Genomic DNA, 115,343 nt, shown 5'->3' with positions numbered 1-115,343 from the left:
ATGCACTTTGACTTAAAAACTGTTGCATATAATTGTTGGTTTGCGGCGTATTTTTGTGGGGTTTACGCGCCACTAAACTCACTGAAAAAAAACCACTGGGTTTACTTTCTAATTGCGCTCGATGGGTTTCAATAAATTGGTACAACGCCGGACGATGTTTGCCATGACGAATACTGGCACCAATATACACTTTATCAAACAAGGCTAAATCGGGAGCGTCATCCAAAGGGGCTACCGTCACCTGTTGATCTTGGCTAGCGAGTTGACGTTGTAAATACTCACATATTTGTTGAGTGTAACCATGCACACTAGAATGGATCAGTAAAATCTGACTCATGCTGACCTCTTATAGAAATCATTTAAAGTAATACAGTATCTTAGACCACCGATGACAGAATTTACATGAAACAGATCACGTCATCATGATAAGCAATTCACCTAATATGCACTGCCTCAATGCAATGTGAAGTACTTCGCAGAAAATCATCGACCAGAAAACCCCAAATAACCAAGCTTGTGTCAGATTTATCATGGCAAATGAATCATGGACTGATAACCCCAAATTGCAGGCAAAATACAGTTCACTTAGAAAACTATTTTATGTCACTATAGATGGATAAGCTTAGGGATAAGAGTTTCAACCATGTCAGACACATCACTTACACATGCTGCCCCCATTTCGATCCAACGAACAAACCCACAACACCTCCTGCTGTGGATGACCTTTGTTATGTCGATGGTATTCGCAGTTTGGCAGGCATTACTCAATAATTTTGTGATTGAACGCGCCGCATTCACCGGCGCCGAAATTGGCTTATTGCAGAGCCTAAGAGAAATACCAGGATTTTTAGCCTTTACCGCGGTATTTGTATTACTGATGATCAAAGAACAAACCTTTGCATTATCATCTTTGGCCTTGTTGTGTATTGGCGTGGGCATTACCGGCTGGTTTCCCGACGTGATTGGTCTGTATTTAACAACGGTATTGATGTCGATAGGTTTTCATTATTTTGAAACCATCAATCAATCGCTGACATTACAGTGGGTTGATAAAGCCGATGCCCCGGGATTTATGGGAAAAGCGTTAGCATGGCGATCCGCTGCGGCGCTCGTCGGTTACGGATCAATTTGGCTGATCATGAGTTGGCTTAAACTTGACTATATCTGGATGTACAGCATCATTGGTGGTTGTGGCTTGCTCATGGTGTTTATGATGGCGGTATACTTTCCACGTTTTGCCATTGGCTCCATTCAGCACAAGCATCTAATCATGCGAAAACGCTACTGGCTGTATTATTTACTGACGTTTTTTTCTGGTGCACGCAGACAAATTTTTATGGTGTTCGCCGGCTTTATGATGGTTGAGAAATTTGGCTATTCGGTGTCTGAAATCACCGCCTTGTTTCTGATTAATTACCTAGTGAATTTATTGTTTGCCCCAAAGATTGGCCGCTTTATTGGTCGCATAGGGGAACGTAAGGCGTTAATTATTGAATACCTTGGCTTAGTGCTTATTTTCAGCAGCTACGCTTATGTCAGCGATGCCAATATTGCTGCGGGTTTATATGTAATCGATCACCTGCTTTTCGCCATGGCAATTGCAATGAAAACCTATTTTCAAAAAATTGCCGATAAACAAGATATTGCCTCAACCATGTCGGTAAGCTTTACCATTAACCATATTGCCGCGGTGATTATTCCAGCGTTATTAGGTATATTGTGGTTAAGCTCGCCTAAAGCAGTATTCTTTATTGGTACTGGGTTTGCCCTATGCTCGCTCGCATTAGCATTCAATGTGCCGCGCCATCCGGTGCCGGGTAAAGAAGCCTTATGGTCTCCGTTGACTACAAAAAACTAAACGATTCAACATAAATGTCATACCCAAAAATACCTGGCGCAAACGCAAAGCACTGAGAGGATGAGTGATGGCTGATATTGATGTAACTGAGATACAAGATGACAACACTCAAGTGTCTGCGCGCAAAAAAACCTTATTGCTCGGACGCATTATCGGTTTAGCCAGTGAAGACGATTATCGTCCGTCTACCGCATCCGTTGCAGAACGGGCGCAATACCGTCAACGCAAACAACTTAGCCAACATCAAACTAATCTTGAGAGCATTTTTGCATTAGCACTTAACTATACGCCATCGGATGTGACTGGAGTGGAGTTAGATCCTGATTGGCGTTATCAATTTTTTAAGATGGCAGAACAGATCCATAATCGAAAAATGCAAGATTTATGGGCCAGAATCTTAGCCAGCGAAATCGTCAATCCAGGCAACTTTAGCCTTCGCACCTTGGCACTGTTAACACAGTTAACCTTTCGAGAAGCACAGATATTTGAAAAAGCCTTAGGCATGTCAGTTAAAATCAACACTGAGCCTAGGTTTAAATTACTTAGCAGTTATCGTATTAACGGCGGGATAAAACAATATTTTCGCAAGCACACTCAAACAAACTTTGGCCTGTCGCAATTTGGCTTACCTTATTCGAGTATTTTAACCCTAGTCGATGCGGGGATTTTGCATAAAAGCGAGTTTGAAACAGGGTTACTAAGCAGCAATGAAAACATTCAGTTAGCAATGTCTAATACTACCTTGACTCTAAAGCCTAAAGATCAGCACTTATTATTTACCTATTATCGCTTTACCAGTGTAGGTGATGAGTTGTGCCAATTAATTCAGGCCAAAAATGACAATGACTTTATCGATGCGGTTAAAGTTATGTTAGCTAAGGATTTTATCGTTAGTAGTTAATATTTTTATAAAGGTGTGCATACTTAGCTTTATGTTCGCTAAATAAAAATTGGCGCAATATTTCACGCGACTCACCTTCTGCACTAATCTTTGCCGCCATCACCCCATTTTCAGTCCTGACAGGTTCAAACAACATATCTAGATGAACACCATTAGGTAAAATCAATTGGGTTAAACGGGGCATTTTAGTGTTAAGTTCTTGCGGCACCTTAATGGTCATACCCGAGCTAGACAGGGATAACACTTCAACGTATTTCTCAGTGTCATGATCAATCACCTTGATATTTTTAACATCATCCAGTCGCCAACTACGTTCTCCGCCTCGCATATCAATCACTTCTGGGATCCCCAATTCTGGAGAGAATTGTCCAAGATCATCTATTGTTAAGGTCAATGGAAACCATAAGCGATAGTAGCTTATTTCAGCGAGCAAAGTGAGTTTGGCATTTCCCAAAATATGCGCAAGCACTTGGGGTACTTCAGTTGCGACACTTAACGAATGTTTCGATAAAGCGTTGTCTGTGCAGTCATCTGCCGGTGAAAAAACATCACTGAAATAAGCAAGTTCCTCATTTGATAAAGTTGTCATAATCTAACCTTGTAGCACGCAATAAAACCCTTGTTATAGTAACACCTTAGTATGACAGCGAACAATCTTTAACCAAAAACCAACTGTGTGGCCTGTTAAACATTGGCCTGCCGATGGTAAAAGCATAATCAATAATCTAGGGGTAACTGAATGAAAATAACCGCTGCAGCAATAAAAAAGACGAACTGAGTTCGTCTTTTAAATGGATACGCATTAATGATTAACGATCGTGTTCAGCTTCGATTTGCATCGCTTTTTTAAATGATGCATGGCTCATTAATTGCTGATAATACTTTGCAATATTTGGATATTTTTCAAACTCGCCATTTTGGCCAACAAGCTCCGCAATAAACGACATCATAATATCTGCGCCGCTAAGACTGTTGCCAACTAAATATGACTTACCTTGCAAACGGTCATTAAAGTAACTGATAACTTTTGCGGTTTCAGCATCGGCATATCCACCGATAAAGCGAGTTTCAGCCCCATCCATTTTAACAAAGATCTTCAATAATAATGGCAATGCAGCAGAACTTTCAGCAAAATGCATCCATTGTAAATAATCAATGTAATCTGCAGAACCGGGTGTCGGCATCAGCTTATCTGCACCGTAGGTTTGAATTAAATACTCAGTAATCGCACCAGACTCAGCAATAGTGTAACCGCTGGCCTCTAATACTGGAGATTTACCCAAAGGATGAACTGCTTTTAACGACTCTGGCGCTAAAAATGTGCTTGCATCACGCTGATAAGCAACCAGCTCATAGTCCACGCCCAATTCTTCTAACAACCAAATTATACGTTTTGAGCGTGATTTATTTAAGTGATGTAATTTAATCATTAAGCCGTCCTTGTAATGTTGGTGATGAAAAGTAAACCTAATGAACAACTCACTGGGTTTACTTTTATCAATCTACTTATTTGTAATCTCGAGTTAAGGTTAAGTATAACAACTCAACCAAGCAGCTGATTAGCTTAATAACGCTAACATTTTTTCAGCCACTAACTCTGATGATGCAGGGTTTTGACCTGTGACTAACTTACCATCAACCACGGCATATGGGTGCCAATCGTCACCCTTAGAGTAGGTTGCACCATTTTCCTGCAGCATGTCTTCAACTAAAAATGGCACTACGTTGGTTAACTGTACCGCTTCTTCTTCGCCATTAGTAAAACCGGTAACATTTTTACCGGCAACAAGTGGCGTTCCGTCTGGCTTTTTAGGGTATTTAAGCGCTGCAGGAGCGTGACATACCAAACCTAAAAGCTTTTCTGTTTTGTAGCATTGCTCAATTAACGCAATAGAATCTTTGTCGTTCGCTAAATCCCACAATGGACCATGGCCACCAGGATAAAATACTGCGTCATATTCTGCTACGTCAATTGATGCCAATGTATGAGTATTGGCTAACAGTGCCTGAGCTTTTTCGTCAGTAGCGAAACGACGAGTTGAATCGGTTTGAAAATCAGCTTGATCACTTTTTGGGTCTAATGGTGGCTTGCCACCCTTAGGTGAAGTCAGTACCACTTCAACACCCTTATCTGTAAATGCGTAATAAGGCGCAGCGAGTTCTTCTAACCAAAAACCGGTTTTCTCACCTGTGTCGCCTAGTGTGTCGTGAGAGGTCAATACCATTAATACTTTCATTGTTATTCCTTAAATAGTGTAAATTTATTCGTAATCACTCAGATTACAGAGGATTGTTTACTTTAATGACAATCTTGCCGAAATTTTCGCCTTTTAAAAGCCCAATAAAGGCTGAGGCCATATTTTCAAGACCCTCGACAATTTGTTCACGATACTGAATCTTGCCTTGTGCCAACCATTGGCCCATATCTTGGGCAAATTCTGGGTAACGATCGCCATAATCGTCAAAAATAATAAAACCTTGCATCTTAATGCGCTTAACCAGCAAAGTGCCCATTAATAATGACAAACGATCGGGACCATCAGGTAACGACGTCGCGTTATACTGAGAAATTAAGCCACAGACTGGCACCCTAGCACTGGTATTGAGTAACGGCATCACAGCATCAAATACTTTGCCGCCAACATTTTCAAAATACACATCTATGCCATCATGGCAATGTGTTGCCAATTGCTGTGCAAAGTCAGGCGCTTTATGGTCAATACACTCGTCAAAACCGAGTACTTCTTTGGCATGGCGACATTTTTCAGCGCCACCAGCAATACCTACAACGCGGCAACCTTTTAATTTAGCAATTTGACCAACTGTTGCACCAACAGGACCAGTGGCCGCGGCAACCACAACAGTTTCACCCGCTTTGGGCGCGCCAATGTCTAATAACCCCATGTACGCAGTAAAACCGGGCATTCCCATAATGCCTAGAGCATAAGAAGGATGAGTAGGATTGTCACCTAATGTCATTAAGCCTTCGCCGTTAGACACTAAGTAATCTTGCCAACCACCAAATGATAATACCCACTCACCCACTTTATAATCAGGATGATTAGACACTTCCACTTGTGATACCGCGGCGCCAACCATGACATCATCAATAGCAACCGGCTCGGCATATGATTTGGCATCATTCATACGGCCACGCATGTAAGGATCAAGTGATAAATACACCGCACGCAATAAGACTTCACCTTCGCCAGGCACTGGTTTGTTAACGGTTTCTAAACGGAAATTATGAGCAACTGGCTCACCTTGGGGGCGGCTGGCAAGAACAATACGACGGTTTTGAGTGTTCATCTTGTATCCTTTAAATGACATAGGCACCATCAGATGGTGCACGAGAAGACAATATGACCTAAGTGATTAGCAAATGTTAAAAGCTATTCATACCTGTAATACATATCAGCTAAACACTGATACCATATACAACCAAGGTCGACTAATACGTTTCTTTTACTTAAATTGATCAGCCTAAATACCACCAACCATTTTGCGAGCTAAGCACTGATATGAATAAAAACAAACCCATGCTACTTGAGAATCAGTTCTGTTTTGCTGTCTATTCGACGTCATTGGCAATCGTGCAGCTCTATAAACCTTTACTTGACTCTATTGGGCTCACCTACACTCAATATTTAGTAATGCTAGTGCTTTGGGAGCAAGATGGTTTAAGTTTAAAAACCTTAGCCAGCAAACTTGGGCAACAATCGGGTGCATTAACTCCAGTCATCAAACGCCTTGAAACCGATGGACTGCTTAAGCGTATTCGCGAGCCTAAAGACGAGCGAGTGCTATGCATGCAATTAACCGAAAAAGGTTATCTTCTCCAACCTCGGGCCCAGCAGATCCACGAATGTATTGTTGAGCAATGCGGTATCGACCTTGCTGAACTGAGCGATCTAAAACAACGTCTGGATCAATTTAGACTAAAACTGTCTAAGCATATTGAGTTCTAACTGACTTAAGCACTCAAATTGACAGTAAATGTGCGTTGCTTGAGACATATGATAATCACGATAACTAATTGTGTGCAACTTAAATTAACAATTTTTAAGATCTATTGTTAGTTGCGTGATGCCGCCGCATTGGCTGATGCGATTAAATCGGCTTAGCCATCATACTGAAATGATCAATAATCACATGCAATTAGGCTACATTAACACTATTACGGCCGATATTTTTTGACGAATATAACGCTTTATCTGCACGCTTAAACATATCGATAAAAGTATTGTCTTGTGAGTCTAAGGTTGAAATACCTATGCTGATGGTAATACAAGGCGCTTGCTGTTGATCGTATTGTTGCTGAGCTTTTCGTAAACGCTCAGCCAGTTCATAAGCAGAATCAATATTAGTATTGGGTAATATAATGGCAAATTCTTCACCGCCAATTCGAGCCAATATATCCGACTCACGCGCATGTTCATTGCATATATCAGCCACCCGCTTAATCACCTCGTCGCCCACTAAGTGGCCGAAGGTATCATTAACATTCTTAAAAAAATCAATGTCGATAATCATAAATGACAGCGATTCAACATAGCGCATTGCCCGAGCAAACTCATGGTCACAGAATGCATTAAACGAACGACGATTATAAAGCCCTGTTAATGGATCGCTATTGGCGAGATGTTCCAGTTTGACACGTAGATTATATTCTTCGGTGATAACGGTAGAAATGCCAATTAACCCCATGAGCTGACCTTTTTTATCATATAGAGGCTGCTTAACTTCATGGTAAACATTGGTCTCGTTTTCACCCTCTATGACAAAATCACCAGATACTTTACGCTGAAGCGTTAACACCTTATGGTCATTATGTTGCAAAACATCCACCACTTCAGGAGGCAAATAATCACTGTCTGACGTCCCTTTTAATTGTTCAAGGCTAACGCCAAAATAATCTAAAGTGAGTTGGTTACAATATACATAGCGGCAATCGGTATCTTTGACATAAATATAAGCGCCAACGTGATCGAGGATTTGCTCATAAGAATTGATAAGGTGTTTTTGTGTTTTTTCTTGTCGATACTCTTTCAAATTAGCAAACAGCAATAAAGCGATCAAAGCCAATAAGATAAAAACTAATAACGCGAGAGTATCAATCGACATGAGCATTCCTTAGCTACAATCAACATCCGTATGAATTCATTATTGACGCCTTGAAGTGGAAGAACCTTCTACAGGTTTATAGTGAAGAGTACTGTATAAACACAATTGGCTATTATGCGAACACTAGCGCCAAAAATCAAATAGATTATTCCCTTGTTAAATAACTAATTGATTTTTAATTATTAAAAAAATAAAACTGCGGCATTGTGGCTATTTGAACCATCATTGTGCCGCAACAAGTTAGCACTAGCGTTTATATATAACCCCGGCCTACATCACAAAAGGCAAATTAATGCCTTGGGCAGCATGGGCATGGCTGACAACCTTGCGGCCTAATACATGGGCCGTATCATAACTTCTTTAAATTCATCATCGTCCATTTGCTTTTAATATCGGCGGCATCTGCGTGAATTGACATGGCGATAACACTAAATCTCAGCGCTGCAAGGTGATTATGGTTCATTGTAGTTCTGTTATTATTTTTAAATTTCTACACGGCTAAAAATGCTGATATGTTACAAGTCATCACAGCCTCGGGGGTTGGATTGAAAGCTTAGCTTACTAATAATAAAAAAAGAGACATAATCCAATGAGAATTGCAATTTATGGCGCGGGTTCTACTGGCTGCTATTTAGCCGGCCAGCTGTGTTTGTCTGGTTTTGATGTTAGCCTCATTTGCAGGCCGACGATGAAAAAAAACATTATCGCCAATAACGGTATTACCTTAAGTGACTACCAAGGCTTTTTACAAACCGTCATGCCACCAGCCATTATCACTGATATCGATCAGGCGCCAATTGACATACCATTTGATGTAATTTTCGTCACCTTAAAGTGCCACCAGGTTAGCAGTATCGCCAAGTCATTAATCGCGATAACGCACAGCGACAGCAGTATTATTTTTATGCAAAATGGCCTCGGCAGCTTCGACAGCATTAACCAGTCTCTAAGCCACTGTAATCTGCTCCAGGGCATCACCCCCTTTAATGTGTTACAACAGCCCAATAGCCGTTTTCATAAAGGTACCGAAGGCGTGTTTACCTTACAAACAAACCATCACACACAGGCAATTCAGGCAGCAATGATTAAACAGGGTTTTGGCTGCGACTTGCATCAAAATATGCTGCCAATAATTTATGGCAAGCTATTGTTAAACCTTAACAATGCATTAAATGCTCTTAGCGACTTACCCATCAAACAGCAACTCAGCCATTATGCTAGCCGTCGGCAACTGGCTCGTGCAATGACAGAATGGTTAAACGTCTGCGAAGCCGCAGACATCGAACTGCATCAATACACTAAGGTTAAACCTCAATGGTTACCGCTAATATTATCGCTACCCAATATGTTATTTACATTATTAGCTAAACAGATGCTCGATATCGATCCCAAAGCTCGTTCTTCTATGTGGCAAGACATCAAGGCGAAACGACAAACCGAAGTCGACTTTATTAATGGTGCTGTAGTTAAAATTGGCAAAAAATATGGCGTAAAAACACCGGTGAATCAATCGATAGTAGAACAAATAAAGCAGTTAGAACAAAGGGATTAACTCAATACATAGGTGATATAGTTGTCGAGGTAACGATTGTTTTGCGGTACAATTTAATAACAAAAATACAACTGACGTAATCGCACAATATAATAAAATGTGCACAAATAAAGACGAACTCTGATAGGCCTTTTGACTGAGCTTAGCTCTGGATGAAAGTGATCATGGAGTGACTTATATTTGGCCAACATTAACGTGATTAACGCATTGGAAAACAAACATGAGCAACAGCACTTTCTTTTTTGGTGATTGGCAAATTAATCCGCAGAGTAACAGTGTTCAATCGGGTGACACAATCCGCACCCTTGAACCTAAAGCCATGGATGTATTACGCCTGCTATGCCAACACCAAGGAGAGGTACTCACCCCAGACGATATTATTCGTCAATGTTGGGGTGACATTGCCATTGGCGATAATCCACTGCATAAAGTGATTACCCAACTGCGTAAAGCATTAGGCGATCAAGCATCTAATCCGCAGTACATAGAAACCATTCGTAAACGGGGTTATCGCACCATCGCCAGTGTTGAATTTCCTGTTGGTCACCATGCTAAAGTCACCCCCGCACAATGGCAAGGCGCCTCGCCTTTTCCGGGCTTACGTGCATTTGAAACCAACGACTCCAGCGTATTTTTTGGCCGAAGTGAGCAAGTTGACACCTTATTAAATCGCATCACTAAACAAGTTGAATTCGGCCGAGCCTTCTGCTTAATCCTCGGCCCCAGCGGTACAGGTAAATCATCGCTCATTAATGCCGGTATCATGCCTAATTTGATGTCCAAAAATGGCTTTAACGGGGTTGGCGTCATTGATAATGCCAACCTAGATTTAGCCGATGTCACTAAAGACCGTTTAATTATCGATATCGCCAGTGCCATGCTCGACTGGGAAATCAATGACCAAGCGGTGTTTACCGATTGCAGTGCCGAAATGCTGGCAAAAAAATTGCAAAACGACATCAATGCCGTTATTGAATATTGTCAGCTAGCTTTAGCTAATCATTCATCCATCAATGATGACAATACCCCAACATACAGTCGGCCCCATTTTTCATTGTTTATCGACCGTTTAGAAATCTTATTAGCGTCGCCATTATTTACCGAATCCGAACGTAACAATGTATTAGATATCCTCGAAAATCTTGCGGTTTCAGGGATAATATTAATTATCAGTGCTTGCCGCAATGACTTTTATCCTCAGGTAGTAAGCCACCCTAGCCTAATGGCAGGCAAAGCCAATGGCTCACATTTCGATTTATCGGCGCCAACTCGAGCAGAGCTGATGCAAATGATCCGTTTGCCGGCCAATGCAGCTAACCTTACCTGGACACTCGATCCCGATACCGCAATGCCGCTGGACGAAATACTTTGCAGTGACGCCGCCTCAAACCCTGATGCTTTGCCCATGTTGCAATACACCTTGCAATCACTGTATTTGAACAAAGATGATGACAACCAATTATTGGTGTCGGTTTACCATTCGCTAGGGGGGATTGAAGGCGCCATCGGTAAAAATGCTGAAGAAGTGCTAGGCCAATTAAGTAACAGCGAACGCGCTGCACTGCCGAAAATACTGTCGATGTTAGTCACCCTCACCGAAGACGAAAAATCAATCACCAGCAACACTGCCCGCTGGAGCGATCTCAGTAGTGATGCTGAGATAAACCTCGTCAAAGCCATGGTTGATAACCGCTTGTTTGTCTCGCATCTGCAACACGATCAAGCCTGCTTTAGTATTGCCCACGAAGCGCTATTAAGGCGCTGGCCCCGTGCGACAAAATGGATAACCGAACACAGCGACAGTTTAGCCATTAAAAGCCGTTTACAGCATCAATCTAACCGCTGGTTGGCCGAGTCAAAGAGTAATGCTTATTTACTGGCAGAAGGCAAACCATTAGTAGAAGCAAGCACATTGCTCGATAACCAATTGTTTAGTTTAGAGCCTCAAGAACTGGCACTAATTCAAGCCTCAACCAAACAAGCCAATATCGGCCGCTGGCGCCGCCGTGCAGTCATGCTAGCCCTTGTGGCACTGACACTCATTTCGGTCGCCATGAGTATTCGCAGCATTGAGGCCGAAACCCAGGCACAACAAAAACGCCTTGCGGCAGAAAACTTACTCGGTTTTATGGTCGGTGAGTTCGCCGACAAAATGCGCGGCATTGGCCGCATGGACTTGCTCGATGGGATCAGTAACAAAGCACTGGAATATTTCAGCGATTTTTCGGCCGACGATGCCAGCTATTTAAGCTTTGAAGCGCGCTTTCAACACGGCCAAACCTTAGAAGCCATGGGCGAAGTGGCTTATTTTCGCGGCAATATCGACGAGGCCCACAGCGCCTTAATCGCCGCCCGTGAGCGCATGCTGCCGTTACTCGAAATGCAACCGCAACACCTCAGTTTACTCAAAACCTTAGGCGCCAATGCTTTTTGGCTCGGCCAGCTTGAATACGATAAAAGTGATTGGCTTGCCACTCAACCATGGTTCGAACAGTATTTAACATACAGCCAAGCCATGTATCAATACGCGCCAAACGATAACGATGCCATTATGGAGTTGTCCTATGCCCACAACACTCTTGGCTCGATATACATGAAGCAGCAAAACTTTACCGATGCCCGTGGGGCATTTGAGCAATCGTTGCTACTCAAGTTACAACTATGGCAACAAGATAACACCGAAAGCCAATTAATTGCCGATATTGCCAATGCGCGTTCGTGGCTTGCTAGCGCAGCCACCGCCCAAGGCGACATTACCGCGGCGATACAAATACACCAACAAATTCAACAGCAGCTGTCAAATCAAGCATTAGAAAAACAACCTTATTTACTTGAACGACTATCCAGTAGCTACCAACAACTGGCCATTTTGTTAAGTTATCGAAGTCATAACTCACAAGCCTTTGAAAAAGCAAAACTTGGTCTCATTGCTATTACCAATGCCCTAAAACAAGACCCTGAAAATGAAGTTTGGAAAATACTGCAATATCATGATTATCTGAATATGTTGGCTTTTAGTCTTGAACCAATTGAACACACTATGAGCTACAGTGTTGACTCATTAGCATCCATATTTGCTGAAGATTTGTACTTACAAACCTCCAACAAAAAAAATGAGTTATGGGCAAAATATCAAATGGCCGCAGCGAATTATTTAGCGTCACAAGGACTGCTTTCAGAAAGCCTTGTTTATGCGCGTCTAGCAATATCCTCTTTTAGCGAATTAACCACTGAGTTTAACCAAAGTTCACTTTATGTGGCGAATTTAACCCAAAGCAATATGTTAGCCGCGTCATTACTGGCTTCCATAGGCCAGCCACAACAAGTTATCACCTTGTGTCGGCAATCTAAAAATCTGTTAGCAACTATTGTTGAAAAAAATAACGACCCACAATTTACAATTCCTTATGCTAAGGCTTTAGACTGTCTCAGTGAACTTGCGCAACACCCTGATTTAGTTCAACGGCTAGAAAGTTCGGCAATAACCGATTATAGATTTACCCTGTATCTTAACCCTTAACCCTTAACCCTTAACAAAAAATATGGAGAATATAATGTCAAACACTCAAGGCCAAGCAACTTTTTTTAATCTCACCATCACCCTAGGTGATAAAGATGTACCAGTATTTACTTATACTAACATTGACGGCTCCCCTGTGTGTGGCAATGTGGTCATTAACCAATACAGCACCATCTCTTACCAGCTAATTGATAAAACCGGTAAAGGGCTAAAATTTGTTGGTGCGGCGTTTACTACCCCATTTGACGGCATCATCGATGCGATTACCATCAGCAGCGATGGCACATTGATTCAATTAACCGATTTAGATAAAACACCAGGCAATACCGGCTTTCAGTTTGTATTATCAAACAGCTGCAATACCTTGCAGGTACTCAGTCCCGATCCTGAAATCGTCAATCACCCAAACTAAACATTAAATACATCTAATATTAAAGCTCAGGGCTATCCCTGAGCTTTAATATTGTTCAGCCTGATAAACTAACCAATAGCATAACGATTGCTAAAATGGCTGGTATTTATCCAGTTGCGATATCAACAGTGGCCGCATAATGAAAGGTCATAAATGACTTTTCACTTTATGATCTGAGTTGTTGTGTTCGATATGTTATCCAGTAATAAAACCCTACTTGGGCTTTCCTTTTGCCCGTTCACTGGGTATAAAACACCATTATTGTCCAACAGCGCAGCGAGCAAACTGCTGCTAAATAACGCTCTAAACACTAGCCAATGACGGCCCAATATCTGTCACAATCACAAGCAAATATTGCCGTACAACAGGCTATTCTCGCTAAGAATATTATCGATTCCAGGGAGGAAAAACCTAAAACCCAGCAATAAAATTAAGCCGCATCTCAGGTACATGCAACATAAGCCACTCAATCACAACACATTGACAAAATAAAATGTGAATTTAATTCAATATAAATCAATAAGTTAAAATCAGAAGATTACCGAAAGGTTAAAAGCTCCCATTCCTAATAGAGTGTTTGACATCAACAAGGGGTTACCAACACCAAACGCTTGAGGAAATGCACCATGTTTACCAATGATAAATTAACTGAACTCAATGACACGATTTCTCGTGTGACTAAATTAACAGACTCATTGTCTAAATATCCTAACGCGGTAAAAATACCACTGCGTGTTGAAGCTGAAACCCTAGCCGACTCATCATCGACGGCGGTGATGTTTGATGCCACTTTTGATGCCACTTCAGCAAACCAGAATGGCAAAATGGCTGTAGTAGATAACTTACAAATTCGCACCTTACTCAATGTGATTAACGCGATTTCAGAAGCGATATTTGTGATTAACTCCGCTGGCGTTATTGAGATGATTAATCCGTTAGGCGCTAAATTATTCGGTGCTCCAGCTGAAATGTTAATTGGTCAAACCTGGACCGATTATCTACAAAGTCCTTTTAAAGATGAGTATCAATCTTTATTTGACCTGTGGAACAACGCCAGCGATCAAAGCAATAAAGTGACTCAGTTTAACCATGGGCCTAAAGAAATTATCATTAACCGCGCCGACAGCACGTTGCTCGAAGCCGATTTATCATTGTCATGTTTACCGTCAATACAAATAGGCTCGGAGCCATTATTTATTGGCATTATGCATAACCTGACTTCGCACAAAGCCGAATACAATAAACTGCGCCACTTAGCGCATACCGACAAATTAACCGGTCTTGCCAATCGACATGCTTTTGATGATGCCCTGCAAACCAACTGGAACGACAGCATTAATCACGACCAACCGCTGTGTTTAATCATTATCGATGTCGATTATTTTAAAATATTTAACGATCAGTTTGGCCATGTTAACGGTGATAAATGTTTGCAAAAAATTGCCCAAGTACTGGCAGACGTGCTCCCCTCTAACAATGCCATGGCTGCCCGTTATGGTGGCGAAGAATTTGTGGTTATTTTACCTAACAGCAACCCGTTAACAGCAGAATATATAGCTAAAAACATTCAACGCCGTATTAACCAGTTAACCTTTACCGACATAGGGTTACCTGCACAAACTAAAATCAGTGTTAGCCAAGGCATCGCCTGTGAACGCAGTGGCCAATACCGCACGCCAACCGCACTGGTTTGCGCCGCAGACACAGCACTTTACCGCGCTAAATCAACCGGCCGTAACCGCATCAATATGAGTAGCTAACGCTAACTGAATAGTAAGGTTAAGCACAAGCTTGGTAAGCAGCAATACCACTGTTTGCATTGGCTTGCTGAGCAAGTTGATACTCAATAGGCGTGGCAAAGTGCCCATCCCAATGCTGTAATTTAGGCAACATGAGCCGATGCCATAATGGCGGAATAAGCGTAATAACAAAGGTACTAAGATAGCCACCAATCATTTGCGGTGCCTGTGGATATGGCAATAATTGATGATAAGGCAATTGCCCTTGAGCATGATGATGCGAATGGCGGGTTAAATTAAACATCGCCCACGAACTCACTCGTTTATTTGTATTCCAAGAATGGTGCGCCTGTACTGGCGAATTAACGGCTCGCACTAAGCCATAATGCTCCATATAATTAACTATCTCTAAGGTCGCTTTAGCCCATAACCCCATTAGCACAAAAAAGCTTAATCCCTGCCAACCCGCCAGCCAGAACACCCACAGCATAATGACTAAGCTCATGGCATAGCCTCTTAACGCTTTATTATGCCAACTCCATACAGCAAGCTGCTTACGCAACAGCCTTTGGCGTTCAATATGCCATGCACTTATGTTGCCTTTAATGGTCGATATAACAATGTGCGCATAGACATTACGACCACGAGGCGCAGTGGCGGGATCGTCCAAGGTACTGACATATTTGTGATGCCCATACACATGCTCAATGGCAAAGTTAGCATCAAAGCTAAATGCCAATAACCAGCGACCAATCAATAATGACACCGGCTGCCAAGTTCGATGAGTTAATTCGTGCCCAGTAATGGTGGCCATTACCCCAACCACTAAGCCCAAATAAATCACCATCACCCCATACTGAACCACGCTGGTATTTTCACGCGCGAGTAACACATCATAACCACTAAGACTGCTGACCCAAGCCCCATATTGACCAATATCTTGACTGGCAAATTGCCAGCAGCACACAAATACCAACATCACGGTTAAGGGCAACGCCAGCCATAACTGCCACGTCAGTAAAGCTGTAAAGCGATAGCTTGGCGCTTGTACATCATCACCAAATATCATATCGCCGCCTAAGTACACCGCTACCCAAATGGCAAAACCCATACTAATGTACGACTCACCTAAAGTAATACTGGCAATGGCGATCAGCGCCATAAGGTGAAGCGACATAAACTTAAGGTACTTAAACATTAACATCTCCTCACTCTTGCGGTTCATCAGCCAACTGACGCTGAAGCAGATTAACCTTAATATTGACAGCAGATATTGGCATGCTTTGACACGCCAAAATCATTCCTTGAGCGATTGCTTTGGCTGACAGCACATAAGCACTGTCGGTTAATTGTTTAACCTCACCGGACACTAACTGGCACCGACAAGCGCCACAACTGCCAACCTGGCAATGATGGGGAAAGGCAATATTGGCTGCCAGTGCCGAAGTTAAAATAGTGTGTTTTACGCTGGCTTGCTCAACCACAAGGGCGTCATTAATGGTTAAGCTCACTGCTTTGGCGGTAAACATCGACAACATATACAGTCCTTTAAAGGTTAAAGGTTTACTTTACGCCAGCAGACAAGCTAGCAAAGAGGGGGAGATGGACATAAAGGGGTCATTAATAGACAAGTACGGATAAATCCATTACAACTGATAAACAGGATTGCTATAAAAGCCATTGATAAGGATGCTATGCAGCCACTGCCGATTTTTTACTTAAACCAAGTTTACCAACAGCTGCGCCAGTGGGACTGTAATGTTAATATCTGGCTAGCTCATAATGGTATGACTCTTGAGCAATTACAAGACCCGCACTATCAAGTGAGTTTTGATGATTATCAACGCCTAATCGCCTCTGCCATTCACCTTTCGGCCAGACCAGACTTAGGTTTACATGTGGGTAATCGTATCGGTATTAACACTCATGGCATGATGGGATTTGCCATGCTTAACAGCAGCACTCTCAAACAAGCCATTGAGACATTAAAGCAGTTTATTAACACTCGTACGCCGCTGGTTAAGATAAGCATCCATGAAACGACCAAGGCTTTGGTTGTTACCCTTGAAGCAGTTCAACCACTGGGCATAATACAGCAACCCTATATGGATGCTCTTTTAGTGACCCTGACTAAGTTATTACAACAACTCACGCCGCAATCGTCGCCATTATGCCAGGTGAATATCAGTTTTGCAGCACCCAGTTATTGGCAGCAGTACGCAGAATTATTTAAGGCTCCGGTTCATTTTAATCAAGCTAAGACCCAGCTAATGTTAACCCTAGCATCAATGACACAACCTCTTGATATGGCCGACCCCAGCTCATTTATGCAAGCTAAACAATGGTGTATTAACGAACTTAAGCAGCTTAACCGTCAACAAAGTTTGAGCGACAAGCTATACCAGTATTTACTGCAAAGCCCGGTGCCATTGCCAAGCTTAAGCGACACTGCAGCGCACTTTCACATGACACCTCGCACGGTACATCGCCATTTAGCCCAACAGCAAAGTAGCTATAAAAGTATTGTGGCGTCGGTAAATCATCAGATTGCCAAGCACTACTTGTCACAATCTCAAGGCAGTATTAAACAACTTTCCTATCAATTAGGCTATGTGGATGTGGCTAATTTTCGCCGAGCATTTAAGCGCTGGCAAGGTACCACGCCAAGCGAGTACCGCCAGCAGCAAAAAGCGCACCCTGCAATATGAATGTTAAGATGATAAAGTCTGGGTTGCTCATATGACTTGAGCAGCTTAAAACCTATGCTGATATCTTTTAATGTAAATAATGATCAATAAAAAAACCCTTTTTTAATTTGGCTACGTTTACACTCTTAACAGACCCATTTAAACCTGTATTTTCACAGCATTAAGCTAACCATTAGCGGAGTCATCAATGAATAAAACTTTACTTACCAGCATTATCTCTGGCGCATTATTTACCTTAACCGCCAGCAGCAGTTTATCCACGGTGCAAGCGGCCGAGCTTAGTTTCGCAAATATTGAAACCGTGGGAACCAGCACCATAGAAGCGTCTGCAGACATGGCTATCATCAATGTTGAAGTATTAGTCGAAGCCGATAGCGCTAAAGCGGCTAAAGATCAAGCCGACCAAGCGGTCAGCCAATTTATGCAGCGTTTACTCAAAGCGGGTGTTGATAAAAAACACATTCAAAGTGCTAATTTACAACTCAACCCACAATACATGTATGTGCAAAATGAACCCCGTAAGCTAACCGGCTATAGCGCTAGTCGCCAAATGACAGTCACAGTAGTGGATCTGAACAGCTTAAATGAATTACTCGACAGCGCTTTAGTAGAAGGCATTAATAACATCAGTAATATACAGCTAAAATCCAGCAAAGAAGCCGATATTATTGAGCAAGCACGCCAAGCTGCCATTGTGGATGCTAAGCAAAAAGCGCAATCGTTAGCCAAAGGTTTTGGTGAAGAAATTGACGGAGTATGGCAGGTGAGATACTTTCCGCAACAATCAAATCAACCAGAAATGTACCGCGCCAGCATGAAAGTAAGTTCAGATGTCGCGCAAACTTATCAGCAAGGCCAAGTGACAATTAGCGACAGAGTCGAAGTGGTATTTAAACTGAAATAACCACTGTAATAGCCACAAATACAAGGCAACAAATACTGCAGCAACAACAAACAGGCTCAACGGCATCCGTTGAGCCTGTTTCAATTTAGCGCCAGCGAAACCATTAACGCATCCAACTGTTTAACATACAGAACAGCAATATAAAAACCTCACCAAACGCGTCATACCAACAAGTTAAAAAATACTCCAAGCAATTGTTTAATAGCAATTAAATTTATGAGTTTTATTTATCTTCATTAAAAATGATCTAGGTCACAATTGAGTATCGCCCAGCAAATTAAACTGGCTACATTGTATATGGCTATTGTAAATGGCTGTTAATACGACTAGGGAGGCGAGAAAAAAGTTATCAAGATGGACCTGCATGACTGATAGTTCTCCCCTCTATAGACACAGTCGATCTGCGCTTTGGTCGCTCAATAAAGCACTCATCGTCGTATTCTCAATGGCAGCAAAACCTAGCCAGTGACTCAACCAATTAGAAGGTATTGCAATGATAGATATCACTATCGACGGCATATCGTTATCGCTGCCTCAGGCAGATAACTTATTAAAAGCTGCCACTGACGCCGGTATTAATATCCCCAGCTTGTGTGATTTCTCCCACAATCAAGCCAAACAGCACTGTAACTTATGCCAAGTACACATAAAAAATAATAATGGCAGTTTACGATGTGTTCGCGCATGTGAAACGCCGCTTGAAGCGGGTTTAGAGGTGATAACTCGATCGAGCGCTTTAAGCAAAATCCGTCAAGATGCACTTAAGCATATTCTCAGCGACCATTTTGCCGATTGTGAAGCCCCTTGCCAAACTGCCTGTCCTGCGGGCGTTGACGTGCAGTCTTATCTGTATCATATCGGCAGAGGTGAGCATAAAGAAGCGGTCAAAGTCATCAAAAAAACCTTACCTATGCCACTGTCAATTGGCCGTGTCTGCCCAGCTTTTTGTGAAGCCCAGTGTCGCCGAGGGCTTGTTGATGAACCTGTGGCGATTCGCCAATTAAAACGTCATGCCGCAGATTTAGATTTACATGATCTAGAGTCTTATGTACCACCAAGAGCACCGGCAACCAATAAGCGTATTGCCATTATCGGCAGTGGCCCTGCGGGGCTGACTGCCGGTTATTATCTGTCTAATAATGGTCACGATGTCACTATTATGGAATCAGCAGCAAAAGCGGGCGGCTGGTTACGTTACGGCATCCCAGAGTACCGCTTACCCAAAGACATTCTGGATAAAGAAATTGAACTACTCACTCGCAACGGACTTAAGATACAAACTGGCGTAGAACTCGGTCGTGACATCAATCTACACGATTTAGTCGCCAATTATGATGCTGTTTGCCTCGCCATTGGCGCACAAAAAGCGGTGCCAATGAATTACCCTGGCAGCGATTTAGCCGGCTGCTATTTGGGTGTCGACTATTTACGCGATTATTGCACCAACAAGACATTGATCACTGGCAAAAAAGTCGCCGTGATTGGTGGGGGTAACACCGCAATTGATTGTGCCCGAACCGCTGTGCGCGATGGTGCTGATGTGACCTTAATCTATCGCCGTAGTCGCGATGAAATGCCCGCAGAACCCTATGAAATACACGAAGCCGAGGTCGAAGGGGTTAAGTTTCACTTTCTTACCAATCCAATTGAAAACCACAGTGATGACCAAGGCCGAGTCAAGTCTGTGACGTTTGCTAAAATGGCGCTCGGTGAGCCCGATGCATCAGGGCGACGCTCGCCTAAAGCCACAGGTGAAACCTTTGAAGAAGCTTTTGATACCGTTATTGCGGCAGTATCTCAACAGGTGGATTTAGACTTTTTAGAGCAACCAGAAAACCAAATCGACACCGGTCACCTTGCCCTCACCCGCTGGCATACTTTTCTTGGTTGTGAGCAAACCATGTCTGCTGGAGTGGAGAAACTGTTTGTTATTGGTGATTCTCGCACCGGCCCAGGAACCGCCGTGGGTGCGGTGGCCGATGGCCGAAAAGCCGCTGAAGCAATTGAAGGATTACTCACTGAGGGGTTAACCTGTCATTTACAGCCTCAAGATTTTAACTCCACAAAAGCCGATAACACGGCGTCATTGTCTGCAGACTTATACCCGGGCACAGTTAAACGTTCGCGACTAAAAATGCCTGAGCTATCGCAATTAAATCGCGCACTGAACTTTGGCGAAGTTGAGCTAGGCTTCATTGCCGATGAGGCAATAAAAGAAGCTATGCGCTGTTTAGAATGTGCTTGCCAAGCTAATACCGCTTGTCAGTTACGTGACTATGCCACCGAATATAAAGTCGATGGCAAAACTCTAGACCAAACCCAGGCGCGTAAATTTAAAGTCGATAACAGTGCACCTTTTATTACTTTTGATGCCAATCGTTGCATCAGTTGCGGAGCCTGTATTGACGCCTGCCATCAGCAAAGTGGTCATAATGTTATCGCTTTTGAAGCCAATAGCTATCAAGCACTTCCTGACGCTACAACCGCAGGCATTAGCCGCAACGCCCCTCGTGTTGGCTTTACTGCGTCGATGAATGACAGCGATTGTGTGCAATGTGGTAACTGCGTACAAGTCTGCCCCACTGGCGCTTTGGTTGATGCCCGCGATAAAACCCAAGGCAGCGATAGAGCGTTAACTAGAACCTCAACAGTGTGCACATATTGTGGCGTTGGTTGCCGGGTTGAACTGCATGTCGACCAAAGCAAAAATCACGTTATGCGCGTCACAGGCGATACTCACTCACAGGTGAATGAGGGGATGCTTTGTGTTAAAGGACGCTCTGGATTTGATTTTTTAAACAGCCCTAAACGTCTTACCACGCCATTAATTCGTAAAAATGGTCAGCTACAACCCGCCACTTGGAGCGAGGCCATTCGCTATATTGCCGAGCAACTGCAACCTATTAAAGATGCCACTGGGCCAAGCAAGTTTGCGGCACTGTCTTCTGCTAAATGCACCAATGAAGAAAACTATTTAATGCAAAAATTCACCCGTAGCATTATGGGTACCAACAATATAGATCATTGCGCGAGACTGTGTCATTCATCATCAGTTGCCGGCTTATCCGATACCCTTGGTGGCGGAGCCATGACCAATGATATTCCCAGTATTAAAGACTCAGATGTGATTTTTATCATCGGCTCCGATACCACCAGCGCCCACCCTATTATTGCCTCGCATATTAAACGAGCCGTCAATCAACACGGCGCGCGCTTAATTGTGGCCGACCCAAAAAAAACCACTATCGCAGACAGCGCCCATTTATATGTCTCACATAAGCCGGGCACAGATGTGATGTTACTCAATGCCATCATGCAGCAAATTATCATCAATAACTGTCAAGACATGCACTACATCAATAGCCGTATTGAAGACTATCAATTGCTTAAGCAAGAAGTGATGAAGCCCGATTATAACTTAACCAATGCGGCGTTAATTACTGGTGTAAGGGCAAAAGATATTGCCACTATGGCAAAAATGATCGGCACCGCAAACAAAACGGCCTTGTATTACGCCATGGGCATCACCCAGCATACCTCGGGTTATGACAACGTGGTGTCTACCTCTAACTTACAACTACTGTGCGGCAATATTGGCGTCAATGGCGGCGGGCTAAATCCGTTGCGCGGCCAAAGTAACGTTCAAGGTGCTTGTGATATGGGTGCCTTACCCAATTATTATCCCGGCTATCAAAAAATTAATGACCCGATTCATCAAGCTAAGTTTGCTAAAGCTTGGGGCAATACTTCGCTTGATCCAAACATAGGATTAGCAGCGACAGAAATCATGCAAGCAATTGTCAAAGGCAAAATCGATGCACTGTATGTTTTAGGTGAAAATCCAGTGCTAAGCGATCCGGATCAAGCCCATGTGATCGCCGCACTATCCAAAATTAAATTTATGCTGGTGCAAGACATCTTTTTAACCGAAACCGCCCAAATGGCTCATGTGGTATTACCCGCAACCGCCTTTGCCGAAAAAGATGGCCATTTCACCAATACCGAACGTCGGGTACAACAATTACGGGTGGCGTTAACTCCACCAGGAGATGCGCTGGTAGACTGGAAAATAATCCAAATGATTGCCAATAGCCTTGATGCAGACTGGCATTACCACAGCACCAAAGATATTTGGCAAGAAATTAACCAGGTTACCCCGCAATACCAAGGGTTAACCTGGCAACGCCTTGAACACAAGGTAGATGGTTTACAGTGGCCGTGCCTTGATGAAAACCATCCTGGCACACCGATTTTACACACAGAGACATTTTTACGCGGCAAAGGCAGAATGATCCCGGTGAGTTACCGTCTCCCTGCCGAAATGCCCGATAGCGAGTATCCATTAACCCTGTCAACAGGCCGTTTGCTGGAACAGTTCCATACTGGCACCATGACGCGCAAAACCCCGGAACTGGATATTAAAGGTGCGCCCAGAGTGATGATATCGGTTTTTGATGCCGAGCAATTGGGTGTCAATAACGGTGATATGCTAACACTGAGCACTCGCCGAGGAGAAATAGAGATAGCCGCCTTTGTCACTAAGCGGGCTCAGGTTGGAGTATTATTTTTACCGTTTCACTTTGCCGAAGCGGCAGCCAATAAGCTGACCATCAATGCATTAGATCCGATTGCTAAAATCCCTGAGTATAAGGTGTGTGCAGTTAAAGCAGAAAAGTCACTACGGCCAAGTACGACGAGCTTGGCCTAACCGCTAGTGTCTTAGTGAATTAAAGCGCAGAACGCTTAAAAGCAAAAGCCTAGATCGCTGCGCTGCTAGGACGCTACGCGGCGAGATCCTATAAAATCCTAGCAGCGAAGCGACCCTAGTAGTGACGAAGTCACGCCCTAGCAGCGAAGCTATCCCTAGCAGGACGCCGTCTTTTACTTAACGCAATAACAACAATGGAATATGACTTTTACTGATCATCCGTGTGGTATTACTCCCAACAAAAAACTCACGAATACGTGAATGGCCATAAGCCCCCATGACCATTAAATCAATTTGGTGTGCGAGTTGATAAGCTTCAAGAGCCGTTTGCACCTCGCCCTGACAAACTGCGGTTATCACCTCAAAACCAGCCTCAGTAAGAGAGTCGGCAACTGAGGTCAATTCGGTTAGCGCTTGAGACTGATTATCTGACACCATCACTAAATGACATTCGAGCCCTTTAAGTAGTGGGCTGCTTATCACTCGTTCAAGCACGGTTTTCGAGGTGGCACTGCCATCATAGGCAATCATAAAACGGCTTGGCGTTGTAAACTCAGCCATCACTACTAAAATTGGCTGTTTAAGCGTGCGAATAACACTTTCTAAATGACTGCCAATCGCTTGCGCCTGATCTTGATGTTGCTCACCTTGACGACCAATAACCACCAGTCTGGCATCGGCTTCCTGCTCCAGTAGCGTTTCCACTAAATCCCCATGGCGCTGCAGTGTTTGCACCACCACTGAAGGTTGTCCAGCTACAATGCTGGTTTGAGCATCTTGGAGCATATATTTACCTTGTTCGAGCGCGAGTTTACTCATGCGTCCTTCAAGCTCAACCATTTCAGCCAGCAGATGCTCACGACTCCCAAGGCCAATATTTCCCGACAAATTTAACTCTGTCGGGTAGGCAGACTTATCCAATACATGTAATAACGTCACCGGGGCATGCAACTTCATCGCCGCCCACCCACTAGCATCAGATACCGCGTGTGTGGCTTTTGAACCATCAATACAGGCAATCACATTTGTCATCATTATTATCCTTTTATGCTGTTGCTATGGGCTTAGTGACCAGACATCATTTTTTCAACGTCTTCTGGTTTATCATGCACACCAAATTTATCGACTATGGTCGCGCTGGCGGCGTTAAGGCCAATTATCTCAACTTCAGTCCCTTCACGGCGGAATTTAATCACCACTTTATCCAGAGCAGATACGGCGGTAATATCCCAAAAATGTGCTTGAGATAAATCAATCGTCACCTTATCAACCACTTCTCTGAAATCAAATGAGTTACTGAACTTATCTGCTGAGGCAAAAAAGACTTGGCCAATAATGTGATAATGACGCCCGGTTTCTGCAGTAGTGTCGCTGCTTTTAACCACCATAAAACGGCCCACTTTATTGGCAAAGAATAACGAGGCAAGTAGCACACCCACAAATACCCCAATCGCTAAATTATGGGTAGCGACAACGACAACTACTGTGGCAACCATCACAAGATTGGTCGATAAAGGATGATGTTTAAGATTACGGATAGAATCCCAAGAGAAGGTTCCAATAGACACCATGATCATCACCGCGACAAGTGCTGCCATCGGGATCATTTTTAACCAATCCCCCAGAAATACGATTAACACTAACAGAAAAAGACCCGCCGAAAATGTCGACAAACGCCCACGACCACCAGACTTAACGTTAATAATTGATTGACCGATCATGGCACAACCCGCCATACCGCCCAGTAAACCCGCACCGATATTGGCAATACCCTGGCCTTTACATTCGCGGTTTTTATCACTTGGGGTATCGGTTAAGTCATCAACAATAGTTGCTGTCATCATCGATTCCAATAAACCAACAACCGCAAGACCAGCAGAATAAGGCAAGATGATCATTAAGGTTTCAAGGGTTAATGGCACTTCTGGCCAAAGGAAAATCGGTAAGGTATCTGGCAACTGCCCCATATCGCCTACGGTACGGATATCTAATCCCACATACACCGCAAAAATGGTTAAGCCAACAATACATATTAAAGGTGACGGCAAGGATTTTCCGATCACAGGGATTAATGGGAATAAGTAAATAATCCCCAGTCCAGCTGCGGTCATGGCGTACACATGCCACGTCACATTTGTAAGCTCAGGTAACTGTGCCATAAAAATCAAAATGGCCAGCGCATTCACAAAACCGGTCACGACCGAACGCGAGACAAATCGCATCAAACTGCCCAGTTTTAAGTAACCTGCTGCAATTTGAAACAGGCCGGTCAATAACGTCGCCGCTAATAAATACTCAAGACCATGCTCTTTGACTAAGGTCACCATCAATAGCGCCATAGCGCCAGTCGCGGCCGAAATCATGCCCGGACGACCGCCGGTAAACGCAATCACGACTGCAATACAGAAGGAAGCATATAGGCCAACTTTGGGATCCACCCCGGCAATAATCGAAAAGGCAATCGCTTCAGGAATTAACGCCAGCGCGACAACAATACCGGCTAATAGGTCTCCACGGATGTTAGAGAACCACTCTTTTTTCATGCTTTGTATCATGTGTTTTACTCTGTTTTAATGTTAGCCAATATGCCAATAACAGATGTTAACGCCAGAAATATCTGCGCGCGTCAGCAGTGAAATTAACTCATTAATACGACAAAATGATATTGGATAATGATATACAACAAAAACTACCAACAAGGCAGCAATTACGGACGGATCTTAGCGATCCAAATAGGGGAGGAAAAACTAATGCGGCTTAATATTCATTACGGAAAGACAACCTCTTTAATATATGTACATTAAGCTTAAAATTTAATAAACGCGCACTGCATAAAAATGCAGCGGCAAGTATAAAGGGTTGCTTAGGTAAAATCAAAGCGTTTACAGGGTAACCCCACGGACACAGCGACTGAATGAGAGCCGAGTTAGCGCGGTAAAGTACCACAAAACTTGGCTATCACCTTTTAAGGCTCAACTGATAATACCCAACGCTATGGTGAAGAGGTAACCGCAATTTTTTCTGAGGTGAATTTGTTGTACGCAACGATTAAGCCGTAAGCCATTAATACTGAAACACACTCTGAAATAGAACCGATTAAACGGAATGCTTCGTAAGCAGAGCCAGGAATTAATGTTGAATCAGTTGAATCGAAATTTAGTACGACTAGAAGCACGAATGGCAACTGTATCAAAGCAGCAGCCTTAACATTAAAGGGAGACTGAGGAACAATCTTCCTAAATATCAATAAAATAAACAAAGTTGCCAGCAGCCGAATCAAGGATTCATATCCCGCGATTAATAAGTACTCCCAACTGTGACTATTCAAATCGGGCACCAATAGAAGATAATCGATTACCGGCGAATATTTTACCGATAGTTGAAATGCTAGTGAGTTCGCATATAACACTAAAACACTAGCGACTAAACAAGGTAAATACTTCATATGTGCTGTCCTTAGTCACAATATTGTACACATCCTTGCTAACGACTTGCGGTTTCTGCGCCTAAATTAACATCACTCTTTAGCATCAACACCACTAAATAGATCAAACCAAATAGCGGTACAATTGATAATACAGCGCCAAGCACACCAGCCAGAATCGGCGATTGTGTTTTACGACGACCAATAAAATAACTGATAACACCCACTACCAATGCGAAAATAACAATTAACTGACCAACCAGCGTTGCATTAACATTCATCAAAAACTCTCCTTGTTGTTTTATACCTAATACAGCCTAAATTACCTCTAGCAAACTGTCGCAAGGCATTCATTAACAAGCATGTTACATTTGCTCGCAATTTGATGTAAAGCAATCAATCTTATTACTTAACAATAAACCGTGGGGGATCAAGGGTGATATGCATAACAAGGTTTACATTGAGTGATATTATCATCGCTATAATCACACTCTAATTCCTCGCTAAACACCCCAGTAAACTTGCCATTTCGGACAATTATCGGTAGTTTTACAGTATTGAACGACGCAAAAATAATAACAAAGGATTACGGATGGGAAACATACTTTGGGTGGCCTCTTACCCTAAATCGGGTAATACCTGGGTGCGTGCATTTTTAGAAAATTACATTCAAAATCAAGATCAGCCAATCGACATCAATACCATGCACACCATTTCGACAGCGGAATCGGCTGCGCACCGTTATCGACCTTATTTACCCAAAGATAAAACGGCCACCACCGAACTGACTTTAGAAGAAATTAGTGTACTGAGGCCACAGGTTCAGGCTGATATTGCTCACCAAGCCAATGGCACTACATTTGTCAAAACCCACAACTACTTGGGCGAATATAATAGCCAGCCACTGCATAATTCGACGGTAACATCAGGGGCAATTTATGTGGTCCGTAACCCGCTAGATGTGGCCATTTCAATGGCCAATTACTTTGATTACACCATAGATGAAGCCATAGCTTATATGGCAGAAGAAATGACTGGCACACCAAATGAAGTACCACATGTGCCGCAAATCATTACCTCTTGGTCTATGCACGTGTCTAGTTGGACCGCCGATGATGCTTCAAAGTTGATTTTACGCTACGAAGATATTTTGGATGACCCCAAAAAAGCCTTCAGAAAAGTGGAGTCATTTTTAGGCTTGAAAAAGGATCCTGTTAGATTAAAAAATGCCATTAAGCACTCTTCTTTCGCACAACTAAAAGCCCAAGAAAATAAACGCGGCTTTGTAGAGAAACACGAAAATGCTAATGCCTTCTTTAGAAATGGTGGCAAGCATCAGTGGAAAACTAAACTCACGACTGAACAAGTGCAAAAAATTGTCAACACGCATTACGAACAAATGCAGCGCTTTAAATATTTGCCTGCTGGTATGAAACCATTATAGAAAATAACAGTAGGATAAATAAGTCACTTATGGCTAAATCATCCTTGTAAAAAAACGTCCTATGCCATCTGGCATAGGACGTTTTTGTTATAGATTCTATATAGTATCTCAGCGCTTAACTGGGTTTACGGTAAGCCATAATCAGCAATACAATGCCAGTGAATAAAAACGGTAAGCTTAACCATTGTCCGGCACTGAGTATTGATTCATGGTAGGCCGCTTGACTGACTTTAACGCTTTCAATCGCAATACGCGCACTAAAGACCGACACTAAAAACACGCCAAATATCGCACCGTGCTTTTGCTTCATATTGGTATATTTATAAATGGCGTAAAGGCCAACAAATATCAATAAATAAGCAAACGACTCATACAGTTGCGCAGGGTGACGCGGTATCATATCAATCCGCTTGAAAATAATGCCCCATGGCTGCGTGGTTGGATCACCTATAATCTCTGAATTAGCAAAGTTTGCCAAACGCACAAAAAAGCCAAATATGGCAGTCGCGATCGCTAAACGATCAAGTAAAAATAAAAACGGTAACTTCACTTTGCGCTGGTAATAATACAAGGCCAATATCGCCCCTAGTCCACCACCATGGCTGGCAAGTCCCCCTTCCCAAATGGCGAAAATTTTCAACGGATGTGCCAAGTAATAACTCGGATCGTAGAAAATACAATGGGCTAAACGCGCACCAACAATAATGCCGACCACACAATAAACCAGCAGGTTGTCGAGAGATTCAACATCTAAACCCTCTTTTGTGTAAATGCGCTTCATCACTTGAAAGCCAGTCGCAATCGCTAACGCAAATAATGCCCCATACCAATGAACCTTTAACCCCATGAACGAGATCAGCACAGGGTCAAGATCCCAAATGATGTGTTCCAAATTACCTACTCCAATTGCTGCTATGTTTTGTCGCATTATGCTAAAACAACTTTGCCGCAGATGATACCCAGATACGCGACTCAAGAGAAAGTTTCATTAACTAATAAACATACAGCAGCCAAATAAGGTAACATTTACCCCTAAATGACCGTGTACCGAATGGATCTATAGAGTTGCAAATGATTGTAGATAAAACTGAATACCATATTGATGTAACTGAACATGGTACTGATGCTATCAATTTACTGGCACAAACCAGTGGTTTGAGTAAACAAGTGCTAAAAGATGCCATGCAAAAAGGCGCTATATGGCACAGTCACGGCAAGCAAACCAATCGTATTCGTCGCGCGAAAAAACCTCTGCAACCCGGAGATAAACTGCATCTTTATTACAATCAATATATTTTAGACGAACAAGTTGCTCCAGCAGAGTTACTGTTTGATGAAGGTGAATACAGTATTTGGTATAAGCCTTATGGTATGCGTTGCCAAGGTTCAAAGTGGAGTGATCACACCACCATCAACCGCTACGCCGAGTTGAACTTACAACCGCAACGCAATGCGTTTATTATTCATCGTCTGGACCGCGCTGCAACCGGTTTATTAGTGCTTGGACACAGTAAAAAAACCACTGCAGCCATCGCTAAACTATTTGAAACACGTGCATTAGAAAAATACTATCAAGTGATTGTTGAAGGTGCATTTCCGAGCAAGCCCATTACCATTGATAGCCCTGTTGATAATAAGCCCGCGCTATCATACGCCACTTTACTCACCTACGACGCTGCGTTGGATCAATCCAAGGTGCAAGTAAAAATAGACACAGGACGTAAACATCAAATTCGGATTCATATGGCTAGTCTTGGCCATCCGGTAGTGGGCGACCGTTTACATGGAAATGGTGCTGAACATTGCCCCGATTTAGCGCTAACATCGTGTTTTTTCCGCTTTGTATGCCCCATCAGTCACAGTCTAAAAACCTTTGAATTACCAGAGCATTATCGCCCAGCATTCACAACCACTTAATCAATCTACACGGAATCACATTATGCGTAGCATTATCGCGTTACTTTGCTTTAGTTTATTCAGCCAATACGCTATCGCGGCTAGTTTGCATTTGCCCGACAGAACCGAAACGGTATTCGTCAATAATAAGGCATCACACCAACAGTCTAAGGTATTGCTAGACTCAACTCTGCCTAATGGTATGCAGCAAATAGCCTTTCGCTATCAAGCTCGTTACCGCGATAATGGTAGCCAAAATGACTTTATCTCTGACGTAATTGTCTTGCGCTTTAACGCCAGTGAGCAAGATTATCGATTAACGCTACCGCCAATAAACTCAGCGGCAAGTGCCAAAAAATTTAATCTAAAACCAGCCATAACATTAACCGATAGCAGTGGTAACAAGATTGCATTTACCCAAGATAAATTGATTAAATCAGGCTTACAAATTGGACGCGATTTTGTCCAAGAAATGGCTCAATATAATGCTTCTGCTGCCATAGCGGCTGTCGCGTCTAGCACTGTAATCAACCCATCACTTAATCCTGTATCTGGGGCAACCATAGCAAGCGATCACAGTAGTCAGGTCATTAGCCCGAGCGCTGACGTAATTGAAGTTACAGCTGAAGATATCACCCAAGCAGAAGTGATGAGAATGCTGGATTATTGGTACCAAAAAGCCAATAACCAAACTCAAGCAGAGTTTAAAGCAAAAATAAATTAATAATCCTGTATCACTATGATTGCTGAAGTGGATCTTACTAGTTTGACTCTTGATAGTGCAATGATCAGCTGCTTGAGCCCCACACAAAGGCATCGCGGTTAGTTAATGGCAAATGTCATTATGTTTGAGCGCAAATATCAGCAAACTTAGCATTGAGTAAGCATTGTAAATCGGCTGGGCTTAGTGAAATCTCTAAGCCTCTTTTGCCAGCGCTGACATAGATACAATCGAACTGCTGCGCAGAGGCGTCAATCACTGTCATTAAACGCTTTTTTTGACCTAATGGGCTAACACCACCTAATACATAACCGCTCGAACGCTCTACTGCTAATGCTTCTGCCATGTGGGCTTTTTTAGCACCCGCAGCTTTAGCGATTAACTTCATACTCAGCATCGATGATACAGGCACAATGCCAACCACCAGCGATTGATTATCCACACTCACCACCAAGGTTTTAAACACCTGTGCAGTGGGTACAGCCAGTTTTTGCGCCGCTTCTAAACCATAAGATTCACTATTAGTATCATGATGATATTCATGCACTTCAAAATCTATTTTATGCTTTTTCGCCATTTCAATTGCTGGAGTCATGCTGGTTCGCTCATATTAAATGCCGCATACAGTGTTAGTGAAGGCATTGACCTATAGTATATTTATTGCAAATTAAGAAGCCAGTTGTACCTTCTTTGGCTGATAAAAATGCAGGTATCGCAGACAAACATAACTGACCACCACAGTAGCGACAAGCAGTTCAAGTTCTGCTAAAGCATGAATTTGCTGTACATACTCGTTTGCAATACCGATGCTTTCCATCCATACCGACATTTTAAATAACGCAGTCGCACCTATCACCATAGGGAAGGTAAAAGCGGCGTAACCAGGGCTAAAAGGAAGCCGTAATAACTTAAAAAATGACAGATAAATAATTGCCGTCATTAACACCCCAATACCAAATAATAGCCCAACGATCACCGGAGACGGTTGCTGAGTAATGGTTAGATAGCCTGCTAAAGATAAGCTGGCTGGCGCGGCTAGAATGGCTAGTGTTGGTTTAGCTGCATCGGGAATTTGTTCTCTAAAAATAAGACGGTAAAGCATCATGGGTAACATCACCGCATAGCACAACATTCCAAAAAACAGTGCCCCATGTGCAACCCATAATAAATGCTCATTACCTGAAAAAGAAACGTCGGCAACCACAATGCCAATCGGCGGAACAAACCAACTCGGTACCATGTGAGTTAATGAAAACTGCTTACTGCGATGATAAATAAACCCCACTAAAAAACTAATGTGCAGCAATACCGCAAATGACCATAATAAATCACCCGCTAGCGCAGAGACATGGCCCAACGAATTTGATACCACCATTAATGCCATGGCAAAGGTAGGCACCACACTGCCTACCACAGGATGAGCAAGATCTTGACGCAATAGGTTTGAATGTAATATAAATTTACCACTCAAAATCAGTAACAACACACTGGCAATAGCAGCCGAGAACCATTGTCCATAATGGTGCAAATCCAAAAGGTTTTCCCAACTCCAACCTAAACTTGCAATGCCCAACGCCAGCCCTGCCATCGGCGTTGGTACGGCCATTAGTGAATTTTTTACTGTTCGAATCATTACAACCTCAAACTACCCATCAGAGAATAAGCCAATATTACGCTTGCACTTTGTTTATATATATCCAATTATACGGAACACACGTTCAGAAAAACTAAACGATTAGCGGTTTAAAAGTCACTGCCGCCATTTTATCGGTTTATTAGCCAATACCTTCACTAAGTCAGGCGCGATGAATATTTCACTCAAACAGCTCAATGTTTTTAGCAGCATTACTCAACATAAAACCCTAACGGCAGCAGCCGAGGCGTTATATTTGTCTAAAGCAGCGGTGAGCATGGCACTGGCAGAATTAGAAAAACAACTCGGGCATGCGCTATTTGATCGGGTTAACAACCGCTTAATTCTTAATCAAGAAGGTCACAAGCTGTTACCTCTGGCCGACGAGCTGCTTAGTAGAGCAAATAACATCAGCCAATTGTTTGATGCAGACCACGCTTTTTCAGGTCAATTGAAAATAGGTGCCAGTGACACCCTAGGGAACCATGTTGTTCCGGGGTTATTGAGCCAATTTCGGCAGCAATATCAGCATTTCTCGCAAAGTGTGGTGATTTCTAATTCACGGCTTATTTGCCAAAAACTGCTGGATTACGAACTAGATATCGGCTTGATCGAAGGGAAAAGTCATCATCCAGAACTTATCGCTACTCAATTCAGCCATGATGAGATGTGTATTATCGCAGCGCCTCAGTTACCTATAAGCCAACAAGCTAAGTGCAAATTTAGCCATTTAGAACACAGTGAATGGGTATTACGTGAAGCAGGATCAGGCTCGCGAGAGTTTTTTTTACATACCATAGCGCCGCAAATAGCGTCGTGGCATGAAGTGTTTGAACTTAATACTACAGAAGCGCTAATTAACAGTGTTTCCGCGGGACTCGGCTTAGGTTGCTTATCTACTTTAGCGGCACAATATGCCATTAACGATGGCCGCGTAGTTCGGCTGGATCTACCTCAAGCGAGCAATCATCTTAATATGCAACGACCATTTTGGTTAGTGGTTCATAAAGACAAATACCATAGCCCGCTGCTGAAAAGCTTTATTGAGTTTTGCCATCAATGGGATAATACATAAAAATACCGAGGGCGGTAGTGATAGTAGCTTTATTGATGTCCTTATGGTTAATTATTTAGGCGACGTATATATTTTATCACTATAGATTAATAATTAAATTTATTAAGGTATTTTTAATGTATTAGGGATAGCATCTCAGATCGTACATAAATTTTATAATCAATATATTTTACCTCATTAAACTTTCTTTTAAATTAAAGTTTGATCATAAGGTGAATTTTAAAGCATTAATTACTGGACTGTTTGAGGGATAAATGAGTAACCGACCTGAAATAACTATTTCGTCACTGGATTCTATAAGACTCTTTAAGTTAATTGAGTCATTACCGACAAAAAAAATGGTCGGCATTAGTGAGCTAGAAGAAGAGCTCGCCCGTGCAAATATAGTTGAACCAACGGAAGTGCCGCCTACAATTGTGACGATGAATTCAACAGTTAAATTTACTGTCGAATCGTCTCGTGATGAATTTATGATGACTCTTGTTTATCCCAAAGACCTTGATTTAAGTGGTGATAAAATATCTATTCTTGCACCTGTTGGCAGTGCGTTACTTGGGCTTTCTCAAGGTGATGAAATTGAATGGCCTAAGCCTGGTGGAGGGTTAATAAAAATTAAAATTAAAGAAATTTTCTATCAACCTGAAAGAGCTGGCGAATACAACCGCTAAGCTCGAAATTATTGATACACGTTGAAATTAAATCTAAAAAATTGAAATAAAATCAATCACTTGAACCTTATAAGCTTAATATTAAAACCTAAGAGCATGATATATTTTTCATAGAAATATATATCATGCTCTTACTAAATGTTTCACCTTCTGATGTAATACATCATTGAGCCTTTTTTATCCTAAAAATGTTATCCCGAAGCTTTTTACCCAGAAATGTTAATCTAAATGTTGTTAAAAATCTGTGTATGTTGGGTCGAGAGATTTAGCGGGTTGGATCCACTGACGTTACCAATTGTGCATACTCATCATTAAGCGATTTCAATCAATAGCAGACCATAACGATGTGACCGTAATTTTATTAAATCTAGCGAAAACTGATGGTTTCATGACTTGTCATATATTTAAATTACTAAGGTTACTGTTATCTTTTTTATTTCCACAAATTTGCTTGAAGTTATTATTTAAGCTGCTATATTGACGTTATGAAAATATCAATTCTTATATTTTATTCTATTATTTTTTTAGGGAGCTTCGCCCTAGAATTCCCCGTTTAAGCGGGCGTCCCTTTACGCCCATCTGTTTTTACAGATCAAAAAAATACTCATCTTTAATTAAATCATTGAGTTGCTATAGTTTTAAGCTCGCTTAGAATGGCGAATTTTAATTATATTGACTGTTAAAAATAGATTTATTAAATAGTCATGTCTCACAATCTTATTAAATGGTTGAGAAACGTTATTCTGAGTAGAAAGGTAATCTACGCTTAAATTTTTAAATTAAGCTACGCATTAACTCTGACAGATGATTAAGGAGGGCGATGGGTTATTTATTTCAACAATCTCGTTTATTGCATTAAATAAGCATTATTAATATTTTATTTATTATTAGGTGATAATATGTCTAAGCATGAAATGAAAAAACCATTGTTATCGTTAAAAGAAAAACGTAAATTGAAAAAAGAGTCAAATACGACAGAGATAGTCAAACCTAGAAAGAAAAAAGGTTAAGGCTACTGGGTGCCAATAATTTTGGCACCCTTTTTATTATAGCTATGATTTATATAAGATAATAGGTAGTGCCTAGTACCCATTTAACGATGATAAATGATTGTTTCATGGTTATCTGGCATGTACCGTTAAACTCAAAATGCTATCAATAGCATCGTTTTTAGAGCATAGCCTTTACGTATAGTTTTAGGCCTGTTTCTATAAATCAGCACACTCAATAAACTTAGTAAGCAACGCTAATACGTTGATTAATATGCTTGGCATTTTCGGCTTCATCTAACATGGCTTTGGCGTAATCGACTACTGACACTCGGCTTTGGCCGTCTGCATCAGTAAAGAATTCATCACCACCTACACGGTACGGGCCTTCGGACTCGCCAGGGAAGATAAAGGCGGCGGGACTAACATAAGTCCACTTGATAGCAGAATCGGTAGCGCGGAATACTGCCAATGCTTCACCTTGGGCGATGGCTTCGGCTTTATATTCTTCAGGGAATTCTGCTGTTGACACTAACGCCACGCCTGGCGCGACTTCTAAACTACCAGCACCACCGACCCACAACAAACGCGGTGTGCCTACTTGAGGTAAGTGCTGTAATAATTGCTGTGCGGTTTGTGCTACCACTTGATGATTTTGTGCGGCGCGGCCGCCGATTGACGCTATCACCACATCAACGTCGGCAAATGCGCTAGCTATGGCATCGCTTGTCATAGTGGTTAAATCAAGTGTTCGTACGGCCACATCTTGACTGACTTTGCTGGCGTCGCGAACGACGGCAACCACTTCATGACCACGGCTAATAGCCTGCTGCATGATAGTGCCACCAATCCAACCTGTTGCGCCTAATACTGCTAGTTTCATGTTTTGTCTCGCTCTATTAATTAACAATGAAGCCAGTGTATAGACAACATAATCCGAGATAAATATCACTTATTGCGCTTAATTGTTTCATTTAGAGATACAAAATAAATCATAATTGTGTAGTTTAAAGCAATCTAAACGGCGTGCTAATGCGTATCTAATAGCCTAATTCACCATGAGATTTTTGGCGCCATGCCCGACACGATCAAACAGGCTATTAATATCGTCTGGTTTAAACGCGACTTGCGCTTGTCTGATCATCAGCCGCTGGTCGATGCGTTTAACCATGATTTACCCTGCTTGCTCATTTATGATTTTGAACCCTTTATGCTGGCTGACTCGCATTATAATCAACGTCATTGGCGCTTTGTGTGGCAGTCGCTGCAAGATATGAATCAACAACTGGCGCGATTTAATGGTCAGGTGTATGTCTTTTGTGTACCAATAATTGATTTACTGGACGAGTTATCACAACAGTTTGAAATTAACACTATGTTCAGCCATCAAGAGATTGGTCTACACAACAGCTTTGAGCGCGATAAAGCGGTGGCACTCTGGTGTCATCAGCAACAGATCCCTTGGCAACAATCACCAACAGGTGCGGTAGTTCGAGGGCGCAAGCATCGTCAAGCCTGGGATCAACACTGGCAACAAGTGATGAACAGCCCTATTGCGATCCCCAATTGGCAACAATGTCAGCTGCAAAAGCTCGACAACTACCATACTCCGCTTATCGATCAGGCCATCATTACAGACAATGATCAATTCCAAACGGGTGGTCCTAAAGCGGCTAGAGCAATACTGAGCAGTTTTCTAAGCTACCGTGGTAAAGACTACCAACGCAGTATTTCGAGCCCGAGCTTAAGTCGCAGCCACTGTTCACGCTTATCACCTTATTTAGCATGGGGAAACATCAGTTTAAAGCAAGTGTATCAAGCGACATTAACCCGTTATAACGCAGTACAAACCAGCAATAAAGCGTGGAAAAAGCCTTTATTGGCGATGATGTCGCGCCTACATTGGCATTGCCACTTTATGCAGAAATTTGAAAGCCAATGCAGTATGGAATTCACCCCGGTAAACCCTGGGTATTTAGATTATCCTTATCGCAGTGACGACAACGTAGCGCAAGATATTCAGCGCTGGGCTGAAGGCCAAACGGGGATCCCCATTATTGATGCCTGCATGCGCTGTTTACGAGAGACTGGTTATATCAATTTTAGAATGCGCGCCATGTTGGTCAGTTTTGTGACCCATCATTTAAACATTGCGTGGCAACATGCTAGCTTACCGTTAGCCAATTATTTTCTCGATTTTGAACCTGGGATCCATTACCCGCAACTGCAAATGCAAGCCTCGGTGACAGGCATTAACACCATACGCTTATACAATCCCATCAAGCAGTCACAAGACCAAGATCCACGCGGGGAGTTTATTCGATTGTGGTGCCCAGAGCTCACTAACTTACCCAATGAGTATATTCATCAACCTTGGCTGCAACCGCCAATGGAAGCTATTTTCAATGATCTAATCTTAGGCCGTGATTACCCTGAACCTATGATAGATCTTACTCTGGCATCACAAATTGCCCGCGATCGCTTGTGGTCATATCGCGATCAACCTCAAGTTAAACGCCATATCGCTGCAGTATTAGGTCGTCATGTTAGCCCTAAGCGAAAACGAACTAAGGGCAAACCGATAGCCACAACAACTCAGGCTAAAGACAGTCATGACACATAAAAAACTCCATCTTGAACATAAAGTCTGTCTAGTTTGCCAACGCCCGTTTGCGTGGCGTAAAAAATGGGCTAAAGATTGGGACAAGGTTAAATATTGTTCTGAACGCTGTCGCCGACATAAATCTGAATAAAGGTAATCACCATGACGACACTTTACACCAATGCTTCACCAACATTATTGCCGGAAACCAGCACATTGAGACTCATCTTGGGCGATCAACTTAATGCGTCACACTCCTGGTTTAAACAAGTCGATCCTAATGTGGTGTATTTGATTGCCGAGTTGGGACAAGAAGCAAGCTACGTCACTCATCATGTGCAAAAGGTCTGCGCCTTTTTTGCCTCTATGGCGCAATTTGCACAGGCTTTAGCCAAGAGTGGTCATCAAGTTTTGTACCTGACCTTAGATGAAACCCAGCACTATGCAGACCTACCCGCCTTGCTTGAACACATTACTGCAACGCATCAATTAACCCATTTTCAATACCAACACGCTGACGAATACCGTTTAGCCCAGCAATTGGGCTCTCTTTTACTACCAGGCATTGCTATCAATAGCACTGACAGTGAACATTTTTTACTGCCGTTTAGCGATATTCAAACTGAATTCACCCCGAAAAAACACGCCAAAATGGAGTTCTTTTATCGGCGGATGCGCAAACGTTTTAATGTGCTGATGCAAGATGGAGAACCTTTGGGAGGCCAGTGGAACTTTGACCAGCAAAACCGTGCCAGCTTTAAAAAGAATGACCTTGGCGATATTCCTGCACCATTAATGTTTGCCAATGACGTCAGTGATATTTTAGCCCGACTTAAGCGTCATAATATCAACACTATAGGCAAAGCAGAAAGCCAATTATTATGGCCGCTTAATCGACGCCAATCACGTGAGTTACTTGACTTTTTTTGCCAGAATTTATTAATCCGCTTTGGTCATTTTCAAGATGCAATGACCGAAAATAGTCGTGCGGATTGGAGTCTATATCACTCAAGATTATCGTTTGCGCTTAACAGCAAAATGATTTCACCTAGCGAAGTCATCAATAAAGTTATCGCCCATTGGCAAGCGCATCAAGATGATATTTCACTGGCCCAAGTAGAGGGTTTTGTCCGCCAAATACTCGGTTGGCGCGAATATGTCCGCGGTATTTATTGGATCAATATGCCCGACTACGCGACGCAAAATGCCTTGCAAGCACAACGACCCCTGCCGGAGTATTTTTGGACCGCCAACACTAAGATGAATTGCATGCACCACACCATAAAACAGTCGCTCGATTATGCTTATGCCCACCATATTCAACGGTTAATGGTCACGGGCTGTTTTAGTTTACTCGCGGGTATCAATCCAGATGACGTCGACCAGTGGTATTTGGGCATTTACATTGATGCCATCGAATGGGTCGAAATGCCCAATACCCGCGGGATGACTCAATTTGCCGACGGCGGCATTGTGGCCACCAAACCGTATGCCGCCAGCGGTAACTATTTGAACAAAATGAGCGACTATTGCAAAAGCTGCCATTACAATGTCAAACTCAAGACAGAAGATAATGCCTGCCCATTCAACAGTTTATATTGGCATTTTATTCAACGCCATCAAGAGAAATTTCAACACAACCCTCGCATGACTATGGTGTATAAAAACTGGCAAAAAATGGATGCGCACACGCAACAGGCCATTATTAACAAAGCCGATAACCTATTGGAAAATATAGAAAGCTTATAACCTTTGGCTGTCGCGATAGGATGATGTTATGGACAAAATATCTGCTATACGCAGCTTTGTGGAAGTGGCCAGTTGTGGCAGCTTTACCCAAGCTGCCGAGCAACTAGGTTTAAGCCGTTTACAAGTGTCACGCCATATCAAAGAAGTTGAGCAATGGTTAGGGTTGCGATTATTACATCGCACCACTCGCCAAGTGAGTCTTACCTTACAAGGCGAAGAAGCACTGAATTATTGCCAGCGTATTTTAAGTGAAGTCACCGCGATGGAGAGTCGCGCCAATAGTCATAATAATGAACTGGTAGGCAGTATCCGTATCGCCTCGCCCATTGGACTTGGGCAACACAAACTGTATGACGTAGTTGAGGCTTTTTGCCTGCAACATCCTCAGGTTAATATACAACTATTACTGTCGGATAATGTCTCACAATTAGTTAACGACAGGATTGATATCGCCCTGCGTTACACCCATCAGCCAGATGAAAGCTTAATAGTTAGACGCTTAATGCACATCGATAGCGTCATTTGCGCCTCCCCAGACTATCTCGCCAAACACTCAGCCATCGAATCGGTTAATGACTTATTGCAACACAACTGTTTGCGCCACTCTAGTCAGCAACGCTGGGAAATAATTGCAGACTCACAACCTCACCTATTGGATGTGAGCGGTAATTTACAAGCCAACGACATGGGCGTATTAATCAATGCAGCCCGTCGCGGCAATGGCATAGTGTGTTTACCTACCGATTTAGCCAATGGCTACCTTGAACGCCAAGAACTGGTTGAAGTATTACCCCAACTGACGGTACCAGGTAAAACCATATGGGCCGTGTATTTGTCACGCAGTTATCAACAAACCGTCGTCAGAGCATTTATCGACTTTACCGCCAATGCTTGGCAGCAAGACATAAAAAAATGGCAAGCAAGCTAGAGTCACTAATCACGATTCGATAAGCCCTAATAAATGACTTCTAACGAATAATATCCAGTAATAGTTGTTGTAATTTCAGTGGCTGATCGAGACTGGCATCATGGCCGCAATCATCCATTTTATGTAACTGTGTTTGATAAAATAGCGCTAACTGTTCGCTGCATTTGGGGTGAGCTAACTTATCTTGATTGGCGACTATCACGCTGACCGGTATGTTATTCAATTCAGGACTATGAAAACGGGCCGAAGCGTACAATTGCCTTAGTCCATTGATAAATGATGTATGGCATTGCAATCTCAGTAAACTCCAAGCATTAATCACTTCAATGTTGTGACTAAAATGCCTGCTGGTAAAATCAACGACAATCGCTTCTAACCAGTGACCTTTGCCTGTGTTGGCTTGCTGAGAGCTCGCTAAGCCAGAGCGCAAAAACCTCAGCAAAACATGCGTTATAGAGGTCACTAAGCCGACACATTGAAACCGATAATACCAAGGCGACAAGTTGGCCGCACTGCTGTTAATTAACACCACATGCTGAATTCGTGAGCGACACTGCGCCGCCATGGTTAGCGCCAACATACCGCCCATCGATAATCCCACCAAGACCAACTTAACTTGGCTTGGCCGCATGGCCTGCTTGAGCAAAGCGGCATCAATTTGTTGCCACACCGCCTCGCAATAGTCTTGCATCTTACCTGGGCTAGGTTGATTGACTAATAGGCCATTACCGGGCAAGTCAACACAAATGACATTGAGCCCTTGCTGGTTTAAACGCTGATCAAAACCATACCAATGGCGGCTGTCGCGCATTAAGCCTCTGAGTAACACTAAGGTGGTCATCGTTTATCCTCACTTAGCCTTTTTAGACCAGAAGCGCTTAGCTTGTTGAGTCAATTGCGTCAGTTGTTGGGGTTTTATTTGTTCAATAATTTGCGCATAAGCTGCATCTATAATGAACTGCATTAATACCAGGTGACGGCGTAAAATACGTTGATGCCGATGTGTTTTTTGCGGATTAAAATAACCAGAGAAGTTAAATAGCTGACGTGGATTTTTACGTACCCAAGCCCACGAGCCCATTTCTAAGGTTAACGGAATAAACGGTTTCCCGCTGACATTACTCGCCACCAAATAATCCCAAATATCACCGTGGGTTCGGTAGAAATGGCTTTGAGGTGCTAACTGATAATGGCTGTGATGCGGATAGCCTTTTTCGAACAACTGCATTAACTGATAAATATAACCTATTCCTTCAAAGGGTTGTCGAGTATGCGCATGTGGAAACCACAAATGATCCTGTAAACCAAAACCTGAGTGAGCATCGAGCACCATAACACTGCTGCTGTCTTGCTGTAATTGTTGCACATAGCTCACTAACGCATGGGTTTCTAGCTCCATACCATTTTGCCCTCGATACCAAGGCAAACGCGGCGAAAGTCGCTGACCGCCGACAAGAAAGGTCACGTCTTCATCTGAATCAATGGGAGCATTACGCATTAAATCAACATTGTTACCATTGCCTCGGCTGCCACGCAAAAAGCCAACCGGATTCACCACGGGGACAAAGGCTAAGCGCACGTGTTGCAATAATTGCTGTAAGTGAGTATCCCATGGTAACCGATTGAGTAAGCTGTCTAAAAAGGCCAAAATCACTTGGGCACCGATGCGCTCAACCCCATGGACCCCGCCAACAAACAATACCGTAGGACATGGCTGTTGCTGTTGACCTAGCTCAATGGCTGTAACCGACAATTTTTCACCACGGTAATATAAATCTGCCAAGGACTGATGGCGAAATTGCTGCTGATGCTGAGCAATCAAGCGCTTTAAGGTATCTATCTCGAAGGAATGCTCAAATGAAAACCTAGCCATTAGCCACTTTTTACTGTCACAAAATCATCTTAATACGTTAACGAAAAAATAAGACAGGTTAATGACAATCAATTGAAACAAGCTAATTAACACAAGACTTAACAATGTTTACATAAATAAAACAAACCAATATAGATCATATATTTAGAAAACTATTATTAAGTTTGGCGACCCAACTCACATTCGCTTGAATGCTGAGGTTTTATCATTATTAACCGAGAGAACCACAGCACAGGCATTGGATAATGAGCACAATTGAATCAATCACCTTAATGCTAGCCCTAGTGTATAGCACTAGCCTACTGTATTGGAGTGGCAAAAAATGGGGGGCACTCGCTAGCGGAGCATTATTACTTGGTGCCACCTTAGCCAGTTTTTTTTGGCCATTATTGCTCCTATTGCTCGTGTCAGTATTAATCGTCACCGCAGTAGGGCAATACCAACCTGCATTTGCTAATGCTGAAGGTAGACCCAACCAAGTACGTGAAATTTGCCAACATTTTTTTGCCCTGGCGATGTTATTAGTCGGGGTGCAATATGCCATCAACGCAGGCTTATTATATGCAGGAGAAACACCTTGGTTAATGCGACCCGATATCGGTGATGCATTTTTACCTATTGCTGGCGGCATAGAACTTAAAGCAATTTTAACCTTAGGCCTATGGGATCAAAATCACCCCGCGGCGGTAGTGATGCTCTGTGTCGTCCTACTGACCGGTGTGGTGTGCAAACGCGCTTTTTGTGGTTGGGCTTGCCCGCTGGGACTTGCTGGTGAATACCTGTATAAACTAAGAAAGCGTGTTATTCATGCTGAACTATTACCACCAGCATGGATTGACTGGCCACTGAGAATGGTCAAGTATTTGCTACTCGCAGCGCTGCTTTATTTGGTCATTTCTATGCCATCGGCAAGTATTCCACACTACTTAGAGGGCAATTATCACAAAGTAGCTGACTTAAAAATGGCTGTATTTTTTATGATGCCATCCATAGTTGCACTAATAGGTTTTAGTATTATCTTTGTCTTAGCAGCATGGCGTCGCCAAGGTTTTTGCCGTTATATTTGCCCCTATGGCGCACTGTTAGGTATTGTCAGTTTTTTAAGCCCATTCAAAATACGCCGCGATACTCAACATTGTTTAATTGATGCCAAAGGCATGAGTTGCGATAAATGTACTCGCGCATGCCCTGCTAATATATCAGTGCATACTCAAAAAAATATTCGCTCCGACGAGTGCCAAGCCTGTATGCGTTGTGTATCAGCCTGTCCAAAAAAACAAGCTCTACAATTTAGTACTCGTAATGGTATTCAGCTATCCGCCAGAGGGATATTAATAGTGTTGCTGACCACTATGTTTATGTTACCGCTATTTGCTTACGTCAGTGGCTACTGGCACAGCCAAACACCCAATAGTATTAAGATGGAACTGATACAAAAGCTTGATCGTGTGGGTCACTAATCACATCGATTTTTAGCTGAACAATAAAAAGGGCTGCATTAAGCAGCCCTTTGAATGAATTAACGCTGTAAAAAATTATGCAGCAGGAGTCACTTTACGCTTGTTGTGCGCAATAATCAGAGCAATAAGACACACTACCCCCACCACGATACCCGCTGGCTGGCTCATCTCTTGTGGAAAACCTAAGCCAATACCGGCAGTTAAAATGTACGACAAAGTCACACAAGTACCGATAATAGCAGGCAGACTAACAATCCAATGGAACGCGCCGCGATCAAACAGATACTTAGTCGCTAGCCACAATACGCTGGTAGATAACAACATATTAGAGAATGCGAAGTAACGCCAAATTAACGTAAAGTCAATTTTGGTCATAAAGTAAGCGATAATTAACACAGGTACCGCAACTAACAGACGGTTAGTCATGCTTTGTGGAATTTTAAACGCATCGATAATGGTTAGACGTAACGATCTAAATGCAGTATCACCAGATGTAATAGGGAATACAGCAACCGCGATAACCGCCATAATACCACCGATAACACCTAAGTAAGTGGTTGCGACTTGATTAACCACCATACCTGGGCCACCTTGAGCAAGAATAGCTTTTAGCTCAACATAACCACCAGGGAATGCAGCAATACCCGCTGTTGCCCATACACAAGCAACAATACCTTCAGCAACCATGGCGCCATAATACACTGGACGAACATACTTTTCGTTGGTTAAACAACGGGCCATAATCGGAGCTTGCGTTGAATGGAAACCACTGATGGCACCACAAGTAATGGTCACAAACAATAATGGCCATACAGGTAAACCGTCTGGATTAGGCTCTAATAAATCATTGTTGTAGTGGCTGTGATTAAAATAAGCAAATACATCGCCAAATTCTGGTAGTTGTGGCGCATGGATTAATAACGCCACTGCAATAGAGGTTGTCATCACAATCATTAGCGCGCCAAAAAAGGGATAAAGCTTAGTAATAATTTTGTCTATCGGCAGTAATGTTGCGAAGAAGTAGTAAGCTAAAATAACTAATACCCAAAAGGTATTATTAGCAAAAATAGTATCTTTAAAATAATCTAAGTTACTCAGCAAACCTGCTGGGCTCATGATAAACACCACGCCAACAAAGAACAGCAGCATAGCGGTAAAGATCAACATGGCCGCTTTAAAGTAGATGTTAAAATAATGCCCTGCAATTTCAGGTAAGCTTTTACCGTCTTCCTTAATGCTCATTACGCCAGAAAAATAATCGTGTACTGCACCACCCAGTATATTACCCAGCACAATCCACACCAGTGCAATAGGGCCGTACAACGCACCTAAAATGGGGCCGAATATCGGTCCAACTCCGGCAATATTAAGAAATTGAATTAAAAACGCTTTCGCTGGATGAACAGGAACATAGTCAACACCATCTTCAAAACGCGCTTGGGGGGTTTTTGCGTTAGGGTCAATACCAGCTTGTCGTTCTACAAACGGACTATAAAACTTGTATGCAAGCAGCAGCACGCCAATACAAATAAGAAAAATCAACATTGTTTTGTTATCCCATTAATTATAATAATATTTAGTTGTGAGTTTGTTGTAGTTACAAGAATAGGTCAAGCTAGGTCTTCTTATACCAAAGTAGGGGTTGATAATCTAAAAGCGGCACAGAATGGGGCTAATTTGATAGCTTTATTGATTTTAATCACAAACTTAGTTAATTGTTGATGGAAAACCAACCTGCAACTAACAGGTTGGTTTATTTGGTCTGACCACTACTAATTTCGTTGGTAGGTCAGCTCTGTAGTGGATTCAAGTGATGCTTGGATCTCTGCCTCAGTGAATAACAACGGACGTAACTGCTTTTGTGTAGAATACAATTCACTCTGATCAGAAAAGCTCGGGCTTAGTACGTTACTCGATTCCGAATAAGTCAAAATGCCTTTTGCTTTAGGACCATCATCAGTAAAGCTGACGGTCATCATCCAACTTGAACCATAACGCACTTGATATCCTTGTGCGGTTAATCCTGATGCTGTCGCTTTACCTGTCACAACATCTAATACTGGTGCGTATTTATGTTGAGGGATTAAGGTGTCATCACCAGATAAGCTGGTTGAAAATACGTTGAATCCCCCCTCAGCATTATGACTACCAGGCCAAGGTAACTTAACCCTAGAAGCACTGCCATCAGGGAGTGACTTTTCAACAAATTGCACGTCCCCTAATGCAGCATCAACAGCAAAGCCTGCCGCTTCGAGATTCAACGCCGCATGGGCTAAAGCCATTAATGCGCTGCCATCAGTATTAAGCTTATTAGGTGTGCTTGCGGCGCTCATATAATCAAACGGCTCAGTTAACATAGTATTTTGATCAAATTGATGGGCAAACTCACGAATTAACGCTCCCCCTTTACTGTCATTATCTTGTTTACCGTTCCAGGCTTTTAATGCTGCACACGATGCTGAGATATCTTTAGACAATGTTGCACTCACCATCACAGGCGTAGAACCTTGTTGATCACATTGGCTAATTAAATCAGTTAACACAATTTCAGCGAGATAGGCGCGGTTAGATAACAAAGCAGCTTCTAATTCGTCAATATTAAATTTCCCGTCATCACCCGCAGCATCATTCATTAAGGTTAACCCCATGCGAGTGCGGAGCGACAATGGGCCTCGTTCTGGTCCGTATAAAGGAGAGAAGTTTTCTAAAGGAGCAGCAAGGTTGGTCGACCAAAATGAGTTATTTGAATTTTGTACAAAGTCACTTCGCTCAAGCTTGGGCGCACGCTCGTAAGGCATAGGCTCGCTAAAACTAAATGCGGAGGTATTACCAGGTAAAATAGTAAATCCCGCCTGTGCTTTAGCCGCAACAATCGCTGGGGTGGTTCTAATAATATCGATCATTAAATCAGAAAAACCCGGCACAGTAGAATCATCAATATAAAATGCATTACCTTCTTTATCGGCATACATGGTGTTATTGAATATTACCCCATCATAATTTTTAAACGCTTGTTGAAATTCATCTTTATTGCTAGCGAGGTTCATGGCTAACCAATGATCAATCGGATCTTTGTTGGCCATATTGGCATCTTGAATAAAGAAAGCTTGGCCATCATCCCACCCAAACGGCGCTAATGTGGGCGGCGCTTCAACCATTGGACCTTTAGCTGTGGTATAAATATCTTTTTCCGCCACCAGCATGCCTGCCGCGCCGCCATTAACTAATATCGAAACCGTTTCTTTGGTGATCGGCAATGGCGACCCGTCATACAAATATTGCAATCTATCACCTGAAACTAACTCAAGGTTATACATTACAAAGTGTTCGGCGGTAGAAAAGGTATGCGTCCAAGCAACATCTTTGTTAAAGCCTATGTTAACCAACCCTGGCATACCGACTAACGAACCGCCCATCACATCCATTTGTCCTGGTATAGTTAAATGTGACTGCCAAAAGCGTAAATTACCAGTATGCGGAAAATGTGGATTACCCAACACCATACCTTTGCCATTTTCGGTTTTGTCTTTGCCTAATCCCCAACCATTAGATCCCAAATTACGAGGATTCGTTTCTGGAGTGGTAATGTTTGCCGCACGGGCAATTAAGGTGTTGTTCATATCATGTACAAACGCGGTCTGTGCTGCAGACGGTGCCGGCCCCACTATACGCGGTAAATATTCTTGGCCATCACCGGGGTTAGCATAAAAAATCAAATCTAAAAAGTTTGCCGCACCAGGTAATAATGCAATAGAAAATAAATAGCTGGCCACATCAACACCGGTAATGGGTTTAACCCACGGCTGACCGGCGCAAAATGGCTCGCCAGTTTGAGTCCCGGCTTCTATGTCACTAAGATATTGATTATATCCAGCACTAAACCCTTCCATTAGTGCTCGCGAATTATAACTAAACTGCGAATATTGGTTTTCAGCAAGCTGGCGTATTTTTAACGCTTTATATGCAAAGTCGGAAATGAGGTTACCATTATCTTCACTGGTCGGAAGACCAGTTGTAAAATCAAGCGATGCATGAGGACCAAAGTACATCGACCGTTCTGAATTGGCTTTGATAAATCCATCCGCCATCACACATAAATTATCCTGCGCTTGGGCATAACCGTTACCGAAACCAAGACTTTCTAAATTGTCAGCGGTAATGTGCGGCACCCCATATTGGGTACGACGAATTTGCGCTTTTAAAGTGCCATTAGGGGCAAAAGCTTGCAGTAGAGGAGCGGCTTCAGGCTCAGGTGTGACTTGAGGAGTTTTACCGTATTGAGTGTCGTCACCGCAACCAACAATAACCACGCTAGATGCGATACCCATGGCGAGTAAGGTTTTATTCAGTTTCATTATTATTATCCTGTTGTATCCCAATGCTAATAGCAAAATGGGTGAGGTACTTAATCCCTTATGCCTCAAATTAAGCTAACAGCACGACCAACATAACCCCAGTTACCTTGATACGAATGCGCCGTAGTTAATTACAACAAAGACATGCATTTCTATTTAAGCAATCATTGTGTCGCGTGTCTACACCTTGACAAAAATAGCCAACCTAATCTTAGAAAGGCACTGAACGCTATATCGCTAACTAAGATATAATTTATGCCCAATAAAAAACGCAACCCAAAAATATTATGATTATCTTTGGGTTGCGTTAGTATGGACATGAGATTAATCGAGCCGTTATTTATTCCACGGATTGTTTGGATCAAATGTCGGCTGAGGCTTATTTTTATTACTACGCTGTGTCGCTGCATCGCTGTCATTTGAACGACTCGATGATGAATATGAAACTGATGACGGAGAAGCATATGAACGACTTTGATTATGCTTCATTTGTTCATAATCGGCGGTTGCTTTGGCTTTCATTTCTGCGACTAACTCAACCGTTAAAGGTTGCGGTTTGCGTGGTAAAATACCGTCAGCAAAGCCACGTTCTCGGGGTTTTAGTTCAAATTGTGCAGAGTTACCTTTTGGCATACGCTTAAAACGATACAAATAAAAATTTTCAACGCGTTCTCTGGCCCATTCGGTTTTTTTAAGAAACTTAACACAAGCTTCTATATTGGGATTAGTGTTGAAACATTCTAAACGCAACGCGGCGTATAAAATTTTCCAATCATAAAATGCCACTAACTCAGAAATCATCGTTTCTGATTTTAAACCGTGAAGTGGATTATTTTGCTGCAGTTCTACCATGTTTTCTCATGACCTCAAAAAGCTGTCTCTACAATCTACATAGTTTACCGTGAAATGACGCTATCGTCTTTATGCATCTTGCATAGTCGCTGATGCGTATTGAAATTAAATGGACTTTCTTACAGATGACGCTTCACTATCACTTATTTCATTATTAAGCGTATAAGCGATAAATAGTGACACCCAAATAAACGACTTTATAAATTAACCAAACATCGCCTCCAAAAGACTCAACAGATACGCTAACTGTTGAGTTATCCGAAGGGCTAAACATTTCAGTTTATGTGGCGATTTACAGCGGAATTTAGCTTACCAATCAGGTGCCAAGCTAAGTTGCTGAACTAAAAAGCTGAGCTAAAGTGCTAAACTAAAGTGCTGAGGCGCCTATAAAATCTTTTTCAACGATAACCCATACGATGGCAAAATTAACACTACTCGACATCTCTGGAGTTAGGCATCAAGTTTTGTATTTCCATTGGCCAAGTAAACTTGAAACAAGCGCCCTTTTGCACACTCGTATCTAAGCTAATTTCGCCCCCCATGGCGACCACTATCTTTTTCACAATCGCTAATCCCATGCCACTGCCTTCCACTTCATCTCGAGGTTTTAAGGTGGTGAACATGGTAAATATTTTCTCAGAGAACTCATCAAGTATCCCTGGGCCATCATCTCTAACCACAAATTCATAAAAAGGAGCGTTCACCTCCATAGATACATATACAGTGCCTTTTCCGGTGTCATGATGTTTAATCGCATTATTAATCAGGTTTCTTATCACTTGTTCAAGTGGCACACTAGCAGTCGTTATGTCGGTTGTCGCGGACTCAAACTCCAGCGAAAAGGCATTTTTGGTATTGCATAAATCAAACACATTTTCGACCACAGACTTTATATTAATTGAATGAATAACATCGCCTTTTTTGCCCGCTCTTGAATAGGAGAGTAAGTCATCTAACAGTTTTTCCATCCGGCTAATACGACCACGCATTAAGCGTAAATGCTCAGCATCTTCAGCTTCTAATTTGTCTTTTAAATCTTCTTCTAACCAGCTGGCTAATTGATCAATGCCGCGTAAAGGCGATTTAAGATCATGGGAGGCAACGTAGGCAAAGTTATCCAGTTCGGTATTACTTCTGGAAAGTTCCTCAATGAAATATTTGCGTTCTGAAATATCTTGCATGGTTCCTGCAAGCCTAACGGCTTTACCATTTTCATACTCTATAGTGCCCGCAACCTTGACCCATATGAGCTTATTGGCAGCATTAGTAAAACGCACCTCAACATTCCAATCTTTCCCCATTTCAATGGCTTCTGTAAGGGTTTTGCGGATAATCGGTTGTGAATCTGGCGTATAAAATGCAATTGCTTCGTCTAGAGATAATTTAGAACCCAATGGCAAGCCATGAATACGATAGGTCTCTTCAGAATAAAACAACTCGTTGGTGATTAAATCGAGCTCCCAGCCACCAATGCCAGCCATTTTACTGGTGCGGTCTAAATTTTCGGTGACCTTTTTTAATGCGCTTGCTTCGAGTTCGCTATCCGTTAAATCAACAATAGATGAAAGCAGTTTTTTACCTTTATGCGTTTCAATAGTGCATAACCCAATGGATAACGGGAATATAGTGCCATCTTTGCATAAACCACTAATATAATAGCGTTCGGTATCAATCTCTTCACCCGCGGCAATAAAGAACGATTGTCGCCAGGCTAAATGCTGTTCACGAAAAGACTCAGGCACCAGCATAGCAATATTGTTACCTAAGAGATCGTCTCTTGAATAACCAAACAACCTCTCAGTCTGTTTATTAACTAACTCAATAACGCCATTATAATCAACCAGCAAAACCGCATTGGGTAAGGTATCTACAACCATCTCAAACAAATGCTCTAATTGCCTTCTCAATGTGATGTCAACAATACCGCAAATAGCTTGTAACTCACCCTTATATTCAATAACACTCAAACCTATCTCTAGCGGTACTTCTTTGGCGGTTTTGTGTAAGCCATATAATTCTCGACCGCCGCCCATTAATTTAGTTTCAGGTGCAGAGAAAAACGCTTGCATAAAATTAGGGTGTACATGACAAAACCTTGCCGGTAATAGTACATTCATCGATTGGCCTAACAACTCACCTTGGGCGTAGCCAAAAATACGTTCAACTTGAGTATTGGCGAGGGTGATAATACCTTGTCGATTAACCACCATAATACCATTAGGGGCATGGCTTAATATTGAGTTTAGTTCTTGCTCCATAGTCAAAACAGTATTGAGGTGTTGTTGCTTAGCCTTTAATGCGACTTCATTTTTTGTGTTCTTCAATAGCAGTATTAAAATGCCAATAATGACCCAATACCAAAAAATCACCGTGAGTGTTTTGGTTATTGCTAGGTGATTATTTGCCACCGCAAGCACCACCACTTTTCGCTGTGTATTGGTGCTATCTAAGTAAACATTCTCATCAGAAAAAAATAATACCTTAAGCCAACTAAAAAAATCACTGTCATCCTTGGTGAGGTACATACCGTCACCAACATCAGTAAAATCGTCTTCTAGTGTGTATCGTTGACCAATATCAAAGCCAAAGGTTTTCGTCTTATCTGGATGAAGTAAGTAATCACCAGCATCATTGACTAAATAGATATTAATATTTGAGTAAGTGCTGGTGATATCTAGTTGAGAAAATAGTACTTCAGCAGACACATTAATCACGATTTGCCCAATCGATTCTTTTTGCGGTTTCGCTTGAGAAAAAACTAATGTACTCACCCGCATTACCGGTAAGTAAGGGAAGACAAGTGAGCCATTTTCTTGATTGAGATTAAAAGGCGATACGTATACATCACCCTCTTGTAATTTTTGAGCTTCAATAAAATAATCTCTATCACTTTTTTGTTGTAAAGATGAATCAGGTAACGCGATTACGCTACCTTTCATTCGTTCTACTCGAATCGTCTCAAAGCCCGTTTTACTATCAATAAAACGCGCTTGTTCTAGCTCAGGAATACTTTGAATATAATATTTAAATACGTCTTTTAAGTGAGCAATATGGGTATTAAATTGGGCTTGCTGTTCAGTGTCTAATACTGGTTGGTGAGCAAGTGATGCAATGCCTTTTACATCAGGCAGTTTAGATAGGAATAAAGTTTCACGTTTTAAGTTATCTATGTGTTCTCTAAGTATGTCGGCTTTCGCGCGCGCGACGGTATCAATTTCACGCTGTATCGAGCCGACTTCTTGCCAATAAACAAAATGACAAATAATCAGCATTAACACTGCCGCAAATACAAAAGTGATTGCCGATGAATGCGGTTTAATACGATTTAACAAAGGTATTTGCTTTAACATAATTATCTCAATAGTGTTTCATTACCAAATATGCAGTTCACTCACTATATGGCTAAATATTTAGCTTCAAAATCTGCGGCGCAAATCGGTTTAGAATAATAATAACCTTGTATCAAATCGCAGCCTTGAGATTGGCAAAAATCAAGCTGCTCTGCAGTTTCTACCCCTTCGGCAATCACATATAGTCCAAGGTATTTAGCAAAGTTAATCATGGCTTCAAGCACTTTATCTTGGGATTTTTTTTGTTTATAGGCAGCAATAAAACTCTTATCCACTTTTAAAGAATGAATAGGAAACAGGTGTAAATGTTTAATCGATGAATAGCCGGTACCAAAGTCATCCAAAGCTAATTTTACATTTTTTCTGGTCAGCTCATGGAGCCTTTCAACTATGTTTTCAGGGCTATGAATAATCGAGCTTTCAGTAATTTCTAGCTCTAAACAACATGGTGATAATTGACTCGATTCTAAGGCATGAGAAACTAAACTGAGCAATCGCACATCTTGTAATTGTAAGGCAGACAAATTGACCGATATGGTCAGCTCTTCGTCTAAGAGGTTATATTGCAACTGCCATTGCTTTAATTGATTACAAGCCGTTTGTAATACCCACTGACCGATCTCACTAATTAAGTTTAATTCTTCAGCCATATCAAGAAATACGCCTGGCGCTAAAACACCTCGGGTAGGATGATCCCAACGGATCAGTGCCTCAACCCCTTTAACTTTTTTCGTTTTTGTACAAATTTGAGGTTGGTAATAAACTACGAACTGCTCCAATTGCAGCGCATAAGACATTTCTTCTTCAAGAATGGCGTTGCTCTGTGTTTCTTGATGAAGAATATCGGTATACAAACAGAAGTGATTTCGACCGTTCTGCTTAGCTTTATACATGGCAATATCAGCACACTTCATCATTGCTTCAGGTGAAGAGGCAAACTCACCTAACATAGAAATACCAATACTGGCTGTTATCGAAAAAGCCGTATTTCCGACTTGTAAAGGAGGGGTCAATGCATCAATAACTTGAGTGGCAATGGCGAATGTTTGTTGCTCTGAATCAATATTATTCGCCAAAATAACGAATTCGTCACCGCCAAGACGCGCTAAACAATCACCGTCTTTAATTACTGAAGCTAATCTAGTGGCTACGTTTTGTAACAGCTTATCCCCAGTAAAATGGCCTAATGTGTCATTCACTTTTTTAAAATTGTCTAAATCGATAAACAGAAGCGCGATGTTATCACCGGTGAATAACACTCTAGTACAAGCATCTTTAAGTGTTTTCTCAAAAGTATAACGATTGATTAATTGTGTTAATGAATCTCTATTTGCTAGCCATTCTAATGCGTTATTTTTCTCACGCACTACGCCTTCAAGAAACTGACGATGTTGCGCCTGACGGATAGTTCTCATTAAACGTTCGGAATTGACCTCGGTTTTTAACAGGAAGTCGTGCGCGCCAACATTGAGTGCATTTAATGATAAAATTTCATCTTCATGCTGACTCACCATAATAATCGTTGCGTCTGTTTTTTTTCGCGCTAATAGAACTTTAATTAATGCTAAACCGTCAATATCTGGCAACCGGTAATCAATCAAGAGCACATCAACAATGTTGTTTTCGAACTGAGCGATCCCTTCTTCGCCTGTTTTGGCCTCTATTATAATAATAGGCCGATGACTGGACATTAAAGCACGCCTAATTGATTTCCTATCCACAAGGTCGTCATCGATAATTAACAGCGTGATAGGTAACTCTTGGTTAGCAGCGACGTTATTCATTGTACGGCAACTCCACTACACGCCAATAATGCCCCAACATATCAACAATGTTCAAAAAGGATTCGCCAACTTGTTTTTTGACTATGTATCCAGCAACATTTTTTTTGTAGGCTAACATTTTATCTTGATCGTCACTTGAAGTCGTCAATATAAAGACAACACTTCCGCATAGGTCATCGTCAGCACGGAGTTCTTTCAAAAAGTCGATTCCGCCCATTCGAGGCATATTGATATCAAGTAAAATAATATAAGGTTTGGCAATGGCTTTTTTACGAAGCAGTTCTAGCGCTTCGATACCATCTTTGGCGCGTATGGTGGGATTAGCGATTCTAAGTTTCTTGAGGGCTCTTTCAATACCAAGGACATCTACATCGTCGTCATCAACAATAAATATTGTCACTTGCTTGTGTAGCAGAATGTTCTCGCGCATAAATATTTCATCATCCTTGACATGTTAACCATAATGATTAAGAACTGTTACGGTTCAGTCATCATAAAAATAATCGTAAAATAAAAAAGAGTTAAGATTATAATATTTAAAGTATTTAATGGCCTTATCACGCTGATATCAACACTAAAAATATCTTAATATCAGCGTTTATTTACTGATTGCTTGATACTATCTCACAAACATAATAGTTCAAAAATAAACCACAAATCAATATTAGCTCATCTTAAACAAAATAACCCTACTTAGTCGCATTTTTAATATTTAGCGAGCTAATCGATCATCAACTTAGGCTAACTGATTAAACATGAATGTTAACGATTTACGTCAACAACAACACGGCCGCGAACCTTACCTGCCAATAAGTCACTGGCGACATCAATCGCCTCAATCAAACTGATTTCATGAACTATGTCATCAAAAATGGCAGGATCAAGGATTTCACCAAGACGTTGCCATGCTTCAATACGATCGGCTAACGGTCGCATCACACTGTCAACACCCGCTAACGTCACACAGCGTAAAATGAAAGGCGCGACACTCGCTGGAAAATCCATCCCCTGTGCTAAACCACATGCAGCCACAGTCCCACCATATTTTGTACTGGCACACACATTGGCTAATGTATGACTGCCAACAGAATCTACCGCCCCACCCCAACGCTCCTTAGCCAAAGGTCGACCAGCTTCTGATAAGCTCGCACGATCAATAATGTCTTTAGCGCCTAACTTTTTCAAATAATCACTTTGATCAACCCGCCCGGTAGATGCCACTACCTGATACCCAAGCTTGGCCAAAATTGCGATAGCAAAACTGCCTACACCGCCATTAGCACCGGTCACTAACACTTCACCCTTATCGGGTGTGACACCATTTTTCTCAAGTGCCATTACACATAACATTGCCGTGTAGCCTGCGGTGCCAATCGCCATGGCTTGCTGCGGGGAAAATGCGCTTGGTAGTGGAATGAGCCACTCACTTTTTAAACGTGCTTTAGTGGCTAAACCACCACAATGGGTTTCACCGACACCAAAACCATTCAATAATACCGTATCACCAACGGCAAATTTATCACTATCGCTATGTTCGACTACGCCCACTAAATCAATACCAGGCACCATAGGAAATGTTCTCACCACAGGTGCTTTACCTGTAATAGCGAGGGCATCTTTATAATTAAGCGTGCTATAAAGTACTTTTACCGTCACATCTCCTGCAGGAAGCACATTTTCATCAATGCTTTTTACTGTAGTACGATAACCTTGGTCATCTTTTTCAATTAACATGCCATGAAACATTGTCTTCTCCTAATTTAGACTGCTCGTCTATTAATGAATACATTTTGAGTGAACTTGTACAAACTTAAAAATACACCAACTTAAAATAGAGTGGCTAAGCTAACGTTACTTAGGTAATGCAGCCATAAAAAGATCGCAGTAATTATCCAGCGGTGTGGCCTGTTGCACCAACTTTGCTCGACTGACAGCCCCTTCCCAACCGACCCAAAAGTTTTCAGCTAAAAGTTGACAGTTTGCACTTTCTGCCAGCTCTCCATGTAATTGCGCCTCTTTAAGACACCGAGCTAGACAGTCTTGCCAACTCACCAATATCTCAATAATTTGCGGCCTAAAACTTTCTGGTAATACGCCAACTTCTTGCCCTAAGTTACCCACTAAACAACCACGCTTAAACTCATAACGGATCATGCCTGCTTTGGCATTGTCGACAAAATTCCTAATTCGCCTTAATGGCAAAAATGATTCGTCCAGTAAATGAATTTCCAGCTTATATAAAAAATAGTCGGCATAATTTTTCAATACCGCCTGACCAAATGCTTCTTTACTAGCAAAATAATGATAGAAGGAGCCTTTGGGGACGCCCACTTTTTTTAAAATCGGTTCAATACCCGATGAGGCAAAGCCTTGTTCTGTCAGTTGTTCGAGACCACTTCGAATAAGCTCAGCCCGTGTATCTGGATTATCACGCGACACTTTAGGAGGCCTTCCACGACGTGGTTTCTGGCTTGGACTTATATCTGCACTCATTATTATATCTAAGCTTAAATTGTTCATAATAATCATATTAGACCGAACGTCTAATTAAATACAATATTATTGTGTTTAAGCGCAACCTGGATCTCACATTCTTCAAATATCAACGCTATCACTGGGGCAACTTATGTTAATAATACATCAGATAAATGCCTAAGCCTGACTAAACTGAATAAGAATTTTAGATTGTTTAACAAGGTGATACTGGCAAAATCAGGCACTAGTAACCTCGATAAAATGTATCCACTACTTTACATAATCAACTCAACCCCAATTGCAAACCGAACCGTTAACGCTAAAAGTGGCTTTGCGATACAAACTGTCAACCACAAAAATAATTTGAACAAAAACCATTTGAGCTGTAATTATTAACAAGGTGAACTAATCGATACATCCGCTGCGCGAACGTGCATATTGAATCGAGTAATGGATTAGATAATCGCGCCATAACATAACGAGTCACTTTAACTGAGATGAAAAATCATAGTCAGCAATAACAATAGTGTTATGGCTTTACCATTTATCCTAACCCTCTATATGCATCAATAAAAAGTGTGTAAATCAATAAAACATAATGAAAAGTCTATTTACTTGTTACACATTAACTATCAAAAACAAACATAAGATACTGAAATAAAATATAAAAATAATTATTCGATTAATATTTCGATGATTAAACACCCTATCAAAGACTCTGATATGCCAATCAAATGGCCCTAAAACAACAAAACTGATCCTACATATAAATAAAAAATATAATTTACAACAATTTATATTCTCATGAGAGTATTCACCTAAATGATTGAATAATAACAATCGCTAAAAAGCCCTCCCCAGCTCATCAAGTATGGCCCTGTCAGCTCAAATAGCATGGCCAATAACAGCATGCACAGTCGAGATAAAACCCTCTAAAGTAGCCTTATCCGATAATCAATTGGAAATTTGACGTCTAATCATGCTATTATGATTAGACCACTAACTATCTTGGTGGTTTTTTATTGTTAAATTTAAATCCTTAAACAATAAACCGATTAGCTCTAACCCAGGAGGACATTATGTCAACAGGCACTTTAAGCGAAGAAAATCTCATTACGAATATGTGGAACACAGTGACGTTAAAGCTGAAAGAAGCTTCGCAATTATTATGTTTGTGCGCTCTTTTAAGCACCTATCTCTTTGTTATGTTGAAACCTGAAGGGATTCAAAATCACAAAGCGTTGGGAGGCAAATAATTCATGCATTACCTAACCTATGTCTCATTAGCAATTTATTTCATGGTAATGCTAGGCATTGGATTGTTTGCTTATAAACAATCAACAAGCGATGTATCTGGCTATATTTTGGGTGGCCGAAAAGTCAGCCCACAAGTTACCGCACTATCAGCTGGCGCATCGGATATGAGTGGTTGGATGCTTATGGGCTTGCCTGGTGCAATGTTCTTAGTGGGTTTTGAAACCATCTATATTGCAATAGGCCTATTACTTGGTGCTCTGGTTAATTATTTAATTGTCGCGCCAAAACTGAGGGTTTATACCGAAGTAGCGGACAACTCGTTGACCATCCCAGAGTTTTTTGCAAAACGCTTTCATGCACCTAATAGTCATATACGGATTATCGCAGCGGTTATCATTGTCATCTTCTTTACCTTATATACCTCTGCAGGATTAGTTGCTGGCGGAAAGTTATTTGTTTCGGCATTTGATTTAAATTATGAACTTGGTCTGATAGTTACCTTAGGTGTTGTGGTTTCTTACACCCTACTCGGTGGTTTTTTAGCCGTGAGTATGACTGACTTTGTTCAAGGCTGTATTATGTTTGTTGCCTTGGTTTTGGTACCTATTGTTGCCTACCAAGAGTTCAGTAGTGCAGACAAAATGTTGGACTACGCTTACCAGTCGATTCCGCACTTTTCTGATGCTATGCAAAATGTCACCATACTCGGGTTAATTTCTAGTCTTTCTTGGGGATTAGGTTATTTTGGCCAACCGCATATTATTGTGCGTTTTATGGCTATCCGTTCAGTGTCTGATATCAAAATTGCCCGCAGAATTGGCATGAGCTGGATGACAGTCACTATCGTTGGTGCGCTGGCGACAGGTCTTGTTGGTATTGCTTATGCCAATAAATTTGATATGAAAGTCAGTGATCCTGAAACCATCTTTATTATATTTTCAGAATTATTGTTTAACCCTCTAATCAGTGGTTTCTTATTGGCAGCTATTTTAGCCGCGATTATGAGCACGATATCTTCACAGTTATTAGTATCATCAAGCTCACTAACTGAAGATATCTATCGAGTGGTATCAAAGAAAGAATCAACTGAACAAGAAATGGTCAAAATGGGCCGTTATGGTGTAGCAGGCGTTGCCATTGTGGCGAGTTTGTTAGCACTTGATCGTTCTAACAGTATTTTATCGTTAGTGAGTAATGCTTGGGCTGGATTTGGTGCAGCGTTCGGTCCATTAGTATTATTCAGTCTTTATAAACAAAACCTTACTCATAAAGCCGCTGTTGCGGGTATTGTCTCGGGTGCAGCTACCGTCCTCTTTTGGATATATGCTCCTGTACTTGGCGACGGAAAAGCATTAACCAGCGTGATTTATGAAATGATCCCAGGTTTTATTGTTAGTAGCGTAGTGATTTGGATTACCAGTGCTCTTGACTCGGATCCTTGTAATAAAACAGTCGATACCTTCCATGAAGCGAATCGTGTTTTAACCGAGCAACAGTAATGGAGAACAATACTATGTCAACTTCACATTGGAAACGGATTGTGGTTAAAGTGGGAAGCGCATTAATTGCGCCCCATCAACAAGGTTGTAGCAGCCATTATTTGTTAGGTATAGCCCAATTTATCGCGACCTGTCGTGCTCAAGGGTGCCAAGTAGTTTTGGTATCTTCGGGTTCAGTTGCCGCTGGTAAACATCGATTTGCTGAAACTGCAGAGCCAAGTATTTCACTTAAAAAAGCCATGGCTGCAGCAGGCCAGGCAGATATGATGGCGACCTGGGATAAGTTATTTGACTTCCCTTCAGCGCAGCTATTACTGACCCATGGTGATTTACGCGACCGTGACCGTTATATCAGCATTAAAAATACAATTTTTACTCTGTTAGACAATGGCTTACTGCCCATTATTAACGAAAATGATGCTGTCACAGCAGCCAAATTACGTGTGGGTGATAATGATAATTTATCAGCTATGGTGGCAGCTGCAGCAGATGCTGATGCGTTAATTATTTGCTCTGACGTAAAAGGGCTTTATAACAAAAACCCTAATTTACATGAAGATGCCACACTAATTAAGCAAGTAAGTGAGATTAATGCTGAAATCTACGCAATGGCTGGCGGAGCGACCAGTAGTGTAGGTACTGGCGGGATGCAAACTAAAATCGAAGCGGCAGAGAAAGCGATTTCTCACGGAATTGAAACCATGATTGTCGATGGATTCGACGCAGATACCTTTAATCAACTTTTAAAAGGTCAGAATCCGGGCACGCTATTTACCCCGTATGATGTACCTATGCAAGAACACTTGCATTGGATGATGCATACCTCACAAATTCAAGGTGAGTTAATTGTCGACAATGACTTTAGCGCGGACCTTGAAGAACATGATACCCAACTAACCACTGACGATGTAGTGGCCGTAAGAGGCAACTTTTCCGTCGGCGATACTGTTTTAGTGCGCAAAGGCGATGGCACTAAATTGGCAAAAGCCAAATCAAACTACAGTAGTTGTTTATTACATTTTATTGCAGACCAGGAAGATCGTGAATTTGCCAATAACGCCCAACAAAAAACGGGCCCACTGATCTCTGACAAAAACATCGCCATTTTGGAGCACATATGAGTTTAATTAAAGATTTATCGCAAGCCGCAGCAACAGCTGCACAAACTCTAGCCCTATTAGATGAAAAAGTTAAAAACACCATCTTACTTGATATGGCTCGTGCGCTTAGGGCACACAGCGACGATATCATTAAAGCGAATTTATTAGATCTTGAACACGCCGAAAAAGCTGACTTAGGCGCGGCGATGATAGACAGATTGACACTGACACCTGATCGTATTGAATCCATGGCGGCAGGCATCGAAACCGTAGCATCATTACCCGATCCTGTCGGTATGGTGCGCGAAATATGCCAGCGACCTAATGGGCTTAACATTCAAAAAATGCGCGTGCCTTTAGGGGTTGTGTGCATGATTTATGAAGCACGCCCTAATGTTACCGCTGATGCCGGTGCGTTATGCTTTAAATCAGGTAATGCTGTGATATTGCGTGGTGGTAAAGAAGCGCTTAATTCAAGTAAAATCATTGCTTCTATCTTACAAAATGTGTTGCAAGTATATCAGTTACCTACCGCACTGATCACGGTTGTACCCGACCCAGATCGCGCTTTAATGCTGGAGCTGATGCAGCAACGTGACTTTATTGACGTGATTATTCCACGCGGTGGAGAAGGTTTGATCAACTTTGTGACAGATAACAGTAAAATCCCTGTTATTCAACACTTTAAAGGTGTTTGTCACTTATATGTCGATAAAGACGCAGACCTCGATATCGCAATGTCTTTATTACTGAATGGTAAAACCCAACGCACTGGCGTATGTAATGCCCTAGAGGGATTACTGGTACATCAAGACGTAGCAGCCACATTTTTACCGAAAGTAGCAGCCGAGCTTGCCGCTCATAAAGTACGTATTAATGTCAGCAAGAATGCCCAACAATACTTTGAGCATGCCAATGTTATTAGCGATGATGATTTTGGCCAAGAGTATTTAGATTTAGAAATTGCTATTCGCCAAGTGACTGACTTTGACCATGCGATTAATCATATTCGTCGCTTTGGTAGCCATCACACAGAAGTGATTTGTACCCAAAATGAGTTAACGGCTACGCGTTTTCAACGCACAGTGGATGCCTCAGTCGTGATGGTAAATGCATCATCACGTTTTTCTGATGGTAGCGAACTCGGTCTAGGTGCAGAAATTGGTATTGCGACCAGTAAATTACATGCCTACGGCCCAATGGGCCTTGAGTCACTCACGACTGAGAAATACTTAGTCAGTGGTGAAGGTCAAGTTCGCGCATAATCCAATCGGCACCACAGATAAAAGGCCAAGCGAAAGCATGGCCTTTTCTTTTTAGCGACACTTTCGGAGGTTCCCATCGTTCAACATCAGTCATTAGATCCCAATACCTGTATCGCCTTTATCGGTGGTGGCAACATGGCCAGAGCTATTATCAGCGGCCTACTGAAACAAGGTCACAACAGTGCCAATATTCTAGTGTGCGCCCCAAGTCAAACCACCCGACACGACTTAATCGATACATTCAATGTAAAAGTACATCAAGATAATACCGCCGCAGTTGCGTTTGCTGATGTCATCATTATTGCCGTTAAACCTTTTGTTGTACCGGTAGTGTGTGAGCAATTGAGTGAAGTGATGCAGCACGATAACCGTAAATTAGTTATCTCAATTGCCGCAGGAGTCAAACATGCCACACTGCGCCAGAAATTACATTTTTCACCCAAAGTCATTTGCGCCATGCCAAACTTACCGACCGCCATTGGTGAAGGATTAACAGGATTATACGCAAGTCCCGACACTCACAAACATGATATTGCCCTAGCAGAAAAACTCATGCGGGCTGTTGGTGAAACGGTATGGTTAACAGAAGAAAGCCAAATGTCGACCATAGTGGCGGCGGCGGGTAGCTCTCCAGCGTATTTATTCTTATTTTTAGAAGCAATGGAAAAAGCGGCTGTCGAACAAGGTCTGCCACAAGAAACTGCCACTAAAGCAGTGCTTCAAAGTGCAATGGGAGCAATATCTATGGCGATGAAAAGTCAGCATAATTTGGCTAACCTGCGCCACCAAGTGACCTCCCCTAAGGGCACAACAGAACAGGCAATATTGGCATTTCAAGATGGCGATCTCGATGAGCTTGTCGCCAATGCAATGGCGTGTGCAACATCAAGAGCAAAAGAGTTATCTATTGGTTAGGTCGATGAATTAGGCTGATGTTAATACCATTGGCCCAATGGCACTGTTCTGGCTGAGAATGACTTGATTATCGCCCGCACTCACTGATGACAGGCTCACGAGTAGCTTACGCCTCGCTCACAGTAACTCTTGTTTGATCAGCTTCAGTAAAAAGGTTTCTCGTTCAATCGATAAGCCTTTTTTACTGTTATTGGCAATCGTATCTAAGTTATGCGCTATAGCCTCATCAATATCAATCCACACCGGCACCATGCCATTATTGATTTCATGGGCTTCAAATTGAGTCTCACCCAGCTGATTGTCTATCTCACAAGTGAAGCAATAAGACAGCATGTTCACCGATGTATAACCCTCTCGCTGCCATGGGCGGTATTCTTCATATAAGCCAAATTCCTTAATATTGCGGATCTCTTGCGCGCCGGTTTCCTCTTGTAACTCCCGAATGAGCCCTTGCTCTATCTCCTCGCCCGCATCGACTCCACCACCTGGTAATGAATAGTCATGATAACGTTGGGTATAAAGCATCAATATTTGATTATCACGAATGACAATTGCACGGGCAGCAATACGAGTCAGCATAGTTTTTTGATTGGCATCAATAAATTCTGCAGGAGTATCAGTATGATAACGAGTGGTTAAATAGCGCATTATACGGGTTCATCGCAATAAAAAGCGCATGATACTGTGCCAGAGCTCAGGCTTCAAGTGTGCGTATACACTCATTCAATAGCTGCTTATAAACAAGTTAACACCCGTTTATTGCAAAATATACTCACTCAAACAGTGAAGCTAACTAATGTCACCTTAGTGATTATCAATATAGACAATGGCATAGCTAAAATAGCCTATACTCATACAGACAAATTATTGAGCATTAGAGGCTGTTGGGTTCGCCGCTGAACTAAAGACAATCAAAAGAAATATCCATCAGCCATACACCAAACAGCTTATCTCGGGGCTCTACGCTAATTATCATCAAGTTAAGTCTGTTTTAACCGAGTCATACAATAATAGGATTTGTTTCGATACCACAGCACATAAAACAACTGACTAGGTGGCCGTTATTATTATATTTTCTCTAATAATCATTATTGCTGGTGCTCGCATAATCTGAAATATAGCCCCTATGATTACCAGGCTTAACGGTTAGCATTGATAGAATTTTACTTTGGAATTTGCTTACGATGAAATTTTGGTTAAAACAATTCGCCCAATATCCACCAGATCATCCCGATTACTGGCGAGTCCAATTAATCGGCTATACATTGCTGATTACAATGAGCTACTTTTCCATTCTTGCCCTGATTAATCTTTTGTATTTTAACAGCTTAGAATACACCTTACTCGATAGTGTTGGCTTATGTATTTCATTTGTTATTTTCTACCATTTCCGCAAAACAGGACATGTTAAAATAGCCTCTTGGGCGACCACCATAATGGTGAGCAGCTTAATCATGCTATTTGCCATTTCAGCTAAGGGTCAATCCTACTCATTATTTTGGTCAACGCTCGTCCCACTGATTTCATTTTTTCTTATAGGACGGAAATGGGGAACACTAATTTCATGCCTCACCTTCGCCGTATGTGCTTTTTTGGTGTACCAGCAAACTCAAGACCCTGAGCCTGTAACGATTAGAACTCAAGCCTTATTTAATATTATCGAAGTGTGTATAGCACAAGTTTTACTGATTAGGTTTTACGAAAAAACTCGTTTTTCCGGCTATCAGAAGCTCGCACTTCGCAATTTAGAAATCCAAAAAATGGCTGAAACAGATAAACTCACCGGGCTGTATAACCGCGACAAACTCGATAAGGTTCTAGAACAACTGCTGACCATTAAAGCCGTGAATAACGACGTAATGCCTGATTCTGGCAGCCGAGATAATAAATCGCCATCGATCGATATAGGCGGCGTAGATAATAAAAACCCCACCGAACCAAGGTTACTTAAGCTGATATCTCGTTTTCAATCGCCTATTTCGGTAGTGATGATCGACATCGATCATTTTAAACGCATCAATGATAATCACGGTCATCTGGTAGGTGATAAAGTCTTATGTGAATTGGCGCATTTACTCCAAAGCCAAATGCGCAATGATGATTTACTAGTACGTTGGGGAGGTGAAGAGTTTGTGATGGTATTACTCAATACAACCTTAAATGACACCATAGAGCTAACCGAAAGATTACGCCAATATGTCGCCAAGCAAAATATTCAAGGTCTGGCACTCACAATAAGCTTAGGCGTTGCACAATACAATTCACAAGACTCTGCTGACAGCATATTAGAGCGTGCAGACAAAGCCTTATACAAAGCTAAATCACAAGGGCGCAATTGCGTGGCAGTGGCTTAATAAATGCCACTGCATAATCAATATCAAGCAATGACATAGCATAGTAAGCTTTTTAATTGGCTTTATTAATTGCCTCACTCAGCTCGCTATCGAGTATTTTAGGCACATAATGTTTGCCATTAATACGCTGAATAATTTGGGTCGCGGTTAAATCATGTACCACATTAATCACTGTCGATGCGGCATCGGTGATTGCACCAATGACCACTAAAATAGGGATAACTTCCATCGGTAAACCCAAGGTAGTCACAATAAAAATTTCGCCTAAAAATGCTCCTCCCGGGACTCCACCAATGATAAATGCAGACAATACCGAAATCAAAATCGTTAGCATAAACACATCTGGAGTAAAATCGAGACCTAATAGCGAATAGATAAACACGATTTTTAGCGCGGTGATCGCTGCTGCACCACCTTTATTAAGATTCACTAACAATGGCAAACTAATCTCTGCAATTTGCTCGTTTAAGCCCATTTTAGCGGCGCTACGAATGGTCACAGGTAATGTCGCTAATGATGAACTAGTGCCTAATGCGGTCACTGCGGGTTCAAGCATGTGTTGCCAAAACTGCTTAACCCCTTTTACTCCGCCACCAATCCATGCGTATAGAGTTGAACCTAAGGTAATATATAACGCCATTGCGACAAAAAATAATCCAACAGCTCGAGCAAACGTGCCCATTAACTCAGTATCTTGGCTAGCCATGGTCGCAGCAAAATAAGCTCCAAGCCCAATAGGCGCAACATACATTAATAGCGAAATAACTTTCATGATCACAGTATTTAAACTGTCTAGCATGCGTCCAACTCTCTGGCCATCTTCACCTGATTGACCAATGGCCACACCACCAATCACCGACATAATGATCAAAGCTAAAATGTTTGATTTAGACAATAAACCGACAAAATCATTGGTGGTTAACAAGCTAACAAAATCCATACCGCCTGATGCAGCATCAACCGTATTGGCTAAATCAAGTGTCACGCCTTGGGCAGGATCGTACGCTAACGCCAGCAATACCACACCGACAGCGGGAATAATTGCCATCACAATTGATACCAGCATAATCGACACCAGTATCGCGCCTAATTTCTTTAAATCCGTCATGTGCGCGATAGATGACATCACGCTCACAGCCACCAGAGGTACGATGATCATAAACAATAGATTTAGGAAAATTTGCCCTATCGGCTTGAGCTTTATGGCGAGTTCAGGCACTAAGCCACCGAATAGCCCACCAAGCAATAAAGCACCCAGCAATATGATTGACGAACGATAAGCACGTAGGCTACTGAACATAATGGCTCCTAAAGACAGTTAATCAACACAAAAAATGGCCAGCAAACACGGCCTAAGGAACACTTAACGTACAAGCTAGTAATAAGTTAACTTTTAAATACAGTCACTTATCACTCAGTTGAGCGGTATTTCTCACGAAAACATGTGACGACAAGATGATGGTTTGAACTAAAATATGGCACAAAACCAATAAGATACCAAGCGAATAGAGGAAGCTTACACACAAGTAAGCTTCCTAAAGTGACATTACATGACGATATAGATGGGCCAACCAAGAAGACCGACTAAACCTTCCTTGTATTCAAATCGCTCTAATCGCTCAGGAGAGGCATTTTGAGCAGCCAACTCTTGATAACTTCGAGAGAAATTTAATGTGCGTAGCAGTGCAGAGTTAAAGTTTTTACCTAAATCCAAACGGATAGCAGCTTCAAGCTCCTTAGGTAACTCAGCCAGGGCGAGCTTAGTTTGTTGCTCGATAAATTCGAGACTAAACCACTGCGGCTGAAGTTCTACACTCGTCATACGCCGTTTAAGATCTGGGCGCACTTTTTTACCGTCGAAAAATATCCGATAAAGCACAGCTTCTGCTAAGGTACTTTCCAGATTGATATAATCCATAGGGTCAAAGGTGCCAGCAATATAAAACTGAGCTAACAATGCATTAATAGATTGCTGGCGATTATGCTCGGTTAAGGCTTCTTGATAATAAACCCAACCTTGCCACTCATCACAATCCGGTGGACTCGACACTTGATCAAGCAAGATTTTATCCACATCGCCATAAACCGATTTGCCATGAAGCCTGTACTGGCTCACTTTAGTTAGCATACCCCAGCCTTTCTGAAACGACTTAACCACGCCGTCATCATTGAGCAGCAACGCAATAGCAATATCTTGATTTTGGTTCGACAACGCCATCAAACCAATACTCACAATACCAATCACATCTTGCGCCGCTTCTTCAAGCAAATGCATTTTATACTTGTTATAAAACTTATCTGCGAACTTAAGGCTCATCAAAATGGCTTTCGCTTTGATCTGTCCCAATTGCTCATTACTAAGCACATCTTCGGTTCGGCCATAAGCCAACACCCGACTCAAATAGGGACCCTGATTTTCGTCACGTAATACCAATTGCATTTGCAGAACCCTTAATCAAGAAAGCTAAACATGTCATCAACTTCAGCATACTCGTCAGTGACTTGGTTCTTTTCTTTCGCCTGAATCACTAATTCGCTAGCAAATTGGCTGATAATTAACTGCCAGTCAGAGCCAGTATTACGCAGCATGTTCTTGATCGACTTCTCGACATTAGGTGCTCTATCGCGGATCAGCGCCAGCAAACTTCGCGGATCATCAATGCTCAGACTATGAGCTTCTTCATCGGCTTGCCAATCAGAATACCCCACAGTTTCCTCATCCGCTTCATCATCAAAAGTATCGTTAATCTCATCTTCATCATCACTGCTACCACCTAAGATAAGCTCAATAAATGGGATCGATAGATAAAACAGTGCCGCTGGGTCTTCAGCCAAACATTCTAAAATAGCAGTTTGTTTTTCTTCGCTGTCCTGGATACGGATAAGGTAAGTCATAAAATCAAACGTATGATGCATTAACTCTTCAGCATTACTCTTGATTTTTTCTTCCCAGTAAAGCGGTTGCTGGCAGACGATGTCACGGATCTGTTCTGGCGACATAAGCTCAGACATGATCGATGGACACGAAATATCATGCTGACTGTTAATTTGCGTCAGCGTAACTATGTCCATTTTTTCTATAACTTCAACCAACTGATCATCAGACATTGACGACGCAATTAACTCAAATCTCTTGCTTGCCTGTTTAGGCTCAACATTCGCCAGCTCTTGTATTTCAGCGGCGGTTATTTCAATGAGACTGTTCATTCGATATCCTCATCATATTGGTCATAATAACCTTCTTCATCGCTATCATAGTCATTGTCGTCATCGTTCTCATCACGCTCATGCTCATGAAGACCATCAGAATCATCCTCATCAGCGATTTGCTTGGGCGCTGATTCTCCCTGCGTCTCCAGCAAATACACCACAGCACAACTTTCAATGAGCAGATCTTCGCTGTATTTGCGTACCGCAAGTGCTAGAGGTAGATCTGCATTGTTAAATGCAATCGTGGTTTTAAACTCATCCCAGCTAGGATGAATATTCAAGCTAATCCAATGTGCCCATTGACGCTTTGATTCAGGAGAGAACTTGACTCTATCATAAAGCGCTACCGGTAAATATTCAGGGACAGAATCGAGCATCCCAGGATCGGCCAACAATATCGCTCTGATTTGGCTGGTAAACTTTGCTAGTGCATTGGGCGTATCAGGATCGTTATAAGATTCGATATTGTCATGGGCATTATTTTTTAGCTCATTAATGCGTGAAATATTAAGATGTTTAGCCATGGGATACTCAGGAATAATATTCGTCCCACAACTCCCGCATTGCGGCAGTGGGATCAGTGACAATTACGTTGTTAAAATCATTGATAAACGCATTTCGCTGCTTTTTATCTGATAACACTTCGTAAGCTTTTTTGACTCGTTGGAGCTGAACCGATGCTTGTTGTTTCTCATCATCAGACGCCCCAAGTAACTTGTCAGGATGGTACTTGTTCGATAAACGTTTATAGGCTTTTTTTATGTCATCTTCTTTGGCATTGGGTCTAACGCCCAGTACACTAAAGTGGTTAATCATAGTTATTCCTGCAGGCGATGTGGCAGTGATTGCGAGATAAAAAAGTCTGTGAATAGATAATTTTTTAGCCCGCTATTATATCAACATTCACAGGCTAGCAGCAAACATAAACCACAGTTAACTGCTAATCATTTAAAGCGCCAATAACCTATCAAAAATCCTGTTGTCTTAAGTGGGGTTGATGTTTGCTGCCGTTAGGATGTCACCAGCCAAGCTTAATCAAGTGTGATGCATCATATTCACCACCATAGATTGACTAGCATGGCGCTCAAATGGTAAACAAAGGCAGAAATTAGCCCGTATTAATCAAACTCACAAACTCGTTCATTGCTGGCGACACACTGTATTTACGGGTAATAAACACTGTGTTACCTGATTGAATATGTTGCAATGGCCAATAATGTAAATTAAATAATTTTTCAGCCGATTTGGCAATACCACTACTGACAATGGCATAACCAATATCGTGCTTTACCGCACTGACTAAATGAAATAGCGAATCAGTTTCTAACACCACATTAAAACGTAACTGAGATTGTGCCAGCGCATTATCTATATATTGCCTAAACTGCATATTTTGGCTTAACAATACCAATGGCCTTTGCTGCAAATCCTTAAGGGCTAATGCTCCATCGCTCAGTGGGGTATCAAGTTGCGACACTAATGTTTGACTTGCTAGCACGGCCATATCGTTATCCATTTGAGGATAAAAATAAAATGTGCGCCGATTCGCCTCAGTAAGATTGTCATCAAACCCCAAACCTATGTCGATTTGATGTAAGGTCAGTTGCTCGATGAGCTTTTCATTAGTGGTCACCAACAAGGTAATCGTAATATTAGGATGCAGCTCATTAAATTGTTTAATGATCGGCATAATATCCACACTCGACTGCGGCACAATACCAATCCGAAGAGAACCAATTAACGGCCCACTAAATACACTGAGTTCTTGCTTTAACGCCACTTGATCCAAGAGCATTTTTTCAGCATAGCGCAACACAATCTGCCCAGCATCGGTTAACGCGACAAACTGACTGCCACGCACCACCAGCTCAGTACCAAAACTTTTTTCTAAAGCCGTGATACTGGCCGATAAGGTAGGCTGAGTAATATGGCAAGCCTTGGCTGCTTTAGCAAAATGCTTAAACTTTGCTAGCTCATAAAAATAATGTAACTGTCTAAGATTCATCCCTCACCCTTAATACTAGCTATCAATTTCAACATATTAATAGATAAAAACTATCACCACATAAATTTGTTTGATTGGCTTTGTGCATTAGCGGTCACTAAACTGTGATTAAGATCCCGTTTTGAGTCTACGCCCATGAATGCTGCATACAAATGGTTACCCCCCATAGAACATCTGGTAGAGGAAGCGGCGGCTGCCATTAGCATTAACGGCATTAACTATGCTGTGATGATGGTAACGCCAGATAACATTGAAGACTTTGCCATTGGTTTTTTGTTTTCAGAAGCGATTATTCAACACGATCATGACGTGCATGATATTCAAATAACGCCATCTGATAACGGCTTTATTATTGAAGTAACCATTTCTAATCGTTGTCTATATGCCTTAAACAGTAAAAAACGTCGACTCGTTGGGGCTACCGGTTGCGGGATTTGCGGGGTTGAAGCAATAGAACATGCACTGCCACAATTATCCATATTGCCCATCACCCGTCCCATTGACATTACTGATGTTGAAAGCCTGAAACAGCGCATAACTGACAGCCAAATAAAAGCGCAGCAAAGTGGCGCAATACACGCTGCCCTGGGCTTAACCGCACAAGGCGATATTGTTGCCTGTCGTGAAGACATCGGCCGCCATAATGCCCTAGATAAACTTATCGGCATGTTATTAAGGCAAACAACTACGACTCAAGAAACATCATGTAATACCTTATTAATTACCAGTCGTTGCAGTAGTGAGTTAATCCATAAAGCGGTTCTTTTTGGCGCTAATAACCTTATTAGTCTAGCCTCGCCCAGCCAACTCGCAGTCAAACTGGCACTACAATATAACCTTAATATTATTCACATCCCCAAGTATTCAGCGCCTATTTATTATTCAAATTACGATGCTCATTTCGATGTTAACCGTTTATCGCTGAGCCCTATCGGAGAAATCAATGTCTAGTCATTATCAAAAACCAACCAAAGCCGGTGGTTTTCCTTCACTGCAAGCGACGTTTACTCATGTACTGCGTAGCCAACAGACCAAGCAAAATCTCAAAAACTTACTTCGCGTTAACCAAACCGATGGTTTTGATTGCCCAGGTTGTGCATGGGGTGATAACAAACAAGGTGCATTTCAGTTTTGCGAAAATGGTGCTAAAGCAGTGGCATGGGAGTCGACCGGTAAAGGAGTTGGACGCGAGTTTTTCAGCCAATATTCAGTGCGCCAACTGGCAAAACAAACGGACTATTGGTTAGAGTATCAGGGCCGTTTAACCGAACCGATGCGCTTTAATGCTGTCACCGATCACTATGAACCGGTTACCTGGTCTGAAGCTTTTTCGATCATCGCCACCAAGCTCAACAGCTTAAGTCGCCCAGATCAAGTTGAGTTTTACACTTCTGGCCGCGCCAGTAACGAAGCCTCTTATCTTTACCAATTATTTGGGCGGCTGTATGGCACCAATAATTTTCCCGATTGCTCTAATATGTGCCATGAAGCCAGCGGGGTTGCACTAACAAAATCAATCGGCATTGGTAAAGGTACCGTGGTACTTGAAGACTTTGACGCCGCGGAAGCCATTTTTGTGTTTGGCCAAAACCCTGGTACCAACCACCCCAGAATGATGAATACTCTGCGTAAGGCTGCCAAGCAAGGCTGTAAAATTGTGACCTTTAATAATCTTAAAGAAGTCGCCTTAGAAAAATTCGCCAGTCCACAAAATCCCATAGAATTGCTCACTCCAGCAGCCACTACCATTAGTCATTTGTATTTAACCCCTAAGTTGGGCGGCGATATGGCAGCAGCGCGCGGTATGGCTAAATTTATTATTGAACAACGTCCAGACAAAATTGACCATGACTTTATTCAACAGCACAGTGCGTTTTTTGAAGACTATCAACACAAAGTTAAGCACACGAGCTGGGATAAAATTGAACAACAATCTGGGCTAACAAAAGCACAGATTATTCAAGCGGCCACGCTGTTCAGTAACAGTAAAACCGTGATCAGCTGCTGGGCCATGGGGTTAACTCAGCACAAGCATTCGGTCGACATCATAAGTGAAGTGATTAACCTGCACCTTCTGTGTGGTCAAATAGGTAAAAAAGGCGCTGGATTATGCCCTGTCCGTGGCCACAGTAATGTGCAAGGTAACCGCACTATGGGCATTAATGAAAAGCCATCTGCCGATTTTATCGATAAATTGGATAATTACTTTGCTACCACCTTACCGCGCCTAGCGGGCCACAATGTGGTTGAAGCACTGAAAGCGCTGCACAGTAAACAGAGTAAAGTGCTAATATGCTTAGGCGGTAATCTTGCAGCGGCGGCACCTGATACCGACTTTACTTACCAAGCAATGCGCAATGCTGAACTCAATGTGCAAATTAGCACCAAACTTAATCGCAGCCACTTACAAGTGACTCACGATGCATTAATTTTGCCTTGTCTAGGTCGCACCGAATTAGATCAGCAAGTTAGCGGTATTCAAAAAATCACCGTTGAAGACACCTTCAGCATGGTTCATGCGTCAACAGGTATGACCGACCCAGTCTCAGAACAGTGTTTATCTGAAATCGATATTGTCGCCCAAATGGCTCATGCTACCTTCAGTCATCTCAATCACAGCCATACTAATCAAAGTCATGCAGGCAATAAGCTAAACTGGCTAGCTCTGCGCGACGACTATAGCCTTATCCGCAATCTTATCGAAAACACGATTACTGGATTTAGCGATTTTAATCAACGAATCGAACAACCAGCCGGATTTTATCTCGGCAATAGCGCAGCTGAGCTGGTTTGGAATACCAGTAATCAGTTAGCTCAATTTAATCCGAGTGAGTTGCCCGATTCTGTCATCGCAGATTGTTCAAGCAACGCTCAAACAACTCAGTCATCCGCCGAACACCCTATTTTGTTACTGCAAAGCCTGCGGTCTCACGACCAGTACAACACCACGATTTACGGCATGGACGATCGATATCGCGGGATTAAAGGCAAGCGGAATGTATTGTTCATGAACCAACAAGATGCCGTTCAGCTTAATCTCGTTGAAGACCAACTTATTGATATACAGTCTATCGCCAACGACAACATCGTTCGCAAAGTATCAGGCTTCAGTGTGGTTTTTTATGATATCCCGCGCGGTAACATTGCCGCCTATTACCCTGAAACAAATCCGCTAGTCTCCATTAACAGTGTCGGAGTCGGTTCATCTACCCCAACATCAAAATCGATCCCGGTGATCATTACGCCATCAAGTAAACAAGTGATTAATGTGGCACTAGTATAAGAGTGTCGACATACACTCTTTCACAAAAAATCTATGACTAAGCGTAAATAATACCAATACCATTTGTGTAAACACTGGCATTGGTATTAGGGGTCATATTAGGGGGCATATTAAGAGTCCATGTTAGCGAGTTATAATGCGCCAGCCTACAAAGAGTGATGATTTGTCAGTAAACACCTTAACCACAGTGGTCAGTAAATCAATTAACCTTAGCTTGGGTTAAATAGCCGCACGACGAATTACAGTAAAGCTTGAAACCTACTCAATCACGCCATCTTTACACTTCTTTAATTGAATAATTAAATGAGATTAATTATCATTCCCCAGATTGTGGTTTGATGATTAAATTGAAAACACAATAAAAATCAGCTGGTTTATAACCAGCTGCAATTCGACAGTGTGTAATAGAGTAAACAAAATGAGCATGGTTTCGGCGTTAAAATGGTTTCATAACTGGGTAGGTTTTTTCATTAGTATCACAATGCTAATTGTATTAACGACAGGCGTTTATTTAGGGAGCGTTGATTTACTTAAACGCACAGACAACAAAGGTCAGGCATTTGTGCCGCTCACCCTTGAACAAAAAGCCGATACGGTAAGCCGTTTATTCGAGCGCTACCCTAGCATGAGTACTATTCGTTTTCCGACCGAGCATACCCCATATATTCAAGCTAGTACTCGGGGTAAAGCGATAGCCCTAGACAATCAACTCAATGAACTCAGCAGTAGCTCTTCATTTGACTTACCTTTCTATGAAACGGCTTTCTGGTTACATCGTAATTTTCTGATCGATAATGGCGGCAAATACATCAATGCTTGGGCTTCGCTGGCTGGCGGTATTGTCACCTTAATTGGTATTTATCTGTGGTGGCGAGTTCGTAAGGGATTTCGACTAAAGCAGAGCTTGCCTAAAAATACTCGCTCAAGCAGTTTGCTTAAAAGCCATATTCAATTAGGACTGTTTATTTCAGTACCGTTATTTATATTGTGTGTCAGTGGTTTTTTAATTACTTATAACAGTTTATGGACTGGTGCTCTCAAACCAAAAGCCGCACTCGAGCAAGTTGCTTATCCTGTTAGCCAAGCAAACGATTGGTTAAGTCAGCTCACTAGCGCACAGCAAATTTGGCCTGAGGCAGAACTGATCTCTGTGAGTAAGCCTCGCTCAACACCGAATAAAGGCCCGCAGCCTGATACCGACATGCCACAACAGCTGATATACAGCATCCAATTTGATCAACATCAGGGTGTTTGGTTACGAGAAGCCGATCGTATCAGCATCAATTACCAACAAGGCACAATTGAATCGGTACTCACACACAGTGACAGAGCATTTGCAGGTAAAGTGGCTAGCTTTGTTAGACCATTACATGATGGGCTTAATATGCCTGCCAGTTATGTCATGCTGATCACCTTGGTATCGCTTATTGGCACCTTGATTCTTTCATTCAGTGTGGTGACCTTTTCCCGCCGTACTTTTAGTCGTAAAAAAGCCAGTTAACGAACTGCCCACAGTGTTGCGCTTCATTTCCCTCATATATCGACGGCAATGTAGCGCAGCATGAAATAAAACCGTTAGTTAAACACCATATAAGGTCACTACCACCGCACCACCTAAGCCAACATTGTGTTGTAGGGCCAATTTGGCATTATCCACTTGCCTATTTCCTGCTTGGCCGCGTAAATGCCACGTTAATTCTGTACATTGTGCTAGCCCAGTCGCACCAATAGGGTGCCCCTTAGACATCAAGCCCCCAGACGGACCAATAACGTATTGGCCACCATAGGTATTGTCACCGTTGGCAATCAATTCTGCAGCGCCGCCTTCAGTACATAAACCTAATGCTTCGTACGTGATCACTTCATTAGGGGTAAAACAGTCATGTAACTCAATCACATCGATATCAGCAGGACCAATACCGGCCTGGTGGTAAACCTGCTCAGCTGCCCGTTGTGTCATGCCTTTACCAACGACATACATTGGATCTTGCCACGACAGCTCGGTATCCGTCGCCATTGCCTGCGCAATAATATTTACCTTGGATGTAATCCCGTGTTTGCGAGCAAATTGCTCGCTGCACACTATGGTTGCAGCAGCACCGCAGGTTGGTGGACATGCCATAAGCCGAGTTAAGTAACTATCATAGATAACTTTATCATCAAGCACTTGCTGGTAAGTTAATGGCGTTGAAAACATAGAGTACGGATTCTGTAATGCATGACGCCGCGACTTTTCAGCTACCTTAGCAAAAATATCAGCGCCTACATGATACTGGTCCATATAGTGACGCCCGGCAGCACCAAAGGCGCGAAGTGCGATTGGGCCTTGTGGGGCATTGAATTGTTGTAACACGGGGTCAAGGCGCTCGAACGGACTTTCTCTGTCTGTCCAGTGAGAGCCCAATGCTCCAGGTTGCATTTCTTCAAAGCCAAATGCTAATGCGCAATCCACTTGGCCTGACAATACCGCCTGGCGCGCTAAAAATAACGCTGTCGAACCACTAGAGCAATTATTGTTGACGTTAATGATCGCAATACCGCTTTGAATGACATCGTAAAATGCATGCTGAGCGCAGGTACTATCGCCATAAATATATGCACCATAAGCCTGCTCGATCAATTTAGCATCAAGGTTGGCATCGGTTAATGCTAACCTAATCGCTTTAGCCGCCATAACTCGGTACGGTTGATGATGGCCCGGTTTGCAAAAGGGGATCATCCCCACGCCTGCCACTCTTACTGCTGTCATATTACTCCCGCCATTTTAGTTATTATTGGGCATGCTAGTGACTTGTTAGTACTGATAAAGCATTAAGATTTCTAACGATTGGAATTAAGAACCTAACATTAAGAACTAGAAACCAAAAGCGTGAATTCGAACAGTCATAAAACGTCTGATTGTCGACTGATTACTTAAACGATTTATCTTAAACAATATTGTTAACATAAAGTTAATCGGCTGATTATGCAACGCACCAAATGCAAGCGACAATGCACCAAACTAAAGCATTAACAGCATAATTATCAGTCATACGTGTTACTTTTCAGCATTCACCTGCCCAAAAATTGCACTCATATTGAACATTTTATAGATTATTTAAGCAATATTTTCATACGTTTGCACCACGAGAGTTCAACTAAATGATAGGTGGCCTGTGATTTAGGAATGATTTTTGCTCTATAAACGCATGAATTTCAATAGAGAATTGTTTTGTGGAAACTAAAATGAATAATATTAGTGATGCTATTGGCGTAATTGCACAAAGCGCGGACACCTTGTTTATCTTACTTGGTGCAATTATGGTATTAGCCATGCACGCTGGCTTTGCATTTTTAGAAATGGGTACTGTAAGACACAAAAACCAAGTTAATGCCTTGGTAAAAATTTTAACCGACTTTGCTTTTTCAGCCCTCGCTTATTTTGTCATTGGCTATCAAATTGCTTACGGTAACCACTTCTTTGTCAGCGCAGAAGCATTAAGCACAGATAACGGTTATCAACTGGTTAAATTCTTCTTCTTATTAACCTTTGCAGCAGCCATTCCAGCAATTGTATCTGGGGGGATTGCTGAACGCGGGAGCTTTCGGCCTTTCTTACTGGCTTCAGCATTGATTGTTGCCTTTGTGTATCCCCTGTTTGAAGGGATTATATGGAACGGTAACTTTGGTTTTCAGGCCTGGTTAGACAGCCAATTTGGTGCTCAATTTCATGATTTTGCTGGCTCTGTCGTCGTCCATGCTATGGGCGGATGGTTAGCACTAGTCGCTATTTATTTGCTTGGCGCCCGCCGCGGCCGTAAACCCGGCATTGCATTTGCGCCATCGAACATTCCGTTTCTAGCCTTAGGCTCATGGGTGCTGATTGTCGGCTGGTTTGGTTTTAACGTCATGTCAGCACAGACGCTTGGCGGGATCAGCGGTTTAGTGGCAGTAAACAGTTTAATGGCCATGGTGGGTGGCACTATTGTGGCGCTTATTGTTGGCAAAAATGACCCTGGTTTTATTCATAACGGACCACTAGCAGGCTTAGTGGCTGTGTGTGCAGGTTCTGATTTAATGCATCCGGTTGGCGCATTTGTGGTTGGCGGTGTGGCTGGCGGGTTATTTGTATTGGTGTACACCAAATTACAACGCAGCAGTAAAATAGATGATGTTTTAGGTGTATGGCCTTTACATGGTTTATGCGGTGTCTGGGGTGGTATTGCTGCAGGCATTTTTGGTCAGCAAGCCTTAGGTGGCCTTGGCGGAGTGAGCTTTACTTCGCAACTTGTTGGCACTATTGCCGGAGTCGTTGTCGCATTAGTTGGCGGTATTATCGTCTATGGCTTAGTGAATAAACTATCGAGTTTACGCCTGAGCCAAGAAGATGAATTTATTGGTGCAGACTTAGCCATTCATAAAATTGGCTCAACCAATTCAGATAAGTAATTATGCTAAGTAGTAAATCGTAAAAAGGGGGCAGAAATGAATTTCTGCCCCCTTTTTAAAATAAAATAGAGTCAACAATCAGTGCTTCGATTTAACCCCATTTTTAACTATTTCTTGACCTTTTTCGAAAACCTCAGGTGTCACCCAGCGACCGAGTAATAGCTTGTGGTTATCACCAAATACCGCAACAAAATGACGACCATCGGCATTACTGGTTGCCATACCGACACCGGCAACGCCTTCTAAACCTAAACCGCCCTTTTCCACCGACAGTAAAAAGCGTTCTAATTCAGCTAAATTGTCGATCACATCATTTTCAATATTCATTTATTACCCAATTGGCTTAACTCGTTTACCACATATTTTAGCGCAGTGAGAATAAATAAGGTACCGCCGATGCCCTGAGCATCGGCGTTCGATATACCTTCTAGGATAATATGAATATTAAAAAACGATGCTTAAATCAATTAACTCAGCATCATCGTCATAGGAATCAAAGTTAACCGACATTAATATTGTCCCTTTAGTGATCATGACATTATCAAAGTTATCTTCGGCATCAGGATAACGCGCCAAGAAGGCCGTCTTGGTGGTAGGGATTTGATAAGTCGCTAATACTTTTTTAAACTCGTCGATGTCTTGCGGTTCAAACATTGACTCGGTCACCTTAAGACTATTGATCGTACCTTGCTCATTAAACCCAAGTAACACGTTGCTGTTTACTATTGCCTTAGGTCCATTTTCATTAAGCTGAATTTGATTCACCAGCTGCTGCGGCTGCAAGGTATAAGTCTGCTTATGATCCAGTGCGATAATCTTTGCAATATCAATATTATCAAAATTGGCAAAGTTCACTTCAGGCTTATGACTGGCATCGACTAAGGGCATAATGGCAAAACGGTTAAGTCTAGACACTGCGGCTTTAGTTATACTTTCATTATAATCTTCAAACTGTAATGTCAGCTGACTGTTTTTACCCATAACGCGGTAATCACCATTATGTTTATTGATTAATAAATATTTCGCTACGGTTTCCTGTTTATCGCCAGGATGGATTTTACCTTCAATAATCCAATCATCATTGTCATAATTCTCGCTTAATGCAATTTGGTTTTTGCCATGATTATTTACTAGTCCTGGGTCTTGTGAAATCATTACGACATAAGCATTTTTCACAAAAAACCATAAGTTACGACCATAACCATAAGCGATTGTCCCATCACTGAGTTGCAACTGAATGCTGTGCGGCCCTAACGCACTTTGCAAACTGTCAACGCTATCACCTATATGCACCCCATAAGCGCTATCAATAGTAATAGCGGCATCGGGCGCACTGTGTTTTTGTGCCTGTGTGAATAAACGGCCATCTTCAGGTAAAGCAAGCTTCACTACGGTTTCAGTAAATGAAACGGCCTTACCTTTACTGTTATAGGGGGTTGAATTAGCGGTGAGTTGTTTATCATCACACAATTTAAGGTGTTCAACAGTAGATGACACATGAATTTGTTTTATGTTGGAATTTACTTTGCCACTGCTATCTTGAAGATTAATGCTTCTATCAACCCCAGTAACATTGAGCCGTTGGATAATCACGGCATCAGCATTGTCGATTTGAGCTTGGCGCTGAATATCCACCAATGCCCGCTGTAAATACATCTCTCTATGTGCCATTACACCGGACGTAGAAGAGGTCGCCAATGCAGGATCAATATCATAAATGATTTTATTACTCGCAGTATTAATAACCTGAGACACGCATTGAGGATAAAAATCTAAAATAGGTGGTAATGGATTATCTGCTAATGCAGGGCTGCAAATAATACATCCAATCAATAAAAGTGACAGTTTCATTTATCGTCCTTGTTTGTTAGTAAATAACATCATGTTATTACACACATTCATATTTTGATTATTCACTAACCTAAAGTTAAATAGCCTAACTGTAAACTCATTTATCGATCGTGTTGAGCTTCGGTTATTCTCAGCACTTAAATAGCCATCATCAACAAGTCTTAGTCCCCATCGACAAGCTTGAAGACAAGGCTCTAACTCGAGCCACGACAACAGACAGCAATTTACATCAGCAATAAAAATAAGGTAACTGCCACAATAAAAAAGCGAACCTCGTTAGGTTCGCTTTTTCACTATCAGATTTATCACGGTCTAATACTTAACTAAGCACTATATACCCGCTTTAGCTTTCCGCGCTTGATGCAGCTTTTTGTAACTTTCAATCAAGCGTAAATGTGGCTCAATACCTTCTAGCTTGATGCTAGTTTTTGTTAGGCCATAAAAGCGCACTGTGCCATTAACCGAACCAACCACATTGTCCATCACTTCTTGACCAAACATGCGGTTAAAGTTACCCATAAAATGCTCAAGCTCTAAGTCGTCATCTAAGGTCACTTCAAGCACAGCATTGACAGCTTGGTAAAACAAGCCACGTTGTACTGTATTGTCGTTAAACTGCAAGAACTCACCAACTAACTCAATCGCATCTTCATGAGAACCCAATGCGAGGTAAATCAGAATTTTTAATTCAATAATGGTTAACTGGCCCCAAACCGTATTCTCATCAAACACAATACCTATTAAAGTACGGATATCGGTCTGATTATCTAATTGACTCTCTTCTAAGCGATTTACTAACTTAGATAACGCTTTAGTGCTTAGTGAGTGCAGGTTCAAGATGTCTTTACGGTAATGAAGCGCTTTATTGGTATTGTCCCAAATCAAATCATCAACAGGATACACTTCTGAATATTCAGGCACTAAAATGCGGCAAGCTGATGCACCTAAATCAGTAAATTCAGCAATATACACTTCTTTACCCATGGCTTTTAAAATACCAAATAAGCCTGCGGCTTCTTCTTCACTGGTGCCGCTAAAGTCCCACTCACAGAACTCATAGTCAAACTGACTACTGAAGAAGCGCCAAGAGATAACCCCTGTTGAGTCAATAAAGTGCTCAACAAAGTTTTCAGGCTCAGTGACGGCCATACTATTGAATGTCGGCTTTGGCACATCATTTAAGCCTTCAAAACTGCGGCCTTGTAATAGTTCAGTTAAACTACGCTCCAACGCCACTTCAAAGCTTGGATGCGCACCAAACGAGGCAAATACACCGCCGGTTCTAGGGTTCATTAAAGTGACGCACATCACTGGGAACTGACCACCTAACGAAGCATCTTTCACCACGACAGGAAAACCCTGTTCTTCAAGGCCTTTAATACCCGCTAATATGCTAGGGAATTTCTCAAGTACTGTCATAGGAACATCTGGCAGTACAATTTCTTGCTCAATGATTTGACGTTTTACAGCACGCTCAAAAATTTCAGATAAACACTGTACATGCGCTTCTTGCAGATTATTACCCGCGCTCATGCCGTTACTTAGAAATAAGTTTTCAATTAAGTTAGACGGAAAATATACCGTTTCACCATCAGATTGACGGGTATATGGAATCGCGCAAATACCTCGGTCAGTATTACCTGAGTTGGTATCAATTAGGTGAGAGCCACATAACTCTTCATCTGGATTGTAAATATCTAAGCAGTATTCATCTAACAAACCTGATGGAAGTGCATCATCCTCTTCCAGTGCAAACCATTTTTCATTGGGATAATGCACAAACTCGCTATTGGCGATCTCTTCACCAAAGAACTGATCATTATAAAAAAAGTTATTATTAAGACGCTCAATAAACTCACCTAAAGCCGAGCATAGTGCGCTTTCTTTTGTGGCGCCTTTACCATTAGTAAAACACATAGGTGAGGCGGCATCACGAATGTGTAACGACCATACGTTAGGCACTATGTTGCGCCATGAAGATATTTCGATCTTCATGCCCAAATCAGCCAATAAACGGGTCATGTTTTGAATGGTTTGCTCGAGTGGCAAGTCTTTGCCCAAAATAAAGGTACTCGCGTCACCAGCCGGTTGTCCCATCAGCATGGCATTGGCGTCAGCATCAAGATTTTCAACGGTTTCAATTTTAAATTCTGGGCCAGTTTGAACCACTTTTTTAACGGTACAACGATCGATTGAACGTAAAATACCTTGACGATCTTTGTCAGAAATATCGTCTGGTAACTCAACCTGAATTTGAAAAATTTGGTTGTAGCGATCTTCTGGGTCAACAATATTGTTTTGCGAAAGCTTGATATTTTCAGTAGAAATATCACGGGCTTTACAATAAACCTTAATAAAGTAGGCAGCACAAAGCGCAGACGAAGCTAAGAAATAATCAAAAGGACTTGGAGCTGAGCCATCACCTTTATAACGAATAGGTTGGTCTGCCGTAACGGTAAAGTCGTCAAATTTGGCTTCGAGTTTCAAATTGTCGAGAAAGTTTACTTTGATTTCCATTGAATATGTCCACAGTCTTACGCGGCCAAACGGCCTACTAATCTAATTGAGGTGAATTATCGGTGTTTTTGACCCAATAGTCTTGGGTTAATTAACCAAAAGTTGGCAAGATACTGATTTGTTGAGGTGAAAAAACACACAAAAGACATGGATGAAGCTGATTACATTGAATAACCGTGTGACAAAAATAACGTCTCTATCACACGGGATGATGCAAGATTAATAACATTACAATGTCGTCAAGCACACTCAATTAAATCTGAGTTGGATTAAGAGTCTTCAGGTAAGCCTACGTGCATATGTCCAGATTTATAATCTATGGTCAACACAAAGTGCTTAAGAATATCAAAGCCAAGAAGACCTTTAATATTTTTACCTTTAATATGGGATATGCTGTTGCGATCATCTTGCCCTGTAATCACCTCAATCTGCCCTTCGCTTGGCACGCTCGTTTGCACATTTTCAATCGTAAAAGGACCGAACTTAACTTTTGGCAATCGGAAACTCTCCGTTGTGCCTGCATTATTGACACCAAATGAGTTTGTGGCTTGCGCACCGTAATGCGTTAACCAATCTGAGTCAGTGGCAAGAGTGCGTTTTAAAAACAAGCCACCACTATTACCAGTATCGAGGATCAACCAAGCATTCTTTTCCCCATTAAGCTCTACTCTCACAATCGGTTGACCAGTGCCACGATCCATTTGCATGTCAATGTTTTCAAGTTTGGCTAAATCAATGGAATCTCTTCCAAATAATCTCAAACGACTATTGGGATAATCTATCTGGAAAATAAATTTCTCCAGTAGACCTGCGCCTAATAAAAGCTCCACATCATAGTGACCTAAACGTAAACCAGCCAATTGATCAAGTTCAATATTGGCACCAAACAAGTTTGCCGTGACATTGTTATAAAGTTGAGAGGATTCAGTACTATAAATGCCTTTGACATCGATTTTACTGCCTTTATCAAACTCAAGATTATACTTATTGATAAAGCTTAAATTAATCGCATTGAGCTGAGAACCACTGTCTAAAATGGCCCGACCTTCAATACCATTAATGGTCACAGGAAGATTAATATGGCCATTAATAATGTCAAAATTAACCCAATTGGTTACCGCGAAAGTCGGAAATGAAATAAGTAGAGCAGAAAAAAATGCTAGCAGTTTAACTCGAATTGATTGCATCTATTATCCTTAATATTTATGCCTAAAAAACGTTGTTATATTAACAGCTAACAGTAAAAAATAATAAACACTTTACTTATAAATGGCCGATAAATTCATCATCAGCTATACGACTCTACATAACCCAACTCGTAATAACAAAGATTGCCTCACGCTCGACACAAGAAGTCAGTGACCAGGAGATAATGTACAGCATGGGATAACAGTGGATAAAACAATCGGGGGAGATAGGCTGAAGATTTGCTTAACGCAGGGTACAGTTAATAAAAATACTAAAATTTAGACATAAAAAAACGCAAACAGTCGTTAAACCGTTTGCGTTATCTTTATAACGTCGAGTTACACAGCTACTACGTTAGCAGCTTGTGGGCCTTTTTGGCCTTGCTCAACATCAAAAGAAACTTTTTGGCCTTCAGCTAAAGTTTTGAAACCTTCTGAAGTGATTGAACGGAAATGAACGAACACGTCAGCGCCGCCGTTATCAGGAGTGATAAAACCAAAACCTTTATCTTCGTTAAACCATTTTACTAAACCAGTTGTTTTATTAGACATTTTGTTGTCCCTTATATATTTAAAATTAATCAATCTGTCGCGATAATGCGATGCGCTCAAGCTTGAATTATTGAATGTCACGATGAAGCTAAGGGAAACACAGAGGATAACAACGATAACGAAGAGATTCTAAGGCTTTTCTTTTACTTAATGTTCATTAATAACTCTGAATGTCAGAGCAGACTGTATAATACATCAATATCTAAGCTTGTAAAGGTCTTAATTGAGTAAATTTCATTAACACAGACAAACCACTTAATTAGCATCATCAAAAGCACTCATTCACGATAACAGTATTGCCCCAGCAAACCTGATATTCAGCATTAACCTTAGGCTAGTCTTAATCGCTAACAAAAAACCACATAAAATCACTTCTACTATTTTAATAAGAACTTAATACAATCCGATCGTGTTAATGGTTCCACTATCCGACTTGTAGTGATCGTTGTCGTTGTCGATCATGTTGATAGTCACACTTGGGCACTACCGTGCAAACCTGTACTTTAAACAGCGAAATCAACATATCCAATTAACGACTTCGATTTGCTCAGTTATAGAAAAGTAACCATATTATAAAATACTCAGCAGCAAATCATACAAGTGACGACAACACACCAACAACATCATCGTAACATTATGTTTTTAATATGAAAAAATTACAATTCAATCAGAAAAATATACCGTTACGCACTATTTCCGCCTCGTTTAACAGATAAAATTTAAGCAACTTTATTTATTGCATAGCCAGTTTCACTTCATTTACTAAAAAAATCTCAAAGCATAACCATATGATATTAAATTAAAAAATTGATAACAGCAATCCCCCTACTCCATTGTTTTTATAAAGTTGGCATCCGTTTTGTAGAGTACTAGATGTATTTACGTAATTAACTAGGAGTACCTTATGAGAAATACTATTGTTACTTTAGCTGGACTAATTTCATTAGCATCTTTTAGTGCTTATTCTCAAGCTGATGACTTAAAAAATGATGTGGCAGAAAATGGTGTTTATGTCGGCGCTAATTATGGTTACCTGAAAGTCGATGGAGATGATGAGTTTGACGACGACAATGATGTGCTCCAGGGCTTAGTAGGTTATCGCTTCAATAAATACTTAGCTCTAGAAGGTAGCTATATTGATTTTGGTCATTACGGCAACAACTTATCTCGTGCAGAAACAGATGGTTATACCGCAGGCCTAAAAGTCACATTGCCAATTACTGATCGAGTAGAATTGTATGCCAAAGGCGGCCAATTATGGTACTCCACTGACTATGACGTGGTCGGGTTGTCTGGCAATAAAGATGATGAAGGTGTATTTGCCGGTGCTGGTGTCGGGTTTAAAGTAACAGACCGTTTTTTAATTAATGCCGAGTACACTTGGTATGACGCAGAAATTAACCTAGATAATGTTACTAACGGTTCCGATACAGAAACAGATTTCAAGCAAGCGAGTATCGGGGTTGAATATCGTTTTTAAGCATAACTAGACAGCTTAAAACGTCAGCGACTTAAAAAATAATCGTCATCAAGGTGTAATGCAAATTGCGTTACACCTTTTATTTATGTTTACCATTTAAAGCTCACATTAATACTGTAAATCTGCTATCCAAGGGCATATGGATCAACACAAAGGTCTTGTTTCTGCGATATTATCTATGCCTCAACTATACCCACTGCAATACCAAGATAATCTCATTAACTTGTAGCGAAAATATACTAATACGTGCGATTCCAGCCCCAAACCACAGCAATGTTTACCATCAAAAACGATTGCATTCCTTCAGCATAAAAAGTGAAAGCACACGGTTGAAATAATCAACAGTCAACGTCAAAACGAGCCACTCTCGCCTCAGCTAACGTGCACTGGGTAAGCTGGATTAGCTCGCCTAAAGTCAAGTTAGGATTCTCTCGAATTAAACGCCTAAGCTTTACGTCTAATGGCTCTAACTTGTCGGCATGACCCAGTAACGCTGTAGCAATTTTTTGAATTAGATAACCAAAGCCAGCATCATTGTCAGTTTTTAATCGCTCAATAAACGATTGAATACTTATAGCCTCGCCTGTAATGGCCCAATTTCGAGAACGGCGCACACGCTTAACATCACAGTGATATTGCAACGCAATCTCTCTGGCTTGCTTAGCTTTTTCACCGCCGATTCGATGAATAAGTGAAGGTAATTGGATGGTAATGTCTTCAGTCATGGCCTGCTGTAAAATCTACTTGTTATTATCATTAGCTTAAATGAGTTTAGTTAGCTAAAAACAGTTATTTACCTATTACTTATCACCATACATTAAAAAAGCGATCTTGTGATTATTGCCTACATTAATCGGCAAGTCTTGGTGTTACCGCGATGAATGACTTTTTAGGACTGGCATTTTAGCGCTATAATACCAGCCGAAATAATCATCTTACTGTCAATATTACTCATTTATTCGTTGCATTGAACGCATTTTGTGCGGCAAGCAAAGGTTAAATAGAGTGAAAAATCAACTAGAGTTACCCCATGAGCCCTGAACGTTTTGCCCGAATAAACCAGATGCTGGATAATCGCCAAGTCGACTTAACGATTTGCCTTGATAAAGTGCATATGACCAATAATATTGCTGCGGTTCTTCGCTCTGCTGATTGTGTCGGTATTCATGAAATTCATGCCGTATGGCCAGATATCGATATGCGAGTATCTGGTAATACCGCTTCAGGTAGCCAACAGTGGGTGAATACGGTTAAGCATTACACGTTTGCAGAAGCTCATCAGGTTTTTAAAGCACAAAAAATGCAGGTACTTACGACGACCTTTTCAAACACGGCCGTGGATTTTCGTGAAATTGATTACACCAAACCTACCGCTATCGTGATGGGTAACGAACGTGATGGTGTGAGCGCAGAAGCGATTGCAGCGGCCGATCAACACATCATCATCCCCATGCGAGGCATGGTGCAGTCGCTTAATGTGTCTGTAGCGGCAGCATTAGTCATGTATGAAGCCCAGCGCCAACGTGAGCAAGCCGATATGTACGGCAGCCGCAAACTTGATCACGCTTATTGCCAAACTATGTTGTTTGAACAAGGTCATCCAGTTTACGCCAAAGCCTGTCGACGCAAGCAAATCCCCTACCCAGCCATTGATGATCAAGGCCAAATTGTTGCCAACAAAGAATGGTGGGATCGCATGCGCGCCCCTGATCCGCAAGCATTGGTGGTATAACTCAGCAATACCGCCGATATTGCTGGGTTTCTTACTTATTAATATATTGCAGGTACATGAGTATTAACCTCATCGAGCACTCTACGACAGTCTGTCAATATCGGTTGTCGTCATTACTGCAAGGATTGATTGAATAATAGCGATAAACTATTTAGGATCAGTTCATCTGATCACAAACAAGAATTCATTTAATGACCACTGAGCTTTATTTTATCTACGACTCACATTGCCCTTGGAGCTATGCCGCCACACCTTTGGTGAACGCATTGCAACAAGCCTATCCAGAAATGAATATTCACTTATTACACAGTGCGCATTACATCGGCAAAGACAGTGCTGGCGAAGAACAAATGCAAGCAGCGGCAAAAATAAGTGGACTTAAATTTGGTCGCGACCATATTCGCTACGCAAACAGCCCTAAAAGCTCAATCAAAACCGCAAACTTTATGGCCTGGTTAGAGGGCAAACAAGCTGACAAGCAATTAGCTGTGCTCAATGCGCTACAAAGAGCTCATTTCATTGAAGGTAACCCGCTTAGTAATAAACACGACTTTAATGACATCGTCGAAAAATTTAAGCTATCACCATCAAATAAAGTGTTTAAAGATGAGCTCAGTATGGATGCAGAATACGTACTGGAAGGCATAGAAGAAATTCAACAAATCATTGGTACCACTGGTTTTCCTGTGTTGGTGATGACAGTTAATGATAACGCCATTTTTATCGACCATTCACAATACCTGAGCAGCCCTCATGCCGTGGTAGCCGCGGTTGAAAAAGAGATAGCGGCGATTAAACTCGCTAAAAGTGAATCATAACGATAAATCGTCGCTCGCCAAATGCATTATCGATGTGAATGCGCCAGCAATAAGATCAAAAAACCACGGCTAATGACCGTGGTTTTTAGTTAATGGCCTCTTTAACCGTAATGGTTAAGCAATACTCTGCACTTGCGATGCCAGTAACCAAATGGCTAAAGCAAAAAATATTATCCCCATAAACTTATTTTGATAAGCACGAAACTTTTCATTTTTCAGCAATGGTTTGCCCAAACTGCCCACTAATGCCACCAACAGCAAATTGAACGTCAAGCCCATTACGTTCAGCAGTAAACCGAGTGCCAGCATCTGTTCACCTGAACTGGCAGTGAGTTGGGTAGAAACAAACTGGGGCAGAAACAACACAAAAAAGATCAGTGCTTTAGGATTAAGTAAATTGCTCAGTACCGCACGACGATAAAGTAGTTTAGCGACATTACCTTGCTGGCTAAACTCGGGCGCATCGCTGGCACCACTGCGCATGCAATCCCAGCCCATTTTCAATAAATACGCTCCGCCCAATACCCTTAACAGCTCTAACGCAATTGGATTCATCGCCACAAGAGCAGAAACGCCCATAGCTGCAAGCAAGGTTAAAATTAAACCAGAAGTCGCATTACCAAAGCTGGCATACACACCCACTTTGCGACCATAGCTCAAACTCGAACTGGCGATCAACAGCATGTCAGGCCCAGGGATTAACAATAACGCGACCACAGTGGTTAAATATAAAGGCAGCAAAGCCAGATCTATCATCATAAATACACAAATATTGGTTAGCGGTAAAACAAGGCGCGGATTCTACAGCTATTCAACATGAATGAAAGTCATGATGGGCAACATCCAGTGTTTAAGCATTGTAATAGTTGGCAGAGATTGTTTACAGATAAAGGAATGAAATACATGATGAACAGACACTACCTTTGAACTCGCTATTTCTGTTACAACAGACTAATTAGTTATAATAACAAAATAGCAATAAACTATTATATTTCATGTATATAAAGTTAAAAAATATTCCGTGAATATATATCAGGTCAGTCATGACGGCTAGCCTGTTGTTTTCAACACTTAGTGAAGATGGAATAAGCCTTACTTAAAGTCGGTGTCATCTTAAGTGCTCGGCCGCGACAATCTAATGCTTTCGAGGTGACGTTTACTCAACCTTCACTGCTGCAACCGGCTTCAACATCTGTCCGCTCTTTGCCATTAAACACCATCTCCATCTCAAATCTCAAATTCGAAAATTACAGCCACATGATGCGGCTAAGTGGTTTAACGCTAAGGCAACCACAACGGCTAAATATGCGCTAAAAGTAACACACCCTTGGCAAGGTTGACTTAAGCGTGGCAGTTGTCGATGACGATATAACAACAAATGTAAAAAATAGTAACTAAAGTATTAACATAAAACCAACAACCTAGACTAAAGTTAAAGTAACATTCGGTTCAGCGAGCTCGCGCAGGGTAACCCTTTTATGGAAAAGCAAACGTTATTGATTGCACAAAAAGCAAAGTATCTTAGTGTGGGCTTATTAGTCACAGTGATTATGCTTATTTATATTGTAATGCAGACCTTAGCATTACCGGTAATTCAAAAAGAAGTTGAAAAGAAAGAATTACTGCGTATTTCAGCCAGTGTCAACGAGGTTAGAATTGAACTAAGCAAAGGTTCGGTGCTAACCCAAAGCTTAGCCTCATTAGCAGAAACCTTACCCTTAGACGAGCAGCAATTTAGCGCGTTATTTCCCAAAATTATTGACCAATTTGGCAATGGCAATATCGCTGGTGGTGGTATTTGGCCAGAACCTAATGCGTTTAGCTCTGGTGTGGCATTAAAGTCCTTTTTTTGGGCACGTAATGCTTCAGGGCAATTAGACAAAATTGATGATTACAATAAGCCTGATGGTCCAGGCTATCACAACGAAGCTTGGTATATCGCTGGGCGTTCACTTAAAACCGGACAGTGTGGTTGGTCTGAAGCTTATGAAGACCCTGTCAGTGGCACTGCTATGGTGACCTGTACTGTCGCGATCAATCGAGCAGGTAAGTTTTGGGGCGTCGCAACCGTTGATTTAATGCTAGCGGGTTTAGATAAATTATTTAAGCGCCAAAACCAAGAGTCAGGCGGTTTTAACTTTGTATTGGGCCAAAACAATCAAATAATCAGCTTTCCAAGTATTCGCTCATCATCACTTGATATGAAAAAATTCAGTGAGGTCGCCGCCCAAGATAGCAGCCTTCAACCGCTGTTGAGCGCAATCAATAGCGGCCAGACCATTATCCACTTACCAGAGGGCGTAGTGGAAGACAGTGGTTCTATGTTGGCAATAATGGACATGGCCGAAGAAGGCATGAAAATTGGTATTGTTTTGCCTGATCCCATTATCCAAAAACCTATCAGCGACTTAAGCTTTAGTTTATATGCGACGCTCATTCCCATGCTGCTGTTCTTTGTTGGTATTCTAATTTTTAATGCTAACAAAGTGATGCAATGGGTCAATGAGACCACTGCGCAAATTCGCATGTTAATCAGTGGCGGTTCTGCTGCAACGCTCAAGATAGATCGTTATGATGAAATAGGTAAATTAAAACAAGCGGTTAATCAATATAGTGAGCATCTCAAAGGCTTGCTTGGACAAATAGCAAACGAAGCGGTAGAAGCCAAAGATAGAGCCAAACAGCTCAATGAAATGTCTTCTATGCTAAAACAACGGGCTGAATCACAACTCACAGAAAACCACATGCTCGCAGCGGCCATCACTGAAATGTCTGCCAGCGCTGCCGAAGTGGCACGAAACACAAAATCAACATCAGAAACCGTCGACGAATCCCAAGGGCTTATTCAACGGCGCATGGTTGATGTCGAAGAAAACAGCAAAGCTAACCAAGAGCTGTCACAAGTACTCCAAAAAACAGCCGATATAATTAATCGTCTTGCTTCTGACTCGCAGCAAATGGGAACCATGTTAGATGTGATTAAGAGTATTTCAGAGCAAACCAATTTGTTAGCATTGAATGCCGCCATTGAAGCCGCTAGAGCGGGTGAACAAGGGCGCGGATTTGCGGTGGTTGCCGATGAAGTAAGAACCCTCGCAGGCCGCTCTCAAGAGTCAGCCAGTAAGATTGAAGCGATGATCGCGCAGCTGCAAACATCGGCTAGTCAGGGCGTGAACATCATCGTCAGTTCACAGTCCTTATCCGTAGAATCTTTAGCTCGATCAGAAAAAGTAATTGCAGGGTTTAACGAAATTATTGAAGTATTTAGTGACATCAGTAGCAGTACCTCGCATATCGCGATGGCCGCCAGTGAACAATCAAGCGTATCGGGCGAAATTAACCAACTAGCCGAAAACATTAGAGTAAGTAATGACTTAAATGCTAAAGATGCGCTTGAATTAGCGAATGTCAGTAGTTCGTCTTCAGAGTTATCAAATCGTTTGTATGACTTGAGTAAAGGCTATGCTTAGCCATAAAGAGTGTTAAGCAACTGTGTTTTTGAGCATGAGTAAACGAGTCAACATATACTCAGGTAATGGGCTTTAACACAGCACCAAGCTATGGAATAGAAGCCATCCCCGCGGTAAAACATAGCTACAGCGCCTAACAAAAAAGCGAACCTTCTCAGGTTCGCTTTTTTACACAGTGAATAAATAGGCTCAGAGATAATGCTCAGTTCTATTTATAGAACGCTTCAACCTTGCCTTTTACTGTCATCGTAAGCGGTTGGCCGCGACGATCTAATGCTTTGTGCGAGGCAACTTTTACCCAACCTTCGCTGATGCAATATTCTTCAACATCATTACGCTCTTTGCCATTAAGTAAAATACCAATCTCGTGTTCGAAAACGGCTTCCACATGATGTGGGCTACGTGGATTAACGCTAAGGCGATCAGGTAAAGCAGGTTTAGCTGTAGTGTCGTTCATTGTCTTGTGCTGTAGTTAATAAAACGTGCGCTATTGTAGGCAATACCAGCCTGATGCTCAATAGCGACTGCTATAAATGTGAGTCGCCACTAGAAGATACTAATATAAATGATGTCTCATCAATGGCTTAAAAACGGATTTAATCAGTAACCTCATGCACATCAGCGCAGTGTTACATCACGGCAGGTAACGCATATGAGGTATAAAAGCTATTACTGCCATTTTGTTGCCTACTCCAGAGACCAAGCGCTGGCAACTTTGATGATATTAATAGCAAAATCAGTATCGTATCGGCAAATAGTCGTTGATAGCCGCAATCAATATCGGTTACTGTCTACACAACACTCGCGATGCCATCTGTCAGGCAAGAGTCCAAGTTTAAGCTCTCATGATAAGGGCTAATATTAATGAAAAGTGCTCAGCAGATGAGCTATGTTTAAAACGCTGTTTGATTTTTTCCATAGCTTTAAATTGCATATCAATAACGTGAGCTTGAATTAGAGTTAGTACGAGCAAACTTGGACGGCTATTGATTCAGAAAAAGGATAACGAACAAGGATGATTGAAAAACGTTCACACATATGGCAATGGTTTTTAGACAACAAAATCGAGCCCACAAACCTTAAAGCTGCAATGTTAGTAGCTTATCCACACCCAAACACAGAAAATTGGCAGCAACTAATTGCCAATATATTACTCTATCTTGGGGTATTGCTACTTAGCGCTGGGATGATATTTTTCATGGCATTCAATTGGGACGCACTAGCGCACCTGAGTAAATTTGCCATAGTCGAAGGGTTATTTGCTCTGTTTATTAGTGGGTTTTATCTGATTAACCGCATGCAAAAAAAGCAGCATTCACCGCAAAAAACTCTTAAACAACAGAGCCAAAATGTTTATGGCTGGAGTTTGCCCAATGCCATGTTACTCGGTGCCAGCATCATGCTTGGAGCATTACTGGCACTGGTGGGACAGACATACCAAACCGGCGCAGATCCTTGGCAACTATTTGCTATTTGGGCAGTGTTAATTTTACCCTTTGCCTACATCGCAGGCTTTGATCTGTTGTGGTTACTGCTGGTGGTCTTAATCAATATAAGCCAAGGACTATATTTTCAATCCTTTGCTTCTGTGTTTAGTTTTTTACAGGAAGACATCCAACAAATCGCTATTTTTGGCGTAACGAACTTAGTCATCCACCTAGCATTTACCATAGCTAAACGCTGTAAATGGCCTGGCCAATTACGCTTTAACTGCCCCATGGTTGAAAAAAGCAGTTTACTTGCTAGCGTAAGTGCATTTACCTGGCTAATCATTTGGGTCATTTTTGACTTAAACTATCAGTATGAAGCCAGTGAACATGCTGTTTATTATGCGCTACTTTACCTACTCACCCTGACTAGCTTATTTATATGGTACCGTTATCGCGCCCCCGCCTTATATCCACTTGCCCTGGTATTAACCAGCATCAGCGCTGCTATTGTGTCACTACTTTCAAGAGCGCTATTAGAATCTAACGACTCAATAGCGAGTTTTTTTCTGATTGCTATGGTAGTCGTAGGTGTAACCAGTGGCAGCTTATATTGGCTAAAAAAATGGCAGAAACAGTTCAGCGAAATGGCAAGTCTTGAGCATAAAGACGCGAGCAATAGTGATGTTAAAACTGAGGTAGCCACCGATGAGTAACCTCAACGCCACGGCATTATGGCAAACGCTGGTTAACCACCAACTGGTAAACACTAATACAACACCAGAAACCACACTCGCCAGCCCTTGGTACATTATTGCCATGCAAATTATTGGCGGCTGGGTTGCGGCGCTGTTTTTATTGGCCTGTGTGCTAGTCAGTGGATCCATCATTGGCGATATCGACCAATCTTTTATCGGCCTTGGTGCCGCACTAAGTCTAAGCTGTTTAGTTTATTACCGTCTGGGCGCCAATCGGCAAGAGTTTATTCTGCAGATGGTATTTGCATTTAGCTTAAGCGGACAAATAATGTGGCTTTTGGGGATTTACGAAAGGCTAGAGTCTAGTCATGAGACCCTGATTGCACTGATTTACCTGGTCACGTTTATGATTCACTGGATTATCATTCCTCATAAAACCAACCAATTTGTGGCTGCATTAGCCATGGTGCCTAGCTTTTTGGCTATCTTAGTGATTAACCAGGTCACGCTATTAATATTGCCATTATTGCTGCTGTGTTTAGTGCTTATTTGGTCGCACGTTTATCGATGGCCGCAGTATTATCAGCGTCTTAGAATGTTAGGTTATGCCATTGCTATTAATTTGCTCCTCGCCAATTTCATGTTATCTGATATGGGCGATATCATAGAAAGACCCAGCGTATTAATAGCATTTAACTCTAGCATCAGTGAGTATTTGGCCATTACAATAAGCTTGTTATCTACGCTATGGCTGATGAATCACATTGTTAACCTGCTCAATTTAACTACCGATAGCAATACCAATCGAATTGTTACTGTGCGTCCTCGGAACAAGTTGATGGTGATCCTCGCGGCAATATTAATCGGCCTACTTTCCATCGTCATGAGCGGATTAAGCGTCGCAGTATTGATGCTCCTGCTAGGCTATTTTTACAACGAACGAAAATTAGTCATCATTTCGGTATGTGCCCTACTCGCCTTTATCGGCATGTATTATTACTCACTCCACATCGACTTGTTTGATAAATCTTTATGGTTAATGGCCAGCGGCATAGTATTACTAATGCTCAGATTTGCCATAAGTAAAAATACTCGCGCTAAGCGTAAAAATAAGCCTAATAATATCACTGAAAATGGGGCTGAAGTGAGCGCTATGGTTGAAAGCGCTCAAGTGCCCAGACCACTTAATAAGGAGCAAGCATAATGACCTCGAATAGCATGGGGGCGCTCAATCCACGTCAGCTGAGTAAGCGGTCACTTTGGGCTATTATTGCGGCAGTGGTGATACTTGCCCTGATTAACTACAAAATCTATCAACAAGAGCAGCTGTTAGCTAATGGCGAAATAATCCTGTTCAAACTGGCCCCCGTCGATCCACGCTCCCTAATGCAAGGCGACTATATGGAGCTAAATTATGATATTGCGACTGCGATCAGCTGGTCAGTCGAGCAAGACTCCGATAACCATGATGGCTTTATGATTGTCACTCTCGACCACAATCGCATTGCCCAATTCGACAGCATTTATCGTGGCGCGGTATTAACACCCGCCCAGCGACTGGTTCAGTACCACATTCGTGACGGCAGAGTAAAACTTGCCGGTAACGCATTTTTTTTTGAAGAAGGCCGAGCAGAGGAATTTGCACAAGCAAAATATAGCGAATGTAGAGTCAATCAAGCAGGACAATTGCTCGTCAGTAATCTGCTCGATAAGGATTTTAAGCGGATTTAAGCGATGGCGAGTTGCTGATGAAATATATTAATATAAGGTATGCTAAAAATTGATACTTTAACTCTGCCCCTCTCGGAGCGCCATAGATTAAACTGCATCACTAAGTAATTGAATCTGACATTGATCTATTATTTGATTGACGATATCGATTGCTATATCAGTGGCTAATAGGTCATATTCATCAGAAGTTGGTGCCTGCGGTGATATAAGTAATGTAATAGTAAATAATTCTTCATCGGTCGCCATTGACCAAAAACCGAATAATGTCTGACTATTGAGTACGCTTGGGAATTCTGCCGCCCAAAAGGTTAATTTGGTATTATGTTGGATCCAAGAACCATTCTGTGTATATATTAATCTGACATCATAGAAAAGCTCTTCTTCCAATATTCTTCCGTATTCGATAGAAGCATTTTCCATAACTTCAAATCTGGAGATTTCTTTTGCAGGTTTATTTAGCAATATGGACTTATGTTCGGGTCTAATCACACCAACCGTAGCGCTTATAATCTGATTTTTATGTTCAAATTGGAAATTATACTTAATATCATGATCATACTCTGATTGATTACTGACAATATCTGTGTCTGCAATGACTAATATCTTACAAGTCATCGTAGATAGAGCACTAGTATAAGCGTTAGCCGAAAAAAACAAGCCCATAAATAAAATAAATTTATATTTCAAAACATTATGCACCAGAACCCATCCCTTACGACTTTTCTGAGAGCGACATAGAAAACAACACTACCATAAATAGAGGTATTCCACTCAAAGTGACTATTGCAACTTTGAATATAGAACTAACATTGAGAAAATCTAAAGATATTATTGAAAATACTGAAATGGAGAAAAGATTCAAACACAAAGTGAAGCAGAAAATAGATTTATCAAAAAAATTAATTTTCTGTTTTAGTTTTAATTTCTTTATTATAGAAACGGAATGAACACAGACTAAGAATAAAGAAAATAAATAAGCTATTATCCAAAATATCAATTAAAGATCCTCAACATTCAATAAGCCTCTACGTAAGAGCTCTTTTTTAGCTAACTTCATATCACTATCACTCAGCATCTTCATTGTGCTTGCTAGAATCATTACAATGATTGTGCTCCTACCTAAAGCTCTTACAGAACTTTTTGTAATATTTAAACCTGTTTTTTTTGATAACGAAGATACCATCGATTCAGTAACAGCACCTCCAGAAGCCTCTAGAGCAAAACCACTTACCCCTAATGCTGCCACTGAAAAAATACTACTAGCTAAAAAACTCACCTCTAGTTTAGGTTCAACTGTGAAGAACCAAGTACCAATAAACTCACTTACAGTTTTATTACGTTGGAAGTAATCTCTTAATTCAGAGTTAGATAAACACCACTTGTTCCAGTTCGGATTAGCTATATTTTGAGACAGTAAAGCCTGAATCGAATTGAGGAACTGAGGATTATTTAGGCTATTTGCCATCGGTAAAATTTTATTTTTTTCAGGTCTACTTAATTGACGATAGAGTAATACTCCAATTAATATCGGAAGTATTTTTTCGCTATTACTTCGAATATAAGTTGAATATTGATCAAGTTCCATTAACTTAGCTAAGTAAATAACAGGTTCATGTGCAGCATCTTCAAGCTTATAATTACGATCTGTAAATAGTCCCACTTTTAACTCTCCATGTTCTAAAAATCCATTAATAGAGAGTAACTAACTTCTATGTAAAAATCAAATCCTTTTAAAACAACAACATAACCTTATAAGTAATTAGTTAAACTTAAATAAATTGAACATTTTATATTATATTGGGTATGTTCTTTAGCTATTTTTTATAGAATAAGTGAGCTGAATCATAAGGAAGCACACTTTAATTAGAATTTCGACGGCACGAGTCGTTGTGAACTTTTTGTGAGACGAACCATTTAGATACTTTCCTATACCCTAGTTTCGCTTAGTCATTTGGCACCAGATTCTAATCTTCGGGTACATCAAGTCGATAGTTAGATAGCATGAATGATTCAACACTAAAAGCGATTCAAGAAGACTACAAAGACAGCTTCATTCGTAAAAACAAAGTATCACAGGCCTACTTAACTGTTCTAGAGGATACCGCTACAATAAAAAATGCCGCTAAAGATGTTGGTTTTACTATATCAGTGCCATTTAATTCCAGTGTGGTAATGCCATATAAGCGATGACAGATGTAAATACCTTAAGTTTACTTTAGCGTTTTAGGAACCACTTTGACGCAGAGTAAAGCTATAAGTCGCCTGTTGATATGTTAGTTAATAAAGCAGACCAACTTGACATAACGGTGCCAGAAATGACCGTTTTAGTGGGTGGATTACGCGTACTTGATTTAACTACAAAGGGCTAAACCACGGAGTGTTCACAAGCACACTGGACACCTTAAACAAAGTCAAAACCTGGATTCCGGCTCAAATGCATTACCGGAATGACAAAGATGTAAGCATTGCCAGAATGCGTAATCCTAAACGTGGCCCAAATGACTTAATACTTATTACTGAGAAATGCTCAATGCTTAAAGTTCGCATAACGATGAAAAAACAAACAATAAAAAAGGAGCCTAAAAGGCTCCTTAATTTTTATATTAATCATCGATGTATATCAACAATTACATATCAATCATTTCTAACTAGCGCTTAGAAACGACCAACAACACCCACACCAACAAACAAACCGTCTACGTCAGAATCAAGTACTTTTCCTAGCTCAAATGTAGCTGAAAAAGCATCTGACATACGTAACCAATAAGCTGTTTTGGCGGTAAAGTTATCGTCTGAACCGTTATCGTCATAACCTAAACCAACAGACCATGATTTAGTTACATACCAATCAGCATTAACGTTGAAAATATCGTCAGCATCGGTATGAGTCCACTTAGTACCTAAATCAACACCAGTAGTGTTTTTTAGATCGATAAAGCTGCGAACTTCAAGACCGTAGATTGAATCAATATCACTACCATCAACATAGAATGCAGCAACTTTTGAGCTGTCGTTGAAGTAGTAACCAAGATCAAGTTGATAAGTGTCAGTATCAAAACTACCAACATCATAACGTTCGATTTTAGCGCCAACAAACCACTTTGAATCGAAAACATAAGTGCCATCAACAGAGAAAATATCAAGGTCGATATCATCTTGCATTTTATAGCTAGCACCAACATTGGTAGATTGTGCTAAAAAGCCATTTAATGCATATGGACCTTTTTCTTGTGATACAGAGTCAAGATAGAAACGGTAGTTAAGGTCCCATAGACCATCACCGAATTCTTCAGTATTAGCAGAATATCCTAAACTCGCTTCGTGGTGAAATGGTGCATCTTGTGCAGCCATAGCTGGTAAAGCCACAAAACCTAATACTAGTGCTAATGCAGTAACGTTTTTCATCAATCATTCCTTTATTTGATTATTTTACGCTAGGAGGTTCAAGCAGATATAAAGCATGGATAAATCATCAAAAGTGGGGGTTATCCATTAACTCAAATGTAGCCTAACCTTACCGTCGGGCTAACCTGCTTTCCTAGCGGCGCATACTCTAAAGTAATGAAGGGCTAAAATAAACAAACAAAATGAAGTTATTGATATTTTTCAACAAAATACATCACACATAATGTATTAAGCGCTGCCAACACCTACTTTAGCAATAGAGAAAAACGTAACAAAATCGTCAACCGAACGTTAATTTAAAACACACAGTAAATAATATCATCAATAACCACGAGGATAATCAAACAAAACTTGGACACAACCGCGATTTTAGCTCTGCAACCAAGCGCTGTAATTACGGAGCAAATTGAACAGCTGTGTCTAAATAGAAATAGACAGCTGCAACTTACCATTGCTGCACCACGGTGAGGATATTATTTCTGCAGATTCTAAGGATTTAACATTACGACCTATTGCATGGTTCACATCACGTTCAAGGGCGACAACGGCCTGCTTGTTAAGCATTTGATTTATGTCGATGATCGCTATAGGTTATTGTCATTACATCAATTTTATCTACCAGGAAACGTCAATGTCGACTGTGTTTAAGTTCATCAAAGCTGTCTTATTAAGCATTTTTATTATTGTCATCATCCTTGTCGCGTTTAATTGGCAAAGCGTTACTCGCTTATACAGCGTGGTCAGCTTATTTGATGAGGCACTCGTGGTAGATAATTTTTCCAATATGAAGAATGTCTTTTTTAACAAAAAAATCGTCAAACAAGGCGATCCCTATGTGTTCGACGTCGACTTAGCTGCCTTACCTGAATCATTTCTTTATAGAGGTCACGTCACTAACACTGACGATTTTCTCACTCGAAGGGCAACAACAGCATTACTGGTGCTTAAAGACGACAAAATAACCTTTGAGCAATATTTTCTCGGCACTAAAAGTGATGACAAACGCATCTCGTGGTCAATGGCCAAATCATTTGTATCGATATTGTTCGGTATGCAGGTTGATGCTGGCAAGATTGATATCGAAAAAACCGTCGGCTTTTATCTGCCCGAGCTTGCCACATCTGGTTATGGTAATGTCAAAGTGAAACACGTACTGCAAATGTCATCTGGAGTTAAGTGGAACGAAGACTACCTAGACTTCTACTCTGACATTAATAAAATGGGCCGGGTACTGGCGATTGGCGGCTCGTTAGATCAAATGACCAGCGAACTGGTTAATGAGTCAGCTCCAGGCAAAGCATTTCATTATGTCAGTATGGACACCCACGTTATTGGCATGATACTTAGGCGAGTGAGCGGTAAATCATTAGTCGAGCTTTTACAGCAAAATATTTGGAACACCATTGGCATGGAAAGCGATGCCTATTGGCTTACCGACTCCCAGGGCACTGCCTTTGCCTTAGGCGGCTTAAATGTTACTACCCGTGACTACGCCCGCTTTGGCCGCTTATTACTGAACAATGGTGCATTTAATGGTAAGCAAATCGTGTCAGCAGCCTGGATTAAAGCCGCCACCACACCACAAGCTGATTACCTACAACCTCAAGTCGGCAAATTAGGTTATGGCTATCAAATTTGGCTACCGCCAGAAGCCGAACAAGGTGAATTTTTCTGTGTCGGCGTATACGGGCAATATATTTATGTAAACCAAAAACACAATGTAGTGATAGTTAAAAACAGCGCCGATTTGGGCTTTCTTGATGAGTTGAATTCAAAACAAGAAACCATCGCGTTTTTCCGTGAAATTGTAGCGTCATTGCAATAAACATGGTCACTGACTTACCCAGGGTTCATTTAAGTGGTTAAGGCTAAAGCTGCATTTTTCAACCAACAAAAAAGCGACCATTCGGTCGCTTTTGTTTTACAGTGATTTAAATTTAAGGATGAAATTATGCTAGGAATGCTTAATAAGTCAGCCATAAAGCTATATTTCACCTATACATGAATACAATCACTGGTAAAACCTAAACGACAAAAAGTGAGGCAGGTTCTGCCCCACCCCACTTTTGTAACCACAATTAAATGGTCTTAACTTTGACATGAATTTCCATCTCAACATAACCGTCAACTCTGGCGTCATTCAAATAATGTTCTAACATCGGAAAATTATCAGGTTCAAATCCGCTATTTGGCAACCAATCAGAGTACAGACCCAGTTGAGCCTTGATCGTGTCTTCAGGGATGCCCTTAAAATAAAGTACCGCATACTTACCTTTGGGGATTTCAGATGTGGTAAACGGAGGATTAACCTCTATATTGCTCCCAATGACTATCGCAGCATCATAACGGCATTTATCCGCTGGCGTTATCGTTGGATTATCATAAGCAAATGCAAAGCGTTGTTGCGCATCTTGCGTTATGCCATTGCTTGCTGCCCAATCAATCAGTTTGTCCCATGCGGTATATATCGACTCAGGTTCATAACCGCGTTTTGAAGCCAAAATACATACACGTCGGCTATCAAAATCTCTCACTTCCACTTTCATATTGGTATCCTCTAAATTAGGGCTCTTCGTCACCTCATTGGTGATACGACTAGGATACAAATCAGCAGGGCAAAACACTTTTCCATACTTGCTGTATATTTTTCCAATCTTGCTATCTTTTATTTTATCTGGGTTTCTTATTTCAGTCGGGCTAAAGCCAAAATAGAGTTTTACCGCCTTAGAAAAGTTAGCACTGGATGAAAAACCACAGTCTAACGCCACCTGGGTAATAGGCAGTTGAGTTTTAAAAATCAGTATGTTGACCGCCTTCTCAAGCCTGCGGCGCACAATGTAATCATTAACTGTCTCCCCCATAATGGCAGAGAAAATACGATGAAAATGATAAGGCGAAAAATAGCTGACGTTTGCCACTTCTGTTAGTGAAATCTGGTTAGTCAGATTAGCCTCAATATATTGAAGCACCCGATCGATCCGTACTTGGTATTCTTTATTCATGGGTTCCTAATCATTAAGCAGGCAAGTCGTGAACTAAAACAGTCAGGTAAGAAACATAACGCAGCGCTATCGTTAATACAAAGCCAGTACTTCGCTTAACGCCCTACCCGTTTTGATGTTTATTGAGGCATTTTACATAAAACTGGAGACTTGAGTTAATGTTAAAAGTTTACTCGGCCACGTATTCTAGACAAATGGTTAGGCCGTAAACATGTTTTAATTCAGCCATAGTGGCTTTGCATAATGACACTGATAAACCGAGCACCTAACTAGCATCAACGAGGGGATAAAACGCTTAAAAGCCAAATAGCACTGAGCCACAGATGATCACTTTGCTGATGGGTCTTTGGGCGCGAATGCTGGTAAATACATGGATATTTTCCTATAGTAGCCACATAAACACATTCAATTAGCGAGCTGTAGTGCCGGGAATTTATCCTTTTGTATCCAAACAACCACATAAACGGGCGGCTTTTTTTTCCGCCTCATTATTACTGATCTCAGCGCTGATAATTAGCCCTTTTATTTCAATACCTTTGGTCGATATTGCCCCTTTTTTGCCGGCATACAGCACTTCAGTGGTATTGCTTGAAAGTATTACGGCCTATTTACTGCTGTCGCAGTTTGCCAGTAACCGGCAGGTTTTCTCAGGGTTTGTTGCTTGTGCTTATTTATTCCTTATCCCTTTAGTGACGGTGCAACTTTTAGTGTTTCCAGGTGTTTTTTCACCTAGTGGTTTACTGCATGCTGGGGAGCAAAGTGCGGTATGGATTTGGGTATTTTGGCATGCATCGTTTCCGATCTTGCTCTTGCTGGCATTAATTGCCCCGAAAAAAATCATTAACCAAAACCCTGCTGATCTCAATATCAAATATTGGCTGATTGCCTTTGTATTTATTTCCCTACTGGTTAGTTTAGGTTTGGCCTTATTCGCCACATGGGGTAGCCATTTATTACCCGTCTTAATTGATAAAGACAGCTATAAGCAGCTATTAAATAGCCCTTATGCCTTAATGGTGTGGGGATTAAATGTGCTGGCATTATTCTTTATGGTAAGACGGGCACGCAGTAACAATGTGCTTTACACATGGCTGAGTGTGGCGTTGCTGGCCAGCCTGATTGATGTCACGTTAACCCTATTGGCTGGCGCCCGCTTCAGTTTAGGTTGGTATGCTGCAAGAGTGAGCAGCTCGGTTTCTTCTATGGCGTTACTGTTCGCCTTGTTATGGGAGGTCAACCGTCTGTATGTCGCAGCCCACAGGGCCAATGAATCCTTATATCAGCAAAGTGTCAAAGATACATTAACAGGCTTATTTAATCGCCGTTATCTAGAAACACAACTGGCAATAGACATAGACCACGCCAAAAGATACCAAGAGCCACTGTGTTTGTTGGTTGTCGATGTTGATCACTTTAAAGCGTTTAACGATAAACACGGTCATTTGAGCGGCGATCGCTGCTTAGTGGCCGTCGCCAAACAATTGCAACTAAGCTTAAATCGACCCGCAGATTTTGTTGCCCGTTATGGTGGCGAAGAGTTTGTGGTGGTGTTGCCCCACACTGAGGCAGAAGGCGGCATGCTGATAGCTGAAAAGTTACGCCAGAAAGTCAGTGAGTTAAGAGTTGAAGATAAGGGCCAATTACTTAGCGTCACCATCAGCATAGGTTATGCAATATTACATCATAATGAAGACACCGCCCAAGGCTTGCTGATAGCTGCCGATACCGCCCTATATCAAGCCAAAGCCGCAGGACGCAATTGCGTTGTCGCTGCGATTCAATAACCCTTGTAGGGAATTAACTCATCAACATAATACCGTTTTGAACAAGTCATTATTGTGTAATGACTTGTTCAATCTAAACATCTCAAAAACACTTAAAAGTGATTGATAAAGACTGTGAGCGGATTTAAAGCTATTGCTAATGTGATGGCTTTAAGTGAGGGGAAAATGTTCTCCCTCACTCATAGCAAACCTAAGCCACTATTTCTGAGCGATCAAGCTTAAAACCCAGTGTTGTAATCCCTGTGTATCCGTCATTGAACCATTAAACTGATACTGTGGAACAAAACTTTGGTTATGGCCTCTTTTTCGATCTCGATATACTTTTTGCGCCAGTGAAAATGCGCCAAGTTTGCTAGGTAAATTAATCCCGCGAACATCCATATACACAGTATCGGCAGAAGTTTCTTGGCCAGCATGAATAAGCTGCGGTATTGATAAACTCAAATCGGCGAAATCTAAACAAGCACTGCCGCAAGATTTATCGGTAAGTAAAATCGTACTACCTTGATATAGGCTTTTCTCAGTCTGATGGCGATTAACAGCAGCCTGCAAAGCTTGGCTATTTTTAGGTAACGCTTCTTTCACCAATGATTGTTGATTATCTATCGCTTGCCGCATATCTAAAGTGGTTTGTAAAAACGAAGTAGTGATATCACTGTCAGCGCCAAACTGACGAATTAACATAGGTTTCAAGCTGACAAGGTAAGCATGATTATCTTCACTTGCACGCCACATAGCGTAGCTATTATCTGGATTATTTTGCATTACTTGCGCGATATAAGCTTTACCATAAAGGCTACTCATTAAATCTTGGCCCCACTGCGAACTGCCGCCACCATTGCCACGCACATCAAACACCACGAGTTCTGCATCACGTAAACCAGCAAGCGCCATTATCATGGCTTGCAATTTGGTTTCATCAGCACCCGATGGATAAAAACTGGGCAACCGGACCCAATAATGCTTAGGTGTAAATTCATCAATACTAAATTCTTTGGGTAACGCCACAGGAGTGAGCGTTTGGTATAAATCATTGCGATCAATTTTTTGCCAATGCAATGAAAAGGCAGTTTGCTCACCCTTTGACTCAAACACACAACTATTTGGTCTAGTGAATTCACCAATTTTATCATCGATAAGTAACTTTTTAGCATAAGACACTTTGCGCGCATTCAATTGATTGTTGTTGAATCGATATTTAAGAATATGCTCATTCATCATGGTATCGACCGCAATATTGTCACAAGAAATAAGCTTGGCACCAACCGCAGGAAGCCGCCCGCCCCAATCTTCGGCAGTGTAATAGACTTTATAATCCTGAAATTGTTTTTCAATACCTATGCCAGCCCAAGACTGCATATCAGGGTGTTGATTAAACGCAATGCCAAAATGACCATCAGCAAAACCTGCCACAAAATAGCTCAAACTATTGGTTACATCCTGTAACGATGTCGCTTTTTTTGCCCGCGCTAACCCCTCACGATAACCTTGTTCTAACCACTGTGAAAAATATAAATTTTGATCATCTATGGCACCGGGATGATTAGCCTTAACCGTTTGGTAGATATAGGTTAAGTCCGTTTGAGCAATCTGAGCCCATGGATTGGCTTCAGCCAACACAGGTTTAATGGGGTCTGCTTGAGCATAAACCGCAGAACTAAACACGCTGATGAGTAGAGTTAAAATAACTAAGCTTTTACCGTGCATCTAAATATAAATCCATTTGTTATCTAAAAGTTAAGGTAAAGTCTACCGTATCAGCACTGATTACACAGCATTTTTTGATATTTCAGCAGTAAGCACTAAAGCATCACGATACATTATTGATGCTTTCGAATCATAAAATAAAGCAAACAGTGGCAGCACTTAATCTCAGCCATAACCACAAAAAGCCCGCATATGTTAGCTAGCATCAACTCGTGTAAACGCGTCATCTCCAGTGCCAATTAGAGCTAAAGCACAAAAAATCACATTTCGGCTACTTTTTATTACATTTTTGTAAAACTGGAGTATATTAATCAAGCCATATAATGGATTTATATTAGCAACCGATTGTATAACCACACTAAATTTCAAGGATGACAATGGCAAACCTGTTCACTAATGTACTCGCCACCATCATCTTGCTTTCGGGTATGTTTTTGATGGTGTTGATTATGCACCTAATGCTTAAATACCGTGACCACACGGTAAAACTGCCTGTCGATCGCGAGCAACTCCAGCGAATCCCCGCATATGGCTTACAGCAACAAATTCAAGACTTACAGTTTGATCTCGTCGCCGGCCTAACGATGGCAGTTATTGTTGTAACGTTCCCGTTTGCCTACGAAAGTATCGTCAAGCATATTAGCGACAGCTCATTCCCAATCGCTTTCGCTCCAATTGTCATCCTTGGCCTAGGATATTGCGGCCACAAAACGCGGAAAAACTTTTCCAAACTCACCAAATTACGTTTAGGCCACACCGCAGAAATCGCCACTGCCAATGAGCTCATCGGCTTGCAAGCTTTGGGCTATCAAGTGTTTCACGACATCCAAGCCGACGGCTTTAACATCGATCACTTAGCCATAGGTAAAAATGGCGTATTCGCCATAGAAACCAAAGGCCGCCACAAGCGCAAACGCGACAGTAAAGCGACTAGCGCTACCCAAGGTAAAGACTACCAACTATTTTATAAAGACGGCCGCTTATGCTTCCCTTCTTGGACGGAAACCAAACCCATAGAACAAGCCGAACGCCAAGCAAAGTGGGTCAGCCAATGGCTCACCAAAGCCACAGGCCAACCAGTGTTCGCCAGCCCAGTGCTGGTCTTCCCCGGCTGGTTTGTAACAAGCCAAACAAAACCACCGTTCCCCATCCTAAATCATAAGCAGTTGGTCAAAACCATACCAGCTGTCCGAACCCAAACTCTCAGCCAACAACAAGTCGACGCGATTGTGTATCAAGTCGCACAGAGATGTTTGAGTAAGAGTGAGGTTGGGAAATGATGGTTTTGGAAAAGTTTACCCTGACCCATTTATTACTTCTGGGTCGCCCGTCAACTCCTTTAATATTTATTCATAGCCATTATTATTAATCACGGAAGAAATATATGATTGAATCAATCTCTATACAAGGAGTAGCTAGTTTTCAAAACCCTATCCCTGTATCACTCAATACAAATAAAAAAATAGTGCTGTTATATGGTCATAACGGTACTGGTAAATCTACAGTCGCAAGATACCTTCAAGATACTACACGCTCTAGCTATAGGAATTGCAGTTATGTGTTACCTAATTCTCAAGACTATCAAATCTTGGTTTATAACACTGATTTTGTTGAAAAAAACTTCTCTCAAGATAGCTTTGAAGGAGTTTTTACTTTAGGTGAGGCTAATGTTGCGGCTGAGCAAGCTATTAGCACAGCGGAACTAGAGATTATCCAGCTAGAGAAACAAAGAAGTCGAAAGCAAACTCTTAAAACTCAACACGAGAATAAAAAAAACACTCAAATTAAAGCGATTAAAGACAAGTGCTTTGAAATTAAAAAAGAGTATGAAAAAAAAGACTTAGATCACTGTTTAATCGGTTTTAAAGGCTCTGCTGCTGCGTTTTATGAAGAACTATTGAAAACTAACCTTATAGAAGTTCCTGAGTACACCTTTGATAGTCTAGCGACTGAATCTAAGGAGTTGAATAGTAAAAGCGCAGTACCAAAAAGCATGATTCCAAAAGTAGTTTTAGACCTAGCTTCGAGCGAATCAAATACTATTTTAAGTGAAGTTATTGTTGGCTCTAGTGACAGCTATTTAGCTGAGCTAGTTAATAAACTCCAAAATGCTACCTGGATTGATAATGGTAGAGTTTATATAGATGACGCTGAAGGAAAATGTCCATTTTGCCAACAAGTTGTAGATGATAAATTAATTGAAAATATTAATAACCTTTTTGATGTGTCTTACGAAGAAAAAAAAGGGGAATTAAAAACGTTACAGAGCGAATATAAGCAAGCTATCGATAATCTAAACGTTACATTATCAGGCACTCACTATTCAATTATTAATGATACGAAATTAGATTTAGCAAAAGAAAAACTATCGGGTGTTTTACAAGCGAACCTTACAAAGTTGAATCAAAAATTAGCTGATCCAAGTGTTAAAGTTAGTTTGGAAACTACAGTTGATTTAGTGCAAATAATTAATGATATCATTAATTATAAAAACACATATATAGCCACTTTCAACGTAAAGCTTGGGAAGAAAAAGCAATAATTAACTGATATTAAAAATAAATTTTGGAATTTAGTTCGTATAAAATACGATGCTGAAATTAAAGCTCATGATACTTTGATTAAATCAATAGATAGTGATATTGCATCCGTTAAAGGTGATGAAAAAACACTTACTACGGATATTGATTTGCAAAATGGAATTATCGCTGAGAACCGTAAACAAATAACTAATATAGAAATGTCGGTAATCAGTATAAATAATCAAATAAAATCGATAGGTTTAGAAGGTTTTGAGATTAAACAGCAACTAGGAGAAAGTAATCACTATTACCTTTGTCGTGGTGTCACTGCGAGTGGCAATGATGTATATAAATCGCTTAGTGAAGGTGAAAAAACTCTTATTACTTACCTATACTTTTTAGAACTATGCCAGGGTAGCGTAGATAGTAACTCACCGACACCTAGGAATAAGAAAATAATTGTAGTTGATGACCCTATATCAAGCCTTTCTCATAATTATATTTATGAAATAGGGGCTCTCACGCATAAAAAGCTTACTAGAGGCTACCAATATGCACAAGTAATACTACTCACTCATAGCCTTTATTTTCTGCATGAAATGATTAAATATCTCCCTTCAAACCAACAAGATTTTGAAAAAAAATGTAATTTATTTAGAGTGCTAAAAAACACTAATAGCAATATTTTATCTATGCAAAAAGGCGATATAAAAAATGATTACCAGTCATACTGGCAGATCATAAAAGATGCTCAAAATGGCAGTACTAACAACATTGTTTTACCTAATATCATGAGAAATATTCTAGAATATTATTTTTCTTTTGTACATAAAACAGATGCGCTCAAAGCCGCTTTGGATGAACTTGAAGAGGCAGATGCTGAGTTTTCGCCTTTCTTTAGGTTTATTAACCGAGAATCACATTCTGACTCTGTAAATATTAATGATTTGGGAGAAATCGACTCTGATAGGTTTATTACCAAGTTTAAAGATGTCTTCATCAGGACTGATTTTGAAGAGCATTACAATAAAATGATGATGGTATAAACCACAGGAATAAGTGGCTGACGAAACCCCACTTTTCTTTGCCTTGCCTCAACCTTAACTTAAGTCTTATTCTTAACAAGATACCTTTTGGCGACTCACTTGGTTTCTACCGGCTTTTTTAGCTTGGTATAAACAGCGATCGGCTAAGGTTAAAAGCTTGGTTTTATTAACTAGATGACGCTGATTGGCACTAACACTTACCACCCCAGCTGATGCTGACAGGTACCCGGTTGCTGAATCGCTATGCTCAATCTCGAGCCGCTTAAGCTGCATGGGGAAATCTTCAAGCCAGTGCTGATTTTGATTTGAACTAACAGAAACCAAAATAAATTCTTCGCCACCAAAGCGTACCACCATATCGGCACCTTGGATTGAAAGTAACTGGGCAAAGCTGACCAAGGCTTTATCGCCCATTAAATGCCCGTAGCGGTCATTATATTTTTTAAAGTGATCAATGTCTATCATCGCCAATGAAAGGTACTGCCCCTGTTTTAAATTATGTAACAGAGTCGAGAATTGCTTATCGAAATTATAGCGATTATGAATCCCTGTCAACTCATCAGTTTGCGCCTTTTGTGTTTGAATTAACTCGTATTTATATTGCTTTCTCAGCAGCACATCCGTTTGATATTGCATCGCGGTCATGATAGCAACTGTCATCACATAGAAGTTTATACTCCAAATGATATCCACCTCGGTGTTGAATTGGATTGTAAGCAGAGCGACACCCAGTAACAGCCAAATAATGAACTTTTGCCCTAAATGAAGTATAGGAATGGCTGTAATAAAAATGGCTGAAAGCATAGGGCCGCCTTCATGGAGCCCTTGATGATTAATAGCATAGCTATAAAAGAATAAACCATTGATGAGGGTAAACAGTACCGCAAAAAATAACAGTATCGAATCAAGGTAACAAGCGGCTGATTTTTTAATACTGAAAATCATTACCATTGCAATTATGAGACTGACGATATGGGTTAAGATGTCGGCGAAAATATAATTAGCGGCTGCAAATGAAGATAGAGTAAAAAATAGCAACACCGTAATTAAGATGAAACTCATCATTACTGCATTTGTGCGTGAGCGTTGATTTAAAGATTGTTGAAATGATAGTTCTGCCTCTTTATCTAACACCCACTTAGCTGGTAACCATTTCATTATTGAATTCCTTCGATTAATACTGCGAGAAACGACTAAAATCTTCAGTTAACATTATAGTATTAGTTAATTTTTTAGTTAGTCTATATTTATTTTATTGGCAACCACAACTCCACTAATATTTCATGCGTAGTTACTCCATCCTTTTAATAAATGGGGTCAATAATAAATGGGGTCAGAGTAAACTTAAATTTATTAGCTATACTCTAGCAGTTAAGTCACTTTGAACATGGATGTTACACATGCCAAGAAAACCAAGGGTTAGCCCTATCGGGATCCCACAACATATTATTCAACGGGGTAATAATCGCCAAGCTTGCTTCACATCTGTACAAGATTTCAAAGCCTATGATGGTTGGCTAAAAAATTATCTATTTAACTTGCCATGAAGAACCACTCATTCTTTCACTGCCTTGAATCATCTATACCTTGAGGCCGTTGAAGACGCTTTATAAAAGAATGTGTTAGCTAGCCATGGAGGCCTTTCGCTGCGGTTTAAGTCATTAAGGACAATTTTGATGTGCCGGTTGGGCCAATTCTTTTATAAATAATAAACTGGGAACAGCCGTTGGTTTCCTCTTAGTCAGGTGTGGGCGAAGCGCCACGACGTTAGTTGCGCAGGCCATAAAAGCAATAAGCTAAGAATAAAAGAATAGAGCTGGATTCCGGCTAAAAAGCATTACCGGAATGACGTAAATATAAACATAATCGGAATGACAGTTTTTTGGTCGTTCCTGATGTATTGGAAACAAAAAAGCGACCTTTCGGTCGCTTTTTAATACTTTAGATTCCCGCTCAAAAACCTTGCGGGAATGACGATTAGTGCATTACCACCATAATTGCGTCGCTGGCGATGATAAGACAATGAAGTTTGAGGTTTTCGCCGCGGAGTTGACTGGTGTCAATGAGCAGCGAAAACCTTAAACTGAAGCAGTATTATCAAGACTAAGCAGCAATTATTCGTAGTCAGATAATGGGACGCAACTACACATCAAATTGCGATCCCCATACACATCATCAATACGATTCACCGTTGGCCAAAACTTATTAGCCTTAACTGCAGCGCTTGGGAACACGGCCACTTCACGGCTGTACGGACGTGAATCAAACTCGGTGTCCATAATGTCAGCCAGCGTATGCGGTGCATTGTGCAGTGGGTTATTGTCCACTGGCCACTCGCCTGCTTCTACCTTGGTAATTTCACCGCGAATAGAAATCATCGCTTCGATGAAACGATCCAGCTCAACCTTAGACTCAGATTCAGTAGGTTCAATCATCAAGGTTCCCGCTACTGGGAAGCTCATGGTAGGTGAATGGAAACCGTAGTCGTTTAGACGCTTAGCGATGTCCATTTCGGTTACGCCAGAAGTTTCTTTTAGTGGGCGTAAGTCGATAATACATTCATGGGCAACGCGCTCATTACGGCCAGTAAATAATACTGGGTAATGTGGGGCGAGTTTCTTCATGATGTAGTTAGCGTTTAATAGCGCAGTTTGGGTAGATTGCTTAACCCCTTTAGTGCCTAACAACTTAATGTACATCCAGCTGATTGGCAGGATGCTGGCACTACCATACGGTGCAGCAGATACGGCGCCGTTATGGTCGCTTTCGCGCCCGGGCTTAACCACTACGTGACCGGCTACAAATGGCGCAAGGTGTGCTTTAACACCAATTGGGCCCATACCTGGACCACCGCCGCCGTGCGGGATAGCAAAGGTTTTGTGTAGGTTTAAATGCGATACGTCAGCACCGATAAAGCCTGGTGATGTTAAACCAACCTGTGCGTTCATGTTGGCGCCGTCTAAGTAAACTTGACCGCCATATTGATGAACGATTTCGCATACTTCGCGGATAGATTCTTCATACACACCGTGAGTCGATGGGTAAGTGATCATGATGCACGACAGGTTACCAGCAAGCTCAGATGCTTTAGCACGTAAGTCTTCTAAATCGATGTTGCCTTGCTTGTCACAAGCAGTCACCACCACTTGCATACCAGCCAGTTGCGCTGATGCAGGGTTAGTACCGTGAGCAGATTGCGGGATTAAGCAGATGTTACGATGCGCGTCGCCGCGAGATTCGTGGTATTTCTTAATCGCTAACAGACCAGCGTATTCGCCTTGTGCACCTGAGTTTGGTTGAATACACACAGCGTCATAACCGGTGATTTTCACTAAAAACTCAGACAACTCGTTAATTAACTGGGTGTAACCTTGTGCTTGGTCTAGTGGGCAGAATGGGTGCATGTTAGCAAATTCTGGCCAGCTTACCGGTAGCATTTCCACTGCCGCGTTGAGCTTCATGGTGCACGAGCCTAACGAGATCATGGAGTGGTTTAGGGCTAAATCTTTGTTTTCGAGACGCTTGATATAACGCATCATCTCGGTTTCGCTTTGGTAGCGATTAAACGTTGGATGGGTTAATACAGCGTCTTGACGTACTAAGGCTTCAGGGATTGACTGACTGCCGTTAGCAATGATGTCGGCATCGAGTGCTGCTACGTCTAAACCATGGCCTGCGCCTAAGATAACGTCAAACAAGACTGCGATGTCGGCACGGATAGTGGTTTCGTCTACACTGATACCAAATACGCCATCTGCATCGATACGCAAGTTAACTTGTGCCGCTAACGCACGGGCATTAATGGCAGCAAGGTCGGCACCTTTAACACTGATGGTGTCAAACCAGGTAGTGTTAACCAGTGATACGCCTTTAGCGGTTAAGCCTGCGGCTAAAATGTCGGCAAAACGGTTAATGCGTGAAGCAATGGTTTTTAAGCCTTGTGGGCCATGGAATACCGCGTAAAACGACGCCATGTTGGCGAGTAAAATTTGCGCGGTACAAATGTTTGAGTTGGCTTTTTCGCGGCGAATATGTTGCTCGCGCGTTTGCATAGCCATACGTAATGCGCTGTTACCGCGGCTGTCTTTTGACACACCAATAATACGACCAGGCATTGAACGTTTGTGCTCGTCACGGGCAACGAAGAAAGCTGCGTGTGGTCCGCCGTATCCCATTGGTACGCCAAAACGTTGTGCGCTACCAAATACCACGTCTGCACCCATGGCGCCTGGAGATTTAAGTAACATCAATGACATGATGTCGGCAGCCACAGTCACGATGACTTTGTTGTCACGTAGCTTGGCAAATAACTCAGTGTAATCGGTAATTTGACCAATACGGTTGGTGTACTGGAACAAGGCACCAAATAATTCGTAATTAACAGACTCGTTTGCTGGGCCAACAACCACTTCAAAACCAAAACATTCAGCGCGAGTTTTAACTACATCTAATGTTTGTGGAAATACATCATCGGCCACAAAGAAGATGTTTGCTTTTTTAGCTTTAGATACCCGTTTGGCTAATGCCATAGCTTCTGCAGCTGCAGTGGCTTCGTCCAGTAATGAGGCTGACGCAAGGTCAAGACCGGTAAGGTCCATTGACACTTGTTGGAAGTTTAAAATCGCTTCTAAACGGCCTTGGGCGATTTCTGGCTGGTATGGAGTGTAAGCCGTGTACCAACCTGGGTTTTCAAATACATTACGCAAAATGACATTAGGGACTTGCACGCCGTAGTAACCCATACCGATATAGCTTTTAAATACAGTGTTTTTGTCAGCTATGTTACGGATATAGGCGATACCTTCGGCTTCGCCACATGAGTCACCTATGGTGAGATCTTGGGGTAAACGAATTTTGCCAGGAACGGTTTGGGCGGTGAGATCTTCTAGTGACTCTGCACCAATAAAGTTCAACATTTCTTGTTGTTGTGCTTCACTTGGGCCGATGTGGCGAGTCAGGAAAAGTTCGTGCTGTTCTAGTTGTGTCAGGGTTTGCTTGGTCATGTTAAACCTTGTTCCAAATCGACCAGTTTTGGCTGTAGGGCACAGAACTGGATTAGGGTGAAAATGGGTAATACGTGAATAACCTGTTTAGGGTTTATTATGTTGCGCGCTCGTCATTGTTTTTAGCTGCACATAACAAAGAAGCTCCCTAGGGAGCTTCCTGTGTCATTGGCGATTATTCTTCGTCAATCACTTCTTGATAGCCTTCGGCATCAAGCAGTCCATCAACTTCTGATTCGTCAGAAGGCATAACGCGGAAGAACCAGCCTTCACCAAAAGCATCGCTGTTAACAAGCTCTGGTGAATCTTCTAGAGCTTCGTTTACCGCAATCACCTCACCAGAAACCGGTGCGTAAATGTCTGATGCTGCTTTAACAGATTCTGCTACGGCGCAATCTTCACCGGCAGTGACTGTGTCGCCGACTTCTGGCAATTCGACAAATACCATGTCGCCTAGTAACTCTTGAGCATGCTCAGTAATACCCACTGTGTAGCTTCCGTCTGTTTCTTTACGGATCCACTCATGTGAAGATGCATATTTCAAGTCTGCTGGAATAGTGCTCATTATTGTTGTTCCTTAATCAGATGTTCTAATACTTAATCAATAAATTCTTTTTGGGTAAACCGCAACTCATTTTATTGAATCTTTAGAAAGCTTGTTTACCGTTACGTACAAAACTTGGGGCGATGACTTTTACGTTAACACGCTTTTTACGCATTTCAACTTCAGCTATCGCACCAATACCATTAGGTACACGGGCCATGGCAATAGAATAGCCTAATGTTGGCGAAAACGACCCGCTGGTGATCACACCTTGATGTTCAACACCCTCAGCGTCGGTAAAAAACACAGCCATATCATGGCGTAATACGCCCTTTTCTTCCATGACTAAACCGACTAATTTGTCAGTGCCAGCCGCTTTAATTGCAGTAAGTGCGTCACGGCCAATAAAGTCACGATCGCTTGGCTCCCACGCTACGGTCCAGCCCATGTTAGCGGCTAATGGATTAATTGACTCGTCCATGTCTTGACCGTATAGGTTCATGCCCGCTTCTAAGCGTAAGGTATCACGCGCACCTAGACCACATGGCTTAACGCCTGTATCTAATAGCGCTTGCCATAAGGCTTCCGCTTCGGCTTCTGGCACTATGATTTCGTAGCCCGCTTCACCAGTGTAACCTGTGGTGGCAATAAATAAGCTGCCAGATTGCACACCAAAGAATGGCTTCATGCCTTCAACGGCAGCATTTTGCTCAGCAGAAAATACGCTAGCCGCTTTGGCTTTAGCATTAGGGCCTTGCACGGCAATCATCGCAAGCTCTGGACGTTCAGTCACCACCACATCAAATGCTGCAGCTTGCTTGTTGATCCAAGCCATGTCTTTGTCGCG

General features: G+C 41.6%; 92 protein-coding genes and 1 pseudogene (2 of these 93 only partly in view). 42 read left to right on the top strand and 51 right to left on the bottom strand.

Features of this window, described 5'->3' with window-relative positions; genetic code table 11:
• On the bottom strand, positions 1 to 337 hold the 5' portion of the coding sequence (hemG, locus tag GW828_RS07745; RefSeq protein ID WP_182697500.1) for a menaquinone-dependent protoporphyrinogen IX dehydrogenase. The gene continues 185 nt to the left of window position 1, outside the view; 337 of the gene's 522 nt are visible here — the first part of the coding sequence; its start codon is at positions 335 to 337; its stop codon lies off the left edge, out of view.
• Positions 338 to 643: 306 nt separating this feature from the next.
• Here hemG and GW828_RS07740 point away from each other — a divergent pair, with 306 nt between their 5' ends.
• Positions 644 to 1,858, top strand: a complete 1,215-nt coding sequence (locus GW828_RS07740; RefSeq protein WP_273059323.1) for an MFS transporter — start codon at positions 644 to 646, stop codon at positions 1,856 to 1,858.
• A 67-nt stretch (positions 1,859 to 1,925) separates the two neighbouring features.
• Positions 1,926 to 2,759 carry a TIGR03899 family protein gene (locus tag GW828_RS07735; RefSeq protein ID WP_124015548.1) on the top strand — a complete coding sequence of 278 codons (834 nt, stop codon included), beginning with the start codon at positions 1,926 to 1,928 and terminating at the stop codon, positions 2,757 to 2,759.
• On the opposite strand, the gene GW828_RS07730 is transcribed toward GW828_RS07735, so the two are convergent.
• From GW828_RS07730 to GW828_RS07715, 4 genes are all read right to left on the bottom strand, one after another.
• Positions 2,749 to 3,348: a hypothetical protein gene (locus GW828_RS07730; protein WP_124015547.1), complete on the bottom strand. Its 600-nt coding sequence runs from the start codon at positions 3,346 to 3,348 to the stop codon at positions 2,749 to 2,751. The genes GW828_RS07735 and GW828_RS07730 overlap by 11 nt on opposite strands.
• A gap of 220 nt (positions 3,349 to 3,568) precedes the next feature.
• Positions 3,569 to 4,189 (bottom strand): glutathione S-transferase family protein, encoded by a 621-nt coding sequence (locus GW828_RS07725; protein ID WP_124015546.1) that lies wholly within the window; start codon positions 4,187 to 4,189, stop codon positions 3,569 to 3,571.
• 129 nt (positions 4,190 to 4,318) lie between these two features.
• Positions 4,319 to 4,996 (bottom strand): type 1 glutamine amidotransferase domain-containing protein, encoded by a 678-nt coding sequence (locus GW828_RS07720; RefSeq protein ID WP_207891308.1) that lies wholly within the window; start codon positions 4,994 to 4,996, stop codon positions 4,319 to 4,321.
• Positions 4,997 to 5,039: 43 nt separating this feature from the next.
• Entirely contained in the window at positions 5,040 to 6,068 is a 1,029-nt protein-coding gene (locus GW828_RS07715) for an NADP-dependent oxidoreductase (RefSeq protein WP_124015544.1), read from the bottom strand.
• Between the two features lie 212 nt (positions 6,069 to 6,280).
• On the opposite strand from GW828_RS07715, the gene GW828_RS07710 reads away from it, so the two are divergent.
• The gene (locus GW828_RS07710; protein WP_124015543.1) at positions 6,281 to 6,727 is read left to right on the top strand and encodes a MarR family winged helix-turn-helix transcriptional regulator; all 447 of its coding nucleotides are present in this window, start codon (positions 6,281 to 6,283) and stop codon (positions 6,725 to 6,727) included.
• Positions 6,728 to 6,917: 190 nt separating this feature from the next.
• Here the strand turns inward: GW828_RS07710 and GW828_RS07705 are convergent, their stop codons facing one another.
• Positions 6,918 to 7,883: a sensor domain-containing diguanylate cyclase gene (locus GW828_RS07705; protein WP_273059327.1), complete on the bottom strand. Its 966-nt coding sequence runs from the start codon at positions 7,881 to 7,883 to the stop codon at positions 6,918 to 6,920.
• 589 nt (positions 7,884 to 8,472) lie between these two features.
• Here GW828_RS07705 and GW828_RS07700 point away from each other — a divergent pair.
• From GW828_RS07700 to GW828_RS07685, 4 genes are all read left to right on the top strand, one after another.
• Complete coding sequence (locus tag GW828_RS07700) at positions 8,473 to 9,435, top strand: 2-dehydropantoate 2-reductase (RefSeq protein ID WP_182697507.1); 963 nt, start codon at positions 8,473 to 8,475, stop codon at positions 9,433 to 9,435.
• A 220-nt stretch (positions 9,436 to 9,655) separates the two neighbouring features.
• Positions 9,656 to 12,955, top strand: coding sequence for an nSTAND1 domain-containing NTPase (locus GW828_RS07695; RefSeq protein WP_273059329.1), 3,300 nt, complete (start codon positions 9,656 to 9,658; stop codon positions 12,953 to 12,955).
• Between the two features lie 34 nt (positions 12,956 to 12,989).
• Positions 12,990 to 13,367 (top strand): DP-EP family protein, encoded by a 378-nt coding sequence (locus GW828_RS07690; RefSeq protein WP_182697509.1) that lies wholly within the window; start codon positions 12,990 to 12,992, stop codon positions 13,365 to 13,367.
• A gap of 626 nt (positions 13,368 to 13,993) precedes the next feature.
• Positions 13,994 to 15,127 (top strand): sensor domain-containing diguanylate cyclase, encoded by a 1,134-nt coding sequence (locus GW828_RS07685; RefSeq protein WP_182697510.1) that lies wholly within the window; start codon positions 13,994 to 13,996, stop codon positions 15,125 to 15,127.
• Between the two features lie 19 nt (positions 15,128 to 15,146).
• Here the strand turns inward: GW828_RS07685 and GW828_RS07680 are convergent, their stop codons facing one another.
• On the bottom strand, positions 15,147 to 16,304 hold the full coding sequence (locus tag GW828_RS07680) for an alkane 1-monooxygenase (RefSeq protein ID WP_220487571.1): 1,158 nt from the start codon (positions 16,302 to 16,304) through the stop codon (positions 15,147 to 15,149).
• Positions 16,305 to 16,314: 10 nt separating this feature from the next.
• Positions 16,315 to 16,644 carry a 2Fe-2S iron-sulfur cluster-binding protein gene (locus GW828_RS07675; protein ID WP_124015536.1) on the bottom strand — a complete coding sequence of 110 codons (330 nt, stop codon included), beginning with the start codon at positions 16,642 to 16,644 and terminating at the stop codon, positions 16,315 to 16,317.
• A 156-nt stretch (positions 16,645 to 16,800) separates the two neighbouring features.
• Here GW828_RS07675 and GW828_RS07670 point away from each other — a divergent pair, with 156 nt between their 5' ends.
• The 3 genes from GW828_RS07670 (at position 16,801) to fdhF (ending at position 23,426) form a co-directional block, all read left to right on the top strand.
• Entirely contained in the window at positions 16,801 to 17,814 is a 1,014-nt protein-coding gene (locus tag GW828_RS07670) for an AraC family transcriptional regulator (RefSeq protein ID WP_273059332.1), read from the top strand.
• Between the two features lie 187 nt (positions 17,815 to 18,001).
• Positions 18,002 to 18,718: an oxidative stress defense protein gene (locus GW828_RS07665; RefSeq protein WP_124015534.1), complete on the top strand. Its 717-nt coding sequence runs from the start codon at positions 18,002 to 18,004 to the stop codon at positions 18,716 to 18,718.
• Positions 18,719 to 19,211: 493 nt separating this feature from the next.
• The gene (gene fdhF / locus GW828_RS07660; protein WP_273059334.1) at positions 19,212 to 23,426 is read left to right on the top strand and encodes a formate dehydrogenase subunit alpha; all 4,215 of its coding nucleotides are present in this window, start codon (positions 19,212 to 19,214) and stop codon (positions 23,424 to 23,426) included.
• A 177-nt stretch (positions 23,427 to 23,603) separates the two neighbouring features.
• Here the strand turns inward: fdhF and GW828_RS07655 are convergent, their stop codons facing one another.
• The 4 genes from GW828_RS07655 to GW828_RS07640 form a co-directional block, all read right to left on the bottom strand.
• Positions 23,604 to 24,461, bottom strand: coding sequence for a universal stress protein (locus tag GW828_RS07655; RefSeq protein ID WP_273059336.1), 858 nt, complete (start codon positions 24,459 to 24,461; stop codon positions 23,604 to 23,606).
• Positions 24,462 to 24,490: 29 nt separating this feature from the next.
• Complete coding sequence (locus GW828_RS07650) at positions 24,491 to 25,981, bottom strand: SulP family inorganic anion transporter (protein ID WP_273059338.1); 1,491 nt, start codon at positions 25,979 to 25,981, stop codon at positions 24,491 to 24,493.
• A 437-nt stretch (positions 25,982 to 26,418) separates the two neighbouring features.
• Entirely contained in the window at positions 26,419 to 26,871 is a 453-nt protein-coding gene (locus GW828_RS07645) for a hypothetical protein (protein ID WP_273059340.1), read from the bottom strand.
• A 38-nt stretch (positions 26,872 to 26,909) separates the two neighbouring features.
• Positions 26,910 to 27,131, bottom strand: coding sequence for a hypothetical protein (locus GW828_RS07640; protein WP_124015530.1), 222 nt, complete (start codon positions 27,129 to 27,131; stop codon positions 26,910 to 26,912).
• Between the two features lie 311 nt (positions 27,132 to 27,442).
• On the opposite strand from GW828_RS07640, the gene GW828_RS07635 reads away from it, so the two are divergent.
• A complete protein-coding gene (locus GW828_RS07635) occupies positions 27,443 to 28,294 on the top strand; it encodes a sulfotransferase domain-containing protein (RefSeq protein WP_124015529.1) in 852 nt (283 codons plus the stop codon).
• A 115-nt stretch (positions 28,295 to 28,409) separates the two neighbouring features.
• On the opposite strand, the gene lgt is transcribed toward GW828_RS07635, so the two are convergent.
• Positions 28,410 to 29,186 carry a prolipoprotein diacylglyceryl transferase gene (lgt, locus tag GW828_RS07630; RefSeq protein WP_124015528.1) on the bottom strand — a complete coding sequence of 259 codons (777 nt, stop codon included), beginning with the start codon at positions 29,184 to 29,186 and terminating at the stop codon, positions 28,410 to 28,412.
• Between the two features lie 179 nt (positions 29,187 to 29,365).
• Here lgt and GW828_RS07625 point away from each other — a divergent pair, with 179 nt between their 5' ends.
• Together GW828_RS07625 and GW828_RS07620 are read left to right on the top strand one after the other, a co-directional pair.
• The gene (locus tag GW828_RS07625) at positions 29,366 to 30,211 is read left to right on the top strand and encodes a pseudouridine synthase family protein (RefSeq protein WP_273059344.1); all 846 of its coding nucleotides are present in this window, start codon (positions 29,366 to 29,368) and stop codon (positions 30,209 to 30,211) included.
• Positions 30,212 to 30,233: 22 nt separating this feature from the next.
• Complete coding sequence (locus GW828_RS07620; protein ID WP_273059346.1) at positions 30,234 to 30,914, top strand: YccT family protein; 681 nt, start codon at positions 30,234 to 30,236, stop codon at positions 30,912 to 30,914.
• Positions 30,915 to 31,032: 118 nt separating this feature from the next.
• Here the strand turns inward: GW828_RS07620 and ybaK are convergent, their stop codons facing one another.
• Both ybaK and GW828_RS07610 read right to left on the bottom strand, forming a co-directional pair.
• Positions 31,033 to 31,506, bottom strand: a complete 474-nt coding sequence (gene ybaK, locus GW828_RS07615; protein ID WP_273059348.1) for a Cys-tRNA(Pro) deacylase — start codon at positions 31,504 to 31,506, stop codon at positions 31,033 to 31,035.
• A 72-nt stretch (positions 31,507 to 31,578) separates the two neighbouring features.
• Positions 31,579 to 32,544 (bottom strand): TDT family transporter, encoded by a 966-nt coding sequence (locus tag GW828_RS07610; protein ID WP_273059350.1) that lies wholly within the window; start codon positions 32,542 to 32,544, stop codon positions 31,579 to 31,581.
• A gap of 172 nt (positions 32,545 to 32,716) precedes the next feature.
• Between GW828_RS07610 and GW828_RS07605 the strand changes: the two genes are divergently transcribed.
• Both GW828_RS07605 and rnk read left to right on the top strand, forming a co-directional pair.
• A complete protein-coding gene (locus tag GW828_RS07605; RefSeq protein ID WP_182722667.1) occupies positions 32,717 to 33,619 on the top strand; it encodes a LysR substrate-binding domain-containing protein in 903 nt (300 codons plus the stop codon).
• A gap of 254 nt (positions 33,620 to 33,873) precedes the next feature.
• Positions 33,874 to 34,287: a nucleoside diphosphate kinase regulator gene (gene rnk, locus GW828_RS07600; protein ID WP_124015522.1), complete on the top strand. Its 414-nt coding sequence runs from the start codon at positions 33,874 to 33,876 to the stop codon at positions 34,285 to 34,287.
• 1,233 nt (positions 34,288 to 35,520) lie between these two features.
• Here the strand turns inward: rnk and GW828_RS07595 are convergent.
• Entirely contained in the window at positions 35,521 to 36,159 is a 639-nt protein-coding gene (locus GW828_RS07595) for an NAD(P)-dependent oxidoreductase (protein ID WP_273059353.1), read from the bottom strand.
• Between the two features lie 192 nt (positions 36,160 to 36,351).
• Between GW828_RS07595 and GW828_RS07590 the strand changes: the two genes are divergently transcribed.
• From GW828_RS07590 to GW828_RS07575, 4 genes are read left to right on the top strand one after another with little or no spacing between them, the layout of a single operon-like run.
• A complete protein-coding gene (locus GW828_RS07590) occupies positions 36,352 to 37,899 on the top strand; it encodes a cryptochrome/deoxyribodipyrimidine photo-lyase family protein (RefSeq protein ID WP_273059355.1) in 1,548 nt (515 codons plus the stop codon).
• Positions 37,889 to 38,029, top strand: a complete 141-nt coding sequence (locus GW828_RS07585; protein WP_182741590.1) for a DUF2256 domain-containing protein — start codon at positions 37,889 to 37,891, stop codon at positions 38,027 to 38,029. Before GW828_RS07590 ends, GW828_RS07585 begins: the two co-directional genes overlap by 11 nt.
• Before the next feature lie 11 nt (positions 38,030 to 38,040).
• Positions 38,041 to 39,627 carry a cryptochrome/photolyase family protein gene (locus GW828_RS07580; protein WP_273059357.1) on the top strand — a complete coding sequence of 529 codons (1,587 nt, stop codon included), beginning with the start codon at positions 38,041 to 38,043 and terminating at the stop codon, positions 39,625 to 39,627.
• 28 nt (positions 39,628 to 39,655) lie between these two features.
• The gene (locus GW828_RS07575) at positions 39,656 to 40,555 is read left to right on the top strand and encodes a LysR family transcriptional regulator (RefSeq protein WP_273059359.1); all 900 of its coding nucleotides are present in this window, start codon (positions 39,656 to 39,658) and stop codon (positions 40,553 to 40,555) included.
• 40 nt (positions 40,556 to 40,595) lie between these two features.
• On the opposite strand, the gene GW828_RS07570 is transcribed toward GW828_RS07575, so the two are convergent.
• Positions 40,596 to 41,396 (bottom strand): alpha/beta fold hydrolase, encoded by an 801-nt coding sequence (locus GW828_RS07570; RefSeq protein ID WP_182697524.1) that lies wholly within the window; start codon positions 41,394 to 41,396, stop codon positions 40,596 to 40,598.
• Positions 41,397 to 41,405: 9 nt separating this feature from the next.
• Positions 41,406 to 42,428 carry a DUF2817 domain-containing protein gene (locus GW828_RS07565; RefSeq protein ID WP_124015516.1) on the bottom strand — a complete coding sequence of 341 codons (1,023 nt, stop codon included), beginning with the start codon at positions 42,426 to 42,428 and terminating at the stop codon, positions 41,406 to 41,408.
• Positions 42,429 to 42,673: 245 nt separating this feature from the next.
• Between GW828_RS07565 and GW828_RS07560 the strand changes: the two genes are divergently transcribed.
• Positions 42,674 to 43,888 carry a 4Fe-4S binding protein gene (locus GW828_RS07560; protein ID WP_273059362.1) on the top strand — a complete coding sequence of 405 codons (1,215 nt, stop codon included), beginning with the start codon at positions 42,674 to 42,676 and terminating at the stop codon, positions 43,886 to 43,888.
• 75 nt (positions 43,889 to 43,963) lie between these two features.
• Here GW828_RS07560 and GW828_RS07555 read toward each other — a convergent pair whose 3' ends face one another.
• The 8 genes from GW828_RS07555 to acuR form a co-directional block, all read right to left on the bottom strand.
• Positions 43,964 to 45,433 (bottom strand): carbon starvation CstA family protein, encoded by a 1,470-nt coding sequence (locus GW828_RS07555; protein ID WP_124015514.1) that lies wholly within the window; start codon positions 45,431 to 45,433, stop codon positions 43,964 to 43,966.
• 227 nt (positions 45,434 to 45,660) lie between these two features.
• On the bottom strand, positions 45,661 to 48,243 hold the full coding sequence (locus GW828_RS07550; RefSeq protein ID WP_273059365.1) for an acylase: 2,583 nt from the start codon (positions 48,241 to 48,243) through the stop codon (positions 45,661 to 45,663).
• A 336-nt stretch (positions 48,244 to 48,579) separates the two neighbouring features.
• Entirely contained in the window at positions 48,580 to 49,095 is a 516-nt protein-coding gene (locus GW828_RS07545) for a VF530 family protein (protein WP_124015512.1), read from the bottom strand.
• A gap of 431 nt (positions 49,096 to 49,526) precedes the next feature.
• Positions 49,527 to 52,445: a PAS domain S-box protein gene (locus GW828_RS07540; protein ID WP_273059367.1), complete on the bottom strand. Its 2,919-nt coding sequence runs from the start codon at positions 52,443 to 52,445 to the stop codon at positions 49,527 to 49,529.
• 44 nt (positions 52,446 to 52,489) lie between these two features.
• Positions 52,490 to 54,229: a putative bifunctional diguanylate cyclase/phosphodiesterase gene (locus GW828_RS07535; RefSeq protein ID WP_273059369.1), complete on the bottom strand. Its 1,740-nt coding sequence runs from the start codon at positions 54,227 to 54,229 to the stop codon at positions 52,490 to 52,492.
• Positions 54,222 to 54,659, bottom strand: a complete 438-nt coding sequence (locus tag GW828_RS07530) for a response regulator (protein WP_124015509.1) — start codon at positions 54,657 to 54,659, stop codon at positions 54,222 to 54,224. Before GW828_RS07530 ends, GW828_RS07535 begins: the two co-directional genes overlap by 8 nt.
• 332 nt (positions 54,660 to 54,991) lie before the next feature.
• Entirely contained in the window at positions 54,992 to 55,975 is a 984-nt protein-coding gene (gene acuI / locus GW828_RS07525; protein ID WP_273059371.1) for an acrylyl-CoA reductase (NADPH), read from the bottom strand.
• A gap of 105 nt (positions 55,976 to 56,080) precedes the next feature.
• Positions 56,081 to 56,722, bottom strand: a complete 642-nt coding sequence (gene acuR, locus GW828_RS07520; protein WP_273059372.1) for an acrylate utilization transcriptional regulator AcuR — start codon at positions 56,720 to 56,722, stop codon at positions 56,081 to 56,083.
• A 1,061-nt stretch (positions 56,723 to 57,783) separates the two neighbouring features.
• Here acuR and GW828_RS07515 point away from each other — a divergent pair.
• From GW828_RS07515 to proC, 5 genes are all read left to right on the top strand, one after another.
• Positions 57,784 to 57,960: a hypothetical protein gene (locus GW828_RS07515; protein WP_165870053.1), complete on the top strand. Its 177-nt coding sequence runs from the start codon at positions 57,784 to 57,786 to the stop codon at positions 57,958 to 57,960.
• Positions 57,961 to 57,963: 3 nt separating this feature from the next.
• Entirely contained in the window at positions 57,964 to 59,460 is a 1,497-nt protein-coding gene (putP, locus tag GW828_RS07510) for a sodium/proline symporter PutP (RefSeq protein ID WP_124015506.1), read from the top strand.
• A 14-nt stretch (positions 59,461 to 59,474) separates the two neighbouring features.
• A complete protein-coding gene (gene proB, locus GW828_RS07505) occupies positions 59,475 to 60,581 on the top strand; it encodes a glutamate 5-kinase (protein ID WP_124015505.1) in 1,107 nt (368 codons plus the stop codon).
• A complete protein-coding gene (locus GW828_RS07500; RefSeq protein ID WP_182697533.1) occupies positions 60,578 to 61,825 on the top strand; it encodes a glutamate-5-semialdehyde dehydrogenase in 1,248 nt (415 codons plus the stop codon). The genes proB and GW828_RS07500 overlap by 4 nt, the downstream gene beginning before the upstream one ends.
• 75 nt (positions 61,826 to 61,900) lie before the next feature.
• The gene (gene proC / locus GW828_RS07495; protein ID WP_182741592.1) at positions 61,901 to 62,740 is read left to right on the top strand and encodes a pyrroline-5-carboxylate reductase; all 840 of its coding nucleotides are present in this window, start codon (positions 61,901 to 61,903) and stop codon (positions 62,738 to 62,740) included.
• Between the two features lie 117 nt (positions 62,741 to 62,857).
• Here the strand turns inward: proC and GW828_RS07490 are convergent, their stop codons facing one another.
• Complete coding sequence (locus tag GW828_RS07490; RefSeq protein WP_273059376.1) at positions 62,858 to 63,388, bottom strand: NUDIX hydrolase; 531 nt, start codon at positions 63,386 to 63,388, stop codon at positions 62,858 to 62,860.
• Positions 63,389 to 63,924: 536 nt separating this feature from the next.
• Between GW828_RS07490 and GW828_RS07485 the strand changes: the two genes are divergently transcribed.
• Positions 63,925 to 65,094 carry a GGDEF domain-containing protein gene (locus tag GW828_RS07485; RefSeq protein ID WP_273059377.1) on the top strand — a complete coding sequence of 390 codons (1,170 nt, stop codon included), beginning with the start codon at positions 63,925 to 63,927 and terminating at the stop codon, positions 65,092 to 65,094.
• 52 nt (positions 65,095 to 65,146) lie between these two features.
• Here the strand turns inward: GW828_RS07485 and GW828_RS07480 are convergent, their stop codons facing one another.
• From GW828_RS07480 to GW828_RS07455, 6 genes are all read right to left on the bottom strand, one after another.
• Complete coding sequence (locus GW828_RS07480) at positions 65,147 to 66,394, bottom strand: dicarboxylate/amino acid:cation symporter (RefSeq protein WP_182755089.1); 1,248 nt, start codon at positions 66,392 to 66,394, stop codon at positions 65,147 to 65,149.
• Positions 66,395 to 66,640: 246 nt separating this feature from the next.
• On the bottom strand, positions 66,641 to 67,534 hold the full coding sequence (gene atcC, locus GW828_RS07475; protein WP_273058177.1) for a cold adaptation protein AtcC: 894 nt from the start codon (positions 67,532 to 67,534) through the stop codon (positions 66,641 to 66,643).
• An 11-nt stretch (positions 67,535 to 67,545) separates the two neighbouring features.
• Entirely contained in the window at positions 67,546 to 68,301 is a 756-nt protein-coding gene (gene atcB / locus GW828_RS07470) for a cold adaptation protein AtcB (RefSeq protein ID WP_124015498.1), read from the bottom strand.
• Positions 68,298 to 68,828 carry a cold adaptation protein AtcA gene (gene atcA, locus GW828_RS07465; RefSeq protein ID WP_182722656.1) on the bottom strand — a complete coding sequence of 177 codons (531 nt, stop codon included), beginning with the start codon at positions 68,826 to 68,828 and terminating at the stop codon, positions 68,298 to 68,300. The genes atcB and atcA overlap by 4 nt, the downstream gene beginning before the upstream one ends.
• Before the next feature lie 7 nt (positions 68,829 to 68,835).
• The gene (gene atcJ, locus GW828_RS07460) at positions 68,836 to 69,120 is read right to left on the bottom strand and encodes a cold adaptation protein ActJcold adaptation protein ActJ (protein WP_124015496.1); all 285 of its coding nucleotides are present in this window, start codon (positions 69,118 to 69,120) and stop codon (positions 68,836 to 68,838) included.
• A gap of 292 nt (positions 69,121 to 69,412) precedes the next feature.
• Complete coding sequence (locus GW828_RS07455) at positions 69,413 to 70,309, bottom strand: LysR family transcriptional regulator (protein ID WP_182722655.1); 897 nt, start codon at positions 70,307 to 70,309, stop codon at positions 69,413 to 69,415.
• Positions 70,310 to 70,444: 135 nt separating this feature from the next.
• Between GW828_RS07455 and fdhD the strand changes: the two genes are divergently transcribed.
• The 3 genes from fdhD to GW828_RS07440 all read left to right on the top strand — a co-directional run bounded on the left by fdhD (position 70,445) and on the right by GW828_RS07440 (position 75,093).
• Entirely contained in the window at positions 70,445 to 71,260 is an 816-nt protein-coding gene (fdhD, locus tag GW828_RS07450; RefSeq protein WP_124015494.1) for a formate dehydrogenase accessory sulfurtransferase FdhD, read from the top strand.
• A complete protein-coding gene (locus tag GW828_RS07445; protein WP_124015493.1) occupies positions 71,253 to 73,592 on the top strand; it encodes an FdhF/YdeP family oxidoreductase in 2,340 nt (779 codons plus the stop codon). Before fdhD ends, GW828_RS07445 begins: the two co-directional genes overlap by 8 nt.
• Before the next feature lie 418 nt (positions 73,593 to 74,010).
• The gene (locus tag GW828_RS07440) at positions 74,011 to 75,093 is read left to right on the top strand and encodes a PepSY-associated TM helix domain-containing protein (RefSeq protein ID WP_273058178.1); all 1,083 of its coding nucleotides are present in this window, start codon (positions 74,011 to 74,013) and stop codon (positions 75,091 to 75,093) included.
• A 78-nt stretch (positions 75,094 to 75,171) separates the two neighbouring features.
• Here GW828_RS07440 and GW828_RS07435 read toward each other — a convergent pair whose 3' ends face one another.
• On the bottom strand, positions 75,172 to 76,341 hold the full coding sequence (locus GW828_RS07435; RefSeq protein WP_273058179.1) for a lipid-transfer protein: 1,170 nt from the start codon (positions 76,339 to 76,341) through the stop codon (positions 75,172 to 75,174).
• Positions 76,342 to 76,817: 476 nt separating this feature from the next.
• Between GW828_RS07435 and GW828_RS07430 the strand changes: the two genes are divergently transcribed.
• Complete coding sequence (locus GW828_RS07430; RefSeq protein ID WP_124015490.1) at positions 76,818 to 78,020, top strand: ammonium transporter; 1,203 nt, start codon at positions 76,818 to 76,820, stop codon at positions 78,018 to 78,020.
• 78 nt (positions 78,021 to 78,098) lie between these two features.
• Here GW828_RS07430 and GW828_RS07425 read toward each other — a convergent pair whose 3' ends face one another.
• The 5 genes from GW828_RS07425 to cspE all read right to left on the bottom strand — a co-directional run bounded on the left by GW828_RS07425 (position 78,099) and on the right by cspE (position 84,127).
• A complete protein-coding gene (locus GW828_RS07425) occupies positions 78,099 to 78,347 on the bottom strand; it encodes a hypothetical protein (protein ID WP_273058180.1) in 249 nt (82 codons plus the stop codon).
• Between the two features lie 117 nt (positions 78,348 to 78,464).
• A complete protein-coding gene (locus tag GW828_RS07420) occupies positions 78,465 to 79,871 on the bottom strand; it encodes a hypothetical protein (protein WP_273058181.1) in 1,407 nt (468 codons plus the stop codon).
• A 330-nt stretch (positions 79,872 to 80,201) separates the two neighbouring features.
• A complete protein-coding gene (locus tag GW828_RS07415) occupies positions 80,202 to 82,388 on the bottom strand; it encodes an OsmC domain/YcaO domain-containing protein (RefSeq protein ID WP_273058182.1) in 2,187 nt (728 codons plus the stop codon).
• Positions 82,389 to 82,657: 269 nt separating this feature from the next.
• Positions 82,658 to 83,575, bottom strand: coding sequence for a pepsin/retropepsin-like aspartic protease family protein (locus tag GW828_RS07410; protein ID WP_182697546.1), 918 nt, complete (start codon positions 83,573 to 83,575; stop codon positions 82,658 to 82,660).
• Positions 83,576 to 83,914: 339 nt separating this feature from the next.
• Positions 83,915 to 84,127 carry a transcription antiterminator/RNA stability regulator CspE gene (gene cspE, locus GW828_RS07405; RefSeq protein ID WP_011636218.1) on the bottom strand — a complete coding sequence of 71 codons (213 nt, stop codon included), beginning with the start codon at positions 84,125 to 84,127 and terminating at the stop codon, positions 83,915 to 83,917.
• Positions 84,128 to 85,031: 904 nt separating this feature from the next.
• Here cspE and GW828_RS07400 point away from each other — a divergent pair.
• Positions 85,032 to 85,607: a porin family protein gene (locus GW828_RS07400; protein ID WP_182722649.1), complete on the top strand. Its 576-nt coding sequence runs from the start codon at positions 85,032 to 85,034 to the stop codon at positions 85,605 to 85,607.
• 338 nt (positions 85,608 to 85,945) lie between these two features.
• Here GW828_RS07400 and GW828_RS07395 read toward each other — a convergent pair whose 3' ends face one another.
• The gene (locus tag GW828_RS07395) at positions 85,946 to 86,332 is read right to left on the bottom strand and encodes a ribosome recycling factor family protein (protein ID WP_273058183.1); all 387 of its coding nucleotides are present in this window, start codon (positions 86,330 to 86,332) and stop codon (positions 85,946 to 85,948) included.
• 305 nt (positions 86,333 to 86,637) lie between these two features.
• Here GW828_RS07395 and trmH point away from each other — a divergent pair, with 305 nt between their 5' ends.
• On the top strand, positions 86,638 to 87,339 hold the full coding sequence (gene trmH / locus GW828_RS07390; RefSeq protein ID WP_124015482.1) for a tRNA (guanosine(18)-2'-O)-methyltransferase TrmH: 702 nt from the start codon (positions 86,638 to 86,640) through the stop codon (positions 87,337 to 87,339).
• Positions 87,340 to 87,530: 191 nt separating this feature from the next.
• Entirely contained in the window at positions 87,531 to 88,157 is a 627-nt protein-coding gene (locus GW828_RS07385; RefSeq protein WP_124015481.1) for a protein-disulfide isomerase, read from the top strand.
• Positions 88,158 to 88,271: 114 nt separating this feature from the next.
• On the opposite strand, the gene GW828_RS07380 is transcribed toward GW828_RS07385, so the two are convergent.
• The gene (locus GW828_RS07380; RefSeq protein WP_124015480.1) at positions 88,272 to 88,916 is read right to left on the bottom strand and encodes a LysE family translocator; all 645 of its coding nucleotides are present in this window, start codon (positions 88,914 to 88,916) and stop codon (positions 88,272 to 88,274) included.
• Positions 88,917 to 89,635: 719 nt separating this feature from the next.
• Between GW828_RS07380 and GW828_RS07375 the strand changes: the two genes are divergently transcribed.
• The gene (locus GW828_RS07375) at positions 89,636 to 91,627 is read left to right on the top strand and encodes a methyl-accepting chemotaxis protein (protein WP_124015479.1); all 1,992 of its coding nucleotides are present in this window, start codon (positions 89,636 to 89,638) and stop codon (positions 91,625 to 91,627) included.
• Positions 91,628 to 91,835: 208 nt separating this feature from the next.
• Here GW828_RS07375 and GW828_RS07370 read toward each other — a convergent pair whose 3' ends face one another.
• Complete coding sequence (locus GW828_RS07370) at positions 91,836 to 92,084, bottom strand: DUF3297 family protein (RefSeq protein WP_124015478.1); 249 nt, start codon at positions 92,082 to 92,084, stop codon at positions 91,836 to 91,838.
• A gap of 558 nt (positions 92,085 to 92,642) precedes the next feature.
• Between GW828_RS07370 and GW828_RS07365 the strand changes: the two genes are divergently transcribed.
• Genes GW828_RS07365 through GW828_RS07355 form a run of 3 tightly spaced genes read left to right on the top strand, consistent with a single transcriptional unit; the run spans position 92,643 to position 95,483 of the window.
• Positions 92,643 to 93,770, top strand: coding sequence for a DUF2157 domain-containing protein (locus tag GW828_RS07365; RefSeq protein ID WP_273058184.1), 1,128 nt, complete (start codon positions 92,643 to 92,645; stop codon positions 93,768 to 93,770).
• Positions 93,763 to 94,956, top strand: coding sequence for a DUF4401 domain-containing protein (locus GW828_RS07360; RefSeq protein ID WP_273058185.1), 1,194 nt, complete (start codon positions 93,763 to 93,765; stop codon positions 94,954 to 94,956). The genes GW828_RS07365 and GW828_RS07360 overlap by 8 nt, the downstream gene beginning before the upstream one ends.
• Entirely contained in the window at positions 94,956 to 95,483 is a 528-nt protein-coding gene (locus GW828_RS07355) for a GDYXXLXY domain-containing protein (protein ID WP_273058186.1), read from the top strand. Before GW828_RS07360 ends, GW828_RS07355 begins: the two co-directional genes overlap by 1 nt.
• Before the next feature lie 87 nt (positions 95,484 to 95,570).
• Here GW828_RS07355 and GW828_RS07350 read toward each other — a convergent pair whose 3' ends face one another.
• Together GW828_RS07350 and GW828_RS07345 are read right to left on the bottom strand one after the other, a co-directional pair.
• The gene (locus GW828_RS07350; RefSeq protein WP_273058187.1) at positions 95,571 to 96,182 is read right to left on the bottom strand and encodes a hypothetical protein; all 612 of its coding nucleotides are present in this window, start codon (positions 96,180 to 96,182) and stop codon (positions 95,571 to 95,573) included.
• A gap of 298 nt (positions 96,183 to 96,480) precedes the next feature.
• Positions 96,481 to 97,143, bottom strand: coding sequence for a hypothetical protein (locus tag GW828_RS07345; RefSeq protein WP_182755120.1), 663 nt, complete (start codon positions 97,141 to 97,143; stop codon positions 96,481 to 96,483).
• 341 nt (positions 97,144 to 97,484) lie between these two features.
• Between GW828_RS07345 and GW828_RS07340 the strand changes: the two genes are divergently transcribed.
• Entirely contained in the window at positions 97,485 to 97,673 is a 189-nt protein-coding gene (locus tag GW828_RS07340) for a hypothetical protein (protein WP_273058188.1), read from the top strand.
• Positions 97,674 to 98,138: 465 nt separating this feature from the next.
• Here GW828_RS07340 and GW828_RS07335 read toward each other — a convergent pair whose 3' ends face one another.
• Positions 98,139 to 98,888, bottom strand: a complete 750-nt coding sequence (locus tag GW828_RS07335; protein WP_273058189.1) for a putative porin — start codon at positions 98,886 to 98,888, stop codon at positions 98,139 to 98,141.
• A 631-nt stretch (positions 98,889 to 99,519) separates the two neighbouring features.
• Here GW828_RS07335 and GW828_RS07330 point away from each other — a divergent pair.
• A complete protein-coding gene (locus GW828_RS07330) occupies positions 99,520 to 100,713 on the top strand; it encodes a serine hydrolase domain-containing protein (RefSeq protein WP_273058190.1) in 1,194 nt (397 codons plus the stop codon).
• Positions 100,714 to 100,966: 253 nt separating this feature from the next.
• Here the strand turns inward: GW828_RS07330 and GW828_RS07325 are convergent, their stop codons facing one another.
• Entirely contained in the window at positions 100,967 to 101,890 is a 924-nt protein-coding gene (locus tag GW828_RS07325; RefSeq protein WP_273058191.1) for an AraC family transcriptional regulator, read from the bottom strand.
• A 422-nt stretch (positions 101,891 to 102,312) separates the two neighbouring features.
• On the opposite strand from GW828_RS07325, the gene GW828_RS07320 reads away from it, so the two are divergent.
• Positions 102,313 to 103,674: a sensor domain-containing diguanylate cyclase gene (locus tag GW828_RS07320; protein ID WP_273058192.1), complete on the top strand. Its 1,362-nt coding sequence runs from the start codon at positions 102,313 to 102,315 to the stop codon at positions 103,672 to 103,674.
• Positions 103,675 to 103,872: 198 nt separating this feature from the next.
• Here the strand turns inward: GW828_RS07320 and GW828_RS07315 are convergent, their stop codons facing one another.
• Positions 103,873 to 105,381 (bottom strand): S41 family peptidase, encoded by a 1,509-nt coding sequence (locus tag GW828_RS07315; RefSeq protein WP_273058193.1) that lies wholly within the window; start codon positions 105,379 to 105,381, stop codon positions 103,873 to 103,875.
• 377 nt (positions 105,382 to 105,758) lie between these two features.
• Between GW828_RS07315 and GW828_RS07310 the strand changes: the two genes are divergently transcribed.
• Both GW828_RS07310 and GW828_RS07305 read left to right on the top strand, forming a co-directional pair.
• Positions 105,759 to 106,661, top strand: coding sequence for a nuclease-related domain-containing protein (locus GW828_RS07310; RefSeq protein WP_273058194.1), 903 nt, complete (start codon positions 105,759 to 105,761; stop codon positions 106,659 to 106,661).
• 104 nt (positions 106,662 to 106,765) lie between these two features.
• A pseudogene (locus GW828_RS07305) lies at positions 106,766 to 108,949 on the top strand (AAA family ATPase).
• Positions 108,950 to 109,021: 72 nt separating this feature from the next.
• Here the strand turns inward: GW828_RS07305 and GW828_RS07300 are convergent.
• From GW828_RS07300 to gcvT, 4 genes are all read right to left on the bottom strand, one after another.
• Positions 109,022 to 110,107 carry a GGDEF domain-containing protein gene (locus GW828_RS07300; RefSeq protein WP_273058195.1) on the bottom strand — a complete coding sequence of 362 codons (1,086 nt, stop codon included), beginning with the start codon at positions 110,105 to 110,107 and terminating at the stop codon, positions 109,022 to 109,024.
• A 956-nt stretch (positions 110,108 to 111,063) separates the two neighbouring features.
• A complete protein-coding gene (gene gcvP / locus GW828_RS07295; protein ID WP_273058196.1) occupies positions 111,064 to 113,952 on the bottom strand; it encodes an aminomethyl-transferring glycine dehydrogenase in 2,889 nt (962 codons plus the stop codon).
• Between the two features lie 175 nt (positions 113,953 to 114,127).
• A complete protein-coding gene (gene gcvH, locus GW828_RS07290) occupies positions 114,128 to 114,517 on the bottom strand; it encodes a glycine cleavage system protein GcvH (protein ID WP_124015465.1) in 390 nt (129 codons plus the stop codon).
• Positions 114,518 to 114,599: 82 nt separating this feature from the next.
• On the bottom strand, positions 114,600 to 115,343 hold the 3' portion of the coding sequence (gcvT, locus tag GW828_RS07285) for a glycine cleavage system aminomethyltransferase GcvT (protein ID WP_124015464.1). The gene runs 351 nt beyond the window's last position; the window shows 744 of its 1,095 coding nt (coding positions 352-1,095); its start codon lies off the right edge, out of view; its stop codon occupies positions 114,600 to 114,602.

The sequence above is a fragment of the Shewanella vesiculosa genome (assembly GCF_009994065.1).
In the GTDB taxonomy this organism is placed as follows: Bacteria; Pseudomonadota; Gammaproteobacteria; order Enterobacterales; family Shewanellaceae; genus Shewanella; species Shewanella vesiculosa.
The sequence above is the reverse complement of the archived record's forward strand: the minus strand, read 5'-3'. Positions and strand labels throughout refer to the sequence as shown.

What these genes read in the sequence shown, in the direction of transcription:
- GW828_RS07740 (WP_273059323.1), top strand. Translation starts at nt 644, where the DNA reads ATGTCAGACACATCACTTACACATGCTGCCCCCATTTCGATCCAACGA.
- GW828_RS07735 (WP_124015548.1), top strand. Translation starts at nt 1,926, where the DNA reads ATGGCTGATATTGATGTAACTGAGATACAAGATGACAACACTCAAGTG.
- GW828_RS07730 (WP_124015547.1), bottom strand. Translation starts at nt 3,348, where the DNA reads ATGACAACTTTATCAAATGAGGAACTTGCTTATTTCAGTGATGTTTTT.
- GW828_RS07725 (WP_124015546.1), bottom strand. Translation starts at nt 4,189, where the DNA reads ATGATTAAATTACATCACTTAAATAAATCACGCTCAAAACGTATAATT.
- GW828_RS07720 (WP_207891308.1), bottom strand. Translation starts at nt 4,996, where the DNA reads ATGAAAGTATTAATGGTATTGACCTCTCACGACACACTAGGCGACACA.
- GW828_RS07715 (WP_124015544.1), bottom strand. Translation starts at nt 6,068, where the DNA reads ATGAACACTCAAAACCGTCGTATTGTTCTTGCCAGCCGCCCCCAAGGT.
- GW828_RS07710 (WP_124015543.1), top strand. Translation starts at nt 6,281, where the DNA reads ATGAATAAAAACAAACCCATGCTACTTGAGAATCAGTTCTGTTTTGCT.
- GW828_RS07705 (WP_273059327.1), bottom strand. Translation starts at nt 7,883, where the DNA reads ATGTCGATTGATACTCTCGCGTTATTAGTTTTTATCTTATTGGCTTTG.
- GW828_RS07700 (WP_182697507.1), top strand. Translation starts at nt 8,473, where the DNA reads ATGAGAATTGCAATTTATGGCGCGGGTTCTACTGGCTGCTATTTAGCC.
- GW828_RS07695 (WP_273059329.1), top strand. Translation starts at nt 9,656, where the DNA reads ATGAGCAACAGCACTTTCTTTTTTGGTGATTGGCAAATTAATCCGCAG.
- GW828_RS07690 (WP_182697509.1), top strand. Translation starts at nt 12,990, where the DNA reads ATGTCAAACACTCAAGGCCAAGCAACTTTTTTTAATCTCACCATCACC.
- GW828_RS07685 (WP_182697510.1), top strand. Translation starts at nt 13,994, where the DNA reads ATGTTTACCAATGATAAATTAACTGAACTCAATGACACGATTTCTCGT.
- GW828_RS07680 (WP_220487571.1), bottom strand. Translation starts at nt 16,304, where the DNA reads ATGTTTAAGTACCTTAAGTTTATGTCGCTTCACCTTATGGCGCTGATC.
- GW828_RS07675 (WP_124015536.1), bottom strand. Translation starts at nt 16,644, where the DNA reads ATGTTGTCGATGTTTACCGCCAAAGCAGTGAGCTTAACCATTAATGAC.
- GW828_RS07670 (WP_273059332.1), top strand. Translation starts at nt 16,801, where the DNA reads ATGCAGCCACTGCCGATTTTTTACTTAAACCAAGTTTACCAACAGCTG.
- GW828_RS07665 (WP_124015534.1), top strand. Translation starts at nt 18,002, where the DNA reads ATGAATAAAACTTTACTTACCAGCATTATCTCTGGCGCATTATTTACC.
- fdhF (WP_273059334.1), top strand. Translation starts at nt 19,212, where the DNA reads ATGATAGATATCACTATCGACGGCATATCGTTATCGCTGCCTCAGGCA.
- GW828_RS07655 (WP_273059336.1), bottom strand. Translation starts at nt 24,461, where the DNA reads ATGATGACAAATGTGATTGCCTGTATTGATGGTTCAAAAGCCACACAC.
- GW828_RS07650 (WP_273059338.1), bottom strand. Translation starts at nt 25,981, where the DNA reads ATGATACAAAGCATGAAAAAAGAGTGGTTCTCTAACATCCGTGGAGAC.
- GW828_RS07645 (WP_273059340.1), bottom strand. Translation starts at nt 26,871, where the DNA reads ATGAAGTATTTACCTTGTTTAGTCGCTAGTGTTTTAGTGTTATATGCG.
- GW828_RS07640 (WP_124015530.1), bottom strand. Translation starts at nt 27,131, where the DNA reads ATGAATGTTAATGCAACGCTGGTTGGTCAGTTAATTGTTATTTTCGCA.
- GW828_RS07635 (WP_124015529.1), top strand. Translation starts at nt 27,443, where the DNA reads ATGGGAAACATACTTTGGGTGGCCTCTTACCCTAAATCGGGTAATACC.
- GW828_RS07625 (WP_273059344.1), top strand. Translation starts at nt 29,366, where the DNA reads ATGATTGTAGATAAAACTGAATACCATATTGATGTAACTGAACATGGT.
- GW828_RS07620 (WP_273059346.1), top strand. Translation starts at nt 30,234, where the DNA reads ATGCGTAGCATTATCGCGTTACTTTGCTTTAGTTTATTCAGCCAATAC.
- ybaK (WP_273059348.1), bottom strand. Translation starts at nt 31,506, where the DNA reads ATGACTCCAGCAATTGAAATGGCGAAAAAGCATAAAATAGATTTTGAA.
- GW828_RS07610 (WP_273059350.1), bottom strand. Translation starts at nt 32,544, where the DNA reads ATGATTCGAACAGTAAAAAATTCACTAATGGCCGTACCAACGCCGATG.
- GW828_RS07605 (WP_182722667.1), top strand. Translation starts at nt 32,717, where the DNA reads ATGAATATTTCACTCAAACAGCTCAATGTTTTTAGCAGCATTACTCAA.
- rnk (WP_124015522.1), top strand. Translation starts at nt 33,874, where the DNA reads ATGAGTAACCGACCTGAAATAACTATTTCGTCACTGGATTCTATAAGA.
- GW828_RS07595 (WP_273059353.1), bottom strand. Translation starts at nt 36,159, where the DNA reads ATGAAACTAGCAGTATTAGGCGCAACAGGTTGGATTGGTGGCACTATC.
- GW828_RS07590 (WP_273059355.1), top strand. Translation starts at nt 36,352, where the DNA reads ATGCCCGACACGATCAAACAGGCTATTAATATCGTCTGGTTTAAACGC.
- GW828_RS07585 (WP_182741590.1), top strand. Translation starts at nt 37,889, where the DNA reads ATGACACATAAAAAACTCCATCTTGAACATAAAGTCTGTCTAGTTTGC.
- GW828_RS07580 (WP_273059357.1), top strand. Translation starts at nt 38,041, where the DNA reads ATGACGACACTTTACACCAATGCTTCACCAACATTATTGCCGGAAACC.
- GW828_RS07575 (WP_273059359.1), top strand. Translation starts at nt 39,656, where the DNA reads ATGGACAAAATATCTGCTATACGCAGCTTTGTGGAAGTGGCCAGTTGT.
- GW828_RS07570 (WP_182697524.1), bottom strand. Translation starts at nt 41,396, where the DNA reads ATGACCACCTTAGTGTTACTCAGAGGCTTAATGCGCGACAGCCGCCAT.
- GW828_RS07565 (WP_124015516.1), bottom strand. Translation starts at nt 42,428, where the DNA reads ATGGCTAGGTTTTCATTTGAGCATTCCTTCGAGATAGATACCTTAAAG.
- GW828_RS07560 (WP_273059362.1), top strand. Translation starts at nt 42,674, where the DNA reads ATGAGCACAATTGAATCAATCACCTTAATGCTAGCCCTAGTGTATAGC.
- GW828_RS07555 (WP_124015514.1), bottom strand. Translation starts at nt 45,433, where the DNA reads ATGTTGATTTTTCTTATTTGTATTGGCGTGCTGCTGCTTGCATACAAG.
- GW828_RS07550 (WP_273059365.1), bottom strand. Translation starts at nt 48,243, where the DNA reads ATGAAACTGAATAAAACCTTACTCGCCATGGGTATCGCATCTAGCGTG.
- GW828_RS07545 (WP_124015512.1), bottom strand. Translation starts at nt 49,095, where the DNA reads ATGGTAGAACTGCAGCAAAATAATCCACTTCACGGTTTAAAATCAGAA.
- GW828_RS07540 (WP_273059367.1), bottom strand. Translation starts at nt 52,445, where the DNA reads ATGTTAAAGCAAATACCTTTGTTAAATCGTATTAAACCGCATTCATCG.
- GW828_RS07535 (WP_273059369.1), bottom strand. Translation starts at nt 54,229, where the DNA reads ATGAATAACGTCGCTGCTAACCAAGAGTTACCTATCACGCTGTTAATT.
- GW828_RS07530 (WP_124015509.1), bottom strand. Translation starts at nt 54,659, where the DNA reads ATGCGCGAGAACATTCTGCTACACAAGCAAGTGACAATATTTATTGTT.
- acuI (WP_273059371.1), bottom strand. Translation starts at nt 55,975, where the DNA reads ATGTTTCATGGCATGTTAATTGAAAAAGATGACCAAGGTTATCGTACT.
- acuR (WP_273059372.1), bottom strand. Translation starts at nt 56,722, where the DNA reads ATGAGTGCAGATATAAGTCCAAGCCAGAAACCACGTCGTGGAAGGCCT.
- GW828_RS07515 (WP_165870053.1), top strand. Translation starts at nt 57,784, where the DNA reads ATGTCAACAGGCACTTTAAGCGAAGAAAATCTCATTACGAATATGTGG.
- putP (WP_124015506.1), top strand. Translation starts at nt 57,964, where the DNA reads ATGCATTACCTAACCTATGTCTCATTAGCAATTTATTTCATGGTAATG.
- proB (WP_124015505.1), top strand. Translation starts at nt 59,475, where the DNA reads ATGTCAACTTCACATTGGAAACGGATTGTGGTTAAAGTGGGAAGCGCA.
- GW828_RS07500 (WP_182697533.1), top strand. Translation starts at nt 60,578, where the DNA reads ATGAGTTTAATTAAAGATTTATCGCAAGCCGCAGCAACAGCTGCACAA.
- GW828_RS07490 (WP_273059376.1), bottom strand. Translation starts at nt 63,388, where the DNA reads ATGCGCTATTTAACCACTCGTTATCATACTGATACTCCTGCAGAATTT.
- GW828_RS07485 (WP_273059377.1), top strand. Translation starts at nt 63,925, where the DNA reads ATGAAATTTTGGTTAAAACAATTCGCCCAATATCCACCAGATCATCCC.
- GW828_RS07480 (WP_182755089.1), bottom strand. Translation starts at nt 66,394, where the DNA reads ATGTTCAGTAGCCTACGTGCTTATCGTTCGTCAATCATATTGCTGGGT.
- atcC (WP_273058177.1), bottom strand. Translation starts at nt 67,534, where the DNA reads ATGCAATTGGTATTACGTGACGAAAATCAGGGTCCCTATTTGAGTCGG.
- atcB (WP_124015498.1), bottom strand. Translation starts at nt 68,301, where the DNA reads ATGAACAGTCTCATTGAAATAACCGCCGCTGAAATACAAGAGCTGGCG.
- atcA (WP_182722656.1), bottom strand. Translation starts at nt 68,828, where the DNA reads ATGGCTAAACATCTTAATATTTCACGCATTAATGAGCTAAAAAATAAT.
- atcJ (WP_124015496.1), bottom strand. Translation starts at nt 69,120, where the DNA reads ATGATTAACCACTTTAGTGTACTGGGCGTTAGACCCAATGCCAAAGAA.
- GW828_RS07455 (WP_182722655.1), bottom strand. Translation starts at nt 70,309, where the DNA reads ATGAATCTTAGACAGTTACATTATTTTTATGAGCTAGCAAAGTTTAAG.
- fdhD (WP_124015494.1), top strand. Translation starts at nt 70,445, where the DNA reads ATGAATGCTGCATACAAATGGTTACCCCCCATAGAACATCTGGTAGAG.
- GW828_RS07445 (WP_124015493.1), top strand. Translation starts at nt 71,253, where the DNA reads ATGTCTAGTCATTATCAAAAACCAACCAAAGCCGGTGGTTTTCCTTCA.
- GW828_RS07440 (WP_273058178.1), top strand. Translation starts at nt 74,011, where the DNA reads ATGAGCATGGTTTCGGCGTTAAAATGGTTTCATAACTGGGTAGGTTTT.
- GW828_RS07435 (WP_273058179.1), bottom strand. Translation starts at nt 76,341, where the DNA reads ATGACAGCAGTAAGAGTGGCAGGCGTGGGGATGATCCCCTTTTGCAAA.
- GW828_RS07430 (WP_124015490.1), top strand. Translation starts at nt 76,818, where the DNA reads ATGAATAATATTAGTGATGCTATTGGCGTAATTGCACAAAGCGCGGAC.
- GW828_RS07425 (WP_273058180.1), bottom strand. Translation starts at nt 78,347, where the DNA reads ATGAATATTGAAAATGATGTGATCGACAATTTAGCTGAATTAGAACGC.
- GW828_RS07420 (WP_273058181.1), bottom strand. Translation starts at nt 79,871, where the DNA reads ATGAAACTGTCACTTTTATTGATTGGATGTATTATTTGCAGCCCTGCA.
- GW828_RS07415 (WP_273058182.1), bottom strand. Translation starts at nt 82,388, where the DNA reads ATGGAAATCAAAGTAAACTTTCTCGACAATTTGAAACTCGAAGCCAAA.
- GW828_RS07410 (WP_182697546.1), bottom strand. Translation starts at nt 83,575, where the DNA reads ATGCAATCAATTCGAGTTAAACTGCTAGCATTTTTTTCTGCTCTACTT.
- cspE (WP_011636218.1), bottom strand. Translation starts at nt 84,127, where the DNA reads ATGTCTAATAAAACAACTGGTTTAGTAAAATGGTTTAACGAAGATAAA.
- GW828_RS07400 (WP_182722649.1), top strand. Translation starts at nt 85,032, where the DNA reads ATGAGAAATACTATTGTTACTTTAGCTGGACTAATTTCATTAGCATCT.
- GW828_RS07395 (WP_273058183.1), bottom strand. Translation starts at nt 86,332, where the DNA reads ATGACTGAAGACATTACCATCCAATTACCTTCACTTATTCATCGAATC.
- trmH (WP_124015482.1), top strand. Translation starts at nt 86,638, where the DNA reads ATGAGCCCTGAACGTTTTGCCCGAATAAACCAGATGCTGGATAATCGC.
- GW828_RS07385 (WP_124015481.1), top strand. Translation starts at nt 87,531, where the DNA reads ATGACCACTGAGCTTTATTTTATCTACGACTCACATTGCCCTTGGAGC.
- GW828_RS07380 (WP_124015480.1), bottom strand. Translation starts at nt 88,916, where the DNA reads ATGATGATAGATCTGGCTTTGCTGCCTTTATATTTAACCACTGTGGTC.
- GW828_RS07375 (WP_124015479.1), top strand. Translation starts at nt 89,636, where the DNA reads ATGGAAAAGCAAACGTTATTGATTGCACAAAAAGCAAAGTATCTTAGT.
- GW828_RS07370 (WP_124015478.1), bottom strand. Translation starts at nt 92,084, where the DNA reads ATGAACGACACTACAGCTAAACCTGCTTTACCTGATCGCCTTAGCGTT.
- GW828_RS07365 (WP_273058184.1), top strand. Translation starts at nt 92,643, where the DNA reads ATGATTGAAAAACGTTCACACATATGGCAATGGTTTTTAGACAACAAA.
- GW828_RS07360 (WP_273058185.1), top strand. Translation starts at nt 93,763, where the DNA reads ATGAGTAACCTCAACGCCACGGCATTATGGCAAACGCTGGTTAACCAC.
- GW828_RS07355 (WP_273058186.1), top strand. Translation starts at nt 94,956, where the DNA reads ATGACCTCGAATAGCATGGGGGCGCTCAATCCACGTCAGCTGAGTAAG.
- GW828_RS07340 (WP_273058188.1), top strand. Translation starts at nt 97,485, where the DNA reads ATGAATGATTCAACACTAAAAGCGATTCAAGAAGACTACAAAGACAGC.
- GW828_RS07335 (WP_273058189.1), bottom strand. Translation starts at nt 98,888, where the DNA reads ATGAAAAACGTTACTGCATTAGCACTAGTATTAGGTTTTGTGGCTTTA.
- GW828_RS07330 (WP_273058190.1), top strand. Translation starts at nt 99,520, where the DNA reads ATGTCGACTGTGTTTAAGTTCATCAAAGCTGTCTTATTAAGCATTTTT.
- GW828_RS07325 (WP_273058191.1), bottom strand. Translation starts at nt 101,890, where the DNA reads ATGAATAAAGAATACCAAGTACGGATCGATCGGGTGCTTCAATATATT.
- GW828_RS07315 (WP_273058193.1), bottom strand. Translation starts at nt 105,381, where the DNA reads ATGCACGGTAAAAGCTTAGTTATTTTAACTCTACTCATCAGCGTGTTT.
- GW828_RS07310 (WP_273058194.1), top strand. Translation starts at nt 105,759, where the DNA reads ATGGCAAACCTGTTCACTAATGTACTCGCCACCATCATCTTGCTTTCG.
- GW828_RS07300 (WP_273058195.1), bottom strand. Translation starts at nt 110,107, where the DNA reads ATGAAATGGTTACCAGCTAAGTGGGTGTTAGATAAAGAGGCAGAACTA.
- gcvP (WP_273058196.1), bottom strand. Translation starts at nt 113,952, where the DNA reads ATGACCAAGCAAACCCTGACACAACTAGAACAGCACGAACTTTTCCTG.
- gcvH (WP_124015465.1), bottom strand. Translation starts at nt 114,517, where the DNA reads ATGAGCACTATTCCAGCAGACTTGAAATATGCATCTTCACATGAGTGG.